Genomic DNA, 114,965 nt, shown 5'->3' on the forward strand with positions numbered 1-114,965 from the left:
CGGCGACTTCAAGTAGACGCCACATCAAGTTAACCCCAACTGACATGTTCGGTGCCATAACAATAGGGGTGTTTTCGGCATAGGCAGCAATCTGCTCTTTTTGAGCATGATTAAAACCCGTTGTACCAATCACAATTGCTTTACCATTACGAGAACACCAATCGGTATGAACCAAGCTGGCTTCTGGTGAAGTGAAATCGATTAACACATCGAAATCATCTACCGCATGATCAAGACTATCGGTAATAGCAACATTCATGGCACCAACACCCGCTAGCTCACCAGCGTCAACACCAATTAATGTCGAACCCGCGCGCTCGATAGCCGCACCTAAGAAGATGTTGCTACTTAACTTAGCCGATTCAATAAGAGTACGGCCCATACGTCCACTACCACCGGTAATTGCGACTCTTACTTGCTCTGTCATCCAATACTCTCCACACGTTATTTTTGCTATCCGTAACGGATCTGATCGCTATTATTTTAGGTTCAAAAAAAAGCCTAAGCAACGGCTTAGGCTTTTCAACATTATAGAATGTCGAGTAATTCGACTTCAAATACCAATGCTGAGTAAGGAGGAATTGATGCACCGGCACCGCGCTCGCCATAAGCAAGGTGGTGAGGAACATAAAGCTTCCACTTAGAACCGACTGGCATAAGTTGTAATGCTTCAGTCCAACCTGCAATCACACCTGATACAGGGAATTCAGCGGGCTGATCACGTAATACAGAGCTATCGAAAACATCACCGCTGATGAAAGTACCGTGATAATGCGTACGAACTGTTGAGTCGTAACCAGGCTTATCACCATTACCTTCGGTAATGATCTCATACTGAAGACCTGACTCTAAAGTCACAACGCCTTCACGTTGCTTGTTTTCGGCAAGGAAAGTTTCACCTTCTGCTGATGCAGCAGCTGCAGCGGCTTCTTGTACCTTCTGGATACGCTGACTAATTTCAGTGAAGGCAGTTTGAAGATCTTGCATAGAAACAGCGCTTTCTTTACCGTCAAATGCATCAGATAAACCAACTTGAACCGCTGAAATATCGATACCTTCGAAAGAGTTTGCCGCTAGTTGCTCGCCCAGTTGGCGACCTACACCGTAGCTAGCATGCTGTTCAATTGTGGTGAACTTGTCAGACATAATGATACTACTCTCATTTATTCAATTAATTTCGCGGCGGATTCTACCATAATGTATGACAAAATGCCCACAAATCGGCCATTAGTTACAGGCTTTTTTTGCTCGATAAGGACTAGATTCATATAAGGGCAACACTTTAGCTTGGATCTGTTGCAGGTCGGCTATCCTTCGTCCATGAGATGGATGGGTCGACATCAACTCAGGGCCTTGGCTGCCGCCTGCCTTGGCCATATTTTGCCATAGGCTGATACTTTCTCGAGGGTCAAAGCCAGCTTGAGCCATTAACTGAGCGCCAATGATATCTGCTTCGGTTTCTTGCTCGCGGCCGTAAGGCAAAATAAAGCCCACTTGCGCACCTAAACCCAACGCCGCCATATACAGATCGCGATGACTCACCTCTCCGATCTCTAAGGCTGCGTTAGCAAGCTGCATCCCAGTACCAGTCATCTGTGCCCGAGACACTTGTTCATTACTGTGATTGGCCAGTACATGCGCCACTTCATGCCCTAATACCGCAGCAAGTTGGTGTTGATTATTCGCCACCGACAATAGCCCGCTATAAACCCCAATATGCCCGCCCGGCAGCGCGAAAGCGTTGACTTGCTCAGAATCAAACAGCACCACATCCCACTTAGGCTGCTGCCCCGGTAAAACTGCAGTGATGCGATTAGCAACACATTGGACATATTGGTTAAGCTGTTTATCTTGACTAATCGGTTGTTGCTTCTTCATGGCAGCGAAAGATTCGGCGCCCATCTGATCCATCTGCATCGATGAAAACAACAGCACCTGCCCTCGCCCCGTTGGTGATTGATGCGTCGCGCACCCACTTAAGATCAAGAATCCTAACCCCACCAGCCACTTTTGCATCTTTAACATCCTTAATTGCCTTAACCCAATGGTGTCTAAATTAAACTCATTTTATTTTAGCCATAAAAAAACCTCGCTAAGCGAGGTTTTTATTTTGTGAAGTTAGCCTTAGCTATTCAAGTCCTGAAAGAACTTTTTCACACCGTCGAAGAAGCCTTCAGCTTTAGGGCTATGCTTCGTTGATGAGCCTGTAAGGGTATTATCAAATTCACGTAACAGCTCTTTTTGCTTGTCGCTTAGATTAACCGGCGTTTCCATGACCACTTTACACAGTAGATCGCCTACCGCATGGCTTCGAACCGATTTAACCCCTTTACCGCGCAAACGGAACATACGACCGGTTTGTGTCTCTGAAGGGATCTTCAGGTTCACCTTACCATCCAATGTCGGTACTTCAATCTCGCCACCTAATGCGGCCGTGCTAAATGAGATAGGCACTTCACAGTAAAGGTTATTGCCATCGCGAACGAAAATAGCATGTTCACGCACTGTAACCTGAACATACAAGTCACCGGCTGGTGCACCGAACTCGCCCGCCTCGCCTTCACCAGATAGACGAATACGATCGCCCGTATCCACACCGGCAGGAATTTTAACCGACAGGGTCTTGCTCTTTTCGACGCGACCTTCACCATGACACTTGTTACATGGATCTTTGATAATCTTCCCGCGACCATGACAAGTCGGACAGGCTTGCTGCACCGCAAAGAAACCTTGGCGCATCTGTACTTGGCCTTGGCCATGACAGGTACCACAAGTGGTTGGTGACGAGCCCTTCTTAGCGCCGCTACCATCACACGCATCACAGGCTGCAAGTGTTGGAATACGTAGCTCTTTAGTTAAACCACGCACCGCTTCTTCCAGTGATAATTCTAAGTTATAGCGAAGATCACTACCTCGCGCAGCTTGGCGTTGACCACCACGGCGTCCACCGCCGAAGATGTCACCGAACACATCGCCAAACACATCACCGAAGTCAGCACCACCACCGAAACCGCCGCCACCGCGATTAGGATCCACACCCGCATGACCAAACTGATCATAGGCTGCTTTCTTATCGCTGTCGGTCAGAATTTCGTAAGCTTCTTTAACTTCTTTAAAGCTGGTTTCAGCCACTTTGTCGCCAGGGTTGCGATCTGGATGAAACTTCATGGCTAAACGCTTGTAAGCCTTTTTAATTTCACGTTCGCTGGCGTCACGACCTACGCCTAATACTTCGTAATAATCTCGCTTTGACATAGTCTCATACTTTCTGTGCTGGAGTTGTACGAACGGGCGTTAGAGTTTCCCCGTAACGCCCGCTGAAAATAATTTAGGCCGGGCCTGAATTATTTTTTGTCGTCTTTAACTTCTTCAAATTCAGCATCGACAACATCATCAGCTGACGCTTCTTGTGATTGCTGAGCCTGTTCACCTTGGGCACCTTGTGATGCTTGGGCTTTAGCTTGAGCAATTTCCATCAGCTTGGCAGATGCTTCCATTAACGCTTGAGTAGCTTTTTCGATCGCTTCTTTGTCGTTACCTTTAGTTGCGGTATCAACATCAGCCATTGCCGCTTCGATCTTCTCTTTCTCTTCGCTTGGTAGCTCTTCGCCAGCTTCTTCGATTTGCTTCTTAGTCGCGTGAACCATGCCATCGGCTTGGTTACGAGCCGTCACTAGCTCTTCGAATTTCGCATCTTCATCTGCATGAGCTTCTGCATCACGAACCATTGCATCCACTTCTTCATCGCTTAGACCAGAAGAAGCCTTGATGGTAATGTTCTGTGCTTTTCCGGTTTTCTTATCGGTCGCAGACACATGCAAGATACCATCGGCATCGATATCGAACGCCACTTCAATTTGTGGCATGCCACGTGGAGCTGGCTCAATACCTTCTAGGTTAAATTGACCTAGAGATTTGTTGGCGCTTGACTGCTTACGCTCACCTTGAAGTACGTGAATGGTTACCGCACTTTGGTTATCGTCTGCAGTTGAGAAGGTTTGGCTAGCCTTGGTTGGGATAGTGGTGTTCTTCTCAATCAGCTTGGTCATCACGCTACCCATGGTTTCGATACCAAGAGAAAGTGGCGTTACGTCTAGTAACAATACGTCTTTCACGTCACCAGCGAGTACACCCGCTTGAACTGCTGCACCAATTGCAACCGCTTCATCTGGGTTCACGTCTTGACGAAGCTCTTTGCCGAAGAAGGCTGAAACTTCAGCACGTACTTTAGGCATACGAGTTTGACCACCCACCAAAATCACTTCGTTGATGTCTGATACAGAAAGGTCTGCATCGGCCAGTGCAACTTTTAGTGGCTCAAGTGAACGAGTGATCAAGTCTTCAACTAGCGATTCTAGTTTGGCACGAGTGATCTTAACCACTAAGTGCTTAGGACCGGTTGCATCGGCGGTAATGTACGGCAGATTGACTTCAGTTTGAGTCGTGCTTGAAAGCTCAATCTTGGCTTTTTCAGCAGCTTCTTTTAGACGCTGCATTGCTAGCGGATCGTTACGTAGATCGATTGATTGCTCTTTCTTGAATTGATCAGCAAGATAGTTGATCAAACGGTTATCGAAATCTTCACCACCTAAGTGAGTATCACCATTGGTCGCTAGTACTTCGAAAGTTTGTTCACCATCTACGCTATCGATTTCGATGATAGATATATCGAATGTACCACCACCTAAATCGTATACCGCAACAACGTTGTCGCCTTGCTTCTTGTCGATACCATAAGCCAATGCCGCGGCCGTTGGCTCGTTGATAATACGCTTAACTTCAAGACCTGCGATGCGACCTGCATCTTTAGTTGCTTGACGTTGTGAATCGTTAAAGTAAGCAGGAACGGTAATAACCGCTTCAGTGACAGGCTCACCAAGGAAGTCTTCTGCTGTCTTCTTCATTTTCTTCAGAATTTCAGCAGAAACTTGTGGAGGAGCCATCTTCTTACCGTGCGCCTCAACCCATGCATCACCGTTATCAGCACCAATAATTTTGAATGGCATAATGTCTACGTCGCGCTGAACTTCATCATCGGTAAAACGACGACCAATTAGACGCTTAATCGCGAAAAAGGTGTTAGCTGGGTTTGTTACAGCTTGACGTTTCGCAGATTGACCTACGATAGTTTCGTCGCCAGTGTATGCAACAATTGATGGAGTGGTACGATCACCCTCTGCATTTTCAATCACACGTGCTTTACCGCCATCTAATACGGCAACACAAGAGTTGGTTGTACCTAAATCGATACCAATAATTTTACCCATGGAGTCCTCCAAAAAATCTTTTAACTAACACTAAATTTGTCATCATGATTAAGATATGGGGATCGGTGAAATCGTTTTCAAGCCCGATTTTAAACCTTGAGTTTTCAGCCCAATATCTATCCTTAACACCCTATATTGGGACGCTAAAAGTGATTACAAGGGCACAAAGCATAAAAGTTTAATTTAATCGCAATTTTTTTAGTCTTAAAAAAGCAGCTTTAATCAGCAAAGCAACATATAATCCCAGCGCCTAGGTTGCGATAACAACCCTGCGATAAACTTCCTATAATTAATCTGTATTTATCGAGTGAGAACCTGCCGTGAAACCGACTAGCCAAGCTTATATCTATGCGGGATGTGCGATCTTGTTATGGTCGACAGTGGCGACGGCATTTAAATTGGCCTTAAGCCATTACACGCCGCTGCAGTTAGTATTAATTGCAGTGCTCACATCGATCGTGGCGTTGAGTCTGATCTTGGGCGTTATGGGCAAACTGAAGCTCATCAAAAAGCAGTTTATTCGCCGCCCTTGGTTTTACTTACAAACCGGGCTGCTTAATCCGTTTCTCTACTATCTAGTGCTGTTTAAAGCTTATGATCTGCTACCAGCCCAGCAAGCCTTATCACTCAATTACACCTGGGCTATTTTATTACCGCTGCTATCAGTACCTCTGTTAAAGCACAAACTCAGAAAGAGCGACTTACTGGCTGCAATTATTGCTTACTTAGGCGTATTTGTTATCGCTACCAACGGCAATATCACATCGTTACATTTCGAAAGTGCCACTGGAGTTTTATTAGCTTTAGCCAGCACCGTCGTCTGGGCGCTTTACTGGATAGTGAACACCAAAGATAAGGGCGACCCAGTAGTGAGTCTGCTGCTGAGTTTCCTCGTCGGCTTACCTCTGGTTATTGCAACCTTATGCTTTACCGATACCATACCTACTTGGGATGCCAAAGCCTTTGGTGCTGGTGTTTATGTTGGCTTGTTCGAAATGGGCGTGACCTTCGTGCTCTGGTTAATGGCGCTGAAAAAAACCGATCGTACTGCCAATATGACAACCTTAGTGTTCATCACACCGGTATTGTCGGTAGGTTTTATCGCTTGGATATTACAAGAGGCTATCACCCCCTCAACTTTTGTTGGCCTAGCACTCATTCTCAGCGCGTTAATCCTTCAAAAGCTGCTACCAAGACTATTACAAAGTAAGCCTAAGCCGCTTGTAATGCCCTAGCTTTAATCTTAAAAAACCGACTCTTAGGTCGGTTTTACTCAGCTTTGAGGTGGTTCATCGCTAGTTAGCGACTTAAGTTATGGACTTAATTATTGACGGAGATCTCACCAACACCGACAGAGACGTAAAGCTGCTCGTCACTGCCTGATTGCTGTTTATGAAAACTCTGGCTCACCAAGTTGCGATCGACGGCTAACGCTTTACCATTTTCGCTAATACTCACTTCACCGACTCCTGACTTCAGTGTCATCTCACCATATTGCGCCTGATGTTTGATCTCAGTGCGGCCAACGCCAAGATCAATATCAATACTCGCCGAAAGGCCATCGACGATAACTTCACCCACTCCCGCATCGACTTTTAATTTGGCATGACGCGGTAAATAAATACGCCAATCTTGATTCAAATCATCTTGCTCGCTGAGCTTAAGCACTAGCTTGTCGCTACTATCAACTACCGCTAACGTAACAGTGGTCACATCCTTATTGCTCCAAAAGCTGAGCCAATTGGTGTCCGACGCCTTAACACTGACTTCGACTCTAACCTGTTCGTCATCACTAGCGATTAGCTCGGCGCGGCCCACATCCATATCCAGCACCACTTGTTGACCCTGATAGTTAAACTCATCTACCAGCGTCACTTCAGATGAAGCATTTGCATCCATGCTGCACACACTTAGTAGCAAGGCAACACTCATGGTTAAGCTGGCTAATATTGCTTTATTCATTAGGACATTCCTTGATTTTCCTGTATTAATTAATAGCAATACAGCAAAGACAATGCCAAAAACATAACCAACTATTTTTGTTGATTATTTTCTATTTATGATTCACAAAATGAATCATACATCACCAATAGTTAGTTAATTTCACCACAGCTTATCGATTCAAAAACCCACCTTAGATGCCGCTCAACCTTCAGCAGCCAACAAAAAAGGGAGCAAGCTCCCTTAGTGTCTAATACAGTCCTAGCACATTCAATCGCCGCTTATTGCCTTGCGGTATAGTCACCGATGCCAATCCACTTATAGGTAGTTAATGCTTCCAATCCCATAGGGCCTCTGGCATGTAACTTCTGCGTCGACACCGCGACTTCGGCGCCCAGACCAAATTGACCACCATCGGTAAAGCGCGTACTGGCATTCACATACACTGCCGAGGCATCTACTTGATTAACAAAATGCGCCGAGGCATGAATATTGTCGGTTAAAATCCCCTCCGAATGTCCACTAGAAAAGCGGCGAATATGCGTGATAGCGCTATCAATATCATCCACCACCTTGATGCCTAAGGTCAGCGATAACCACTCTTGGCCGAAGGTTTCATCGCTGGCGACTTGCATCTCAATCTCTATGCCTTTAGCCACTTGTTGTGCCTGAGGACAGCCATAAAAACTCACACCTAAGCCAGCAAGATGCGTTAACAATTTAGGCAGTAATACTGCGGCGACATCTTGATGAACCAATACTGTATCTAAGGCATTACACACTGTAGGACGCTGCACCTTAGCATTAGCGATAACCTCAATGGCTTTATCAATATCCAAGGCTTTATCGGCATAAAGATGACAGATACCTATCCCGCCCAGAATCACCGGAATCGTCGCTTGCTCGGCGCATAGACGTTGTAGATGGGCGCCGCCACGAGGCACTATCATATCCACATAGTGATCGAGCTTTAATAAACCTGCGACCAATTGACGGTCAGGGCTTTCAATCAGCTGCACTGCATCGGCGGGTAATCCCTGCTCGGCTATCGCCTCACGAATTGCTTCACTCAGAGCTAGATTTGATTGCAGCGTCTCTTTACCGCCACGTAAAATCACCGCATTACCGGTTTTCAGTGCCAGCACAGCAATATCTACAGTAACGTTAGGGCGAGCCTCATAAATCACGCCGATCACTCCAAGGGGCACGCGACGACGCGACAAACGCAAACCATTGTCAAGCAATTGGCTTTCTAGCTCACTCCCCACAGGGTCGGCAAGATTAATCACCTGGTCGATATCGGCTATCACTGCCGCAAGACGAGTTTCATCCAATAATAAACGATCGATCATCGCATCGCTTAAACCGGCTTCACGAGCCTGCGCCACATCTTGCTGATTGGCCGCAATAATAGTCTGACTGCAAGCCGTTAACTTGGCGGCTATCGCACTGAGTAACAGCTGCTTTTCTTGTCCTGTAAGGCTGGCTAAGGCATAACTTGATTGCTTGGCTTGTTGACCAAGCTTGGTTAAATAATCTTGCTGACTTGCAGTTACTTCAGACACTTACAACACCACCATATCGTTACGATGCACCACGGCATCACCATAATCATAGCCCAGTAACGACTCTATTTCGTTGGAGTGTTTACCAGCAATACTTAACAGATCTTTAGCACTATAACGGCTCATACCCCGCGCCACTTCTCTGCCGGTTTCATCGATTAATTGCAACGTCGCCCCACGCTCAAATTGGCCACTGACACTGACAATGCCTTTCGACAATAAGCTACGCCCTTTCTGAGTAACAGCTACAATAGCGCCGCTATCGAGCACAAGACGCCCTGTAGTTTTCGGCCCAGCTAAGATCCATTGTTTGCGACTCTCAAGTGGATTTTCTAGGGCGGTAAAATGCGTTCCGATGCCCTCTTTACAGACCGCATGTTGAATCACTTTTGGATGATGACCCGAAGCGATCACCACTTCAATCCCGGCGCGGCGGGCAATATCGGCAGCCTGTAACTTGGTCGCCATACCGCCAGTACCTAAACCTGAAACTGCGCCCCCCGCCAGGCTGCGCAAGCTGTCGTCAATATTAACAACCTGTTTGATCAGTTTGGCATCGGGATTAGCACGAGGATCGGCATCGAAAAGCCCTTTCTGATCGGTCAGTAAAATCAACAGGTCTGCATCACAAAGCAGTGCGGCGCGAGCCGACAAGTTGTCGTTATCACCCACCTTAATTTCGCTGGTTGCCACCGCATCGTTCTCATTGATGATAGGAATAATGCCGTTAGCCAGCAGTGCATTGAGTGAATCACGCGCATTGAGGTAGCGTTCTCGGTCATGCAGATCGGCGCGCGTCAGCAACAGTTGGCCCACATGCAAACCATAGATACTAAACAGTTGCGACCAAGCCAAGATCAACTGGCCTTGACCCACGGCGGCCAATAACTGTTTATTGGCGACGGTTTCGGGCAAATTGGGGTAACCTAAGTGTTCGCGTCCAGCAGCGATAGCGCCGGAAGTGCAAAGCACGACCTCAACGCCAGATTTCATCAAACTCGCCATCTGTCTAGCAAGCTCAACCATATGCGCTTTATCTAAGCTTTTTGAGCCCGATGTCAACACACTGGTACCTAATTTAACCACCACGCGGCGGTAACCAATCTCACTTAAGTTCATTTTGATATTAAAGATAAAAACCGAACTTATGGTTATACCCAATCCACTGACAAAATGGTAGCAGCGCAATTAAATGATTAGATACCATTAAAGAATATGAAATAAATCCCATAAAAAAAGGGCATAAATCTAATGCCCTTTTTGCTTCAAGCCAATGTAAACATCAACTTAACTCAGCTGATCTGTGTCGCTAAAATTAGCCGTAAATAAACTTAGCGATAAACAACAAGGCTAAAGCCACAATGCCGATATTAAGATCTTTATAACGACCGCTCAGTAGTTTGATTGCTGCATAGCTGATAAAGCCCATAGCAATACCTGTAGCAATAGAGAAGGTCAGCGGCATAAGAAGACACACCACTACAACAGGTGCCGCTTCGGTTAAGTCTTCCCAATCAACATGAACTAAGCCAGACATCATTAAGATGGCCACATAGAACAGGGTTCCGGCTGTCGCATAGGCAGGAACCATGGCCGCTAGTGGCGATAGGAATAGCGACAAAATAAATAGGATGCCGACAACCACAGCGGTTAAGCCGGTACGGCCACCCGCACTGACACCTGCAGTACTTTCGATGTAACTGGTAGTCGTTGAGGTACCTAACATGGCACCTGCAATAGTTGCAGTACTATCAGCGGTTAATGCCCGGCCTAAACGAGGTAAACGGCCTCTTTCATCGAGGAAACCACCGCGCTGCGCTACGGCCACTAGCGTACCTGAGGTATCGAACAGATCCACAAACAGGAAGGCAAACACCACAGACAACATGCTGATCTCTAATACGCTAGAGAGATCCATTTTCATAAAGGTTGGTGCAATAGAAGGTGGAGCCGAAACAATGCCACCATATTGTAAGTCACCATAGAAGAAGCCAATGGCCGTCACAGACAAGATACTGATGATCACCGCTGATTTCATACCATGATGCACCAAGGCAATAATGATAAAGAAACCCAAGACTGCCATCACCGCTGGGAATGAGGTGATATCCCCCATAGTCACTAACGTTGCAGGGCTGGCTACAACTATGCCGGCACTCTTAAGACCAATTAAAGCCAAGAAAATACCGATACCAGCGGCAATACCGAAACGCAGTGATAACGGAATGCTGTTAACCACCCACTCACGAATTTTCACCAAAGAAAGAATTAAGAAGCAGATCCCTGACAGGAATACCGCACCCAATGCGGTTTCCCAGGTGTAGCCCATTTCACCGACCACAGTGTAGGTAAAAAAGGCGTTCAGCCCCATGCCCGGTGCTAAAGCAATAGGATAATTAGCCACAATACCCATCACCAAACAGCCAACCGCGGCAGCTAAACAGGTCGCTACGAATACAGCACCATGATCCATCCCAGCATCGGCAAGCATCATAGGGTTAACGAAGATGATATAAGCCATAGTCAAGAAGGTGGTAAAACCTGCGATAACTTCTTGCTTTAATGACGTTTGATGTTCAGTCAGTTTAAATATTTTTTCTAACATGGAACAAGGTTCCTTGAATTAATTTTAAGTTATGAATGTAGGTGAGGCTTTTAGAGAACAAGCTCTATTTTATTAAGCTGGAATTATATACGTAACAATAAGTTCAAAGCGAACAAGATGACGGCTGTAACTTATGGGCAACCTCAAAATTTTGACAAAAAAAAGCCTACTCAAAGAGTAGGCAAGACATATATCAAGTGTTCCTGTCGGAAAAGCTACCGCGCTAGCGGGTCACACCAACATATCAATCACCCTAAAGTGAACCAATATGCTACTTGAGTCTAAAACCCTAAAAAAACAGGGCAAGATGGATGATGCGATTACTTCATATCAATCAAATTGGGGGCTTAATTGATACAAGGTGTAATCAACCCTTAAAACTCATCGCAAACAACCCGCCACGCAAAGCTTGAGTACAGATCCAAGATTTTTGCCAGTAAACGTGTTGAATTCCAGTATAAGACATAGTCAATGCTCCAAAACAAAGTTGTAAAAATCACTCTAATGAAACTTGGTTGATAATCATCATCAGCCGCAGAGTCAACTTGTCGCTCGGTTCCTTGGAGAGTTATCCATCCTGGATAGACTAGAGGTGGTAGACACTGTGTCTAACCAACGAAAGCCATTATATATAAATGTAATTTTATTACAAGTATTTTTTATCATATTTTCTTCTAAAGCTCATTTTGTTGTTTTATTACACCAATATGACGATATATTGATATAAAAAACTATCAACATGGTCAATATATGTTCTAAAAACAAAAAAGGCAGGCCTAAGCCTGCCTCTAACATAATCTATTCGGTTACTGACAAAGATGATTAAACAGCGCCACTAAGGGGGTTGCTGTAGGTTTGCCATAAAGAGGGTCACCTTCCGTCGCACTGCCAGCAATATCCACATGGCTATAAGCCAGCGGTTTAGCACTGCTTAAGCCATGTTGTTGCAGACCCGATGCTTGTAATAAGAAGGCTGCAGGATATTGATGCCCCCTCGCTGTCACCGAGGATGGCGCATTGTTGGACGAGATAATATCCGCTGCCGCTGAAGGATCGACAATCTTCTGATAATCTTCACGGCGCAAACGCGACAGTTCAAGCGGCTCGCCCCAAGCTTCGCCTACTGCTTGCAGTCGTTCGCCCACTTGTTGATCTCGCGCCACGGCATTTTCGACCACAGCGGTATAACCGCCATAAGCACGCACCACATGTCCGGTCAATGTTGCAACCGAAAACAGCTGCGCATTAACGGCATCGGCCGCTTTTAAGCGCAGATGTGATAACAGATCCGCCAACACTAAACGCCCTTCGGCATCTGTGTTACCAATACGCACTCGCACGCCTGCATGGCTGGTGATGATCTCATCGGTAACAAAGGCTTCGCTGCCAATACTGTTTCTGACTAAACCCAGTTCGGCCACCACACGGATCCCCTTGGGTTTAAGTAGTGACAAGGTTTTCATTAACCCTGCAACCGCCGCCGCGCCACCTTTATCTCGGCTCATGCCCGCCATACCACCAGCCACTTTAATATCGGCGCCGCCGGTGTCATACACCACCCCTTTTCCGGCAAAGAAATAACTGCGCTCAATCTCACCTTCACCGCAATATTCCAGCTTAACCACGCGGGGTTGATGACGAGGTACGGCAAACGAACTACGCCCCACCGCGCTGAGCAGAGGATAATCGCGTTCTAGCACATCGCGATCTTCAACCACTTCAATAGCCAAACCCGAATCGGCAAAGGCTTGCTGGCAATACTGGGCAAACATAGGTGCTGACATCCGCTCAGGTTCTGTGCCGCAAAGATCGCGAGCGAGATGACGTCCAGTTTCGATGGCGTTTAACACCTGAGCCTGTTGGTCTGACACCAACAATCCAATCGCTTGCATCTGTGGCTTTAAACCTAAGGCTTCACGGCGTTCTAAAGCTTGCCAAAGTTCTTGTCCACAAGCTAACGCAGAAACGGCCAACGACTGTTGATATTTTTCAGCGCTATGGGGCGCCACCACCAACAATGGCTTAATGGCTCCCGCCTCTTTGGCGATGGCTAAGCCCTTACGCGCCGCATCGGCATAGGCTCGTACATCTTGGATATCATCTTGAGGATTCAATAACGGCGAAATAATCAATCGACCACCAGCAAGGCCTGGAGCAAACAGTAACGTCGCACTGCGCCCTATTCGCGCATCGATATTCGCGCCATGACTAGCGAGTAAACTGATTTCATCAAACGCAATAGCATCTAGGCTTGGGGTCACCACGATAACGGCATCCCAGCCGCTACCCTCAAAAATTGCATCGTTATCATTTACATCAACAAAATTAATCGCCGTCATATCCATTCCTATGCTGGTTAATTCGAATTGTTTCTTGGCCGAAACATTGAGGGCATTATTCCTGTGTGAATAAACAATGCCAAGTAAATTAAGATTATAGCTTGAGCAATGTGGCAACTTTGGCTGACACTTTTTAATGCCAGCGCTACTGAAACCCCTGCAGCCTTTTGACACTGTGATAAACTAGCGCCAATCTTGATCTCTACGACCTTTATTATAAAGAGGAGTTAGTCCGTGAGCACATTAAGTCAGTTGCAGCCTCAAGCGCTTTGGCAATGGTTTGAGCAGATCTGCGCCATTCCCCATCCTTCAAAACATGAGCAGGCACTCAGCCAATACATCCAAAACTGGGCTAAAGATAAGCAGCTTAGTGTTGTTGAAGACAAAGTCGGTAACCTGATCATCAAAAAACCTGCCACCCCTGGTATGGAAAATCGTAAAGTTGTCGCGCTACAGGCACATATCGATATGGTGCCGCAGAAGAATGCCGATAAAGTCCACGACTTTGAAAAAGATCCTATCGAAGCCTATGTTGACGGCGATTGGGTTAAGGCCAACGGCACCACACTAGGTTCAGATAACGGTATCGGTATGGCGTCAGCGCTAGCGGTACTGGGTAGCGATGATATTCCTCATGGTCCATTAGAAGTCTTACTGACAATCGATGAAGAAGCGGGCATGACCGGCGCATTCGGTTTAGAAGCCGGTTACCTAGACGCTGATATTCTGATCAACACCGACTCTGAACAAGAAGGTGAGATCTACATGGGTTGTGCAGGTGGCGTCGACGCCCAAATCACTGTGCCTATGGTGTGGCAAGCGGCCGAGCCAAGTCACTCGACTTACACCCTGTCACTGTCTGGTTTAAAAGGCGGTCACTCTGGGGTGAATATTCACTTAGGTCGCGGTAATGCCAATAAGTTACTGGCCCGTTTCCTGTTTAATCACGCCGATGAACTGGCTCTTGAATTGACTAACTTCACCGGTGGCTCGCTACGTAACGCCATCCCACGTGAAGCCAGCGTTAGCTTTATGATGCCAAGTGCTAACTTAACTCGTCTTAATGAATTAACAGCCGAGTACACCGAACTTGTTCGTCAAGAATTAGCCATCGCCGACCCAGGCATGATATTAACTATCAGCGAAGTGCCTGCGGCCACTCAAGTGATGAGCGAAACCACGCAAAACACCCTGATCGATCTGCTACACGCCTGCCCTAATGGCGTAATACGTATGAGCGACGAGATAGCAGGCGTGACAGAAACTTCACTTAACGTTGGCGTTATCAGCACCGAAACCGAATCTGTTAATATTCTTTGCTTAATCCGCTCGCTAATCGACTCTGGTCGTGAAGAAGTAGAGGGTTTCCTCAGCGCACTTAGCAATTTAGCGGGTGCAGAGGTTGAATTCAGCGGCGCTTACCCTGGTTGGAAACCTGACAGCAGTTCACCAGTCATGGCGATAGTAAAAGACACTTACGAGGCGATTTACAACAAAGAGCCAGTGATCATGGTGATCCACGCAGGTCTTGAATGTGGTCTATTTAAAAAGCCTTATCCAGAGATGGATATGGTTTCGATTGGCCCCACCATCCGCTTCCCACACAGCCCAGACGAGATGGTGTTAATTGAAACCGTCGAACAATACTGGAAACTGTTACTCGCGGTTCTGGAACGTATTCCAGAAAAAACCTAAATAGGTAATTAATGAGAAAAGGCGTCGATGTTAATCCATCGGCGCCTTTTTTGTTAGCAAACAAAATGTTGCGTCGATATCAAATTCAACGATGCAAGTCTTGTCGTACCAAACGCCAACTTTAACCCTCATTGCTTTGAATTTCTTGCTGCTGGCCCCTCGTGCAAACCCATTTGTGACACGGTGAGTGAAGCACAGCTTCTAACTTACGAACGAGAGGCAAGGATGCCGAACTGGCTTTTAAACACTGAATCGTCAAGGAGGACCGCCCCTAAACCGAGTTTTCCTTCTCTTCGATTTGACCTTACTGGGACCACTTGGACAATTACAAGTTAACTCATATCTGGACAAAAGTATCTTGGCCTTCGAATGAAGGTGTTGGCATTTTTGTGGTTTAACATTTGGCTGAATTAGTGTTGGTAGAGTGTCTTTGAAATTAGTATCTTCACTGTTACCAATCGCCTGTCCGGCGAGGAATGTGCAGATACTGCTGCTACACACCGTGAATCCATCCGTGGAGGCTCGACGATGGCATCCCTGCCATCAACGTCCGCAGCCGCATCTACACAGGGTCATTTTATCCCTTCGATTTAGCCTTACGGGTATCACTCGGGCAATCAACAGTTAAATTGTTTTTGGACAGAAATAAGTTAGTGCTAATACTCAAAACCCTCTAGCTCACATTACGATAAGTAAGGCTTAATTCAGAACCATTCCGGAAATTGTTGTGGTCTGCTTCTAATTGACAGGTAAAGTTAGATTAGTGCCACAATAATAATTTGTAGAAAATAACCCGAGTTTAACGATTGAAAGGAGTTACTTTGGCTATTAATTTTGAGACCAGCACAAACATTGAACATGGTTATGTATTAAAGCCCCATATAGAAAAAGACATGGAAGAATTTCCTATAATCTATGATAGGTTTTGTGCAGCAATTTATATGGCAACAATGGCTTGTAGCAAGTCAAATACTCCTCAAATTAGTGAAGAAGCAAGAAAATCCGCTTATTTAAGGGCATCCCTAGCTGAGTTTGCAGGGCTAGTAGATATACTAAGCGTTACGATGCCGCACATCCCTAAGTATCTATATAGCCATTATAAAAGTAGCAATGCCTTATTTCATATGCTTAATCTACTCAGAAATTACAATATACATTTGGCCAAGAGTTCTCTTGAGCAAAAGACCATAAAAATTCGATATCTTTTTGATATGGAGAATGAGCACGATCGCACAATTGATTACATCTCAAACCTATCCGTGACAGAGTTAATGCGATTAAATTGCGCAAAATGCTATACAAGAAAACAGTTAGAAGAACTAGTGCAATATTTCGAGTATCAGCAGCATGAATTCGGGATTCAAACTTTAATCGAGAAAGGTATATTAGATTTTTCTGAACATGTTTTGGAGCTCTTAAAGAATACATCTAAAAAGGAATAATGGGGTTGGGAAGAATAATGTGAAATAGCCTCAAGTTTAATTCTAAACTAATTCGTTTAAGTGTAGTGGATAACAGATATTGGCCACTGTTTTGTAAATTACTGTAATAACTTGGAGTCTATCATTAGATAAAATTATGTCATTAGCACTAGTTTGTAACTAACTTAGCGGCAAAACCAAGTTAGCTTTTTAATTAGCGACTCGCACCAAATGAAGTAACATCGAAGAGATTAAATAACCCTGTGTAAACGCGGTTTTGACCTTCGAAATCATGGATGATTTCGCAGAGCCCACATGGACGTGCTTGCGGCGTGCCAAAAGCGTGTTTGCACATTCGCTCACCGCAGGTGATAGATTGCCATGAAGGCACACTTTCAAACACCCTTTCCAAAAAGAACTCAGCCAAACGCTACACAGCAAATAACAAAAATGCCAAACCTTCATTTCAAGGCCAATCCATTTTGGGGCAAAACCAAGTTAGCTTTTGAATTAGTGAATCACATCAAATGAAGTAACATCGAAGAGAGTTAATAACCCTGCTCAAACGCGGTTTTGGCCTTCGAAATCATGGCCGAAAATGTTCCTGACATCTTTCGGCATTCCCAACTTCCTTGTAGGTCAGATGATTTCGCAGAGCCGATATGGACGACGCACAACGATATCCCTATCTAAAAGCCAGTTCGACAATCCCTGTCTCTCGTTCGTGGGCTCGAAGCTACGCTTCACTCACTGTGCCAAAAAGCGTGTTTGCACATTCCCTGCGGGACAGGCGATAAGTAACAATGAAGTGGCAACATCAAACACAGCCACCGATACCAAATCAGCCTGAAGCTAAACTAAAATGTGAAACGGTTAACACCTTAACCAGCTAGAATCCGAGATCCAATTGCCCGCCATCCACTTCTTCAGAGTCAGAAATGACAGCGCCACTCTCTAATCCCACCGAGACCCCCAATAACCGAATACCGCGTCCGGCTCGGCGTTCTAACGCCTGAGTTAACAGATCATAAAACAGTTTCACCGAAACCTGATCGCTGCGATGTTCTATGGTGGTCTGTTTGAAATCATCAAACTTGAGTTTCACCACTTGCTTGCTGATCCTGCGCGATTTAGCGCTGCGCGTGAGGCGGGTATCTAGCTCTTGCAGCAGTTGTGGCATCACCTGTTCACACTGTTCATAGGTATAAATATCTTGCGCCAAAGTAGTTTCGACGCCCACCGATTTGCGCTCTCTATGGGGCGAGATACCACGGGCATCGATTCCTTTTGCCCGCTCGGATAACACCAAGCCGAACTTACCAAAACGCTCGACTAAGGCGGCCTTCGAATACTGCTGTACATCGGCGCAGGTCAATAAACCTAACTGTTCAAGTTTGGCAGCGGTGACTTTACCGACGCCAGGGATCTTAATCAGTGGTAGGGTTAGTACAAAGTCATCCACCTGCTCGGGGGGGATCACGTATTGGCCATTGGGCTTATTTAAATCTGAGGCGATTTTGGCTAAAAACTTAACCGGGGCGATGCCCGCCGATGCGGTGAGTCCAGTAAGTTCAAAAATCTCTTGGCGAATAGACTGAGCAATCAAAGTCGCTGAGCCTTGGTGCACCTTGCAGTCAGTGACATCCAGATAGGCTTCATCTAACGACAGAGGCTCAATCAACTCGGTATAGCGAGCAAATACACTGCGGATCTGCGCCGATACTTCCTTGTATACCGACATGCGTCCAGATACGAGAATGAGATTCGGACAGAGCTTTAATGCATAAGCCGATGCCATTGCCGAACGCACACCAAATTTTCGCGCTTCATAATTACAAGTACTGATCACCCCGCGGCGATCGCTACGCCCGCCCACCGCAATGGGTTTACCTTGTAATTCAGGAAAATCGCGCATTTCAACGGCAGCGAAGAAACAATCCATATCTACATGGATAATCTTTTTCATCGACGGTTACCTCCACCGCCAAGAATACTGTATATTTAAACAGTGCTCAATATACAAAATGCTCCAAGGGCAAAAGTTTGCTCTTTGCCAGCAGGCATTCAGCATTCACACCAATCAGCGGCGCTGAATCGAGAAATAAAAAAAGTAGCCCGTAGGCTACTTTTTAGACCGATATTAACAATAACAGTAAATGGGGTTTCCCCCTGATTTTAACTTAAATCTTAAACTGCTGAATATTGTCCGAGAGTGCGACTGTCACCTGTTGGAACTGACGCAGGCTGTCGCTAAGGGCTTCGCTGGAAGCTAGCGACTCATCCGATAAACCACGGACATTCTCAATATTACAGGCAACCTCTTCGGCTACCACGGCTTGCTGACCAATAGCGCTGGTGATTTCTATAGTTTGCTGCTGAATGGCTGAAATTGCACCCGAAATACTCGCCAGCGCCGTTTCAACCTGACTGGTAAGATCTTGGCTGATATTGGCCTGCTCGACTCCTGACTCCATCACCTGCTCGGCTTCTAAGGCGTTCTGCTGTAGCGTTTGAATGATCTCTTGAATGTTAGCGGTTGAGTCTTGAGTGCGTGACGCCAGCGTACGTACTTCATCGGCAACCACCGCAAAACCACGCCCCTGCTCACCCGCTCTTGCCGCTTCAATTGCAGCATTTAGCGCTAACAAGTTAGTTTGTTCGGCAATACCGCGGATCACACTAAGCACTTCACCAATCTGCTCTGAGCTAGTTCGTAAATGCCTGATCACCCCTGCCGCTTCGACAACTTGATTTGAAAGCGTTGCCATGCCTTGTGAAGCTTGCGCTACGATAGCGGTACCAGCATTCGATTCAGACTCGGCTTGTTCGGCAAATTCAGCGGCTCGCTGAGCACTATTGGCCATCTCTTGCGAGGTGTGTGCCATCTCGGTTGCCGCTGTAGCGACTGACGCGATCTCTTGCTTTTGTTGAGTCACGTTGACTAAGGCTTGCTCACACACGACTACTGCATTTTCGACGCCGGTATCAACCTTGACAGTCAGATCACGAGTCTGTTGCAGCATGGTTTGCACTTTCACTGCAAACTGATTAAATGCCGCACCTAGTTGGCCAATTTCATCTTCTCTGTCCATGTGAATACGCTGAGACAGATCGCTATCGCCCTGGGCAATATCTTTCATTGCCGCCAATAGTTTATTCATTTGGGTTCTGAAGGGTTGCAACATCAACCATACTGTCAGGCCCATTAATAACATCAACACAACCGCTAAAATGGTAGCGCTAAACATCGCCTCCTGTACTGGCGCTTCAATCACCTTCATTGGCAACATAAAGCCCAAATACCAGTGTTGCTGCGGATATTCACCGCCCACACTAACGTAGCTAACTCGTTGCTCAACCCCTTTAAAAGTGACTTCAGCAAAACCTGAACTGGCACCTTGAGTCATCTGCTTAGTTAACTTTGCAAAGCCTTGAGTTTGTTTGAATTGGCTATCGACTTTTGCCGCATTGGTTCCGGGAGGAAAAGCATCGGTAAAGCCAGGAAAATAAACCAGCTTGCCGTCTTCGGTGATTAAGAAAGCCTGACCTTGGCCTTGATATTTAAGTGACGCCAGCAGCTCACTGCCAATAGTATCGATTAAGATGTCCATGCCACCAATACCGATAAACTCGCCTTGAGGGTTACGAATAACCGACTTTACCGTTGCAGAGATAGAACCATCGTTGGCATCGACAGCGGGATCGGTAACATACATCCCATTTTTATCTATCCCTTCTTGCCACCATGGGCGCTTGTTGGTGTAGTAACTGGCATCGTTATAGCGTCCATTTAAGTCAAAGTATTCGAACGTATTGGCCGAGCCAAAAAACACCGATTTAATATCGCTATCGGTATCGGAGAAATGACGGAAATACTTCACCAGATCTTGGTAGCGAGGATCATTATCGACATTACTGAGTCTTTGCTTGTAATTGCTAAACCAGTCGAGCACCGCAGGAGAAGAGAATACCGCATCAACAACTTTGGCCTTTGCGATAAAGTAACTACTAACCTCATGGGATTTAAGAGTAACTAGGCTGGTTAAATCACTGTCGATTTGTGCTCGTGTACGCTCACTCTCTACATTGACCAAGTAAACAGAAACCAATATCAGTAATACCGCTAACGCTCCCACAATAGAAGCCACTAACTGCAAACTTAAAGAGCGTTTAATCATGCCCATTACACATCCTTTTTGTCGTTATAGTTATAAGGTGGACATAATAATTTAACAGAATTTTTTTCAGATGAAATGGGGCTAAGCTAATTTAAATGTTACAAATAGCTATTGGCTCTAGCTAATACCAAGCAGTATAAGTCATTAACAAAAAACCGATATCCGCTGACGAAACAACGAAGATATCGGTTTAGGAGTTATCTATTGCAACTTACCTTTATAAATCGTTGCTCAGTTCTGGGTCGCAGAGCTTAACGATTTTGCCTGAATGTAGCGGCAAAGGCGCATTACATCTTAGATTGTAAGTAGTTCTGTAACCCAACCTTGTCAATTAAGCCTAACTGCTTCTCTAACCAATACATATGATCTGACTCGGTCTCTTCGAGTAGCACTTCAAGTAGCTCACGCGAGGCGTAATCTTTCTTATCCTCACATAAAGCGATAGCCTTACGTAAATTGTCGGCGACCTGATATTCATAATTTAGGTCGTTTTGCAGCATCTGCTGGGGGTTCTCACCGATATTAAGGGCTTCACGACTAGCAACGTCGGGCTTGCCTTCGAGAAATAGGATACGCTCGACTAACTTCTTAGCGTGTTCACGTTCATCATCAGACTCATGAGAAATACGCTCATGCAGCTCAGTTAAGCCCCAATCGTCATACATCAAACCATGAACGAAATATTGGTCCATCGCCGATAGTTCACCCGTCAGTAGTTGATTGAGTGTATCGATAACTTGTGGATCACCTTTCATCTTAATCTCCTTATTCTGACTCTATCTGCGTCTGTAAATAGTTTTGAATACCTGTCATGGCAATCAAATCTTGCTGCGCTTCAATCCAGTCGAGGTACTCCTCTTCATCTTCGAGAATATCTTCGAGGATCTCACGGCTGATATAATCTTGCTCAGTCTCACATAACAAGATCACTTCACGCAGTTCGACGAGTTGTTCTTCAAGCATGGTTTTATCACACTGCAACATCTCTTCTGGTTTTTCACCAATTCGCAGTTTTTCTAGCTGTTGTAAATTAGGTAAGCCTTCAAGAAACAATACCCGTTCGATAAGCTTGTCGGCATGCTTCATATCCTTGATCGACTTTTTATAACACTTCTCGTTGAGCTCTTCTAAACCCCAATTTTTATACATGCGGGCATGCAGAAAATATTGGTTAATCGCTGTTAATTCAAAAGTCAGTATCTTATTGAGCTGACGAATTACATTAGGATGGCCTTTCATCTGATATCCCTATTGTGAAAAATTGATTTAGATCAATTTCTATACTAGGACAAAAAAAATGCAAAAACAAATTAACATTAAATTTCAATTGGTTACAAAAGAAAATCATTCTCATTAGCAATTCGTTTAAGATTAAAAAACCTATAAAATCAATTCACTTGATGACCATAGCTTGAGTCGATGATGCTTAGAATAAATCTGTGTAAATGAGAGTGTTTTAATAAGGAACAACGCTGAGGACTAGGCAAAGAGCAACCTGAGATCTGGATAAGCAGAATCGCTTAATAGGTATATTTTCAAAACAATCATTTATACCATTGATTTAGCTTGCTAAATTTTCGACACTCGTTATCCCAAGTTCAGGTTAAGTAGATTCAGTGGGGAGGAAGAGCGGCTTTTATTGTTGAGGCAATAAAAAAGGCTCTATGGATAGAACCTTTTAAATCAGTGAAGCACTTATATGTAGATGTCACTTACAGCAATCGTTTGCTAACTTGGCGTTGCTAAATTTAGCTTTGCCAATCAAATAATGCGGTTTTTAGTGAGTTTTTCCTGTCTGGCCTCTTCGGCCATTTTGGCTTTACGCTTATCACAGGGATCATCGCAGTCACAGGCTTTATCGATACCTAAGGCACCTAAGCCACCACAGCTGCCCGCTACGGCTTTTTGCTTAATAATGTAACCAATTGACATTAAGACAAAAAACAGAAGTAATACTACAAAAGCTGCTAAAAAAGTGCCCATCACTTACTCCAGTTGTCATTGTTCAGACAAAAGCCAAACGACACAAAAATAATAAAACCATCACTGCTTGAGCTTGAATCCGGCAAGCATCAGCATTAAAGCGCGCCTTATTCTATCACAATCCAACAAAAGGCTTAAAGGCATCACTGTAATAGACCTTGAAGCCCTCGGCTTGCTTTTCAATTAGCATGATAGCTAGGTTTTGCTCTTTAGCCAGCTTCAATGAAGCCTCTGTACCTAACACCATCATGGCTGTGGCATAACCATCGGCAATCATACTTTGAGGGTGCAACACTGTCACCGAAGCCAGTTTGTGGTCAACAGGATAACCGTTCCTAGGATCGATAATGTGAGTGAAGCGCTGACCTTCCTCTTCGTAGTAGTTACGGTAATCACCAGAGGTAGCCATTGCCATGTTACCCGGTTCAATCACTTGCTGAACCGCGCGTTCGTCAACATCTGGCTGCTCTATGGCAATACGCCACGCACTATCATCGGCTTTAACACCGTAAACACTGACTTCGCCACCAATCTCAACTAAGTAACCTTTAGGTTGATACTTAGCTAAAATGCTAGCCACTTTATCAACCCCAAAACCTTTAGCAATTGAAGACAAGTCCACATATAAAGTAGCAATATCTTTGCTTAAGGTACGGCCATCGACAAACAGGTGTTGAATTCCAGTTTTAGCTTTAGTCTCAGCGATCAGTTCAGGGCTTGGCACTTTGATCGGACGCTTATCTGGCCCGAAGCCCCACAAATTAACCAATGGACCTAGGGTAATATCCAAGGCGCCATCAGTCTTGTTATACAAGTCGATACCGGTTTTAATCACTTTAGCGGTATCTGGAGACACCTGAATTTTAGCGGCAAGCGTCATCTGGTTAAATTGCGACAACTCCGACTTTTTACGGTAAGTCGACATCTGATCATTAACCGCTTCTAGGGCTAAATCGATTTCAGCCTGCAACAGTTGTTCATCAGGAAATTGCTCCCCACCGACAAATTTAATGTGGTAGGTGGTGCCCATGGTATTACCCGACAACGAGATAGTTTCTAGCGGTTTAGCACAAGCTGAAACAAAAAAGGCTAGTCCGATGAAGACTAACCCCTTTACTAAGGTCTTAAACATATTGACCATATTCCTTAATAATTTCACTGCTTAAGTTGCTGCTCTGTCCATCCAAACACAGATAAAGTGCTTGGATGAACTGAGTAAGACTTATCGCAGATATTATCACCAGAATTGACGATTAGCCGCCGAAGTCATCCAATAAGATGTTTTCATCTTCAACGCCCAAATCTTTGAGCATACCAATAACTGCCGCGTTCATCATTGGAGGTCCACACATATAGAACTCACAATCCTCTGGCGCGTCATGGTCACGTAGGTAGTTTTCATACAATACGTTATGGATAAAACCTGTGTAACCATCCCAGTTATCTTCTGGTTGAGGATCAGACAGTGCAACATGCCAAACGAAATTATCGTTTTCTGCCGCTAGACCATCAAAGTCTTCAACATAGAACATTTCACGTTTCGAACGCGCACCGTACCAGAAACTCATCTTACGCTTAGAGTTTAGGCGCTTAAGTTGGTCGAAAATGTGAGAACGCATTGGCGCCATACCAGCACCACCACCAACGAATACCATTTCAGCGTCGGTGTCTTTAGCAAAGAACTCACCAAATGGACCTGAAATCGTCACTTTATCACCGGCTTTTAGGCTCCAGATGAATGAAGACATCTTACCGCAAGGGAGTGACAAGTTACGTGGAGGCGGAGTCGCGATACGAACGTTAAGCATGATAATGCCTTCCTCTTCAGGATAGTTCGCCATCGAGTACGCACGAATGGTTTCTTCGTCAACTTTAGACTCAAGGTTAAAGAAGCCGAAGTGCTCCCAGTCGCCACGGTATTCAGCTGGTACGTCGAAATCAGCATATTTAACGTGGTGAGCAGGCGCTTCAATCTGAATATAACCACCGGCACGGAAAGGCACAGACTCGCCATCAGGGATCTGTAGCTTAAGCTCTTTAATGAAGGTCGCTTTGTTATCGTTAGAGATAACTTCACATTCCCACTTCTTGATACCGAAGATCTCTTCTTCCAATTCGATTTCCATGTCGCTCTTAACGTTTACCTGACAAGATAAACGGCAGCCGCCACGGGCATCGCCCTTAGAAATATGATCCATCTCAGTGGGTAGAATATCGCCACCACCTGATTTCACGATAACTTTACATTGGCCACAAGAGCCACCGCCGCCACAAGCTGATGAAACGAAGATACCGTTTTCAGCCAATGCGCCAAGTAACTTGCCGCCTGCACCGGTTTTAATTGCTTTATCTGCATCACCATTGATGCCGATAGTGATATCGCCACTTGGTACTAGCTTAGATTTGGCGAAAAGAATCACCAAAACTAATAGCAGTACTATGGCAGTAAACATACTCACACCGAGATATACGTCGATTGGAGTAGCTTCAATAATACCCATGAACTTATCCTTTAAGGTTCAAAATCAGAAACCGTTAAGGTGCCTCTTACAGAGACACACCTGAAAACGACATGAAACCTAACGCCATCAAGCCAGCCGTAGCGAAGGTAATACCTAAACCACGAAGACCATTTGGCACATCAGCATATTTTAGTTTTTCGCGAATACCCGCGAGCAAGACAATCGCCAATGCCCAACCGATACCAGAACCGATGCCGAACACAAAACTTTCACCTAGGTTGTAATCACGCTCAACCATGAAAGATACCGCACCGAAAATCGCGCAGTTTACTGTGATCAAAGGTAGAAAGATCCCCAGCGCGTTGTATAACGGTGGGAAATACTTATCCAATGCCATCTCAAGGATTTGAACTAAGGCCGCGATAACACCGATGAAGGTAATGAACTTAAGGAAGCTCAAATCTGCATCAGGTACGCCAGCCCAAGCAAGTGCACCAGGTGCTAACAAGCCTTGATAGATAATTTGGTTAACGGGTACTGAAATCGCCAATACCACAATAACGGCAACACCTAAGCCCATAGCTGTAGTCACTTTCTTAGACACAGCCAAGAAAGTACACATACCGAGGAAGAAGGATAAAGCCATGTTTTCAATGAAAACAGAACGAATTAACAGACTAATATAATGTTCCATTACGCTTACCCTTTTGCTTCTACTTGTTCAGGCTTCATAGTACGGATAATCCAGATCAATGCCGCAATCAGGAAGAACGCACTAGGTGGTAGCAATAACAAGCCGTTTGGCTGATACCAACCACCGTCAGAAATCTTACTTAAGATTTCAACGCCAAATAGTGAGCCATTACCAAAGAGTTCACGTACAAAACCAACTGATAATAAGATAGCACCGTAACCCAGACCGTTACCGATACCATCCATAAAGCTCATCATAGGTGGTGTCTTCATAGCGTAAGCTTCGGCACGTCCCATCACGATACAGTTAGTGATGATTAGACCAACGAATACCGACAGCTGCTTAGCTACGTCATAAGCGTAAGCTTGAAGGACTTGGTCAACCACAATAACTAACGAAGCAATAATGGTCATCTGTACGATAATACGCACACTGCTTGGAATGTGGTTACGGATCATCGAGATAAACAAGTTAGATAATGCCGTTACCGCTGTCAGTGCAATGGTCATAACCAAAGCAGTTTCCATTTTACTGGTCACAGCTAGGGCACTACACACACCCAAGATTTGCAGTGCAATCGGGTTGTTACTAATAATAGGTCCGGTTAGAACCTGTTTAAGTTCTTTTGCATCAGCCATTAGTTCAGCCCTCCGTTGCGCGCCTTATCGATAAAGCGAGCATAACCTTCTTCACCCAACCAGAAATCAAGTGAATGCTGTACACCGTTACTGGTTAGTGTTGCACCTGATAGTGCATCAACACCATGAGCAGATTCAGCAATAGCAGGGTTCTTAGTTACTTTAATCGCCAGATTACCTTGGTCATCATAAAGTTTCTTACCTTCCCATTTAGCAATCCACTTAGGATTTTGAACTTCACCACCCAGACCTGGGGTTTCACCAGAACCAGTAAAGTCATAATAAACTAAGCTTCGAATGGTATTGAGGTCAGCCTCTACAGCAAGGAAAGCGTACATAGTTGACCACAGGCCATAACCTTTAACAGGAATAATAACGGTTTGAAGTTTACCGGCATCATCACGAACCAGATAAATAACACCTTTGTTAGCTACACGCTTAACTGACGCGATGTCGTTCTCTGGTTTAAACGATGTATCAACCGTACGAGCCGCTTTTTCAGTGTCAAATGTATCAGCGTTACCTTCAACCCAGTCACCAGACTTAAGGTCAACTAACTTAGCTTCAACATATTTGTCGTAAGTTGTTAGAATGTCAGCCTTGCTTACTTCTCCAGACTTAGTATCCAGCAAGCCTGCAGCTTCAAGAATGTACTTTTGCTTATCAAGCAATTTGTTCTCTTGCTGAGTTGGCTTTAGTAATACTGCGGCAGTCGATACAAATACCGAACAGATAAAACATAATCCAACAACAACAAACAGCGTTCTACCGAACGAATCTTTATTACTAGCCACGAGCAATCCTCCGCTTGATATTCGCTTGAACCACGAAGTGGTCAAATAGCGGCGCAAATAGGTTGGCGAACAAGATGGCCAACATCATACCTTCAGGGAAAGCGGGGTTAATGACACGAATAAACACGGCCATTGCACCAATTAAGATACCGTATGCCCACTTCGCTTGGTTGGTGAAAGACGCCGATACTGGGTCTGTCGCCATAAACATCATACCGAAGGCAAAACCACCTAAGACAAGGTGCCAGTACCAAGGCATAGCAAACATTGGGTTAGTGTCGCTACCAATTGCATTAAGCAACATAGATACCGCAATCATACCCACCATAACGCCGGCAATGATGCGCCATGAAGCGATACGGGTGTAAACGATAACTAAACCACCTAGCAAAATAGCCAGAGTAGAAACTTCACCTACAGAACCAGGAATGAAACCAAAGAAGGCATCCCACCAGTTTTGATTAAAGCCATAATCCAGAGTACCTTGAGCGGCTTGACTCAATGCTGTTGCACCCGAGAAACCATCAGCCACGATCCAAGTAGTATCGCCTGACATGTTTAATGGGTAAGCAAAGAATAGGAAAGCACGACCCGCAAGCGCTGGGTTTAAGAAGTTACGTCCAGTACCACCGAAGATCTCTTTCGCCACAACCACACCGAAGGTAATACCTAGTGCAACCATCCACAGTGGAATTGTTGCTGGGAGGGTCAGCGCGAACAGAATAGAGGTAACGAAGAAACCTTCGTTAACTTCGTGGCCACGTACTGAGGCGAACAACACTTCCCACACGCCACCAACGGCGAATGTCACCGCGTAGATAGGTAGGAAGAAACATGCGCCATACCACATCAAGGCAGCAACGCCTGAATCTGCAGTTAACTCAGTACCAAACAGACCGAACAAGGCTGTTTGCCAAACATCAGGAGCCGCAAAACCGGCAACCAATGCTTCTTGAGCTTGAAGACCTACGTTATACATACCAACAAACATCGCAGGGAATGCACAGGCCCATACGGTGATCATCATACGTTTTAGGTCGAGGTTATCACGTACATGGGTACGACCCTTGTTAACGTGACCAGGGGTATAAAATACCGTGTAAGCGGCTTCAAAAAGCGCATACCACTTCTCGTATTTCCCGCCCTTTTCAAACTGGGGTTCAATACTTTTGAAAAACTCTTTTAAGCCCATTAGCCTTCCCTCACAATCGTATCTAAACAGTCACGTAGGTAAGACGCATAGTCGTATTTACCAGGACATACGAAAGTACATAGTGCCAAATCTTCTTCATCTAACTCCAACGCACCTAATCTTACTGCGCCATCAGTGTCACCAGACACTAAGTCACGTAACAACATGGTTGGAAGAATATCGAGAGGCATCACACGCTCATAGTTACCGATTGGCACCATTGCACGGTCAGAACCACCTGTACTGGTTGTTATGTTGAACAAACGAGATGGTGATAAGTGACCTAAGAAAGCGCGAGTGATTGAGAACTTATTCGCACCAGGCATTGCCCAGCCGATAAACTCTTGCTCGGTTCCCTCTTCAAGTAGCGATACTTGGTTATGGAAACGACCGATATAAGCGTGAGCGCCAACGGCAGTTTTACCGTTAAGAATTGAACCCGCAATAACGCGAACTTCGCCTTCTGCAGTTTCATTGGCAAGCAACTCAGTTGTCGATGCGCCACCTAAAGTGCGAATCAATCTTGGTTGCAATGCTTTCGGTCCTGCAACGGCAACCACACGCTGAGTATTTAACTCACCGGTAGTAAATAGTTGACCGATTGCGATCACATCTTGATAGCCGACATGCCAAACGCTACGAGTAGCAGAAGCTGGCAGAACAAAATGGATATGAGTACCGACAAGACCCGCAGGGTGTGGGCCGGCAAACTCTTCAACCTGTGCATTTGCCGCTGGAATATCAGCACCTGCAGCTTTACATAAGTAAACCTGACCTTGAGTCAATCTTGATAATACGGTCAAACCGTTAGCAAAATCGTCTTTGTGCTCGTTAATGATAACGGCAGGATCGGCGGCGAGAGGTTGAGTATCGATAGCGGTAACAAAAATACCTGCTGGACTTGCATCAACGGCAGGCGCTTTGCTGAAAGGACGTGTACGTAATGCGGTCCACAAACCTGATTCAATCAAGTTGTCACGCACTAGTTGCTCATCGAGAGAGGCTAAAGCTGAGGCATCATATTTAGCAAAGGAAACACTGTCGTCTCCTTCAACTTCGATGACAACAGACTGAAGCACACGTTGAGCGCCCCGGTTAATTTCTGAAATTGTGCCACTGGCTAAAGCAGTATATTTAACACCAGGATTCTTTTTGTCTTCAAAAATCACCTGACCTTTTTGCACTTTATCACCTACTTTGATTTTCATCGTAGGACGTAAGCCAATATACTCTTCACCCAAAGTAGCTACATGTCTAATGGCTGGGCCATTATGGATAACTTGCTCTGGTCCACCGATTATAGGTAGATCCAACCCTTTCTTTATTGTAATCATATCCACAAGCACTACGTTATGAAGGAAAGATAATGCGTCGCGTTCCTGCTAAATACGATAGATTTTCAAACAAAAGCTATCACATTGAGCTAGCGCAGATTTATTACAGAAATGCGATCGCAATCACGCTGGTCGGGCGCATTTTACAGCAAATGAATCGTTATCGCTATGGAAAATATAGGTGTTTTCAAATGTGGAAGTGATTTTGGCAATGGGAGATCATTCACAATTCAACGATTTTTTGTGAATTAGCTAAAAGCGAATTAATTTAGCCCCTTGTCCTAGCAGGGTTATCTAGCTTTATCCCAACTCAAGTCTAGGTTTTAGGCTGATCAATCACGCCAATGAATGGCCAAATTTGATCGCGGTAAAATTATACAATACTGGGGTGAACACTCATTTACTAACAAGTAATATTAGCTCTACTTCATGAATAAGCTTGTTCAGCCTTTTTGTTGAGCCACAATATAGAATCAAAGCCATTAAGCCAAAACCTCGCAATAAAAAAGCAGCCTAGTTGGCTGCTTTATTCAATGACAAAACTAAGTGTTTATAACCCTTTAAGGATCTCATCACTTAATTTCAGGTCATCATTTTTATTCACATTAACGCCAGCTGCAATGATATTGCGTGCAATGGCTTTGGCTTGATCTAACGAGTGCATTTCATAAGTACCACATTGATACTCATTTAGCTCTGGGATCTCAGATTGTTGCTCTACTTTAAGCACATCTTCCATAGCCGCTAACCAACTTTCAGCAACGGTCGCTTCATCTGGTGTACCAATCAGGCTCATGTAGAAACCGGTACGGCATCCCATAGGTGAGATATCGATAATTTCCACTGTGTCACTGTTTAGGTGATCACGCATAAACCCGGCAAAAAGATGCTCAAGGGTATGAATGCCGCGCTCACTTAAAATATCTTGATTCGGTACGCAAAAGCGTAAATCAAAAACGGTAATTTTATCACCACCTGGTGTTGTCATCGTTTTTGCAACGCGCACAGCTGGCGCATTCATACGGGTATGATCAACAGTAAAACTATCTAATAACGGCATTGCTCTCTCTCCCTGTTTTGCCATAGTGAGGCTCTATAAACCACACTACAACAAAGCTAAAATCTCTTGATGACGCTAAGCTCTTTCAACATCATCTTAAAAAGCCCTAACACTAAGGCCATTATAAAACCTACTTCTGTTACCGCTCTACTGACGCTAGTTTTGTTTTACAACTAAAACGCACCATAAAAAACTAACAGCTATTGGTGACTTTTAATTAGCCGCGGCACTTTGGCGAAACAGGTACATCATTCTCTGTTTGCCATTCAGATGGAGTAAAAGTATGCATAGACAAGGCATGAACGCCATTGGCTAATTCATCGGCTAACAGTTCATTGACACTTCGGTGTCTGGCAAGCAAACGCTTACCTTCAAATACCTCAGTCGCCACAATCACTTTAAAATGCGTTTCCGAATTAGGTGGCACGTGATGATTATCGCTTTCGTTAATCACTTCTAAATGCACAGGAGAAAACGCCGCATTTAGCTTTTCATAAATGTTCTGTTCTACTGACATACGTTTCGTCTCTATATGAGTACAAATATGGCGGAAGGTTACTTTGATGCTATCAAAAGGTCAACTCTCCACCAGCCTCTGCTGTATTATGCTTTGAACCCGCTTACAATTAAGATCAAAAGCAAAACTCATGTCGATTTTTGGCATGTTCATCGCAAGCTTATGAGAAAAATATCGCTAGCGCGAACTCAGCAATTTATTCTAATACCAATCAAAGTAAATTAGTGAACAGCCCGTTTGTAACAGAAAAGGACGCAGGAAAAATTGTCGAGAACAAGGCGTAAATTGCAGTAACTAGTTATTCTAATAATAAAATTTACAACACGGTTATCGGCGATTTTAACTAGCAAGCATGATCAGATAATTACTGCGATTAGTATAATACCGCTTTAAAACTCTAAAGTTATTGATGATAGCCTGGTATCAACTGTCTAAAGGTTAAATTTAATCGCATTTCTTTAATCGCCATACGTTTTGGCAATGAATGTTGCCATTGCTGTTGCATCGGCCAATGCATAATTAATAAATCACCACTTTCCAAGATGATTTCCACTTTCTCTTGCGTCTGTTTATGACGCAGAAAAAACGGCCGACTCGCCCCTAATGTGACCGAAGCAATATCTGAGCCTGGCGTGATTTCTGGCTCATCATCACTGTGCCAGCCCATCGATTGTTGGCCATCTTCATAGCGATTAACCAATACACCATTAGTTAATAAGCCCCAATCTCGATTGAGTTTTTCTCGTAAACGATGAGCATATTTAGGCCAAGACAAGGCTTGGATTAATAAGCCCGAATAAAGATAATCACAGCCCTTGTCGGCAAACCACACTTGGCTTCTGGGGATCGCATGCGACTTACCATAGACTTCGATGCTCGGACGACAAAATGGATATTGCCTCGCCTCTTGGATCAGTGCCTGTTGTTGTTCATCAGATAAATAGCCTTTAACTAAGGTGATTGGCGCACGCTTTTCGTCAAGCCCTGTTTGAGCCTCAGGTTCTTGAGTATCAGCTGCTTTCGCCTCAAGCTCTTGTGCCTCATCGAAATCTAAAAATGATTGCTGCACGGCGGCTACTCTCCTAACGCTTACTCTCTAAAATCGCCACAAAAAACGGGGGCTAATACCTAATACTATCAGCCTAACACCAACCTCTACTTACTATACCTTATGGGCTAAATCTGCGATAATCGCCAGTCAGATTTCAACCTAGTAACCAGCAATGACCACTCAATTTTCCGTCGCCGATATCGAACTTGAACTTTTGCGCTACCCTCCCAAACAAGAGGCTAACTTGCAGGCTTGGGATGCCGCCGACGAACATCTGCTCAAGCAGATGACAGAAAATGAGCAAACAGCAGTGACTACGGCAGTCATTAACGATAGCTTTGGCACGCTGACGTCTGCGCTATCACATATCAATAGTCAGTGGCCAATCATAATTGAAACCGATGCTAAAACCAGCCAGCTCGGCGCTCAGCAAAACCTTGAGCGTAACCAGCTAAACAACCCCAATATTGAGTGGCATCACAGCAGAGCACTTTTACCACAAGGTATCGAACTGGTATTAATGAAGCTGCCTAAAAACCTCAACTATTTTGCCCACCAGCTCGATAGATTATCGCAAGTGCTGACCAAAGGTACGCCTGTGTATATTGGGGCTAAAGCCAAGTCGATCAATAAAGCTTTACTGGCGCTTATTGAGCAGCATTTAGGTCAAGCAAACGCCAGCCTAACTTGGAAAAAGACCCGAGTGATCACGTGTATTGCCGACGGTAAAGCTCGCCCGCTCGCCAGCGAAACCACTTGGACTATTCCTCAGTACTCTTTATCCATCAACAACCTAAGCAATGTGTTTGCCGCGAACAAGCTGGATATCGGTGCCCGATTTATGCTGGAGCAGATGCCGGAAGGAAATTTCAATACCGTTATCGATCTCGGCTGTGGTAATGGCGTATTAGGACTGAGAGCAAAACAACTTTACCCTAATGCACATATCCACTTTGTCGATGACTCGGAAATGGCCATCGCGTCGGCGCGAAGCAACTGGCATGCAAACCAACTCGATAACCCTCAAATAACGGGGGAGCAAGCCAGTTTCCACTGGGATGATTGCCTGACCCATTTAGGCGAGGATGTCGAGCCAGGTTTGATCCTGTGTAATCCCCCTTTTCATCAAGGCGAAGCCATCACCGACCATATTGCTTGGCAGATGTTTTTAGACGCCTACAGAAAACTCAAATCAGGCGGGGTTTTACATGTGGTTGGTAACCGCCATCTGGCCTACCATGTAAAACTCAAACGTATCTTTAAAAACTGCACCACAGTAGCGGCCAATGGTAAGTTTGTGATCCTGCAATCCAAAAAGTAAATGCGATAATACGGACTCATTGTACGTTCGAGTCCGTATTAGCCACACGGGTTTTCACTTGTTTACTTGAAGTTTGTTGTGTTTGAGGCGGCGCAAACAAGATAGCCATAGGATGCTTAAAACTTAATTCTTTTGCCAAGACATCACGCCACATATCACGCCACTCACTGAAGATCACCACCAGCGGATTAAAACTGTTCACCGGCTTGGTGATGCCATAGTCCACGGTTTGCAGCTCTTCGACGAAACTACCAAATAAGCGATCCCAGATGATTAACACGCCAGCGTAGTTTTTATCGATATATTGTGGGTTACGTCCATGATGGACTCTATGATGCGAAGGTGTATTAAAAATCCACTCCAAAGGTCCTAACCGGCCAATCGCCTGAGTATGAACAAAAAACTGCAGCCCTAAATTGAGTAGCACAACAAACACCACCCAGTTAGGATCGAAACCTATAATCACCAGCGGCAGCCAGAACAGCCACATTCCCGCCAATGGATACATCAGACTCTGACGAAATGCAGTGCTGAAATTCATGTTTTCCGAACTGTGGTGAACCACATGAGCCGCCCACATCCAGCGCACCCTGTGACTCGCGCGGTGGAACCAGTAGTAACAGAAATCTTGAGCTAAAATCAGCCCCAAGAAACTCCACAGATTCATTTCAATATCAAATAGTCGCCAGCCAAACACCCACAGGTACAGTTTGGCCACTAACAGCCCAGCTAAAATATCGGCAGCCTGATGCAGGCCGGCCAGACTAAAATTGCACAATACCTCTGGCAGGTGATATTTGGCACTCTTAGGCGTTGTGGCACTTTTATTACCCAAATACCATTCCAATAAAATGCACACAAAAAAGAGTGGCGCTAATACTAATAGCAAGATCTCAGGATGAGAGATCAGCCCATTAAAATCCATTTTAAGCTTCCTGGCGTCGTAAAAAAATAATGATAAAAACCAATGCTGCTAATCGCTGTCACCCAGAACATAATCAGTTTTGAGCTTACACATTCACTTTTACCAACGAGCGAAATGATCTTCACATAAACCCAGCACTTGGTGCAGTTGATGACTCACGCCATCATTATCGACCAATACCCCATCAAAATAGCCAAGATATTGCTTAAAGTTACTTTTAAGTAACCACAAATTCCGTTGCTCCTTACGACAATTTCGCGGATGAAAGTCCAGCTCAACTCGGCCATCTTGCGAATAAATTCGCCAACTGGCATTAGCTCCTTCGCGGCGAGAAAACTCAAACTGCACCGGGCCTAACAGATGCCTAGCGCCATCGATCCAAAGCACATTTTCATTACAGCCAGTTTCATTCACTCCAGCGGCTAAATTAAGCCCCAGCACCTTGTCGCCAATAAAACTGTTAATACTCCCCCAGCGCCAACTGGTTTCTCGGCGCATATAACCTGCAGAAAAATCATAACCCGCTAACGCCTGATTCAACGGCTGCGGCTCATGATTAATCGTTAGTGTTCCCTTGGGCTTGAGGCCATTATGCTTTTGGGTATAGGTCCAGCCGTTGTATCCGGTGGGATTACACATGGCCATTGGCAGGCTCAAAGGCATCGGCACCAACTCAAGGGAAGCAGTAATTTGTGCCGTTTTTATTTCAAGCTGCCATACACCTTCGAGCAGATTAAATTCGATACGGTTACTTCGAGTACCAATCTTGGCTCGCCCTGAAAAAGGCGACGCCGATAACTGATAACCTAACCCCAAAGGCCTTAACCAACTGGTCTCAATTAAACGATTGGCTTTGATATCGAACAGATAACAAAAGCCGCTACCCAGATAACGAATATCGGCAATGGCCAGGCCTACCACAAAACGTGGTGTCACTATTGATATAAATTGAAACTGCTTAAAGTCGAAATGGCGCGCCAAGCTTCCTGCAGGCTTGTCCATCACGGTTTGATATTGAAAATGCGCTAGCCCTAGGGTCTGTACTGGGCCGTCAAAATGGCCAAATTGCACCTGGCCCGAGGGCAAAATCAGCGACTCTGGCGCCACCTGCGTTAGCAGTGTTTTTGAGACAGTTTGCATCACCATGATTAACTCGACAGCCTCGGAAAATTAAATATTTGAATGAAATTTACTCTAACGGGTTAATCGATAAGTTTAAAGTCGCGGTCTATTTACTATTCAACATTAGCTGTAAAGCTTTATGATACTTCACAAAAATAGGCAGCGACTATGTATGCTCTAAACCTCACTAGAGTGGCATCCCAATAGGATTCTGGTATGCTGATGCTACCTTTTGAAAGCAAACCACTATTTTAGATGAAACCTATTATTCCATTGCTTATCAGTGCTGTTGTTCTTTGCGGTTGTGCGACACAGACACCAACCCACATGGCACTTAATCCTCAAACACCAGCAATCACGACTCTGGCAGCACAAGCAACGCCGATTGCGATTGAAATGATCGATACTCGTCCAGCTAATTTTGTCGCCCGTTTCGACCAAGGTAGCGATGCAGCCAAACTGGTTAGCCCATCGGAAGCACCACGCCAGCAGCTTGACCAAGTATTCAGACAAGGCTTTACTAAAGCCGGTTATGTGATTGACCCGAGTTCACCACAACATATTCAAATTCAACTAGAGAAATTGCTAACCGACGTAAAAGATGCCGCGCTGAGCTACGAAGCTAAAAATGAAATTATTATCAATGTGATAGCAAGCAATAAAGTCAGAACCTTTACTAAGCGATATACAGGTCATAACCAGGTTTCAGGGCCATTTAATTCCGACTTTGCCACCCTAGAACTGGCAATGAATAACCTGCTTAATGACCTGACCAGCAAGATTATTAACGATCCTGAACTCAACCAATTCATCCAAGAGTGATGTCATAAAGTAATGATTTCATAAAAATAATAAGGAGACAAAATGAAGCGTTGGATATGTGCATTATTATTGGTATCCATGAGTAGTCTGGCTCATGCCATCGATATTCAAGAAAATACCATCTACCCCAAGGTTAAATTAGAAACCACCATGGGAAATATTGTGGTTGAGCTTGATCGTAAACGCGCGCCGATCACCGTCGATAACTTTCTCACCTATGTGGTTAAAGGCCACTATGACAACACCCTGTTTCATCGCATCATCCCTGACTTTGTGGTGCAAGGTGGCGGACTGAATCCTAAGCTGGAAGAGAAGCCGCTCGATAAACCTATCGTTAACGAATCAGGTAATGGCCTAAGTAACGGTCTTGGCACCATAGCAATGGCCCGAGACGAAAATCCACATTCGGCTACGGCGCAGTTTTATTTCAATGTCGCCGACAACAAACGTTTAGACCCCTCCAAACGTCGCTGGGGCTATGCGGTTTTTGGTGATGTCGTTGAAGGCATGGATGTATTAGAAAAAATGGCGATGGTGGAAACCCACTTAAATACTCAGCTTAACTGGCCCGATTTTCCGGTTAAGGACATCATACTGATCAAGGCAACCCTGTTACCTAGAGAATAATCAAAGCCGAAATATTACCGTGTTTAGAGCACAACTTTGGGGCTAAATTTTAGTCTCATCACAATTTCAAAAATGATTATTGGCAGTTTCATAAGATTGCAACAAAACTCAGAAATGACATTTTTGAAACTTAGACAATCTGGCTCACCATGGCTGTCTATACTTGTGAAGTAAATAACGAGGAGGCGAACGATGACACCCAACGAGTTCATCGATAATAAAGCGCCCCAGTTGGCTCTCTATGGAAAAGCATTCTTGAACGATCAGCTCGAGTTCAATGAGATCCAGCTTTACTTATGGGACACCTTAGAAGAGTGGCAACAGTTCACTCATCAAGGCGACGCGCAAAGTGATATCAGTGATATTGAAAAAGTGTTTTGGCATCTGCTACACGCCTTTGACAAGTGGCCCGATTGGACAATTCGTGGCAATCAATTTCTGCGTAAGCAAATAATCGATTGTTGTGAATTTTTAAGCCTGAACGGCCCCTGTCCTTCAGGGTGTATTGGTCAACGGCCTAGTAGCCTTTGCTAACAAAACCACTAAAAACTCAGTCTTAATGACTGAGTTTTTTTATTTTGAGCACACTATGACTGGCTCCCACTGCCTTATACCAATCAAAGTAAATTAGTGATCAGCCCGTTTGTAACAGAAAAGGGCGTAGGAAAAATTGTCGAGAACAAGGCAATAATTGCAGTAACCAGTTATTATAATTACAAAATTTACAACACGGTTATCGGCTATTTTAACGAGCAAGAACGATCAGATAATTACTGCGATTGGTATTAATCAGCAATCCACGCCATTTTTAAACTTAAACTAATACGTAAGCTGGAGTTCACGCCTAAAACAAGACAAAGCCATAAAGATGAAGCCGACTTAACCGACTAAGCCTTTTTATTTCATTCCCTAAGGTTTAAGCTAAGGCCATTATTATCATAAAACTGTTGTTTATCTGTGACCTCTTCTAGCCAGTTTCGTTTTAAAGAAGCCCTTTCCATTTATTGTCACAAACGGGTGTTAAGCCTGTTACTGCTTGGCTTCTCGGCGGGTTTACCACTGATGTTAGTCTTCTCAACCTTGTCATTTTGGCTGCGTGAAGCGGGAATTGATCGTACCGCCATCGGCTATTTCAGCTGGATAGCCTTAGCCTATGGTTTTAAATGGGCTTGGTCTCCTCTAGTTGATCGCATGTCACTGCCTATCTTTACCAAGCTTCTTGGACGACGACGAGGCTGGATGCTGTTTGCCCAGCTCACCCTAGTGCTTGCCATTCTCGGTATGAGCCAGAGCGACCCGGTTAATGATCTCGAACGCCTAGCACTATTTGCCTTAATGGTGGCCTTCGCCTCTGCAACTCAAGATATTGTTATCGATGCCTTTCGTATCGACTCCGCACCAGAAAAAATGCAGGCAGCACTTGCTGCGGCATATCAAGTGGGTTATCGCAGCGCCATGATTGTCGCCACAGCCGGCGCTTTAAGCATTGCAGCTTGGTTCGATCCTGACAGTGAAGTGTATAACCTAGCCTCGTGGCAAACTGCTTACCTCATAATGGCGGGATTAATGTCAGTCGGTATCATTACCACGCTGATGAGCCGTGAACCGCAAATTGACAGCATCGAAGCCGATAAAAAAGAAGCCGAGCTAAAACAGCAATTAGCACAGAAATACCCCCAATTTATCGCCTCCATGTTGTCTTGGCTCTATACCGCCAGCATATTGCCCTTTATCGATTTCTTTAAACGTTATGGCCGCAGCGCGATTTTAATCTTATTGCTGATCTCCTGTTATCGCATCTCAGATATCGTCATGGGGATCATGGCAAATGTATTCTATGTGGATATGGGGTTTGCTAAGGCAGAAATTGCGGCAATCAGTAAGGTTTACGGCTTAATTATGACCTTGGTGGGTGCTGGTGCCGGCGGGATATTATTGGCGCGCTTCGGCACGATGAAAATCTTATTCCTAGGTGCCTTTTTAGTCGCCGTTACTAACTTGCTATTCGCCTATCAGGCAATGGTCGGCTATAACGTGCCGCTATTAACGGCGGTGATCTCAATTGACAACTTCAGTGCCGGTGTTGCCACCGCAGCCTTTATCGCCTATTTATCTAGCCTCACCAGTAACGGCTATAGCGCTACCCAATATGCACTACTTTCCTCCATCATGTTGCTGTTTCCTAAATTTGTGGCAGGATTCTCTGGTGCCTACATCGATGCCTTTGGTTACGTGAACTTCTTTGTCGCCGCCAGTGTGATTGGTTTCCCTGTTTTAGGTTTAATTCTGCTAGTGCAAAAATACGCACCACACCCCAGCCATGATATTCGCAATGATGCACCACAATCTGACCGCGAATCCGCCAGAAAAATCAGCAGTAATGAGTAAACATAAAAAGCCGGTTAAGCCTATAAAATGGCTTCACCGGCTTTTTAATTAGACACTAGCAAAACATGATGACTAAAAGTTAGAGTTAAAAATTAGTGCTTAGAGTTAGTGCTAAGAGTGATTGTTAAATAGGACGCCTAGCGCATCAGTCTCTGAAGTTATTAAACTGAAACGGCTGACCTAAATCAGACTCTCTTGCTATCGCCATGACCGCTTGTAAGTCATCGCGCTTCTTCCCCGTAACTCGAACGGAATCCCCCTGAATCGCTGCCTGCACTTTAAGCTTGCTCTCTTTGATCAGCTTCACCAGTTTCTTAGCAATTAAGCTGTCTATGCCTTGCTTAAAGTTCACATTCAAAGAAAAAGTCTTGCCACTGTGAATTGCTTTTTCAGCCACTTCCATCGACGCTGGGTCAACATTACGCTTACTCAGTTGATTACGCAGTATGTCCACCAGCTGCTGACATTGGAAGTCAGACTCAGACGCTAAAGTCACTTGGTTATTTTTATAGCTGATTTCCGTTTCTACACCACGAAAATCGAAGCGACCATCGAGTTCACGACGAGCATTATCTACCGCGTTACGCAGCTCAACTTCGTTCACTTCAGACACTATGTCCATTGAAGGCATGGTTATCCCCCTGTTATCGATTAATCATGGCGTAAGTTTACCTGCTAGGACGAATAGGTAGCAAACAAACTTAGGGTTCTCGCATTATAAATTGCGCTTGCTGACAACTAACTGCCCTTATAGTCAGGAATTATTAATGACTTTGAAGTGACATTTTTCTATGATGACGAAAACCAACTCAATATGTGTGCTCCGTGATTTATAGACATCCTGCATTTAAGCTCGCCCTGCTCATCGCATTAATCATTATCAGTTACTTGGTTTTCTCACGTCCCAATTATCCTCAGGTCGTACCAAATATGGATAAAATTGGTCACTTAGGCAGCTTCTTTTCACTCTCTTTACTGACCTATTTAGCCTTTAAACCTAAGTGGTACTTACTGACGATTTTCATGGCTGGCTATGCACTGTTTATCGAATTAGTACAATCTCGCCTTCCCTACCGCAGCGCCGAAGGCGCTGACTTCATTGCCGACATGGGCGGTGTGTTACTGTTTTATGCCGCACGTTGGCTCTATCGACGTTATTCGAAGGCCAGCGCGATCGACGGTCTCAAAAACGAGTAACCTTGATGCAAACGGCACAGCCTCAGCAAATTGCCATCCTTGGCGCAGGAGCCATCGGCCAGCTGATCTTTCATCAGCTTTCTCAAGATGCTAGCTCGCCTCATCTGTTTGGCCGTCAAAGCCAAAAACGCTTGTTAAGTTTTACCAATATCGCAGGCAACAGCCTACAGCGCCAGATACGATTAGCCTCGGCGCAAGATGAAGCATTACTCTCAAAACTCGATCTACTTATCATCTGCGTTAAAGCCCACCAAGTTGTCGAGGCGGTCACGCCATTATTCAATAGGTTAAACCCACAATGTCATTTATTGCTACTGCACAATGGCTTGGGACCACACCTTGAACTCATCCCCTTACTTCAAGGGCGAGGATTAAGCTTAGGTACAACTTCACAAGGGGCCTTGCGCCAACAAGCCTGGCAACTGCTTCAAACCGGTGAAGGTATCACTCAGCTTGGGCATTACTGCGGCCCACAAATGCCGTTAGCCATAAGAGAACGACTACTAAGCCAAATCCCCAATAGCCAATGGTGTGAGCCTATTCTGCCCATGTTGTGGCAGAAACTGGCGATTAATGTCGCCATTAATCCACTGACAGCACTGTTTAATTGCCGTAATGGTGAACTGGCTAAAGCTGAACATCGGCCATTAATCGAGTCGCTACTGGCTGAAGTTTTTAAGGTAGCTGAGCAAGAAAATATCCCTTTGGACAGGGAAGCACTGACTCAGCGAGTATTTGATGTTATTCAACTAACCGCAAATAACTACTCTTCGATGCATCAAGATATTGCTCACGGGCGTAAAACCGAGCTCGATGCCATCACAGGTTATGTGATTCAACGCGGTGCACATCATGGTATTGCGACTCCAGAAAACAGCGCGATTTATCAAAAAATGTGCATGTTGTCCGCCAGTTCATCAAAAGTTTAAAATCTCTCTATCTTATTCATCACGCACAAATTTATCCTCTTTAAGCTCCCAATGAATCATTAGCGGCTAAACTTAACTCACGGTAGAAAAGTGAGCTTGAGGTGACAGATGCAGCGAGAGCAATGGAACTCCAGAGTGGGATTTATCTTAGCTGCTGTCGGCTCAGCTATCGGCTTAGGTAATATCTGGCGCTTTCCTTATATGGCTTATGAAAATGGCGGCGGCGCTTTTTTCATTCCTTATCTGTTTGCCATGCTCACCGCGGGGATTCCATTTATGATCTTAGAGTTCAGCCTAGGACACAAAATGAAGCAAACAGCACCGCGCGTATTTTCACAGCTGGGCGCTTATTTAGGCTTAAGGCTTGAGTGGCTAGGTTGGTTTCAGGTATTTATCGCCGCGATTATTGCAGTTTACTATGTGGCGATTATTGGCTGGACCATCTCTTATTTAGGTTTGTCTTTTACTCAAAGCTGGGGGGCAAATCCCAACAGTTATTTCTTCGATGAATTCTTAAAGCTAGGCAATAACTCACCATCTAATTTAGGTCAATTTCAAGGGGCTATCGCCTTGAGCATCACTATTGCCTGGCTACTGAGTTTTGCAGCTGTTTATACTGGCGTTAAGGGCGGTATCGAACGAGCCAATAAGATATTAATGCCGCTGCTGTTTATCATGGTGTTGGTATTAATTGGTAGAACCTTACTGTTACCCGGTGCCTTCAGCGGACTCAATTACCTGTTTGAACCAGACTTTAGCCGCCTGCTGGATTTTAAAGTTTGGTCCGCGGCTTATGGACAAATATTTTTCACCTTAAGTGTCGGCTTTGCCATCATGTTAGCCTATTCCAGCTACCTACCCGAAAAATCAGACATTAATAACAACGCCTTTATGACGGTACTGCTTAACTGTGGTTTTTCCATTCTAGCGGGGATTTTAGTCTTTGGCGTGCTGGGATATATGGCGCAGGAACAAGTCAAGCCATTAACCGAAGTGGTCAATTCAGGGATTGGTCTGGCGTTTGTCACTATACCCACTGCAATAAACCTAATGCCCGCGCCCTATATTTTAGGGCCAGTGTTCTTTTTCGCCTTAGTGATCGCTGGGCTTAGTTCGCATATTTCCATCCTCGAAGCGGTGATCAGCGCGGTGATCGACAAATTCAACTTACCTCGTAAAACCGCGGCGCTAATTGTCTGTATTATAGGCTATTTTGTATCGATGGCATTTGCCACCAATGGAGGCTTACTGCTCTTGGATTTGGTGGATTACTTTATTAACAATATTGCGCTGCTACTGAGCTGCTTTATCGAATTACTGATCGTCACTTGGTTACTTAAGGTGAGTGATATCAGGCAGCACGCTAATCAATACTCTGAGTTTGTCGTAGGTCAATGGGTGACTATCTGCCTGCGTTTTATCAGCCCGATTTTACTGGCTATCATCCTTGTGAAAAACCTCTACAACACTGTAGTAAATGGCTATGGCGACTACCCTATTGCCGACCAACTGTTTTTAGGCTGGGGATTGATTGCCTGTATGCTATTTTTTGCCTTGCTAATCAATTTTGGCAGTAAGCGCCCAACCCATGGAGCACACTCTTAATGTCTATTAGTGCACAAATAATGATGCTATTGGCTATTGCGATAACTTGGGGCGGCGCCGCTATTTGCGTCGCCATCGCCCTCAAGAAACAAAGTCAATAAAACTTACTTACTGACTTGTTGCAAGCTATATGCGGTCAGAGGATAGATATCTTTCACCAGCGCTTGGATCTTGGTTATCGCCTCAAGTGAACTACTGTCTTTGCGGTATGAAAGATAGATAGGTCGATTCCAAGGCTCAACATCATCGACTAAATACAGCTGCTTAGCGGCTAAAAATGGCTCGACAATAGATAGAGGCAGGTAAGCCGAGCCACTTTTTTCTAAAATGAAATCTAGTGCAATACGTCCTGTCGAGGTTCGCAGATATGGCGGCGGAATACGGTAATGACGCTCGGCATGTTCAGAAGCAAATCGAGTACCCCAATCCACATAAACATACTGCTGCGATAACGCCTGCTCTTGGCCAGTGGGCTGAGTCGACACCAATACCAAGACTAAATCCGCCACCTGTTTACACTCTAACTCATCCGATTTCAGCGGGTCGAAACCGAAAGCCATATCCAAGGTGCGCTCGATAAGTTGACGATTTAATTGCTCGCGGCTTAGAGCTTCGGCCAGAAAACCATAGCCACCAAACGCCTCTGTCACTCGGCTTAAACAGTGTTGCAAATAAGCATCCCAGATATTAGGTGTTCCCGCCATAGTGAGCTGTAACGCCTTGTTATTCGCTAGCGCCAACTCATTTTTTGCCTGCTCTAGAGTATTCACCATCACTTCAGCATAAGCCACAAGCCGCTCGCCAGAGGTGGTGAGCTTGATGCTGTTGCGGTCACGAATAAATAGAGAGGAATCAAAAAAAGACTCTAACTGCTTAATACGTGCACTCACCGCCGCCTGGGTAATATATAAATTTTCGGCAGCACGGCCAAAGTGGCGTGTTTGCGCAACCTCCAAGAAGGTTTTAAATACTTTTACGTCCATCGTTCGCTCTCTGTTATTTCCAAGCTGAGAATAACAACTAATTATGATGGTGACGATAAAAAAGTTTTGCTTCTCTTTTAACGATAAAAATCATAATTTCGCGATCAAATATCAGTGGTGTTACAGCGTAGAAAAACACAGTTAGAGGTTGTTATGTCAGAAGAATCATTCCGTTTTGGTCAGAAGCGTTTTTTTGATGACAAAAACTTTCCAAGAGGGTTCAGCAAATCAGGTGAATTTACCTTATCTGAGGCCGAGCTGTTAAGCCTTTATGGCGATACCATGCTAGCCTTCGAGGCCGGAATACTCGATCCTGAAACCGCAGAAGAGAAACATTTTATTAAGGTATTAAAGCACCCCAATAAAGCCAATACTAAGCTTGAACATGTGTGGATAAAATACACTAAGCTCACTCGCGAGCCCAAAAAGTTCCACACCCTAAATAGCACTTCAAACAAGCGTGGCGAACAGTTTGACTTTGTTGAACACCACCCTGAAGATGAAGTTGCTTAAATAATAAAGAAAGCCTCCGAAATGGAGGCTTTTTTGTCGCTCATGTTTGAGATTGAATAGGCTTAGTAGGTGTAGCTCGCGCCTAAACCTAACGGCAAGCCGATAGACCAATAGAGCAGCAGCCATACACTCCAGATAGACAATAGCGCTAAACTGAACGGTAACATCATGGAGATCAGCGTACCTATCCCTATGCCTTTGACATAACGTTGGCAATAAACCACCACTAATGGAAAATAAGGCATCAAGGGGGTAATGATATTTGAACTCGAGTCACCGACACGGTAAGCCGCCTGAGACAAGTCAGGACTAATATTTAATTGCATTAGCATTGGTACCAGTACTGGACCAATTAGCGCCCATTTAGCCGACGATGACCCCACAAACAGGTTCACAAAGCCCACTAAGATTATCATACCTATGATGGTGATCTCCGCCGAAAGGTTCATCGCTTTCAGCGCTCCGGCACCTTCAACGGCAATTAAGGCACCGAGATTTGAAGCCGAAAATGCAGCCACAAATTGCGCACAGAAAAATGCCATCACAATATAGTGCGCCATGCCCGTCATCGACTTAGACATCGCCTGTACCACATCCGTGGAGTTGGTAAATGTCTTAGTTAAATAACCATAGACTAAACCCGGTAACATGAAGAAGATAAAAATCAACGGCACAATCGATTGCATCAAAGGTGCGCCAAAGCTGGTAAGCGAGCCATGTTCATCGCGTAAGGTTGATGTCTCTGACAAGGTTAATGAAAAGAAACCCACAATCGCCACCAACATGACCAAGCTGGCTATTCGAAACGCCTTAAGCTCTTGAGGTGTCGACTCGTCCATCGAAGGGATATCGACTTGATCCCGATTAACCTTATGGCTTCGATTGAGTCTCGGCTCCAACACTTTGTCGGTCAAATACCAGATAAGTAAGGTAATGGGAATACAAGAAGAAGCCGCAAAGAACCAGTTGTTGAGTGGGTTAACTTGAATATCTGGATCGACAATTTGTGCCGCTGATTGAGTAAAGCTTTGCAGTAAAGGATCGATACCCGATGGAATAAAGTTAGCACAGAACCCACCTGATACCCCGGCGAACGCCGCGGCAATCCCCGCTAATGGATGGCGTTCAACGGTGAAAAAGATCACTCCAGCCAATGGGATCACCACCACGTATCCGGCATCAGTAGCGGTATGAGAAATAATACCGACCAGCACTACCGCTGGAGTCAGTAGTTTCGCTGGTGTCACTTTCAGCATCTGTTTCAGCGCAGTATTGATATAACCCGAATGCTCTGCAACCCCGACACCTAACATCGCCACTAAAACTACACCTAAAGGAGCAAAAGCAGTAAAGGTGGTCACCATGCTAGTGAGAAAATGGGTTAACGCTTCCGCGCTTAATAAGTTAGCGACCACGATGGGCGAATTAGTGCGTGGGTCAATAGCCTCGAAGCTCATTCCAGATAACAATGCCGACAAGCCCCACACACTAAACAGCAAAATAAGAAATAACATCGCCGGATCTGGCAATTTATTCCCCACACGCTCAATGCCATCAAGGGCACGTCCAAGTAACCCCGGCGCCTTATTTTCAATGTTCATCATCCCATCCTTTGCTTGCTTTTATCCTGTCTAGCCAATGGCTAACATCACTCTAATATAGCTTCACAATACAGACCTTGGCTGTAATGAACCTTAAGTTGCCATAAAAACGAGCCTTAAAAAAAGCCCCGCTGTATAGGCGAGGCTTTAAGGATTTGTGAGATAAAACGCAAACTATTTGCTGGTGTCGATAGGCTCGAAAGATTTCACCAAATCATCAATAGCTTTCATCTGAACCAGATAGTTTTCTAACTGGTGCAGTGGTAAGGCACAAGGGCCATCGCACTTAGCTTGATCTGGGTTTGGATGTGCTTCGATAAACAAACCTGCAAGACCCAGCGCCATACCACTACGAGCAAGCTCGGTTGCTTGGGCACGGCGTCCACCAGCGCTATCGGTACGACCACCAGGACGCTGCAGTGCATGAGTCGCATCGAAAATCACCGGATAACCCGATTGCTTCATCTCATCCATGCCAAGCATATCGACGACGAGGTTGTTATAACCAAAGCTTGAACCTCGCTCACAAAGGATGATCTCATCATTACCCGCTTCGTTAAACTTAGTAATGATATGACGCATTTCATGAGGCGCTAAGAATTGTGGCTTTTTCACATTAATGATGGCGCCCGTTTTGGCCATCGCTACCACGAGATCCGTCTGACGCGCTAAGAACGCAGGTAACTGAATAATATCCACTACATCGGCAACAGGCTGACACTGATATGGTTCATGCACATCGGTGATCAAAGGTAAGTTAAAGGTCGATTTGATCTCTTGGAAGATCTTTAAACCTTCTTCCATTCCTGGACCACGATAAGAGTTCACCGATGAACGGTTAGCCTTATCAAATGAAGCCTTAAACACATAAGGAATACCCAGCTTTTGAGTCACCTCGGCATAGGTCTCTGCGATCTGCATGGCCAAATCGCGAGACTCAAGCACATTCATACCACCAAATAATACAAACGGCTTATCGTTCGCTATCTCAATATTGCCTAACGTTATGGTTTTATTACTCATCGCTTATCTCTCTTAAAAGTGTAAGGCCATGCTTTAACGCCTTAGCCCTTAGCAATTTCTTCGTCATCTAAACTAGGCTGTGCCTACTCAAAATACAGTACACTCAACACACACAACCTAAGTGAACATTATCCCACCACCTGCAAAATCTGACCGCATAACCATGCCATATAAGTGCCTACAGCATAGCCTAACACTGCAAGTAACACACCTACAGGTGCTAGCGCTGGATGGAACGCAGCGGCAACGACTGGAGCTGAAGCGGCCCCGCCCACATTAGCCTGACTGCCCACCGCCATGTAAAACAGCGGCGCTTTAATGATCTTAGCCACCAACAGCATAAAGCTGGCATGAACCACCATCCAAATAATGCCGATGGCGAAATACCACAAATTGTCGGCATCAAATAATTTAAACACATCCATATGTAGACCAATGGTCGCCACTAAGATGTATAAGAAAGCCGATGCCACTTTAGATGCACCCGCCGCTTCAAGATGACGCACAGGACTAAATGACATTGCAAGACCAATAGTGGTCACAGTCACAATCAACCAGAAGAACTTAGAAGTTAAGCTGTAATCACGGGTCCAAGGATAATTGGCTTCGAAAAAAGGTCCTAAGAAGTCGGCAAATACATGTGCTAAACCCGTAATACCGAAGCCCACAGCAACGATCATCATCAAGTCACGTAAGCTAGGAATGCGCGAATTCTCGGCGTGGTATTTTTCTACTTTCTGTTTTAAGGTTTCAATCGCACGAGTATCGGCACCGGTTTTAGCATCGATCTCTTTAGCTTTTGACGCCATAAACAGTAACACTGCCATCCAGATATTGGCCACAATCACATCGACCGTCACCATAATCGAGAAGATATTACCGCCTGCTTCATAGATCTCTTTCATTGCCGCCTGGTTTGCACCGCCGCCAATCCAGCTCCCCGCGAGGGTTGTCATGCCGCGCCATACTGCATCTGGACCGGTTACACCTAACACATCTGGATTGATAGTCGCGATGATCAGTAGTGCAATAGGGCCACCAATCACAATGCCTACAGTACCGGTTAAGAACATCACGATCGCCTTGGGGCCCAATCCAAGAATGGCTTTAAGGTCGACACTTAAAATCAATAACACAAGACACGCGGGTAATAAGTAACGCGATGCCACATAGTAAAGTTGTGAGGTATCACCATCGAGAATTCCAAAAGAGTTCAACAGCGAAGGAAGGAAATAACACAGTAATAACGCAGGAATGAAACGGTAGAACTTGACCCAAAACGGATGACTACTGCTATTGGTGTAAAAGACGAACCCCAATATTGCCGCTAATAGGCCTAAACCTGTCGCGTCATTGGTGACAAGTGCGGTACCGCTCATGTTATCTCCCCATTAATCTGATAGTTATGATTATTATTGTTTATGAATTTTAGTTTTAACTTTATTGGATAAGCCGTCTTAGACAGCTCTCCTCAAGCAGCTTTCACAACCCAAGCTATCAGTCTAGCTATTTAACTAGGACTAAAGCCAAGAGCGAAAGTCGGCTTAATGATAAACCTCGCGTTCATCATTAAGCTCTTTGAGTTGCAATTTAACTAACTCAGTCACTGGATCATGAGGGCTATTATCGACAAAATGTTTTAAGTCGGCAGCAGCCACACTGATACAACCCAGTTGCTGTGCAATAAAAGCTCGTTCACGATTGAGGTTCAAATCGTCACTATGCCACTGCAATAACAAATTACAGCACTCCATCGCACGTTCAAATTCATGAGCCAATATCGCGCCCGCTTTAAGCTCGTGGATCATACGCGACAACAAACGTTTCACGCTGGCACCTTTAAGATAGCGGGGCTTAAGTGGCGCACTATTTCCCAGCTCACCACGCACGATGACATGCAGCTGATGCTTGCTAAGCGGGTTACCTGTTAGGCAGTCAATATAGGTCACTTGCTTGTCGATATTGCAACATAGCACTGTGGTTCCAGGCAATAACAACGGCTCTAATACCAGATCCAGCTGCTTTGCCAGTAACATCAATAGCGTCGCTAATGTAGTGCTGTTGCCTTGCCGTGACGTCACGCACTTGGCTAAATCCGCCGCCTCAACACTGAAATAGTTATCACGGGCGCAAAAACCAAGATCATGATAAAACCATTTCAGTAAGGCATTAAGCCTGTCGTGACGATCGACATGGTAATGGCTTAAAACTGAACCGGCCAGTTCAAGCCATGCCCAATTGGCACTCTTCTTATTGGAAAAACCTAAATGCTCGGTAATGTCAAACGCACTCTCAGGCAACGAGAGTTCATCATTAAGGATCATTTGTGTCATTAACCCATTATTATCGCTTGTTTCACCATTGCGATCTTACCCGCATAAACAATCCACGCTAACGCGCCTAATGCAGCAAAGACTTTAAACAGCTTTGGACGATTCGCTTTTAGAGCGATTGTCGCGAGGAAAATATAAGCCACAACGGCACCGATCTTCTCAGTTAACCAGGCATCTTGGAATGGATACTGTTTAATGATGAAACAAAGGGTTAAACCCGATAACAGCAATAAAGTATCTATGATATGAGGTGCAACCTTAACAATCTTCTTGTCCATGATAGGAGACTGCTTTAGGTGCAGGGCAAAGCGCACAATGAAAAACAGTACACTAAGGGCAATAAACGTCATGTGAATATGTTTTATAGCGGGATATAAACTGTCCATTTTAGTTTCTTCAGTTGCTCACAAAGGCGCTAGTGTACCCGATTAGCCCCACTATCACCAATAAGATTGATTATCGATAGAGGGCGTTAATCACACTGGCTTATGATGCCGATTTTGCCAGTACTAGAATAGCCAAAACAGCGCGGTTTCTTGCTGCAACGGCAATACCCCATTACTGCTCTTGCGCCTCTTTAAGTGCCTTTTCCCGTTTTTCGGCTTCCTCTTTCATGAACTGATTCATATCTTTATCAAACTGCTCAATCTCATTGGGATTAACCGGTACTTTGGGCACATTACCTGTCGATGCCTCATTGATCTCCGCAGCCTGTTGGCTCAGCTGAGTACCCTGACCCAGCTGTTTATAAATCAACATGCCTATGATCAGCAGCGCCAATAACATCCCTATCATTCTCATACTCTTTATTCCTGTTCAGTAAAATATCGACAACGATTAGATTGCTCTCAAGCTAGCCGATTTTGATTTTGATAACAAATCCTTCCAAGGTAGCTAATTTCAATTTGATGCCAATCGACTATCGAAATCATACCTATCAAAGTAAATTAGTGAGCAGCCCGTTTGTAACAGAAAAGGGCGCAGGAAAAATTGTCGAGAATAAGGCGTAAATTGCAGTAACTAAGTATTCTAATAACAACATTAACAACACGGTTATCGGCGATTTTAACTAGCAAGAATTATCAGATAATTACTGCGATTGATATAAACCGCCACCATAAAAAAACGCCATCAGGTGATCCTAATGGCGTTTTCAAATCAACAAGGGCAAACCTTGAAAACTGCTCTAACGGGGCCAACGTCCCAAGGTGCAGCGATCATTACTGCCAAAATCTCTAACGGTTGCCACTGACTCATAACCCAGTTCAATCATCTTCTTGCGGACGGTCAATGCCTGCTCAAAACCATGCTCCAGCAGCAGATATCCACCCGGCGCCAAATAATCACGTGCCGCACTGGCGATATGAAACAGGTCGGCATAACCTTGTTCGCCAGCCGTTAATGCACTTTGCGGCTCGAATCTGACATCTCCTTGCGATAAATGCTCATCATCTTCATCGATATAGGGTGGGTTTGAAACTATCAAATTAAAGTCATACTGCTCAATGGCATCAAACCAGTCACTTTGCAGCACTTCGACTTGAGACAATTTCAAGTTATCACGATTAGCTTTAGCCAATGCAACGGCTTCAATAACCTTATCTACCGCAGTCACTTTCCAGGTGCTTCGCTCAAACGCCAATGACAAAGCAATGGCGCCCGTTCCGGTACCTAAGTCGAGTACTTTAGCATTGGTCGCCAGAGGCAAATTCAGCGCAGTTTCAACCAAAATTTCAGTATCGGGACGCGGAATTAACGTGGTGGGATTGACCATAAAAGACAGCGACCAGAACTCACGCTCACCGACGATATGCGCGATAGGCGTACCTATGGCACGCTGCGCCACCATCTTTTTAAAGTCATTGACTTGATCAGCGGTCAAACGCTCTTCGGGCCAAGTGTACAGATAACTACGCGGTTTATGGATAACGTGCAGTAAGATCACTTCGGCATCGAGCTTAGCAGTATCTGAGATCTCAACAAATTGAGATGAAGCCCACTCGAGGGCTTCAGCTAAGGTTTTAAGCAACAGAATTCCTTAATCTTCGCCTAGGGCGGCCAGCATATCGGCTTGGTTTTCTTGCATCAATGGGCCGATGATCGTATCGAGATCCCCTTCCATCACTTCGTTCAAGCGATATAACGTCAGGTTGATACGGTGTTCACTCACGCGTCCCTGAGGGAAGTTATAGGTACGAATACGTTCAGAACGATCACCACTAGCAACTAGATTACGGCGAGTCGATTCCTCTTCACTGCGACGTTTTTCATCTTCAACCGCCTGAATACGCGCAGACAACACGCTCATAGCTTGGGCACGGTTTTTATGTTGCGAACGTTGATCCTGACACTCGACCACAATACCTGAAGGGATATGGGTAATACGAATAGCTGAATCGGTTTTGTTAACGTGCTGACCACCCGCCCCTGAGGCGCGGAAAGTATCGACTTTTAAGTCGGCAGGGTTAATTTGAATCGCTTCAGCTTCTGGGATTTCAGGCATGACCACGACGGTACAAGCTGAAGTATGCACGCGACCTTGAGATTCGGTCTCAGGTACACGCTGTACACGATGCCCGCCAGATTCAAATTTAAGCTTACCGTAAACGCCATCACCGTTAACTTTGATGATGATCTCTTTAAAGCCACCATGCTCGCCTTCGTTGGCATTCATCAATTCGATTTGCCAGCGATTCGCCTCACAGTAACGACTATACATACGGTAAAGATCACCCGCAAAGATCGCTGCTTCATCGCCACCGGCACCGGCACGAATTTCAACGAAGGCGTTGTTATCATCTTTGGGGTCTTTAGGTAATAGTAGGATTTGCAATTCAGCTTCGAGGGTTTCAAGCGCTTCTTTAGCCACTTTTATCTCTTCCTGTGCCATCTCTTTTAGCTCAGGATCGTCTTCGGCTAGCATCTCTTGCGCCGACTCAAGATCGGCTTCAGCCTGCTGAAAGGCTTTGAAAGTTTTTACCACATCTTCGAGTTGAGAATACTCTTTGGACAGAGCGCGAAAGCGCTCTTGGTCGGCAATCACGCCGGCATCACTCAATAGCGCCAATACTTCTTCATTACGCTCAAGCAAGCCTTCGAGCTTGCGAATCACACTGTCCTTCATTCCAACGCTAACCTTAGTCTTTATCTAATCCAAGCGCTGTGCGTAATTGTCCTAGGCTGTTTAAATCACCGCGGCGACTTGCTGCGGTTAATGCCTGTGTAGGCGCGTGGATCAATTTATTGGTTAATCGATTAGCCAGTTCAAGGATGACTTTTTCAGTGTCACCACCTTGGGCTAATTTATTGATCGCACGCTCAACTTCTTCATCTTTTATCGCCATACTGCCAGTACGATATTCACGGATACTGTCCACTGACTCTAACGAGCGGACCCACTCCATGAAATGATGAGATTCCTCTTCAACAATTACTTCAGCTTGCTCGGCAGCCTCTCGTCTTGAGGCCATATTCTGTTCAATAATGCTTTGCAGATCGTCAACCGTATAGAGGAAGGCATCATCGAGATCCCCGACTTCAGCTTCAATATCCCTTGGAACGGCTATATCAACCAATAACATAGGTTGATGACGACGCTGTTTCAGCGCTTTTTCTACCATGCCTTTACCGAGTATAGGTAATGGGCTGGCGGTAGAGGATATCACGATATCGGCTTTAGGGAGATACTCTGGTATCTGTTCGAGCGTAATTGCTGTTGCACCGAACTCTTCACACATGGCTTCTGCGCGAGAAACGGTGCGGTTGGCGACGATCATCGACGCCACACCATTATCTTTTAAATGTCTTGCCACCAACTCAATGGTCTCACCCGCACCAATCAACAACACTTTGGTGCTGCTCAGCGCCGAGAAAATATGTTTAGCCATACTGACCGCAGCAAATGCAACAGACACAGCAGCGGCACCGATTTCTGTTTCGGTACGCACCTTTTTGGCTACAGAGAAGGTATTTTGGAACAAGCGATCCATAGTCACAGCCACAGTTCCAGCTTCTTTAGCCTTCATAAATGACTGTTTTACCTGACCTAAAATTTGCGGTTCACCTAAGATCAAGGAGTCAAGACCCGACGAAACCCGCATCAAGTGTTGTACCACTTGCTGTCCTTGATATTGATACAGGCAGGGCTCGACGTCTTCATGACTGAGTTGGTGATACTCTTCTAACCACTTAATCACCGCCGCTTCTTCACCGGTATTACAGTAAAGTTCGGTACGGTTACAGGTAGAAACGATCACCGCTTCACCAGTTTGAGTACAACTGGCTAAGCTCTTCATCGCATCATGAATTTTATCAGGCGCAAACGCTACTTTTTCACGTAGGTCTACGGTGGCTGTTTTATGGTTAATACCGATTGCTACAAGGCTCATCTGACTCTTTGGGGTCTCTATGGCATTACAGTTATTGGCACTCATTCTACTGAATTGAGCCAGCTAAAAACAGAATACGCTTAACAAAACCGAATAATAATCTTGATTCTTACTTATTTTTCCAATTAAACCTTGATGAATTAAACCTTAACAAGTTGGAGTAACATATTGCTCGCGACCCCTTTCAGGCCAAGGCTGGCAGGAAATTTACCAAATAGCATTGGTATTTAGATTTAGCCCTCGTATGATATGAGCTAGTTATTTCAGCAATAGATGAATAATTTGAACTACCTCACAAAAATCACTCTTAGCTTATTGATACTCACGCTATTTATCCTTGGCGGCTGTAGTAGTAAACCCGATCTTAATCTTGTGCCCATTGAAGTAACTCATGTATCTCAAACCAAAGCTTGGGAGATGCAAGGTAAACTCGCTGTCAGAACGCCACAGGACAAATTTAGCACTAACTTATATTGGTTGCATACTGATAAACAAGATGAGCTGCGCCTCACGACCATGCTAGGCACAACGGTCATGTCACTGAGTAATAACAGCAGCGGTGCCAGCCTGACCATCGAGGATAAAACCTATCGGGACAAAGACGCCGAACGACTATTAAAACGCTTAACCGGCTGGTCAATCCCCATCGAAAGTCTGCCTTTATGGATAACAGGTCAAGTCGCCGACACAGACAAAGTGATCAGCACCGACGAGCAAACTCGACCGCAGCTGATTCAGTCAACAACGGGTCAGCAGCCATGGCAAGTCAGTTTTAAACGTTGGCAGCAGCAAAGTGGTGCCGAATTGCCACAATTACTTGAGCTAAGTCGAGAAAATATCCGACTCAAAATCCAAATAAATCAGTGGCAAGCTCTTACTGAAAACCTTGATAATCAATCGAGTAACTGAAAAAAGAATGAATAACTCCATCTCGAAAGCCTGGCCAGCACCGGCAAAACTCAACCTGTTTCTGCATATCAATGGCAGACGCGCCGATGGTTACCATGAATTACAAACCCTGTTCCAATTTATCGACTATGGCGATCAGCTTGATTTTGCCATCAATGAAACTGGCGAACTCACATTACATTCCACAATGAGTAACGTTGTCGCAAATAGCGATAACTTAATTCTCAGAGCCGCAAAATTACTCCAACAACAAACAGGTACTCAACTGGGCGCAGAGATCTGGCTCGATAAAATTCTGCCCATGGGAGGCGGGATCGGTGGGGGATCATCCGATGCAGCAACCACTTTAGTCGCCTTAAATCAGTTATGGGCTACGGGTTTAAGCCAACAACAACTAGCCGATATTGGCTTGCAACTCGGTGCCGATGTTCCTGTATTTATTAATGGTTTAGCCGCATTTGCCGAAGGTGTTGGAGAAAAATTATTAAGTGTCGAGCTTGATGAACCTTGGTATCTTGTCATTACACCCGATGTGCATGTATCGACTGGCGAAGTGTTTCAACATCCCCAACTTCCGCGTAATACCCCTAAACTAAAATTAGCCGATTTAATGCACAATAAATGGCATAATGATTGTGAGCAACTGGTCAGTGAACTTCACCCCCAAGTTGCCAAAGCATTGGCGTGGCTGATAGAATATGCGCCGTCTCGGATGACAGGTACAGGAGCATGTGTTTTCGGTACCTTTGATAGCCGCCAGCAGGCCGAAACTGCCTTTGCGCAGTTACCCGCAAGCATGAGTGGTTTCATCGCCAAAGGGACAAATAAATCACCATTAATGTTGCGCTTAGCGCAGTGTTAAAACCATTCGGGATAAGCCTATTTATCTCGTTCATTAAATGAACCATACGCCTGAGGTCCATACAGTGCCTGACATTAAACTATTTGCCGGTAACGCAACCCCTAGTCTCGCAAAGAAGATAGCCGATCGTCTATTTTGTAAACTTGGAGACGCAGTGGTTGGCGTGTTCAGCGACGGTGAAATCAGTGTCCAGATTAACGAAAATGTACGTGGGGCGGATGTGTTTATCATCCAGTCTACTTGCGCACCAACTAACGATAACTTAATGGAACTTATCGTGATGGTTGATGCATTACGTCGTGCATCGGCTGGCCGCATTACTGCGGTTATTCCTTACTTTGGTTATGCACGACAAGACCGTCGTGTTCGTAGTGCTCGTGTCCCTATTACCGCTAAAGTGGTTGCAGACTTCCTATCAAGCGTTGGTGTTGACCGCGTATTGACTTGTGACCTTCACGCTGAGCAGATCCAAGGTTTCTTCGATGTGCCAGTAGATAACGTATTTGGTAGCCCTGTACTGCTAGAAGATATGCTAGGAAAAAAACTCGACAACCCGGTTGTTGTTTCTCCTGATATCGGTGGTGTAGTACGTGCTCGTGCTGTAGCGAAACTGCTTGATGATTCAGATTTAGCAATCATCGATAAGCGTCGTCCTCAAGCCAACGTAGCGCAGGTTATGCATATCATAGGTGATGTTCAGGGCCGTGATTGCATCATAGTCGATGACATGATCGATACAGGCGGTACTTTATGTAAAGCGGCTGAAGCACTGAAAGAGCATGGCGCAAACCGTGTATTTGCTTATGCTACTCACCCTGTATTCTCAGGTAATGCAGCGAAAAATATTGCTGAATCAGTAATTGATGAAGTCATTGTGACCGATACTATTCCGCTAAGCCCTGAAATCGCAGCACTAGATAAAGTCACTCAGTTAACTATGTCTACCGTGATGGCCGAAGCGATTCGTCGTGTAAGCAATGAAGAGTCAATTTCTGCGATGTTTAAGCAGTAATTATTAATAGTTACTGACTTTGCCACACAAAAAACGCACTCAATCGAGTGCGTTTTTTATTGGCTCATTTTCAATAAGACGATTAATTCCAATCAGCATAAGAAAGAGCTTCTTGGCAACTCATTCAAGGCGAATGGATTATGGATTGGTTATTCCTTATGGGACCATTCAACGTAGAAGTAGAAAGCTAAAAATATGCCTAACAGGCGGGTTTAGCACTTCTGATGCCATATTAACGAGTTTGACCGTAGAATAACTATGTGCTCCCCCCTTCCCTCAGAATCGCTAGATTCTAACTGAACGATGACATCCTTATGCTGATTAGTATTATCTTTGAAATTGCGAAAAAGAAGCCTAGGCATCGAGCGGGTAAAGAAGGGCTAGAAATAGACTATAAGGTGCATGAGGTAGGCTAAAGCATGTGCTTGCTGTGATTTAGTACGCAAAAGGGCAATAAAAAAGCCTGTCTACAAGACAGGCTTTTTATTAAATAATGGTACGGGAGGAGAGACTTGAACTCTCACACCTTGCGGCACCAGAACCTAAATCTGGCGTGTCTACCAATTCCACCACTCCCGCACTGCGTCTAGTTTTATATCCTGATAAAGATAACGAGTTCATCATCTGGCGTGTCTAGCTAAGTTCAAACACCACCACTCCTCGCATGTATCAGTTTTATATCCTGATAAAGATAAATATGGCTGGGGTACCAGGATTCGAACCTGGGGATGCCGAGATCAAAACCCGGTGCCTTACCGCTTGGCGATACCCCAATAAGCTTTCGCTTTAGGTTAGCAACAAGAGTATCACTAACTAAAAATAAATGGTACGGGAAGAGAGACTTGAACTCTCACACCTTGCGGCACCAGAACCTAAATCTGGCGTGTCTACCAATTCCACCATTCCCGCACTACGTCTAGTTTTACATCCTGATAAAGATGGTAGCCATATTGTCGGGAGTTAGTTCCAACTTGCTACTTTATTTATCTTGTCAGTCGTAACTGAAAAGATCTAATCAGCTGTAACTGAAAAGATGGTAGCAATGGCGGGACTTGAACCTGCGACCCCAGCATTATGAGTGCTGTGCTCTAACCAGCTGAGCTACATTGCCACATTTACCTTTCGATAAATGGCTGGGGTACCAGGATTCGAACCTGGGGATGCCGAGATCAAAACCCGGTGCCTTACCGCTTGGCGATACCCCAAAACTGTTGAAGCGATTTAGATAAGCATTAATCCAGAAAAATTTACACTGAAAAAATGGCTGGGGTACCAGGATTCGAACCTGGGAATGCCGAGATCAAAACCCGGTGCCTTACCGCTTGGCGATACCCCAATCAATCTGCTTCAAGCTAATGAAAATATATCACTAGCTAAAAATAATGGTACGGGAGGAGAGACTTGAACTCTCACACCTTGCGGCACCAGAACCTAAATCTGGCGTGTCTACCAATTCCACCACTCCCGCACGGAGTTATCAATTTTATATCCTGATAAAGATAATCCAAATATACATCTTAAATAGATGGTAGCAATGGCGGGACTTGAACCTGCGACCCCAGCATTATGAGTGCTGTGCTCTAACCAGCTGAGCTACATTGCCATCTATTTGGATCTTGCCCCTCTTGCTGAGGAACGGGGCGTATTATGCTTATTCAGCGTATGCAGGTCAACAGCTTTTTTTCGCTATTTTAAACTATGAGATCCATTCGCTTATAAACTCACCAAAGTGAGCGAGGCTTATCCAATAAAAGTGTGAAAATGGCGATTTCAGACGATTAACTTAGCTAAACCGCTATGTTTACAAAATAAAAACGACCCAAGGTTCTACTTGAGTCGTTAATCAAAAGCACGGCGAGAACGCCAATGATTTTAGGTTTATCTCGTCACTTAAACGTTAAACAAGAAATGCATTACATCGCCATCTTTAACCACATAGGTCTTACCTTCGACACGTAATTTACCCGCTTCTTTAGCACCGGCTTCACCTTTATATTGGATAAAGTCGTCGTATGACATCACTTGAGCACGAATGAAACCACGTTCGAAATCGGTGTGGATCACACCTGCGGCTTGCGGTGCACATGCACCAACACGAACAGTCCAAGCGCGAACTTCTTTTACACCTGCAGTAAAGTAAGTGTGTAAATCTAATAGCTCATAACCGGCACGGATAACGCGATCTAAACCAGGCTCTTCCAGCCCCAAATCAGCCATAAACTCATCTCGGTCTTCGGCGTCCATCTCAGCAAGTTCAGATTCGATTGCCGCACAAACTGGTACTACAACCGCATTTTCAGCTGCCGCAATTTCGCGAACCGCATCAAGATGAGGATTGTTTTCAAAGCCATCTTCGGCAACGTTAGCAATATACATAGTTGGCTTTAACGTCAGGAAGTTAAGATAGTGAACTGCCGCTAACTCTTCTTTAGTTAGATCCATTGAACGTAGCATATTGCCTTCGTCCAATACTGGACGCATTTTTTCCAGTACGCTAACTTCAAACTTAGCTTCTTGATCGCCGCCTTTGGCACGTTTTTGCTGACGAATGATGGCGCGCTCACAAGAATCTAAATCAGCCAGCGCCAATTCGGTGTTGATCACTTCGATATCACTTGCAGGCGATACCTTGTTAGCAACGTGAACAATGTTATCGTCTTCGAAACAACGAACAACATGGCCAATCGCGTCAGTTTCACGGATGTTAGCCAGGAACTTGTTACCTAAACCTTCACCTTTAGATGCACCGGCTACCAAGCCTGCGATATCCACAAACTCCATGGTTGTCGGTAAGACACGCTCAGGTTTAACAATTTCTGCCAACGCTTCTAAGCGTAGATCGGGCACTGGCACCACACCGGTGTTAGGTTCAATAGTACAGAAGGGGAAGTTCGACGCTTCGATACCCGCTTTAGTTAATGCATTGAACAGTGTCGATTTACCTACGTTTGGTAGGCCAACGATGCCACATTTAAAACCCATACTTTTACCTTTATTCAATAAGTATTATCGGCCGAACCAATAATAATGCTGTTCACATCTGCAGGCCTTAGCGCCAACAGCGTTGTAATTAACCTGCTTTATATGAATGCAGACGATGCATCGCCTTACTCATATCTTCTTTAAATAGGACTTCTGTCGAACGAACGGCCTCATCGACCACTTCTTCGATAAGACGCTGCTCTACTTGCGGCGCCTTACTTAATACAAAATTGCTCACCAAACTTTTGTCACCAGGATGACCAATACCAATGCGCAAACGATAGAAGTTTTTATCATTGGCAAGTTTAGCAATAATATCTTTTAAACCGTTATGTCCGCCGTGGCCGCCACCGAGTTTAAATTTAGCCACACCAGGAGGCATGTCTAGCTCATCGTGGGCGACTAGAATTTCTTCCGGTTTAATGCGAAAGAAATTAGCCAAGGCGGCAACCGATTTACCACTGAGATTCATAAAAGTGGTCGGGATCAGCAAGCGGACATCGTGACCAAATAAGGTTGCTCTTGCAGTCAGGCCATAATATTTACTGTCTGCAACTAATGAAACGCCACAAACACGCGCTAGCTCGTTGACGTACCAAGCCCCGGCGTTATGTCTTGTTTGTTCATATTTGTCGCCCGGATTAGCAAGCCCAACAATCAGTTTAATATTGCTCATTTAACCTATGCCTATCTCGCAAACGCATAAAAAACGCGGCATTTTAGCACGGGGCTGCCATTGCAACAAATCCGATAAAATAAAGCCCTTATCAAGACTGATTAAGGGCTTTATTTCAGAAGGAATTATAAAGAAATATGGTTACAACCCCATGGCATATTTGAGCACTTGCCGCTTAATCGGTGAGTCGATATTAGCCACTTTAAGCGCCGAATTACGCAATAATTTCAGCGGCAATAGATCGTTACTGAAGCTGGCGTAAAACAGATCCATGGTGGTCATCATCAGCTGATTATCACGATAACGGCTGGCTTGATACTTGGCTAATAACTCATTAGTCCACCAGCTCTGCTGCTGTTTAATCGCCTCTTCAAAGCAAGATATTAATGCGGCCACATCTTTAAAACCTAGGTTTACCCCCTGCCCAGCTAACGGATTTATCGTATGGGCCGCATCACCTAAGATCACTAAGTTATCATCATAATAGCGCTGCGCATGACGGCGGGTAAGTTTAAAGCAGCCATGGTTAATCACCTTAAAGCTGCGATCGAGTCGCTGTGGAAATACCTGCTTAATCTGTTCAGCCAACGCAGTAGAATTTAAGCTCGACAGTTGCGCAATGCGATTAGCATCATCGTACCAAACTAAGGAGGCATTATTTCCCGGCAATGGCAACAAAGAACGGGGGCCTTTCGGCGTAAACTGTTGCCAGGTAACATCTTGCTCTGGGAGCTCTGTTTCAATATTGATCAACATCGCAGATTGAGCATAGTCCCAGCCAGTGATACCAATACCCGCCCACTGACGTACTTGCGAGTTAGCCCCATCGGCACCCACCAGTAATCGAGTCTCTATGATCTGTTGATTATCTAAATGCAGTTTAATGCCGTTGTCTATACGCTCAAATTGGCTCACTTTGGCTGGGCAGATCAATTGTAAATTGTCATAACCTTTACAGGCTTGCCACAGCGCAAGTTGGATCACGCGATTTTCAACGATATGACCAAGATGAGTCGCACCAATTTGATCGCTGTGGAACTGGGTAATAAAGCCTTCCATCTCCCAGGTTTCTAATCCTTTATAGGCGACTTGCCGCATTGAGGCGATAGCCTCAAGAGCCCCAAGACGTTCGAGTAATTTTTCCGAGGCAACACTAATGGCTGAAACACGTAAATCCAGCGGCTGCTCTGGACTAAAGGCTTTAGGTTCAAATGCTTCAACCAGCGCCACAGACAGCCCGAGTTGCGCCAGGCCGATAGCCGTTGCGGCTCCGACCATACCACCGCCTAAAATCACCACATCCTTGGTTAAAAATTGGTTTTGATGCTGACTCACCCTAAGAATCACTCCATTTTTTACTTAATTTGTTTCTATTGTATTTAATACGTGTACAAATGTGACTGACAGCTCACATACTCATAATTGGTTACAAAGCCCACAATCCGTGTCGATGTTTCTTTTCTACACTGCACCTGAGCCTACAAGAATAGGCTTAAATCAAACCTAAGTTTACACCCCCCATTATGTCACGGAGTGTCATATGAAAAGTGCAATTTTAGTCGGCCTATTAATGAGTGCTTCATTGTTACCCAACGTATACGCCGCATCAACCGACGCAACATTCATAAATGCTACAGCAGAGATGGAAACCATTACTATAACTTATCGTTCACCGTTCGATTATGCCCTACATCAATATACGGTTGAATTACTGAATCAGTTTAGAATGGAGATAGATTCGAGCATTAGCTATCAAGCCCGTCGAAGTAGCCAAGCAATGTATGAAGCCTTCAGTGCGGCTCACATCGCCGAGAATGATTTCAGTGAAATGGCTTTATTAGCAAAGGCTAACAACACCGCACCAAAGTAATTTTTAACATATAACGTGCAAACGCTAGCCAGCGTGCGCCTCAAAGGGTAAAATATCGCGCTATTTTTCCCAGTAATGCAACACGGCGCAAACTGATGAGTAAGAAACTCCATATTAAAACTTGGGGCTGTCAGATGAATGAGTACGACTCATCAAAGATGGCCGACCTACTAGACGATTACCAAGGTTATACCTTAACCGAGGAAGCAGAGGAAGCAGATGTACTGCTTTTAAATACCTGTTCTATTCGTGAAAAAGCACAAGAAAAAGTGTTCCATCAGCTTGGTCGATGGAAGACATTAAAAGATAAAAACCCGAACCTCATCATAGGTGTCGGTGGCTGTGTTGCCTCGCAAGAAGGCAAGGCGATTAAAGAGCGCGCTCAATGTGTTGACCTTATCTTTGGTCCACAAACCTTGCACCGTTTACCTGAGATGATCGAGCAGATCCAGCAAGGCGGAAAAGCCGTTATCGACGTGAGCTTTCCAGAAATTGAGAAATTTGATCGCCTACCAGAGCCTCGCGCCGAGGGACCGAGCGCGTTCGTCTCTATTATGGAAGGCTGTAGCAAATACTGCTCTTTCTGCGTGGTGCCTTACACCCGAGGTGAAGAAGTCAGCCGTCCCGTCGACGATGTGATCCTTGAAATCGCCCAGCTAGCCGAACAAGGTGTACGTGAAGTTAACCTGCTTGGACAAAACGTAAACGCATATCGCGGTGCGACTCATGACGATGATATCTGTACTTTTGCAGAACTACTTCGCTATGTGGCGGCAATTGACGGTATCGACCGTATTCGTTTTACCACTAGCCACCCCATTGAGTTTACTCAAGACATTATCGATGTGTATGAAGACACGCCAGAATTAGTGAGTTTCCTCCACTTACCAGTACAATCGGGTTCGGATCTGATCCTGACACAAATGAAACGTGGCCATATGGCCATCGAATATAAGTCGATCATCCGTCGTCTCCGTAAAGCGCGTCCTGATATTCAAATCAGTTCTGACTTCATTATTGGTTTCCCGGGTGAGTCTAAACAAGACTTCGCCGACACCATGAAACTGATTGAAGATGTTCAATTTGATCACAGCTTTAGCTTCATCTACAGCGCACGTCCTGGTACACCTGCGGCAGATCTGCCTGATGATGTATCAATGGAAGAAAAGAAAGAGCGCCTAGCCATATTGCAAGACCGCATCACTCAACAAGCAATGCGTTACAGCCGCCAGATGTTAGGCACAGTACAGCGCATCTTAGTTGAAGGTCCATCGGTGAAAAACCCAATGGAGCTGCGTGGTCGCACCGAAAATAACCGAGTGGTGAATTTCGAAGGTGATCCTAAGCATATTGGTAGCTTTGTCGACGTTGAGATTGTTGATGTGTATACAAACTCACTGCGCGGTAACTTTATCCGTGGTGAAGATGAAATGGATTTACGTCGCGATCTACGTCCATCGGATATCTTAGCTAAGCATAAGAAAGATGATGAATTAGGGGTTACCCAATATATCCCTTAAACGCTGATATCACAGCGTCATAGGTTAGCGAAAAGCGACTGCCACTACAGTCGCTTTTTTATTGCAATATACCGTAATATTTAGCAAATCATTTTCGACAAATTAGGGTTAGCATTTAACCTTAATGCCTCGTAAACTGTGTAACACAGCCGTTCACTTTTTCGTGGCTAAAGACAAACATCATTTGGAGTTATTTTTGTCAAATAAATTAACCACTCTTAATCTGTATTTAGAGCCTTCTGATACCCGCAGACTTGCGTCTCTTTGCGGCCCTTTTGATGACAATATCAAACAATTAGAACGTCGTATCGGCGTCGAAATTAATTACCGCAACAATCATTTTCAAATTGTCGGCCAAGCTAGAAACTGTCTTACTGTCAACAACTTATTAAAAGAGCTCTATATCGAGACTCAACCGGTTCGTGGTAGCACGCCCGATCTCGAACCCGATACAGTTCATGTCGCCATTCAACAAGCTATCGCCATTGAGGCTGAAGCCCCTCGCGATGACAAAGAGTTGTATATCAAGACCAAACGCGGCGTGATCAAACCCAGAAACCCAAATCAAAGCGATTATGTGGCCAATATTGTTCGCCACGATATCAGCTTTGGTATTGGCCCTGCTGGAACTGGTAAAACTTACCTTGCGGTTGCGGCGGCGGTAGATGCTCTAGAACGCCAAGAAGTCAGACGTATTTTGCTGACCCGTCCTGCGGTAGAAGCCGGTGAGAAACTTGGATTCCTACCAGGAGATTTAAGTCAGAAGGTCGATCCCTATTTACGTCCTTTATATGACGCCCTGTTTGAAATGATGGGCTTTGAAAAGGTTGAGCGTTTAATTGAGCGTAGCGTGATTGAAGTCGCTCCTTTAGCCTATATGCGCGGCCGTACCTTAAACGATGCCTTTATCATCCTAGATGAGAGCCAAAACACCACAGTCGAACAGATGAAGATGTTTTTGACTCGTATTGGCTTTAACTCTCGAGCCGTGATCACCGGTGATATTACCCAAATCGATTTACCGAAAAGCCAAAAATCTGGCCTACGTCATGCCATCGAGGTATTGAGTCAGGTTGATGAAGTTAGCTTTAACTTCTTCCAAGCTAAAGATGTTGTGCGCCATCCTGTGGTTGCCCGTATCGTCGAAGCCTATGAAGTTCACGAACAGAAGCAGGCCAGCGAAAAAGCCAAGCGAGATAGCGAACGTCAAGCTCGATATACGCCAGAGACCAGCATGCAAGGAAGCGAGCATAATGACGCATAAACAGCAAGCTATTGATCTCGCTTTAGATCTACAAATCGCCATCGACAGTAATAGGCTGCCCACTCAAACACAATTTGAAACTTGGGTGCGTTTAGCATTGGATCAAACCATGCCTGAAGCCGAGCTGACGATACGCTTGGTTGACGTGGCTGAGAGCCAGCAGTTAAATCACACTTATCGCGGTAAGGATAAGCCGACAAATGTGCTATCCTTCCCTTTCGAATCGCCACCCGAGGTTGAACTTCCACTGCTTGGCGATTTGGTGATCTGTGTGCCTGTGGTCGAAGCGGAAGCTAGCAGCCAAAACAAGCCCTTAGAAGCCCACTGGGCGCACATGGTTGTACATGGTTGTCTTCATCTGCTAGGGTATGATCACATCGATGAAACTGAAGCAGAAGAGATGGAGTCGTTAGAGACTCAACTAATTGAAAGCCTAGGCTTTCCTAATCCTTATAAGGAGCAATGATTGACCATTTTGGTCAGGAAATAACTATGAGTGATGATATCCCACCGAGTACCAACGCCCACAAGAAGGGCTGGTTAGAAAAAGTAAGTCAGTTATTCCAGGGCGAACCACAAAATCGCGATGAACTAGTGGAGGTGATCCACGACGCTGAACAACGAGAAGTGATCAGCGAAGATACTCGCGAAATGATTAAAGGTGTTTTAGAAGTCTCCGATCTGCGCGTGCGTGACATCATGATCCCACGAGCACAAATTGTGGCGCTAAAGATAGATAACACGGTAGAAGAACTGCTATCGACGGTTATCGGCTCGGCACATTCTCGCTTCCCCGTAGTCAATGAAGATAAAGATCATATCGAAGGCATTTTGCTGGCCAAAGATCTGCTTCAGTATGGCTTTAAAAACAGCGATGAACCTTTCTCACTCGAACAAGTTATTCGTCCCGCCGTTGTGGTACCCGAAAGCAAAAGGGTCGATGTATTACTCAAAGAATTCCGCTCACAACGCTATCATATGGCGATTGTTGTCGACGAATATGGCGGTGTTTCAGGCCTAGTCACCATTGAAGATATTCTCGAAGAGATTGTCGGGGAAATCGAAGATGAATTTGACCATGACTCTGCCGAAGAAACTGAGATCCGCAAAGTCGGTAAACAGATCTACATGCTTAAGGCATTGACACCTATCGAAGACTTTAACGAAACCTTCAATACACAATTTAGTGATGAAGAGTTTGATACTGTCGGCGGTTTAGTCTCCCACGCTTTTGGTCACCTTCCTGAGCGTAACGAAAAAATCATCATCGATGATATTGAATTTAAAGTGATCAGCGCCGATACCCGCCGCTTGGTTCAGCTCAGAGTTAAGTTACCCGATACACAAACAGAAGACGATAACTTCTAAGTTATCCATTCCTTATTTAGAGACATTAATGCTGCAACAACTTAGGGCATTTGCCCAAAAGCCTCTGCTTAAACTGGTACTTGCCTATTTGGCAGGTGCCAGTACCGCACTCTCATTTGCCCCTTATAGCATATGGCCCATCTACTTTATCGCGCTGGCTTTTGCTTTAGTGCAGAGTGAATCGCTCACGCCAAGGCAGGCTTTTAAATATTGGTTGAGTTTCGGTTTTGGCTGTTTCTCTACCGGAATAAGCTGGCTTCATGTCAGCATGGCCGACTTCGGAGGTATGCCCTTAATCGCTTCTTTAGCATTAATGGCGCTTTTGGCTCTCTATCTCGCACTATATCATGCGATTTCAGGCATGTTGCTTGCCAAGTTATCAGTATCCATGTCGCGTTCGATCAAATATCTATTGTTGTTCCCCGCAATTTGGGTGGTGATGGAGTGGGCCAGAGGTTGGGTGATTACAGGATTCCCATGGCTTTGGGCTGGCTATACTCAAACCAGCGGCCCGTTAAGTCCGCTTGCCAGCATAATAGGGGCGTTAGGCCTTAGCTATATTGTAGTGATGTTTGCAGGTGCCTTAGCACTGCTATTTATTCAAGTCGAACGTCCTGTCATTAAACGCGCTGCGACTATCATTGTCAGCAGTGCGCTATTACTGCTCGGCAGCCATTTCGCCCAGCGTCTTTCGCCTATTGACGAGACAGGTAAACAAGTTAGAGTCACCTTAGTACAAGGGAACATTGCGCAAAGCATGAAATGGCAGCCCGAGGAGCTTTGGCCCATCATTCTTAAATATATGGAGCTATCTCGTCCCCACTTAGACGATACCGATATTTTTATCTGGCCAGAAGCTGCTATTCCCGCAACCGAAAATATGGTGCAACCCTTTTTAGATAACGCGAACAAAGTCGCTAATCTTAACGATGCGGCCATTATCACAGGGATTATCAGTCGCCCACAAAAGCAGTTTTATAATTCTCTTATCGTGTTGGGGAATTACAATCAATCTCATCAAGATGCTCCCGATTATCAAGGTAATGGCGAAAATGAATTTAGAAAACATCACCTGGTCCCTGTCGGTGAGTTTGTTCCCTTAGAAGATTTGCTGCGTCCCATCGCGCCATTTTTTAACTTACCCATGTCGTCATTTGCACGGGGAGATTATCAACAGCCAAATCTTAACGCTGTCGGCCACCAACTTGCTCCGGCGATTTGTTACGAAATAGTCTTCCCCGAGCAGCTTAGGGCTAACGTCAATGATGATACCGAGCTGTTGTTAACCGTATCCAATGATGCCTGGTTTGGTCATTCAGATGGTCCATTACAACACATGGAAATTGCCCAGATGCGAGCCATCGAACTAGGGCGACCTCTTGTGCGCGCCACCAATAATGGCGTCACCGCAGTGGTAAATCCACAAGGTAAAATTACCGATAAGTTGCCTCAATTTGAAACTGCGGTACTGCATGCCAGCATCCCACTAGTAAAAGGCGAAACCTTATTTTTAAAATGGGGGCAATGGCCGGTGTTAATACTCAGTTGGGGGATTTGTATTATCGCTCTGTTGAGACAATATCGGCTTCGTAGACATAAAGCCCTGTAATACACAAAGCGCTCAACATCTTGAGCGCTTTTTTGTAGATGAATAATTTCACTCAGTACCAAGTTATTATGGTGCTAACGCCTCACGAGTAAATTGCTCGCAATCGCACTCGGGACAATCTGGAATGACCCCTGGAAATTCGATACGCATCTCATGACCACAGCCTGTGCACACTAAGGTTCCCTGCCCCACAATCTCACCGCTTTTGTAGTAACCTTGATGTTTTATGTCTTGTGTTACCTCATGCCACTCAATCTGACTGCGGTCGGTGATCTCACTCAACCAATGCCAAAGCGTATTTTCGGCAGCAATAACGGTTGGGCTGTGACTTAACTCTTCGGCGTTTTGTTCTTGTAAATAGTTGGCGATCTCACGTTTTAAGAAATGTTCCACCAAAACGAGTTCATCTTCTTTAGCCTGCTTCTTGATCAGCAAGAATTCTTTACTGGCGGTAACAAGCTTATATAACTCTTTGACTGTCTTTGAATTATCTTCAGAAAAATCCAATTTAACTTGCGCTATCAGAGCCTCATAAAGCGACAGTAACTCAGTACTTCTTTCACTCATGTTCAATACTCCTTCATGCGAACCTTTTTAATGACTCACTTCTAGTTTATTCTATGCAGATCTAACTCGCGACTCGCGCGATCTGGCGCGAAGAATAAATAATAAGCGGCATGGCCGGGAATCATCAATGCAAGAGCAATATCTACCTTCAGAGATTGAAGCTAAGGTGCAACAGCACTGGCAAGACACTAAAACATTTGAAGTCACCGAAGATGAGAGCAAGGAAAAATTCTATTGCCTCTCTATGTTTCCGTATCCTTCGGGCCGACTGCATATGGGCCATGTCCGTAACTACACCATAGGCGATGTCGTCGCTCGTTACCAGCGTTTACAAGGCAAAAACGTATTACAACCTATTGGTTGGGATTCTTTCGGCCTACCAGCAGAAAATGCGGCAATTAACAACAAAACCGCACCAGCGCCTTGGACTTACGAAAACATCGACTACATGAAGAACCAGCTAAAAATGCTCGGTTTTGGTTATGATTGGAGCCGTGAAATCGCCACTTGTACACCTGAGTATTACCGTTGGGAACAATGGTTCTTCACCAAGTTGTACGAAAAGGGCTTAGTCTACAAAAAGACCGCTTCGGTAAACTGGTGTCCAAATGATGAAACCGTACTGGCGAACGAGCAAGTACAAGACGGTTGCTGCTGGCGCTGTGACACTCAAGTGGTTCAGAAAGAGATCCCACAGTGGTTCATTAAGATCACTGACTACGCAGAAGAACTGCTAAACGATATCGATCAGCTCGATGAATGGCCTGAGCAAGTTAAGGCGATGCAGCGTAACTGGATTGGCCGCAGTGAAGGTATCGAAATGACCTTTAAGGTCGATGGTAGCGAACAAAGCTTCGATATCTACACCACTCGTCCCGATACCGTTATGGGCGTGACCTATGTTGCCATTGCAGCAGGCCACCCATTAGCCGAACAAGCTGCAGCAAATAATCCTGAGCTTGCCGCCTTTATCGAAGAATGTAAAAACGCCGACACCACCGAAGCGGCCATGGCTGCGATGGAGAAAAAAGGTGTCGATACCGGTCTTAAAGCCGTGCATCCATTAACCGGTAAGCTAGTGCCTATTTGGGCCGCCAACTTTGTATTGATGAACTATGGTACTGGCGCGGTGATGTCGGTTCCGGGTCACGATCAACGTGATTACGAGTTTGCCACTAAGTACGGTTTAGCTATCGAAGGCGTGATCAAGCCAGTAGATGGCGAGCTGGATATCAGCACTGAAGCTTATACTGAAAAAGGCATTTTGTTTAATTCTGCAGAGTTTGACGGCCTTGACTTCCAAGCTGCATTCGATGCCATCGATGCCAAACTTACCGCTGAAGGTAAAGGTAAGCGCCAAGTAAACTTCCGTCTACGTGATTGGGGTGTATCGCGTCAACGCTACTGGGGTGCTCCAATCCCTATGGTGACACTGGCCGATGGCACTGTGATGCCAACGCCTGAAGATCAACTGCCCGTTGTTCTGCCAGAAGATGTGGTTATGGATGGTATCCAAAGCCCAATCAAGGCAGACAAAGAATGGGCTAAGACCCAAGTCAACGGTCAAGAAGCCTTTAGAGAAACGGATACCTTCGATACCTTCATGGAGTCATCTTGGTATTACGCGCGTTACTGTAGCCCGCAAGCAGACCAGATGCTTGATCCAGCCAAAGCTAACTATTGGCTTCCAGTGGATCAATATATCGGTGGTATTGAACATGCATGTATGCACCTGCTTTATTTCCGCTTCTTCCACAAACTGCTGCGTGATATCGGCTTAGTGAACAGTGATGAACCAGCCAAACGTCTATTGACTCAGGGAATGGTATTGGCTGATGCCTTCTACTACACCGATGAAAAAGGTGCACGTGTTTGGGTTTCACCAAACGATGCCACTGTGACAGAAACTGATGACAAAGGTCGTATCGTAAAAGCCGTAGACAGCCAAGGACATGAACTGGTGTATACCGGCATGAGCAAGATGTCCAAGTCGAAAAACAATGGTATCGATCCACAAGAGATGGTCGACAAATACGGTGCCGATACCGTTCGTCTATTTATGATGTTTGCCGCGCCGCCAGAGTTAACTTTGGAATGGCAAGAGTCAAGCGTAGAAGGCGCACATCGCTTTATTAAGCGGCTGTGGAAACTGGCACACGATCATGTATCTCAAGGTCCAGTGAGCGAACTCAACCTTGCCTCTCTGACTCCAGCACAGAAAGAGCTGCGTCGTGAATTGCACAAGACCATCGCCAAAGTTGGTGATGATGTCGAGCGTCGTCAGATGTTCAACACCGCAATTGCGTCAGTGATGGAGTTGATGAACCGTCTACTGAAAGCGCCAATGGATGACCCACAAGACCGAGCGCTGATGCAAGAAGCATTATCAGCCGTGGTACGTCTGCTTTATCCAATTATTCCACACACTTGCTTTAGCCTATGGCAAGCCTTAGGCTTTGAACAAGTGATTGAGGAAAGCCAGTGGCCGCAAGTAGATGAGTCCGCCTTGGTGGAAGACAGCAAGCTGATTATCGTTCAAGTAAACGGTAAGCTGCGCGCAAAAATCACCGTTGCCGCCGATGCCGATAAAGAAACGGTAGAAGCTGCAGGATTAGCCGAAGAAGGCGTGCAGAAACACACAGAAGGTAAAACGGTACGCAAAGTGATTTATGTACCGGGCAAACTACTTAATATCGTAGCGAACTAAGCGCGCCATTATTGTAGTCAATGGCTCAGTCATCACCGCGATGACTGAGCCTCACAACTTATGTTTACAGCTTAGGAAATAGATGATAAGGCCTATGTTTATCAAACGTTTATGTTTCGCAGTTTTAACTTTAACCTTATTAACCACCAGCGGCTGCGGTTTTAAACTTCAGCGTAGTTACTCTATTCCCGATGCACTTAAGACGCTTAACCTGAGCAGCCAAGATGAATACAGCGAGCTCACTCGTTTAGTCCGTGAACGTTTACGACTTAACAGCATTAACGTGGTTGAAAACCAAACCGATATTCCCACATTACGTCTAATCGCAGACTCGTTAGATCGCACCACCTTATCGCTTTACCCGACAGGTAATGTGGCCGAATATGAGCTCAACTATCTGGTCTCGTTTGCGGTACAAGTCCCTAATCGTGAAAGCCAGCGCTTTGATGTTGATATTCATCGTGATTATCTCGACGATCCACGCACGGCATTAGCAAAGAGCCGTGAAATGGAGCTGTTAGTCAAAGAAATGCGAATTCAAGCGGCAGATCAAATCATCCAAATTTTGGCCTCGATCGAGACAAATTAATGCGGGTATATCCAGACCAACTCACCAAACAAGCCTCCCCTCTCAAACCTTGTTATATGGTGTTTGGTGATGACCCTTGGCTGTGCGAAACCGCTAAAGCCACCATTTATGCCCAGGCCAAAGCACAGGGATTTGAAGAAAAAATCCAGTTAACCCAAGAAAGTGGATTTAACTGGAATGATCTACTCGAAGAGTGGCACACCATGAGCCTGTTTGCCAGCCGCCGCATTGTCGAGCTGCACCTTCCTCAGGCAAAACCCGGCAGTGAAGGCAGTGCTCAATTGCAAGCGCTGATGCAGACCATCAACCCCGATATATTGTTATTGCTCACGGGTCCTAAACTTGCCAGCGAACAGACGCGCTCCAAATGGTTTAAAAGCCTTGATGAGCATGGGGTCTATATTCCTTGTACTACGCCAGAAGGCGCTCAGTTTCAACGTTGGTTACAAGGGCGAATACGGCATTTTGCGCTTAACTTAACCCAAGATGCCCAGCAGATGCTCTATAGCCTCTATGAAGGCAATCTGCTTGCAGCCGATCAAGCGCTACAACTGCTGCAGCTACTCAATCCAAATCAACAGATCACCAGCCAACAACTGGCTCAATATTTTGAAGATCAATCGCGCTTTACTGTGTTCCAATTAGCCGATGCCCTGCTGAATAATCAACAACAAAAGGCGCAACATATCTTGTCGCAATTGCAGGCTGAAGGTGTTGCAGTACCTATTTTATTATGGGGACAATTTAAAGAGCTCTCGACCTTACTGCAGCTAAAACAGGCACAAGAACAAGGTGAGAATCTGCAAGGGTTATGGAGTAAGTTACGAATATGGGATAAGCGCAAGGCGCTCTATCAAGCGGCGCTGTCACGCCTAAACCTGATACAGATTGAAACCATGCTTGCCTTTGCCTCTAAAATTGAATTACGCCTAAAACGCCACGGCGTAGAAGATTGGACAGCCCTTAGTCATCTTTGCCTGCTTTACGATGGTGCTGCTCACGCCCACCTGAACCATATCGAACTGGATTAATATGAAGATAGGCATACTCGGCGGCACCTTCGATCCAATCCACTTTGGCCATATCAATCCCGTGCTTGAGGTCAAACAGGCGTTAGAATTAGATCAAATATGGCTGATGCCCAATCATATTCCACCGCATAAGCAGCAACCTAACAGTACAACGGCTCACAGGTTAGCGATGGCTCACTTAGTCTGTCAGCAATATCCTGAACTCAAATTGTGTGATATCGAAGTCAAGCGCGATAGCCCCTCTTATTCGGTCACCACTCTGCAGACGTTAAAGCAGCAGCAGCCACAAGATCAGCTACTGTTTATCATGGGCATGGACTCATTTATCAATTTGCCTAGTTGGTATCAATGGCAGCAACTGCTCGACTTATGTCATATCGTGGTGTGTCAGCGTCCCGGCTGGTCACTGAGCGATAATCCGAAAATGCAGCAATTGTTAAACCGACATTATGGTGATAAAAACGCATTAGCCGCTGCACAAGCTCAACAACAATCCAGTGGCTTAATTTTGCCAGTGACCATAACCGAACAACCTTATTCCTCTACCGAAATTCGTCAACAATTGGCCAATAATCAACTCCAAGATGATGCTATCCCGACAGTAGTGAGCGACTATATTCGTCAACACAACTTGTACACTAGCTAGGGGAATCGGCTACAAAAGCCAGATAATTTCTGCGCGTCGAGCCCACTATTGCCGCTTACTTTGCCCCTATAACCTGTTATACTGCTCCGCTGTTTAAAATGAATGAGGAAAACCGCGTGCAAAGCGCCGAGCTAAAACAGTTTGTCATCGACAAAGTCGAAGATTTAAAAGCCAAAGATGTGGTGCAATTAGATGTCACCGGCCAATCTAACATTACCGACTTTATGGTCATCTGTTCAGGTACATCTAAAACTCACGTTAAAGCGATTGCTGAAAATGTAGTGCTAGAAGCCAAACGAGCTAACCTACATATTCATGGTGTCGAAGGCCGTGACAGCAGTGAATGGGTATTAGTCGATCTTGGCGATGTTATTTTGCATGTAATGCAAGATCAAACTCGTGACTTCTACCAGCTAGAAAAGCTATGGTCTGAAAAGCCAGAGTAATGAAGTTACAGTTAGTTGCCGTAGGCACCCGCATGCCAAGCTGGGTCACCACAGGGTTTGAAGAATATCAGCGTCGATTTCCTCGCGATATGCCATTCGAATTGACTGAGATCCCAGCCGGTAAACGAGGTAAAAATGCCGATATCGCACGTATTCTTCACAAAGAAGGCGAGCTGATGTTAGCGGCAATCCCCAAAGGCAACCACATAGTTAGCCTAGATCTACCGGGCAAAAACTGGACGACCCCCGAGCTGGCAGATCAGCTCAGTCGCTGGCAACATGATGGACGCGACGTCAGTTTATTAATTGGCGGCCCAGAAGGACTTGCCCCCGCCTGTAAACAAGCTGCGAGCCAAAGTTGGTGTCTTTCTGCGCTCACCATGCCGCACCCATTGGTAAGAGTCATGGTGGCTGAAAGTCTGTACCGGGCTTGGAGCATCAACAACAATCATCCGTATCACAGAGAGTAGTCCTCTCCCTATGCCAATGACCAAAGGATAGGCTAATGATAGTGAACACCAACATACCGCTGGAGAGAGTATAATTGGCGCCACGTAAACGGATGGCAATGCATAATCATGCAGCCGAAGCTTCACTATTCAAACGACGAGCCATCTTCACCTTCGTCAGTGTTATCGTGTTACTCACCATACTCTTTACTAACCTGTATCAATTACAGATCCTTTCCTTTAAAGACTATGAAACGCGCTCAAACGACAACCGTATTCGCGTGGTGCCTGTAGCGCCAAGTCGTGGGCTTATTTATGCTCGTGACGGCGAGCTATTAGCTGAAAACCAGCCCTTTTACTCGCTGCAACTGATCCCTGAGAAAGTTAGCGATATTCCAGACGCTCTCGACCGACTCAGCCACATAATTGCCATAAGTGCCGATGAACGTGAATCCCTACTAGAGTCGCTCAAATTTCATCGCCGCTTTAAACCGCTAACTATAAAGAATCGTCTCAGTGAAGAAGATGTGGCGCAGTTTAGCGTTAACCAACATGCTTTCCCTGGTTTCTCTATCGATGCGGGTTTGAAGCGCTATTACCCTTATGGCAGCTTACTGACTCACGTACTGGGTTATGTCGGACGCATTAACAACCGTGACCAAGCCTCATTACAAGCCAATGGCCTGTGGCACAACTACGCCGCAACCCATGATATTGGCAAGCAAGGTATCGAGAAATTTTATGAAAGCTTGCTGCATGGCAAACCAGGACACTTAGAGGAAGAGGTTAACAACCGTGGCCGCGCCATTCGGACACTGAAATCTATCGCGCCCACACCTGGGCAAGATATTTACCTCACCATAGATCTTAAACTGCAACAAAAAGCCATGGAGCTGCTTGATGGTCGTCGAGGTTCTATTGTCGCTGTCGATCCCCGTGATGGCGGCGTGTTAGCGATGGTGTCGAGTCCAAGTTATGACCCCAATAAATTTGTTCACGGTATTAGCTCTAAAGCCTACAGTAAACTGCTTAACTCACGCTCGCGCCCCTTAATTAACCGTGCGACTCAAGGACAATATGCTCCAGCATCAACGGTTAAGCCTCTCATCGCCCTACTCGGTCTGGATGACAAAGTGGTCACTCCTAAGACTCGAGTTTGGGATCCCGGCTTTTGGCAAATTCCCGGTGTAGAAAGAAAATACCGTGACTGGAAACGTTGGGGACATGGCTGGGTCGATGTTAACGGCGCCTTAGTGAATTCATGTGATATCTACTTTTACGAACTGGCCTATAAAACCGGTATCGATAAGCTAAGTAACTTTATGCTGCAGTTTGGCTTTGGTGAACGTACGGGGATCGATATTTTCGAAGAATCAGCAGGGATCATGCCATCACGAGATTGGAAACGCATACGCTACAATCAACCTTGGTATATCGGTGACACCATCTCTGTAGGAATTGGCCAAGGCTATTGGACTACTACACCATTGCAGCTAGCCAATTCTGTGGCGATTCTAGCTAACAAAGGTGAGCGCTTTGTGCCTCATCTATTGAAATCGATACAAGATGATAGCGCTAAAGTGGAAAGCCCTATCGATAGAATGCCCCCAATTGAGCTTAACGACCCAAGCAACTGGGACGTGATAAACCAAGCAATGAGAGATACTGCGCATAAATCTCGCTTTGTCGATGCAGGTTATACCGCTGCCATGAAAACCGGTACCGCTCAAGTATTCAGTGTCGCAGAAGATGAAAAATACGATGCCGATACCATCGATGAACATTTAAGAGATAACGCCTTAATCGTGGCTTATGCTCCTTATGAAGCACCTACTATCGCTTTAGCTGTGGTACTGGAAAACGCTGGCTGGGGTGGTGCTAACGCAGGCCCTGTAGCACGAGCATTGCTTGATGAATATCTGTTACGCGATAAGCAACCTATCAATAGCGAAGAGAACTCTAAACATGAGCGCCCATAGCCACCGTCCCAACATTTGGCAGCGTATGCATATCGATCTGCCACTGCTCATTGGGCTATTAGTCTTAATGTGCTTTGGTCTTTTTGTGATCTATTCTGCTGGCGGCGAAGATATGGCGCTAATGGAGCGACAACTGATCCGCATGGGGCTCTCACTAGGCATCATGGTATTTGTGGCACAAATTAACCCTGAAGTGCTTAGACGCTGGGCTTTTCCCATCTACATCGCCGGGATCATTCTATTACTCGGGGTTCACTTTTTTGGCGAGATCAACAAAGGCGCTCAGCGCTGGCTTAATCTCGGCTTTATGGAGTTTCAACCGTCAGAGTTGATGAAGCTCGCTTTCCCCATCACCATGGCTTGGTATATCAGTAAGTTTCCATTACCACCGAAAAAACGCTACCTTGCTGGCGCTGGGGTCATTCTGCTGATTCCTACACTGCTTATCGCCAAACAACCGGATTTAGGCACCTCAATTTTGGTTGCAGCATCAGGGATCTTCGTGCTGTTTTTATCGGGAATGAGCTGGGCAATTGTCGGCAGTTTTGTCGGTGGTGTATTGGCTATGTTACCGGTTTTATGGTTCTTCTTGATGCACGATTATCAACGTACTCGCGTGTTGACCCTGCTAGACCCTGAAAAAGATCCGCTCGGCGCAGGCTATCATATTATTCAATCGAAAATCGCCATCGGCTCAGGCGGTTTGTGGGGCAAAGGTTGGCTCGATGGCACCCAGTCACAACTGGAGTTTTTACCCGAGCGTCATACCGACTTTATCTTTGCCGTTATCGGTGAAGAATTTGGCTTAATAGGCAGCTTATTACTGTTAACCCTTTATCTTTATGTGATTGGTCGCGGGCTGGTTATCGCCGCCCGAGCACAAACCAGTTTTGCCCGTTTACTCGCGGGAAGTATTACTTTAACCTTCTTCGTATATGTGTTTGTTAATATCGGCATGGTATCGGGAATTCTCCCGGTTGTAGGTGTTCCGCTACCACTGATAAGTTATGGCGGTACTTCGATGCTGACACTGATGACAGGCTTTGGCATTTTAATGAGCATTCATACCCATCGCCGTTTTGTAGACAGATAATGGAGCTAAGATTGAGAAATTTATCGCGCCTTTTAACCGCCGTATCGTTAATGTTGACCGCAACATGCTCTCAGGCGCAAAATATCACTCCCACCCAAGATGCCGTTATTCCTCAAGAAGGTGACATTTCAGCCCTGAAACAGGCATTTGTTGAATCTCAGCTTAGCGCTGGGTTTAATCAACAACAAATTGATGCTTTTCTGAATCAGGCTCACTATAACCAGAAGGTGATCGATGCGATCACCACGCCTTGGGAAGCTAAGCCTTGGCATCTGTACCAACCGATTTTCTTGACCGAGAAGCGTCTAGCCAAAGGGCTAGAATTCTGGAATGCCCACAGTGAAACCATAACCAAAGCGGCTAAAACGTTTCAGGTCGACCCACAGATCATTGTCGCTATTATCGGTATAGAAACCTTCTATGGTGGCTATATGGGCAATTACCCTGTCATTGATGCCCTGTATACCTTAGGGTTTCACTACACACCACGTGCCGATTTTTTCCGTAAAGAGCTGGCAAATTTGCAATTGCTTGCCAATGAAGAGCAACTGGATATCAATCAGTTAAAGGGCTCTTACGCCGGTGCTATGGGCTATGGTCAGTTTATTCCCTCAAGCTATCGTCATTTCGCGGTCGACTTTGATGGTGATGGCAAGCGAGATTTAGTCAACAATCCTGTGGATGCCATTGGCAGCGTCGCCAACTACTTCCATCAACATGATTGGAAACAAGCAGAGCCGGTCGCAATTCCGCTGACTGCCCACCAGTTACCAGAAGGCTTAAATGTATGGAAAAGCGGTAAGCCTGAATATAAGGTTGCCGATATCTTATCGCCTGAAGTCTCATTGGCAGAGAATATCGACCTTGATATCAGTCAAGAGGGATTAATTGTCGAATTAGTTCAAGCAGAGCAAACCGACTACTGGCTTGGTCTACATAACTTTTATGTGATCACCCGTTATAATCGCAGCCCATTATATGCCATGGCAGTGTATCAATTCAGCCAACAACTTAAAGACGCTTATGCTAAACAGTAATTTATCTCGCGCCGTTATTTTAAGCCTATCTTTGGTGTTAGCGGCCTGCTCATCTCAGAGTGGCCGCTATAAAATCAGCGATGATGTGGCACCAAGCAATGCTCCCGATGTCACCAAGGTTGAAGATGCTCACCCTAAATTTGAGCCCTACAGCCGTGGCGGCAATCCTAAAACTTACACGGTTCTGGGCAAGTCTTATCAGGTGATGCCTTCAGGCAAAGGTTTTAAGCAAAGTGGTGTAGCATCATGGTATGGCGCAAAGTTTCATGGTCACCTCACCTCCAACGGTGAAACCTATGATATGTACTCTATGTCGGCGGCTCACAAAACCTTGCCCTTGCCAAGTTATGTCAAAGTAACCAATGTCGATAACAATAAGAGTGTTGTGGTGCGGGTTAACGATCGTGGCCCGTTTCATGACAACCGCATTATCGATCTATCCTATGCTGCTGCACATAAATTGGATATGCTCAAAACTGGTACGGCTAACGTCAATATCGAAGTGATCTACATTGAAAACCCAGAGTCACTCGCGTTAGCGCAATTGCAAGATACCAGCCTGTACTATATCCAAGTGGTGGCATTATCTGATAAAGCCCGTATCGATCAACTAGCCAAACAGTTGGCAACCCAATATCAAGTCAACACACGTATTCAACAATCGGGAAGCCTGTATAAATTACAACTTGGTCCATTGGGAAGGCAGCAGTTAGCCGATAAACTGCATCAGCAGCTGCAACAAAGTGGTTATCCCAACAGCTATCGGGTAACCGAATAAACTGACCCTTGGCCAATTTGTATAAGATTAATGAACCTTCACTGAATTCTCAGGTCGACTAATGTATACTCTGAGCCAACATCTTGTATCTTTTCGCATTCAACTAAAAGACGTGCCTTTTTAATATGAAATTGATAAATAACTGCGCCAAATCACTTCTCTTTATTGCTTCACTCTCCTGCACCGTTGTTAGCGCTGCCCCTATTGTCACTCCTGATGCTCCTAAAGTGGCTGCCAAAGCCTTCATTTTGATGGACTACAACTCAGGTCAAATCATCGCGGAAGAGAATGCCTACGAGAGTTTAAATCCAGCCAGTTTAACCAAGATGATGACCAGCTATGTGATTGGTCAAGAAATCAAAACGGGCAATATTTCACCTGAAGATAAAGTGACCATCAGTAAAAATGCCTGGTCTAAAAACTTCCCAGATTCATCGAAAATGTTTATCGAAGTCGGTAAACAAGTTTCAGTTGCCGACCTTAACCGCGGCATCATCATTCAATCGGGTAACGATGCTTGTGTTGCTATGGCTGAGCATATTGCGGGTACCGAAGACGGCTTCGTCAATATGATGAATTCTTGGGCTCAACAGCTTGGTATGAAAGACAGCTATTTCGAAAACGCTCATGGCCTTGATTCAGAAAATCACAAATCAACCGCTTATGATATGGCACTACTCGGCGCAGCGCTGATCCGTGACGTTCCTAATGAATACCATATCTACTCTGAAAAATCGTTCACTTACAATGGTATCAAGCAATATAACCGTAACGGATTATTGTGGGATAAAAGCATGAACGTGGACGGCATCAAGACTGGCCACACCTCAGGTGCAGGCTATAACCTTGTGACCTCAGCGACCAAAGATGGCATGCGCTTAGTTTCTGTAGTTATGGGCACCGCCAGCGAGTCAGCACGTAAAGCCGAAAGTAAAAAACTACTGACCTATGGCTTTCGCTTCTTCGAAACCGTAACGCCTTATAAAGCCGGCGAGAAGTTCGTTAACCAAAAGATTTGGTATGGTGATAAGCCTTCGGTTGATTTAGGCTTAATGACAGATACTCCAATCACGATTAATCGTGGCCAAGCTAAAAATCTACAAGCGAATTTCGAGTTAAATAAAGAGCTCACAGCTCCCTTGGCAAAAGGTGAAGTTGTCGGCCGTGTTTTCTTCCAGCTTGACGGCAAGGATATCGCCCAGTTCCCACTAGTCACCCTACAAGAAATAAACGAAGGTAGCTGGTTCAGCAAGCTGATGGACTACTTCAAGCAGATGTTTGAAAGCTGGTTTAACTAATCATCACTTACCCTTAAAAGGCCACATTACGTGGCCTTTTTGTTGTGGCGACGATTGTTTCCCATCTATGGGTTGAATTCGTTATAATGCCCCCCATTTTACTAGTTTCTATTTTCGGCAAGAGAGTAATTCAATGTTAGATACCAATTTCCACGAACTCATGGAGTTTCCAGCATCATTTCCATTTAAAGTCGTTGGAGATGCAAGGGATACTCTGGCTGACGATGTTGTTGCCGTAGTACAACGCCATGTTCCTGGTGACTATATGCCAACGTCAAAAGCCTCGAGCAAAGGCACCTACAACTCGATCACCATTAAAGTGATAGTTAACAGCAAAGAACAAATCGAGAAGCTATACATAGAGTTAGCGGCTATCGAAGGGGTTAAGCGCGTACTTTAATACCTTTCAAAAAACTACTAATGTGATCTGTGTTACATTCGCCTCATTTCAAGCGTATAATAAGCGCTCCAAATTGTAGGGGAGAGGTTGCCCTTGAAGGATAAAGTTTTACACATTCGCCATCTTGGCCAGCAAGATTATGAGTCGGTATGGCATGCTATGCAGCAGTACACGGATACTCGTGATGAAAATAGCCAAGATGAACTCTGGATCGTAGAGCATCCTCCCGTGTTTACCCAAGGGCAAGCGGGTAAAAGTGAACACATACTCAACCCTGGTGACATACCTGTCATTCAAGTCGATAGAGGCGGCCAAGTCACCTATCATGGCCCAGGTCAATTAGTGGCTTATCCGCTACTGGATATTAAGCGCCTTAAAATCGGCGTCAGACAGCTAGTTACCGATATCGAGCAAAGCATAGTCAATATGCTTGCCATGTATGGTATAGAGGCCTACCCCAAGGCCGATGCACCAGGTGTCTATGTACAGGAACGCAAAATTGCATCATTAGGACTTAGGATCCGTAAAGGCTGTTCCTTCCATGGTTTAGCCCTCAACGTTGATATGGATATGTCACCTTTTCAGCGCATCAACCCCTGTGGTTACGCTGGATTAGAGATGGCTCAGTGCAAACCATTAAATGGGCCACAAACCGTCGTTGAAGCGGGTGAAAAACTCGTTGAAACCTTTAGCCAAGCATTAGGCTATCAACAGTTAGAACATCATCAAGGGTTAACAAAGTAATATGAACAGGCCTGAAAGATTACAACCGGGAGTTAAGTTACGTGATGCCGATAAAGTATCTCGTATTCCAGTCAAAATTGTGCCTTCAGAGCGCGAAACTATGCTACGTAAACCAGAATGGTTACGAGTTAAACTGCCCGCCTCAAACCAGCGTATCGATGACATAAAGCAAGCCCTTCGCAAAAACGGCCTTCACTCGGTTTGTGAAGAAGCCTCTTGCCCGAACCTAGCCGAATGCTTTAACCACGGTACTGCAACCTTCATGATCTTGGGTGCAATTTGTACTCGCCGCTGTCCTTTCTGCGATGTGGCTCATGGTCGCCCACTTAAACCTGACGCGGAAGAGCCTAAGAAATTGGCGCAAACCATTCGCGACATGAAGTTGAAATATGTGGTGATAACTTCAGTTGACCGTGACGATCTTAGAGATGGTGGTGCACAACATTTTGCCGACTGTATCCGTGAGATCCGCATTCTTAACCCAGAAATTAAAATTGAAATCTTAGTACCTGATTTCCGTGGTCGTATCGATGCAGCGCTAGATATTCTAGCCACTGAGCCACCCGATGTGTTCAACCACAACCTAGAGACTGCGCCTAAGCATTACCGTAAGGCGCGTCCAGGTGCAAACTATCAGTGGTCACTGGATCTATTGAAGAAGTTTAAAGATCGCCATCCAAACATTCCGACTAAGTCGGGTCTTATGATGGGATTAGGTGAAACTAACGAAGAGATCGCAGAAGTCTTGCAAGATCTTCGGGCTCACAATGTTGAAATGTTGACGCTAGGACAATACCTGCAACCTTCAAAATTTCATCTGCCAGTTGAACGCTACGTTCCGCCAGCTGAGTTTGATGAGTTACGTGAATTCGCAGAGAAAATTGGCTTCACCCATGCCGCTTGTGGCCCTATGGTACGTTCAAGCTACCATGCAGACCTTCAAGCACAAGGTAAAGAAGTAAAATAACTCAGCTTCATTGTTCAATAAAATAAAATAGCGCCACTTCGGCGCTATTTTTGTTTATCAGCTTAGTTCGGCTGAATTGAACCTGCTCATGTTAAAGCAAACGTTGCATCAACACCGCGTCTTCTTTTCCCTGCTCCAGCTTGTAATAAGCCTCACGGATCCCTGTCTGTTCAAAGCCAAAATGCCGATATAACTCAATCGCTCTTTGACTCGAGATTCTTACCTCTAACATGATGCGCTCAGCACCTTCTGTTGCAGCAATATCGATAATCGTCTGCATCAAGGCTTGACCTATGCCTTTACCCTGCTTTGTCGGGTGAACGCAAATATCCATTAAGGTAGCATCCTCGAAAAGTTGATGTAAAATCGCAAACCCAAAGAGCTGGTTGTCCTCGAAAAAACCAACCACCCGATAAAAGCGACCAAAACAGGATTCGACATTAGCAAGCGACATAGGGAACAGATGGCAGGCCTGCTCAATCTCAAACACCTCTGAGACCTCATTTAAAGAGAGCTCTTTAATTTGCTGCTTCATAAGCCTTACCATAACGTTCACTACCGCAAATAGACTGCCATAAGGCCTGTTTAGCCTGGGCTTGCTGCTCTAACTGAACAATGGATGCCGAACTGATCGCACAAGTGATCTTAGGCAGTTTGGCGCTGCGCATATCCCAAAATATGGTTTGAGATTTTGCAACAGAAACGCTAAACACAACTTGCTTAGAATCTAGATTAAATAAGCCTAATACGGCCTTAATGATGGGGTGCTCCGCATCTTGTACCGCTTGCTTATCGACCAAGATGATACAAGTATCGGGTAATTCGCTCTGCTGAACCCAACGACTGATCCCCATAGCATCTAAATATGCAGTTTTATCCAAGCGTCCTCCGTACCTAAAAGCCCCACGTAGCATAACTTTTGCTAGTCCAACTGTCACGGAACAACGACGAATACGCTAAGAGGAAATAATGGGAATCTAGAAAAGCAAAAAGCCGTTCATTTCTGAACGGCTTCTTTGAATGTGGCAGGGGTGGCAGGACTCGAACCCGCAACCATCGGTTTTGGAGACCGCTGCCCATTCTTTTAAATTCAGCAACTTAGCAGCAACCCGTAGAAATAAAACATTTAAAATCAATGCTTTAAACTATTGATTTTATTAACTCTGCTTAGTTATTTTCTACAGAAATATACATAGTTGAGTCAGATTTTTGAATATTGTTCCGCCCCCAACTCTTCAAGGCTATCTTTAACCAGGACGCAGTTCTTGTTTATCTTCTTCGACCAATTCAAGAATATTGCTGTACTCTTGTAGTGCTTTCTCTTTGTTTTCCATGTCCACTCTTAATTGTTCAACACTATCTTCCAAATCACCTATTAATGCAGGAAGGAACTCTTGCTCTTCTCTGGAGATTTTACCAAGCATATCTGAGCCACATTTACTCACTTCTTGAGTGATTTCCGTTAGCAAAATGCCTACTATTCTAGCCTGCTCAGCTCTTAGTTGTTGGATCTCATCACCCTCGACTTCATTCGCAGAGAATTGCTGTCTAATCGAGTTGATATGATGGTCTAGATCCAAGCTAATTGTTGGAATCGTAATTCGGTCAACAGAGTTGCTTAGCGGTAGCAATATCATTTCAGGGTCGAAATCTGGGTCTGAAAAGTCAAATAAGCCTCTAACTGCCTGTTTGATATCTTCACGGAACTGGTTAATGTTGATAGTTTGAGAGCTTGACTGATAAAGTCTCTCACTTGTTTCAATCACGAAATCTTCAAGTTTTTGAACAGCATCTTGAACGTTCGCATAGGTGTAATTGACAGTTCTATAATTCTTGTTAGACACCGTTTTCTTTGAGAACCAAGTTGACGGACTTAATAACTCTGGACCATAGACTTCGCTATAAGTAGTGTAAGACTCTTCTCGGCTGCCTGTTTGAGAATTGATACGCTTAACTGAGAGTGAGTCTTGCTTTATACCTTGCTCTACTTTGTGTAATGTTTTCTCGATCTGCACTCGATATTTATCGAATACCATGATCACTTTTGATTTACCTGCATTAATACGCTCTGCCAACTCTTTCTGTTTCTTTTCTGCTTCAGCTAAATCGCCTTGCTGGAGATTATTTCGCTTAAGAGTAATATCATCAGAAATAGCCGTTAGTTTTTGCAATAAATCACGCTCCGCCCCTTTTAGAAGATTATCAAGACGCTCCGCCATGATTTTATCTTTATTTTCTCGGACTGACTCCAGCTTAGAGTGGACTTTTTTGAAGTTAGCTACTTTCTCCAAAATTTGTGGCGTAAAAGTAAAGCCATCAAACATTTGGTTCAGACGATTAAGTGTGTGTTGCTCTTCTTCACTTAGATCGTCCCCCTTCTTCGCTAAATCGTAACAGCGAGACGATACAAAAATAGGAGGTAAAGCGTTTTGTAAGGTTTGCATCAGATGTGACTGACCACCATGGTTCAATTCATCATGACGGCAAACGGCTTTGACTTCCGACTGAGCTTGGTCATTTAAGCTAGCAGTTAAAGAAGGCAAAGCTTGTATAATTGAAGCGTAGTTACTGTACTCATCTAGCAACGCACTATCGAACAGAGAACCAATTAAAATGATCTCTTCGATACCCTTGTTCGGGATATTTTGTGCTAGCAGTGCCATATCTTGGCTATCCAAGAACTGACCGCAATAGCTCAGTAGGAAGATAACGTCACATTGACCTAAAAACTCCTGCGTTCGTCTACCCCTTGATACAATTGGGTCATTCATCCCTGGTGTATCAACAACCTCGATATCTTTAAGCCCAGGAAGGTTAAGAGCTAATGATGAGCTTTTAACAATTGGAGTAAACTTACCATCTGCACCAACGAATGGTGTAAGATCGGAAATTAAGGTTTCATTTGAATCAGTCCGTTCAATAACATGTTCTTTATCGAGGTACTCATCAACGTTCAACCCTGAACGTTGCACCATCTGGTACAGTTCGAAACACGCCTTAAACTCTTCAGGATAAATTGGTTTTTGAGGTGGTCTAACACCTCTTTCTCGTCTCAACCCTGACGTTTTTGATGCTTGAAACTCTTTGAGCTGTGCTTGATAGAGTATTTCTTCCTGCTCTACTTTACGAGCTTGTTCAAGTACTTTATTCCACTCGTTCTTGCTGTAGAACTCTACCGTTGCGGTTGGTTGTTCTGAATAGCTGATTTTAGTCAGTGAAGCTGTCATAGGTGTAGCAGCTTTAGGAAGAACAGGCTTACCATTAAAAAGGAGACTGTTTAGAAATGATGATTTACCACGCTTGATCTGCCCAACAATACCAATGCTTAAAAGTCGATTTTCTTCCTTAGCTTTATTTATATCAGATTCAAACGAATTTCTAAGTTGATTAATATCATCTAATATTTTTTCATTGATAACTCTACTATGAGGCTCATATCTATAATATATTTGTTTGACTTTATCATTAATCATATAAATTACCCATAAAATTTTATCAATCTTCCAGCACTAGATTTATCAGTCAAAGAGCAATGTAGCTGTAACTCTTTTACGTCTGCTAATTGGCTAAAGTTTATTTTTGTATTAGAGGTAATAGATTTCCCACCTAATATATTGTTATATCCACGACCTTTTTTATACGCCCAAAGCGTACCTTCAATATCAACAAGACAACCTTCATCAAACTTAGAGCTCAAACTTAATACTCGCTTATTATTTAATATTTTTGAGGAGATCACTTTTTTAGAGCCACCATCAAGCTTGTATCGTTCGACACTTGTAATTCCAATACTATCGAAAAAATAGTTAACAACAGAACTGTCTTTTACTAAATGTAAAGAGTCTGTATAAAGCGTTTCATCTAATTTGTTATAATCGATCCCAAGGGTATTTAGATTCAAATTTTCAAGTTCGGAAACAATATAGAATCCATTTTTAACGCTAGCTTCTCTTCTATCTATCTTCGATTGTAGAAAAGGAAGAAGGACTTCATTACTTATTCCATCCTCTATTTTTCCTTTAATGCAAGCTAGAGTTTTTCTCTTTGACGTCTCTTTTATCTCTTTAGACACGTTGTCTAAATTAACATCATAATAATCAAATATATGAATAAAATGTTTAGGATTTAAAAAAAAAGCAGAAAAATACAAAGAACAATCTTGCCAGTTTTTATTTTTTATATAGCAAAACAGATCAAAGATATCACTATAAATCCCTTTTGCAACTTCAAATTGACGTGCAAGTTCATCTATAATCTTTTTTTCCTGTGTTGAAATCACTCCATCGCGATAGCTCATCATAAAAGCATCAAACAAAAAAAGTTGTGCGATAGGTTTACGTTTGAAGTATTTTAGTATGCTCTGAATAGTGCTTTTATCTGGTTCATTTGAAAACTCAATACAGTTATCAATGATTGACTCGTCTAGGTCAAGAGACTTAATCAGAATCAGAAGATAATCCTTCTCTTCTTCATGTATTTCACTATCAGCATTCATGACTAATGACAACCCTTGTAGATATAGCAGTCTCCCTTCGAGAGATAACTCCTTAGCTGCATGATTTTCGAATGCTTTGCTTTCTTTAGCTGCTTTTTTTATTAATGATAAAATATCGTCCATGCACTTAACCCTAAATTAAACATTGCTCCTTGCTAGATGCCTAGCAAGAAGCTAAAAAATAATTTCCAAACAATCTATAGAAAATGTATTTCCTCTAATGTACCTTTTGAATCTTGATCATCAAGCGAATAATCAAGCTTAATAGTATCTTGAAAAACACGATTCTCTACATCGAAATCAGCTAAATGTCTAAAAAAATCCGAAGTTTTATCTTTAAGACCTTGGTTAACATATTCATAAAAATTAACTCTTCCTTCTGACGAATAAATTTCACTTTGGCCTTCTATACTATAGCTACCATTGTTAATATATTTAAAAAGTTTATCACCAACAGCTATTAACTTATCATCTTCAAAACTTGAAGATAAGTTCAATCTTCGATTACACTCTTTGTCAATTTCACCACGAATTAAATTATCCCCACCAAAGATAAACTCGTAAAAATCAACACTATTGAGACCCAAGAAATTTGATAAAAATAGAGTCGTGTTCCTATCTGAAATTATTTTTTCATGTTTTAAATATAGACTTTTGCACTCTTGAAGGTAACCAAATCCAACTTCAGAAAGTTCAGTTTCCTGCTCTTCTGAAAAAACTAACTTATCCATAAAAACTTGGATTTCACCTCTATTAATGGCCGTTTGAATGATTGGCAAAACAATATCATTATGAAGTTCCACTTCTAATTCATCAGTTTCTAATGAAAGATTTAAACGACTTTTAAAGATTTGCAACACGCGTTTATTTCTCATTTTTTCAGTACGCTCTAACAAATCATCAAAATCGACTTCGTAATAATCTAACAAGTGTCTGAAATGTTCAGGGTTTAATAAGTGGCTTGAAAAATACCAAGCACTTTCTGCCCAGTCTTTGTTCTTAATATGGCAGAACAAGTCGAAGATATCTTGATACGTCCCTTTTAAGACTTCTAATTCCTCTGCAATCTTATCAACGACTGCTTTTTCTCGTTCATCGACAGAATCATCTCTGCGAGTCATCGTCAGTGCATCGAATAAAAAAAGTTGAGCAATTTGTCTTCGTCTAAACGTACGGAAAAATGCTTGTACAGTATCCTTATCAGGACATTGCGCAAACTCCTCAAAGCTTTCTAAGATTGATTCATCCATTTCAAACGATTTGATCAAAATACGAATATACTCTTTTTCTTCAGGGTGAATCTCACCATCTGCATTCATTACAAGCGCTAAACCTTGTAAATATAACAATCTCTCTTCGAGAGTAAGATGCTTTGCTGCATGGTTTTCAAAGGAGTTGGCTTCTTTTGTTGCTTTGTTGATAACATCTAAAATATCTAACATCACTGTTCCTTTATTAATTACTTTCGAAAGATTGCTTTAAAGTAGACACATCAGCTGACGCTTCCGCTAGTTTATGTTTTGTCTCTTCAAATGTGACTGATTGTTCTTTGTGTAGTTTCTGCAATAAGACAAGTTGTTTATTATGTGCTTGCTGCTTTTGCTCAAGCGTAATATTCAGTTGCTGGCTGAAGTTTCTAACTACACGAGCTAGATGTTCTGCTACAGTATCCATAATCTGATTTGTCGCTTCTGGAATAACCTGACCACGAATTTGCTGCTCAACCTGAAAGTCTCGCTCAGCTTCATTGTCTTTTTTCTTACCAAGCAGACCACCTAAAATTCCAGCGACAATGCCAGCAATTGGACCTAATACCACTAAGCTTATAGCTCCCGCTATTGTGCCTGAACTTAGCGAGAATTTTTCTCTTTCTTGGGGAGGGACATTTAGATGAATATCGATTCCATCCACAGAAACAGTGTCATGGTTTTCTAACTTACGCTCAAAACGTGCTAGCTCTTTTTGAATAAGTTCATCTAATTCTAACTGCACCACAGGGCGCACAATAGTCGCCATCGAGTCTGACAAGGTATTACTTTTCGCAGCACTCACTAGGCGATGGGTACTATTTGATAATACTGAACTAACTTTAGCGGTAAGCTGCTCTCTGCCGACACTACAAAGGTTATACTCAAGCTCCGTTAGCACCTGTTCAAGGTGCAGCTTCTCTTCATTGAAGCTTTGCTCCAGTCCATCGATCTTATTTTCAATTTCAACGGCAGTGTTAGATGTATATGAACTTTTCGCTTTTAAAGCCACTTCAATGTTCATAATCAAAGCAGATAGTGCTGGCTGATAGCGATGCTTTAACAAAGCATCAAACTGACTTGCAGCATTATCAATCATTACTTCGAAGCCTTTGATTGTATATAGCTGTTTGTCCTGTGTTTCGATACTCGTTACTTCGAAGTGGTCTTGCATTCTTTCATTCAGCGTTTGCTCAACTTGCTCAATGCTTTTTGCCAATTCAATTTCAGACTTACGGGCTGATTTCGAAATTAAGCAGCCAATATCTTTACTGTGGTCATAGTAAATCTCCTCAAGCCGTTCTACTACCGTATTATCGAACGGAATATCCGCTGGAAATAAAGTAACGAAGTAATCTCCACGCTCAAGGTATGTGGCAATGGCTTTTTGGTGAGCTTTATTACGAGCATCAAATCCAGGCATATCGACTAACACCACATCTCTTCTATTTTTGAGACGTTGATTATTGAGTTCTACCGTGATGTAAGCAACTTGCTCATTGGGCTGAAAATCTTGTAATGCACTTAACGAATAGATTGTTGGTTGAGTATCGTCTACATAATAAACAGTAAATTGATCGACTTCTCCGTAGGTCAACTCGGTAGCAATTGCTGTTTCAGGGGCAATATTAACCTTCAAGTAATCCTTACCTAAGTAGCTATTCAGTAACGTACTTTTACCTGCGGAGAACTTACCGATAACAGGAATGACTACTTTATAGTTGTTAACCCGTGAAGTAAGGAACTCTAACTGCTCTTTTATGCTTTCATCGTTCAGGTGCTGGCTATTAATTTCGTTTAATTCAGCGATCACTGATAACCATTGAGATTGGATCCGAGAAGCTGCCGAACCACTTGTTAGTAACGGAATCTCCTCAGATGTGAGGTTGAGTGTAACTGGTCTACGATCATTCTGACGCATAGCGTGAAGAAGCTCTAAACCTAGCTCTTTCGCAGGGCGTGGTGTAAATAGATTCAAACTAAGATCGGACTCTAGCTCACTAATGATATCTCGTTCACTCGATACTTCTGTTACCATTTGAATGCCTTTCAATAGAGGAAAGTCATTCTCCTTTTGGCTCGCTATGGGCAAAATGTACTGAGCATCAATACGGTCTACGAACTTACCTGCATTGGACTCCCAGATAAGAGAAGCTGGCACTAACTCTTCTTTATCAATTTCCAAAAATTTCAATGCATTTACATAACGAGCTAACTCATTATTTTCCCATGTTCGACCTGAAGTTAGGTAAAAACTGCTCGTGAGATCAAGCAAAGACTGATAGGCATTTGTAGCGAAACCATTAGCAATAGCGTCATGGAACCAGTTATTAATAATTTGGTTTCTTTCTAATGCATCAACTCTTTGTGAAACATGCGATATTTGTTGAGAAAGCTCTGCTTCCAAAACTTCAAAACCGTTTTTCATCAGCGCCAACGAGCGATTCAGTCGATGCTCTGTCATCTTAATGCTGCCATGTAACACATTGACATGGTTCATAAGGTAATTGGTTTTGTTCGATAGCGAGGCAACAACTTCTAGTGTTAACTTATTTTTCTGATTAAGTTTTTGAATCAATCGTTGGTTAGCATAGATAGCTCTGTTTAATCCACGATTAACTTCTGCTTGTCGTTCATTATTGCTACCTGTCAGGTTACCAATAATGCGTCCGAATCGGCTCTGCTCTAACTGTGCATTTATCGCCCCTTCAGTTGAAGCAAGTGTCGCAATTGATGAAAAAGCTTCATTAAGTAACTCAGTAGAGTTATCTTTCATCTCTGCTATTAATGTATCGATGCTGCTATCAATAAATGCTTGTTCTTGATCGTCAATTTCCATCGCAACTTGTTGAGTTACTTCTTGAAGACTCTCGTAACTTTCAAACTGACCGTTTCTTAGTTGCTTGTTTAGGTTGACGCTTTGATCGAATTTTTTTTCATCATCAGCGAGCTTATCGACAATAGCAACAAACTGCTCTTCAGTATCTTGGAAGTCTTTAAACTGCTCTAAGATGCGTTTCACATCTTCATAGCCTTCATCTATTAGCTTACCTGCATTTTCAGGTGTGAAGTTGAGCGGCGCAATTAATCCATCAAATTCTCTTGTTGGCACGATGTTCCAGAAACGGACATTAGGGTACTGTTTTTCCGTTTGGGATAGCTGTGGGTTTCTCTCCAAATATAGGTTGATAATGTGTGTACAGTGATGCTGTTCAATCAACACTTTGTAGGGCGTATTATCGCTATATTCACCAGGTAAAACCCCGCCATCAAAGTATGTTGTTCCATCAATATCAATGCCATCAAATACAATAGGAATGGCTGCTGACGCTAGTAACCATTGACCTATACTTGTCGGTGTTTTATCTGTTAAATCAGGGTGCTCAAGCTTTCTTGTACTAGAGTTCAGCGCACATACATGGAATGGGATATCACTTTGGCTGACATCATCACAAGCACCGCTTTGTTCAATCAAGTGCTTTAAGCCACTTTGATTAAACAAACCTTGTGATTGGCTCAGCCCTGTTATCGCCAGTACAGCTCTAGCCGCCAATGAAGGGGTAAACAATGTACTAGCATAAGATGCTGCTTTTCTTGCAAGGTTGTCTTTGTTTAAAGACATGATTTGATCTTTAGATATACCACGCCATAACTTTTCTGCGGCTTCCACATCCCCCTTAACAAATAACGCACCATTTAAGCCACCAACCGAAGTACCAGCCACGGCTTCAACGTTTTTATCTAGACCAAACTCGTTTAATGCTTTCCAAGCGCCAACCTCATAAGCACCTTTGCCGCCACCACCAGAGAAGACAATACCTAATTTGCTCATTATTTACCCTATTAATCGAAACTGAGTGATACTGATGCTTTTTTGTTACTAATAATTTGAACTTGTACTTCTTGTGAAATGTAGAATTGCTTCGATTTTATAGCGGGAGCAGTCTTGGCTATAACTCCCATTGGCACCAAAACCTGTATTTCAGGAGCATCATCCAATTGAATAGAAACACCAGGCGGGCTGGTCTTGACCACTTTGCCTTGAAGGGAGTCAAGATTCGCCATTCCAGAAAGAACCTTTAGGTCACCCAGAAGAAGTGCGTCAAAAGTAACTATGTTTTGCTGTATTCGATCTGTCTTTTTTCCCATCGAGTTCAATTGCATAACGCTTGGATTACTGGCCAATGCAATTTCTTTCAACCTGCACACCTCAATCAATAAACCTTCGATGTGAGCATAAATCTTTTCTGAGTCACGTTTTTGGTGATAAAGGATATCTAACTGAGCTTTAATTTTCTTATGGAAGTCAGTCAGGTGCTTCTTCTTATCACCAGTCAATATTTCATCAAAGAACAGTTCGTTTAATGTACCAACGGTTAGCTTCAGTGTTTGTTGAGTAGCCAAGTACTCTCGGTGATATTCTTCAAAGATCTTTGAAAGCTGCCATTTAAGTGTTGAGCCGTCACTCCCTTGGTTAACCTGAGCCAAAAACTCTTTAAGGCGTCCACCATGTTCTGAGACTTCTGAATCCTCAACCGCTGAGTAACCAATGACATCAAGATATTCAATCTCCGCATTATCAAGATCATCTTTTGTCACCCTGATAATGTCCTTCACTTCGGATTCAAGTTTTTTATCTGCCTTACTCATCAAGACTAATACGGGTCGATCTAGTTCTAAGCTTTGAAGAAAATCGATATCTTGCGGAGGTATGGTTCCGTTTTGGCTATCAACAAGCCAAATAAGGTAATCGGCTACTCTTAAATGTTGGCGAGCGATATTTTCATCAATTTTCTGTTGATTATCTGATTTGCTGTATCCTGGCGTATCCAAGAAGATAAGGTGGGCATAATTAAAACTTTCTCTTTCAACCGCAATCATTTGCAGAATATGGCTGAAGGTAACTTGATACTTCTTATTGAAAGCATGACAGATCGCTTTGATCGCATCTTCATTGATTTCAGTTTTCATACCATAAAAGTTCAAAGCATCAATTCGATTTGAAACGCCTTTAAACAAAAAAGTAGGGATAGATGTTGTTGGAGTGGTGTCGACAGGTAGAAGTGATGGACACCCTAAAACAGTATTAAGAAATCGTGTTTTACCTGCACTAAAAGAACCACCTACAGCAACAGTGTGACTCTGCTGCAACTGAGGAAATGATACCGCTTCCTTTAGCGAATCAAACCACCCAAGAAGTCGAGCATAAGTACTGGCACCGCTAGTATTTTCACCCTGTTCAGTGTGCGATAGAAACTTCTGATTTATTAACTTATTTATATCTTCTAAAATTTGATCACTTGGAGTTCTTAAATCCGGTTTTGCGACTAAGCTGGCACATAACTTCAACCCTAGATCTGCATCTTCAAGGTAACGATTAACTTTGCCAGATGCCCCAATTGATATTGAATCTATCTTTTCTTTTTTTGGCGGCTCCATGTGGCCATTCATTAAGCTGTCTATATCCATATAAATCCATAAATATCCATACTCTGGTCCAGTAATAATGGACGTTTCACTAAGCACTAATTTTTAATTCAATGTTTTTCTCGGCTCAGTTCCCTAATAGCACTATGCCTTCATGCTCGATAGTAATCAACTTCAATATATTCAATTGTGTGTCTCAACCATTTATGTCTGTAGTGACGTTATAAACGCCTATAAAACAGAACATTCATGGGGAAAAATTTCATCCATACACTTGGTTACCAGGTGCATCTTATTCTTCGCTTTAATGATTTGTACTTTAGCCGTTGTGCACTCCCCCCAATCAATTTTGTGCAAACTCATCCAATTCCCCCGCTTCGCACCTAACTACTCATACGGCCAATTGGGTCGCATCAAGACAATTGAGGAAAGAGTATGAGTCATACATCGTTTAATCTTCAGCTGAACTGGTTGAGCAGCACCATCAAACAACTCTGCAAAGCTATTGATGAAGAGTTGAGCTACGCCAGTGAGCAGGAATTTGAATTACCAACTGAACGGGAATTTATGTTGGTTTCTGTGCGCAGATATCTCATGAGAAATGGCTTAGATGAGCGCGCGGCAGAGCTCACTTTGAATTTTTTAGAGGAATGTTTAAATAATCCCCCGGTCGCAAACCTAGATATTAAGGAAGACATTCACTAGGACACAAGGAACAGCAATGAGCGACAAGAAATCACAATTCGTCAGAGAGTATCAAAGGAAATCCAAGAGCCCTTGGGAAGATCACTGTACCGTGCTTTTACTTGCCGACTACGAAGTCGACAATGAAGGCATCAAATTGAGTTTTTCTCAATACATCTATCAGCACAGGGATACAGCTGGCAGAATTTTAGGGATCAGCGTGAGTATGGTAAGCCCCTAATATCTTAGACACTTAACTGTTTCTCAAAGTACTGTTTTTCGAACTGCACAGGAGACAGTCCTTTATTACTACCATGACGACGCACAGGATTATAGAAATATTCGATATAGTTAAATATTTCTGAGCGAGCTTTCTATGGTAAGCCCCTAATATCTTAGACACTTAACTGTTTCTCAAAGTACTGTTTTTCGAACTGCACAGGAGACAGTCCTTTATTACTACCATGACGACGCACAGGATTATAGAAATATTCGATATAGTTAAATATTTCTGAGCGAGCTTCATCTCTRTTTTTATAGATTTTTCTCTTAACTCTATCTTTCTTCAGCAACGAGAAAAAGCTTTCCGCGACAGCATTATCATGACAGTTTCCTCGTCGACTCATACTGGCTTCTAAATTGTGCTCCTTTAAGAAGCTACGCCAATCAGAACAGGTATATTGCACTCCTTGGTCGGAATGTATCAAAACCTTACCTTTCGGTGAACGTCGCAAAATGGCCATTAATAGGGCATCAATTACCAAGTCAGCTTTAGGCGTGTTTTTCATCGTCCAGCCCACGACCTGACGAGAGAAGAGGTCAATAACAACTGTTAAATATAGCCAGCCCTCATGCGTACGGATATAGGTAAAGTCAGTCACCCAAACCTTGTTCGGCTCAGGGACATCAAAGCCACGATTTAACGTATTTGGTGCAGTATGGCTAACATTCCCACCTCCAAAGCTTGGGTTGCGTTTGTAACCACGAATGGCCTYTATTTGGGCTTCCTTCATTATTCGATAAACACGATTTTTTCCGACACTTTCACCATCGTCTTTCAAGTCTAAAGTCAGGTTTCGATAGCCGTAGACACAACCGCTCTCTAGCCAAAATTGCTTAATTTTGCCCAGAAGACGCTTATCTTCAATGGTTCGATTACTGCTGGGCAGCTTTAGCCAAGCGTAAAAGCCACTACGATGAACATTGAGCACTCGGCACAGTACGGCTATTGGATATTGGTCGAGTCGAGACTTTATGAACGTGTACTTTTCTTTGACTCGCTTGCAAAGTACACGGCGGCCTCCTTTAGTATATTTCGCTCTTCCGTAACTCGCCGAAGCTCCGCTTTCAGTTTACGAATTTCGTCTTGCTGATTATCGATKGTGATGTGTTGCTTCTCTGGTTTATCGAACTTGTTAATCCAGTTGTGCAAGCTTTTAGTTGTGATACCTAACCTTTCTGCCACATCAGTGATTTTATAACCACGTTCCGTGACTTGTTTGACAGCTTCAATTTTGAACTCATCTGGATAACGTTTTCCGCGCATGTAACACCTCATATTTTTGGTTCATTATAACTCTATGAAGTGTCTACTGTTCTAGGGGCTTACCAATAGGTATAATTTGTCTAATTTAATTGTCAGACTATCGTCTTGGATTTACTTACGATATGCCTGAATAACAAGGGAACTGTTTTAATGAAGAAGGCTGAAAAAGTTAGCGCAGCAGTGATTTTATAACCACGTTCCGTGACTTGTTTGACAGCTTCAATTTTGAACTCATCTGGATAACGTTTTCCGCGCATGTAACACCTCATATTTTTGGTTCATTATAACTCTATGAAGTGTCTACTGTTCTAGGGGCTTACCAATAGGTATAATTTGTCTAATTTAATTGTCAGACTATCGTCTTGGATTTACTTACGATATGCCTGAATAACAAGGGAACTGTTTTAATGAAGAAGGCTGAACAAGTTAGCGCAAGAAAAAATATCGCGGTAGCAAAAAAAAGATACAACAATACATTAAGACGAAAAACTAAAAAGTACGGATGCTATAAATCAGAGGAACACAAGTTTTTAAATGGTTACACTACAATCAAAGCTCCTGAGTCCGTTTCCATTTATGCAAATAACAAACATGACGTAGTGAATCTCACTGAGACCCTAGAGTTTAAAAACAAATTGGAAAGCACCATTCCGGAATCTGCAGTTTTAATCGACTTTTCAACAACTAAACGAATAACCGCAGCTGCAATGGTTACTTTATACGCATCAGTTGACGCCCTCATCAGCCAATCGTCATACGATATAAGAATTAGATGGTCTAGAGTTTCTTACGCTGTTAATAAAATATTGAAACGATGTGGCTTTTTTAATTTAGTTAGGAGAAAGAATGGGCTTGATATCGTTGATTATACCGACATAAAACATCTCCCTATAATCAGTGGGATTGGCAACCAAAATGTAGACAACATCATTGATTACATTGCTAGTCGATATAGTGAAGAAATGGACTCAGAAACTGAACACTTGTATGGTGATGCAGTCACAGAGACTGTGAATAACGTAGGGAGACATGCTTACCCCGAGATAAATCCCCCTGAGAGAAAGTGGTGGATAATGTGTGAAGTTATTAACCATCAAGTATACTTAGCGATATATGATAGCGGTGTAGGGATTCCTAATACTGTCGTTCACCACAAATGGTATCTAGGTACCGTAAAAAAAATGTATCCAGAGCAGTACAAGGAAGCGATTAGTACACCTTCAAATCAGAACAAATTTATCCCTCTTCTACGTTTGCCAGACCATGATTTGATCAATTTATCCATGCTTGGCGATGTTAGTGCAACTAGATTAGACAAACATGGACAGGGTAGCAAAAGTATCAAAGCGTTAGTAAATGAGACTGATGGTGGTAAACTATGGATATTTAGTAGGAAAGGTCTTCTTATCTACGAATCAAGCTCTACACCTGTTACTCTAATTTCATTGCCAAAAGCTATTCCAGGTACATTAATTCAGTGGAATATAAAATTATCATGAAAGATATTACTATTAATGTTGTTACCGATTTTCATCCAAAACCATATGGAAGGGATCCCGAAGATAGCCCTGGTTGTGAGCTCACATGCGGAAAAAAGTTTCGTGAAGATAAGTTAGCACCTGCTTTAAAAAAGGCTATTGCCGATGACTGCGATGTGATTGTCGATTTAACTGGCTACAACAGATACGGTCGCTCATTCCTTGATGAAGCTTTTGGTGGGTTGATTCGAGAATCTGGCTTTTCCGAATCAGAAGTAACAAAGAGGGTAAAATATAAGCATGACCATTTAAAAACAGTAATTAATATCATAGATGATAGAATTCAGGCAGCCATAAACGGGAGCTCTAAATAGGATGACTTCGCTGCAAATTATGGTGCAAATCTTTACATGGTTATTCTTATACACTCTGCATTCCCGTACTTTAAGACGATCTGAAATATCACGATTAAAAGAACAAATAGTGGAGTCGCTCTCCAAATACCCTACATGGCTAATGGAAATATTAGAAAAACCAAATATTGAGATTTCAGATGTTGATAATTATGTCGCATCAGCTATAGCACGTTTTGACTTCCAATCAACAAACCTAAACTGTTATGCCAAATGCCAAATTTTCCCAATAGAAAATTTGGCTAAGCTAGGTGGAATTGAAATTAAAGAGAATCATCTATCATCAACTCCAGATAAAAAAAATATTGAAAAGCAGGCTTTCAACATCACTAGTGACTTAATAGAGGAAACTGAAATATCTTACGCAAAAAAAATGCATAATGAAAATACTATAAGAATGCTTACCAATGAGTATATGCCTGAAATAAAAGGTGTTATATGCACTTTACTAATCTTACATATGTCCTACTCCCTCATAAAAATCTTAGTCATTTAGCAGCCAATAGAGAATAGCCTATAGCAACAATAACTCTCCCCTTCTCAACCAATACAAATACGACTTCTGACTATCAAACCCCATCAAGGACCACTGGCCTTTGCAGATATAGTGCGTTCTTATGGCCCTGAGACACTCGAACGGTAACCGCTCAATCCCTCTGTCGAACTCAGCAACATGTTTTGGCACACTCAACTCATGGCCAATAGTACTACCACATACCTGCACCTCTCCTAACAAATCACAGGCACTTCGACTGGCGTATCCCTTCCCCAATTCTTGATATGCCCAATATCGCCCCCAAGATGTAAGCCCAGCCCTCAGCGCCTTAATATTTAACACTTGTTCTTGTTCTTGTTCTTGTTCTTCACATTCCCGCATCACAAACCTCTCTTACGAAATCAATCGACACTTGAAATACCTGGTCACAGATGGCATGCAGATCATCAAACGACACTGGTGTATTACCGCGCTCCCAATTGCGATAGGTCTTAGTGCTTACACCGTAGGTTTGGGCGACTTCATCTTGGGTAAAACCTCGAAGTCTGCGACCTGTTTTCAGTAAATCTGCACCACGTTTAGCCATCTAAAATCCCTTAAAATTGCTCGTTGCATACTCTTTTAGTAATGATGCGGTGATATTTACACCCAACCACTGCTCATCTGTGTTTGCGTATTCCCATGATCGCCAATCGATCTAGGCAATATCTCGGGCGCGATAGAAGAAAAACCCTGCTCAATCAAATAAGCGTGATACTGCTCTAATGCTTGGCTCATACCCTTGTCCAAGGTTGACTTAACATAGGTACGCAAAAGCACAGGCAATGCATGATTAACCAGACGCTCACCGATCATGGTATCGACACCCAAATCAGCCAGCATGGTACGAAACAAAATACGGAGATCATGAGAAGTAAAATGCTTAAAGCGGATCTGAGTATTCCACTCATGGGCAGTACGGATTGAGATAGGACCATTCACCCCAGGGAACAGGCACGACCGCTTACCCACATACTTAAGTTGCCAACGCTTATAATGATTCAGCAAAGACTTAGCCGCATTGGTCAACGGCAATCGGTGCTCTTGTTTGTTCTTAGCATGCCTCGCAGGTATCACCCACATATCCCCTGCAAAATATGCCCAACGGGCTTGGCGAGTCTCATTGATGCGAGTGCCAAACATCATCATCAGCACAAACATCATAGTCACTGGCATAGGTGATGTGCTCAGGCGAGCAAACAGCTCAGCCAAATCAGACTCAAACAGGCGAGTATCTTTAGCGCTATTCAATTTAATCGAGTCCGTCACCTGGTAACCGGCTATAGGGTTGCTGCCAATCATCCGTAGCTTCGTCGCCGCCGAGAAAGCCGCCTTAAGCTTGTTCACCGCCTCACGAATATAATTGGGCGAAAACTCATCTTTCAGCATGGTTTTAACCAACATCTCATCCACCTCCATAAAACTCAGTTTGGCTATCGCCACATCACCCATGCGCGGCAACAAATGACGACCTATCAGCGACTTCACATTGGCGCGCCAACTATGGCTATACGTTGTGTTGTCCTTGATATGATCCCGATACCACACCAACACATCAGCCACCGACACAAACTGACCCGTCACCATCTTGCCTGCACTACGCTCAGCCAACATCACAGGCAACTCCTTGCACAAGGTCTTGATACACACACTCGGCCAGTTAGCCAGCTTCTCCCAGCGTGTATCACCGCACTCATGCACCACCAAAAACACACTGGCTTTTGACCTGTCTGCACTAGCACGTAAACGCAAATCAGGAAAACGCGGATCGCGATAATCCCGCGTCACCCCGCCACGCAGCCACCGCCTTAGCGCAGCATCATTTAACTGACCGACATCAACACCACTCGCCATAATCAAGCCATCACCCGATATTCATAGGCCTGACACTTTTGACGGCGGCGCTTCTGCTTTCCTGACTCAGGCAGCTCACGCCAACGGGCAGACAAGGCCGTTTCACTGTCATAGCAACCAAATCGACTTAGACACTCACGCTGGATCTCATACAGGGTCCAGTAACGTGAACCAGTAATAATCAAGCGCAAGCGAGTCGCTTGAGTCAGTTTTGACGCTGTCGGCTTACTCATCCTGACCTCCTCTCAACCCAAATGAACGTCTAAGATTAGAAATTTTCTTTTTCGCCCTATCGGGCGGTGTCGGAATACTCCCTCCTTGCGGCAACGCTCTTGGCAACTCGATATCAAACTGCTCACCACTGACATAGCGCCGAACCAAAATGGCATAATGCCGGCTAAACGCATCAATCACCTCGCGCTCTTTGCCGTGACGGAACAACCAAGTCGTCGTTTCACGCACAGCCAACCACACCAACTCATGACTCCACTGATGACGTGCAGGCTCATGATAATGTCGAAGCGCTTCACGAAATGCTGTCTCAGTATCAGGCAAACCACTGTCAGTGGCGGTGGGAACACACCACGCGCAGAATTGGCGCGGAGTAGGCCAGAATTGACGGTCGCCCACCTCCCTTCGAGCGCGGTCAATCCCATATTGAACCTGCTTAACCGAGTTAACTCCTTGCGCAGCCAGCGTTTTAACCCATTCCGCTTTGTGCTCAGCTTCCGCATCAGCTTTAGGCGCATTAATGGGAAACAGGATCCGCAGTTTCTGAAAAATGCTATCAACAATCGCAACATCCATTTCAGATAATTGACGTTCTGATTTCACCTGTTCGCGAGCTCCAATCACCCGCGATCCATTCAAAATGGTCTGCATGCTACGTGTCGTCATATCAGCGGATCTCCATCGTTAAACACCTGCTCAGACCAACTACCCTGCTCACCACTGGTGGCGCCATTCCGCGCAATACCAGCGTTAAACAACCAAGCCGACTCAAATGCCACCCAACCACGGGTCGCACACGTCGCAATACAATCCTCAACCGTAAACCCAGCCTCAACCGCCTCATGCAAATGCTTAGCAAGACGATTAATCGCAGTCTGATTCAACGCGGCTTTTTTCTGTTTGCGCACAGCAAGCCAATCTTTCAAAGTTTGCTCGCTAGGCAACGCTGGCCAACACGAAAAGTCCAACTTCGGTTTTAGGGATTTGGGTATATCTTTTAAAGGTTCATTGACTGGTTCTAAAGAGTGACTGGTTCTGGGTGAAGGAGATTCACTAGGGGTTAGTGAATCTCCTTCACTAGGTAGTGAATCTCCTTCACTAGGTAGTGAATCTCCTTCACTAGGTAGTTGGGTGTTAATAGACACCAAATTTAGATGAAAAATATTAGTCGAATTGCCCTTCTCTCCCTTCCTAAATTCGCGCCTTAAAAAACCCTCTTTCTCAAGATCCTTAACGTGGGTCATCACGCTACGACGAGTGATCTCACACTGATCTGCAATGTGTTGATAACTGGGCCAACACTCACCACTATCACTGGCGTTATCCGCCAACTTAATCAGTACCAATTTACGTAAAGGGTTACCAACCTTTGCTTTCATCGCTTTAACCATCAATTCCATGCTCATAAGGGATACCCCCAATCGCACGAAAAATTGACGTAACTATCCTGCGCACATAACATAGACATGCCTCTCTAAGGTACTCAGCCCGCTCCAGTCGCCAAACTTTGCGGGCTGTTTTATTTATTGTTGTTGGAATCGACAGTGTTAAACGAACATCCAGCGTTAAACAGTGCCGTGCAAATCCCCGTTAAACTCGTTGTTCTGCATTCTCCAGCCACCGCCACCATCCGCGAAATTTCACTATCACGCGCAGGCGAATTTAAACTTGCTAGTCGCCGTTCTAACAGCTCAAACTCAATGCCTTCTTCGTCAGTGACATCGAGCGACTTGTCAGTTAACTGACTCATCATCACCTCCTACACAGACTTCAACGCCTGATCGGTCATAGGCTTGTTATTTAGATAGGAATACTCTAATTCGAGTAAACGCATGCTCGCCTGAGTCGTAGCAGATGACTCTTTCAATTCTTGATAAGCACTTAACACTTGCTGCCGTGTCGGAGCAACCCCCAGGCTAATCACCGCACATTGTGCTTCGCTGTTTTCCTTCGTCAGTGCCACTGCCATTTCAGCGGCAGTGATCGCGCGGCCATCGCTACGACCATCCTCAACCACAGTCACCCCAACTATGCCGAACACGTCATTGAGATACTGCAAACGCAATTCAATCGGCAGCGCAGACACAACCGCCTGCTCAACATAAAACAACCTATCCACAATGGGGTGCTGCCCTTCATACTGCCCCAACCATCTAAACAGCTTTTGCGCATTCACCCGCGCATCGTGATGCACATTGCCTGACCGCACAAAACTAATCCCCTCAGCCGCCAACATATCTGCCAACCCCAAGCGATCAACCTGCTCAACAACATCCATCGCAAATGTCAGCCGGTTCATACGTGGTAGTTCTAACAAGCGATGAATGATGTGAATGAGAATTTCCAATCGTGAACGTGTTTTCATGCAAAAGTCCCTCTTGTGAATACAATTAAAATTACTAGCTAGGCCGCAGTTTCTGAGTGTGCAATTTCAGCTTTTACAGCGATTAATTTGCCACCAGTAATATGCTGAATTTGGTACGCTCGCAACTCAGGCACATCTTCAGGCCACTTAGAAATGGCCGCCTGAGAAATCTTAAGAGCCTCCCCAAGCTTGGATTGAGATCCAAAAAAATTGATGGCATCGCTCTTTTTCATGCTTTCTCCGTATTTGTAATACACAAAACACGATGATAACCATGGTTATCAAAAAGTCAACAATACAGCTATTGAAAATAACTATGATTAGTTGTCGGTTATATTACCTAGGTTATAATTGAACAATGAAAACACTCGCTGAAAACTTACAGGAAATGCTAAAGATTCGTGGGCTTACACAACGTGAGCTTGCGGAGCGTGCCAATATGTCTCAAGTAATGGTGCATAAACTGGTTTCAGGGAAAACCAAATCCACTTCTAAATTGGTTGATATTGCCCATGCATTAAACTGCACTGCTGAGCAACTAAAGTACGGTGTGGAGCATCAACAAAAAACCTCAGATGCCTCACTAGTCGATGGATTTGACACATGGGACAACTCTACTCCACTAGGGGTTGATGAGATAGAGGTACCGTTTTACATGGAAGTAGAGCTTGCAGCCGGTAACGGCATCGCCGAAGGGCCACAATACTGCGGCCCCAAACTGCGTTTTTCCAAATCCACCCTTAGAAAACACAGCGTTGAAGCTGAGCATGTGGTCTGTGTAAAAGTAACCGGCACCAGCATGGAACCCGTGCTACCAAACGACTCAACGGTCGGCATCGATACCTCAAACAAAACCATTATCGATGGCAAAATGTACGCCATCAACCACGATGGCATGCTGCGCGTAAAGCGCCTATATCAACTGCCAGGTAATGGCCTGCGCCTACGCAGCTACAACATCGACGAGTATCCCGACGAGATTTATGATGGTGAAATACGCAAACACATCACCATCATCGGCCGCGTGTTCTGGTATTCGGTATTGGTTTAATTATTAATATGAATAAAGAGAAATTCTGAAATTAATTATCAAAATATTTATCCTGTTATTAATCCCATTTAATTCTCACGCAAATGGAGATGGCAATACTCTGTTAACTAATTGCGACAACTTTATCGCTATTATGGATGATAGTCCTGTAAACGATGAAAATTTATTGACTAAGTATACTGGGGCCGGTATGTGTAAGGGCATGATAAATTTCATATAGTTAAGTGTATTTGTAATGTTTAAAAATTTAAACTAAATCTATCACGTGGTTCTTGCTTATCAAAAGACAATCCGTCAGTTATATTCACTGAATCAACTATGGTGATCTATGAAAATGAAATATATATTAATAGTTCTGACTTTATGTTTTTCGTTCAATGTTAAAGCTGCCGAACCAAGTATTTTTGAACAATGCAAAACTTTGATTCAATTATTAGACGGAGATGCCTCATTTGGAGGGGGTGAAAAAGCTATTGATGCTGGTATATGTCTCGGATACGTTAGTGGAGTAGCAGAATCACTTAACTTTGTGAATGGTATAAATAAAGGAAAAAAAAGGTATTTACCAATTGCCTGCATTCCAAACAATGTTTCAGATGATCAATTAGCTAGGATTGTTGTTAAACATCTAAAAGATAATCCTAGAATTTTACACGAATCACGAACATTTATAGTCGCCAGAGCTTTGAGGGAAGCTTTTCCCTGCTATTAGTTAGCCACTAGTAACAGTATTTTTTGGTTGAACCTCAAAACTTACTTATGATGCCACCATATCCGAAACCGCGTCACCACATACCAAATTAATCCAACCAAAATGAAAAAGCTTGGTACAGCACTAGGTTCCCTGCCTGAACCGGCAAATGACCACATCATAATAAATCCAATAGCTATCAAACAAACCGAGAGCAGCTTATGCACCTTCAAACGCTTACTGGTGACTTGAATAGTTTTTAGATTTACACCACTCGCATTTCTTTCATATGCGCCAGTTATTGGATTGCCGCACTTGGGGCACGCCTCAGCCTTATCTGACACCTGATTGCTACATTCAGAGCATGTTATTAAAGACATAGCTATTCCCTTATTAAGTATAACTTCCGATATTTAATAATACTTCTGACTAAAACTAGCACTGTATTCACCGCCGTTATAAGGACACATAAACGTCACCTTAAGTCTGTGCTCAACGTCTGAAAAGCTATCTGCATAATAAGCCCCACCGCTACGCTTAACCAACAGAGTCACATCCAAACCTAGCAGTCGCATGTAATCAACCGAATCATAATAACGTTGCTGAGAACAAGGCGTAGTATCCTTAAACCGAATATCAACAAAACTCACCTGGCCAACATCCGACTGAAAAAACACCTCATACATTCCATTTGAAGCTGTAAAGTTGTTAGCACTATTCAATGTTTCATCAAACAGTTCTGCTACTGACTTAACTGGTTGGCCTATATATTCATATGCACGAAGGAGATTAGGGGGTTGCTTAATGGATTGCGATTCCTGAGTTTCCTCAGTTTTAGTATTACGAACCTTAGCCTGCTGAGCGCCATCAGGGCATGGGTTATCCTGAAACACAATCCGACCATTAAGGTCACACTTATAGATCTCTGCGACTAAACCAAGAGGGGCACTACAAATTAAAAGTAATAAAATTTTGGCGCTACTTTTCATGATGTCCATTCCTATATATCAGTCCATTTATTAACCACTTATCTATAGCACCTCCCCCATAAAAGATCACCTGCTCTAAATGCTAACCAAAAACAAATTAACTAAAGTTATTGACCGACCCGATAACTGTAGTTATATTTTTGGTTATCAAAATTAACCAAGGGATTAAAAATGATACTCAGCAGAAGCCTAAACACCGAACTACAGCGCACGGAATTCCGCTTATTAGTCGCCATTCGTTTTGCCTGTTTAATGGCAAAGCATCGGGGATACATCAATCCAATGGACTGCCATCGGGTGCAAACTCGCTGCAACGATCTACAGCATCACCTCGCGTACTTTCACCCAACAAGGGAATTTGAACGCCTCTACTTTCACCATGCTGGTGAACTCGGTCAGCAGTTCAGTCTGCGCTACAGCGAACCTAAAACTGGCGTTATCGGCACTGTCACAGTGTGGGACAACCACGCCGCCACTAACGTCTATTCACTGCTGAATAATAACGCGGCCACAGCATGAACGAATTAAACAAAATAAAGAGGGCGTATTACCAAAATTTAGCCGAGTGCAATATCGACCATTACCTCAACTGGTTCGACAGACAAATCCAACTGCACAAACAAGCAATACGCCGCTGGCCACACGAACGTGCCATCTTCACGCGCATGATCAACCAGTGTGAACAGGCAAAACAAAAAATGATTGCCGAGCATCAGCAGGCAAAACAAGAGGCAACCACGGAATGAACTACCTCCTACCAGGTCATGAACCAGCGGCAAAAATCCGTATTGTCATAGCACTAACTCGCATGACCTCACAGCCACAAATTGACGCGCTGACCGAGCACTACGTTAATGGCTTACCAACAGAACGTGCAGCAGCTCGCTTTGGTATCGACTTGGCAAACTTCACCCGGGCACAGAAGCGCCTCGAAGAAGTCGCCGAGCAAATCGAAAAAGTGAAAGAAATCGATTGGCAGCGTTTTGGTTATTCCTCCCAAAACCCGATTGCTACTTGTCAGCTAACTGACAATCGAACAGGGAAAAGCGCATGAACAACGCCAGTTTAGTCAACCAAAGCAGCGCGGAAGCGGGGTTTGAATATTACACCCCAGCCGTATGGATAGAAGCTGCGCGCACACTAATGGGAAAAATAGATCTAGACCCTGCCAGCTGTGAAACAGCCAACCAGACAGTGAAAGCTGAAACCATCTACGACAAGAATCTTAACGGACTTACTATGCCATGGTATGGGCGAGTATGGATGAATCACCCGTTTCATCGAGGTGAGGCGCCCTGCCCCAGTGACCACAGCAAGTGCAAAAAGAAAGCCTGCAAGCAGCGTGGTTACCACATCACCACACCAATACCAGGTAATGCCGATTGGATTAACAAGCTATTGCAAGAATACATGGCAGGCCGAGTCACCGAGGCCGTTTGCATCACCTTTTGTAATTCATCAGAAGCCTGGTTTAAGCCGCTACTGCAATGGCCCCAATGTTTCCCTCATGGCCGAGTGCATTACATCGGTCAAGACGGCCAGCGCGTCAAAGGCTGCACTAAAGGCAGCGTGATCACCTATATCGGCAAGCGCACCGACGAGTTCGCCAAAGCATTCGCCGACCTTGGCACCATCAAAGTGCCTTATAAGGAGGCAGTATGAGTGAGCTTACAGAAAAGCAACGTAAGTATCGTGAATGGTATCAGCGCAATAAGGCTAAGGTATGTGCAGATAAGCGTGCCAAATATCAATCACCTAAGCCTAAGCCAGCGCCTAAAAAATCCAAAGCACAGACTAAGGTAAAGTCACTTTCAACCGATACGTCACCGTTTCTACGGCCAATAAATAGTCCGTCAGGTAATGATGCAAAAGTCGAGCGGTTTAAGGTTTCAGAAGAAGATGTCAGACGATTAAAAGCACGGCGAAGCGTTGAAGATATCTTGTTGGCCAGAGAACTGGGGATCGGTGTGGAGGAATTGGCATGAGCAACGAACCTGAGCAAGACACACCTACATCGCGAGCGCAGTGGGGCATGGTAGGTATCGCAGTTTCAATCATCTTATTGCTGCTTATACCAGCACTGAAATCATTGGGGGTTATATGAGCATGACTAACTTAACCAACGAAACCCAAGCACACTTAGCCCAACTATATCTTGGTGGGCTCAACGTCCATGAAGTCAGTAAAGCGTCAGGGATCAGTGAACATAAAGTCAAAGCAACACTCAATCAACTGGGGGTTATGCGCAACCAAAAAGAAGCGCTGGCACTGGCCAGAAAGAATAACAAAGAAGTGGTTAGCCGACTCGAACAACTTGAGCGGCAGGAATCAGCACCTTGCTGCATGGCGCACCGGCTATTTAAGTCATCCACAATGCTCACCCAAGGAGATCACTGATGGTAAGTGAAATGCTCACCGATGAGGAACTAATTAACCTCACAGGGTTTACCCAAGCAAGTGCCCAGTGCAGACAGCTTAAAGCTCAAGGGATCCACTTTCATAAACGGGGCGATGGCAAGCCTGTCGTAACATGGACCGCAGTAAACTATCCTTTTATGAAGAAGTCTGTGGCAAACGATGATTCTCCGAATTTTGAGGCATTAAGTAATGCGTAAACGCAAACAAGAAGATGCGTGGATGCCAAAAGGTGTATACCTGCACAACGTTCGCGGTAAAGCGGTCAGCTATATCACGAAAAGTGGTAATAGAACGATCACCTTATGCCCTGCGTCTTCTACCCGCGCAGAAGTATGGGTCGCATACGAAACCGCTGTTGAGCAATCAATAACGAAATACACCTTCAATCGGCTGTCTGATGAATACCTGTCATCAGCTACATTTTATGAGCTTGCCCCACGAACTCAGCGTGACCGTAAGCGTGAGTTGATGATGTTTAATAAAGTGTTTGGTGAAATGGAGCCAAATACAATCAAGCCTCACCACATAAGAAAGTACATGGACATTCGAGGCAGTGCTAGCCGAACGCAGGCAAACCATGAGCTATCAGCAGCGAGTGTGGTGTTTGCTTGGGGATACGAGCGAGGCCGGTGCAAAAGCAACCCAGCTAAAGGTATTAAAAAGTTCAAAGCTAAAGTAAGGGATCGCTACATCACCAATACTGAGTTTAATGCGCTACTACTTTGCAGTGAACAACGCTTAAGAATCGCCAGTGAAATAAGCTACCTCTGCGCTGCGCGCCAATCTGATGTGCTGGGGTTAAAGTGGTCCCAAGTTATGGATGAAGGGGTTTTCATTCAACAGGGAAAAACAGGCAAGAAACAAATCAAAGCCTGGTCGGCAAGACTAGTCGAGCTAATTAACGAAGCTAAGACGCTCAACAGTGGAAATATAAGCAGCATTTACGTGATCAATAAAGTCGGTGGAGGTCGCCTAACTAATGAGGGGCTTCGTAGCAGCTGGAAGCGCGCCATGAAAAAGTTAGCCATAGAACACCCAGATATAGAGCGCAATTTCACTTTCCATGACATCAAAGCTAAAGGCATTTCAGATTTTGACGGTACGCTACACGATAAACAACAATTCAGCGGGCACAAAACCATGGGGCAAGTGAATGTTTACGACAGAAAAGTGCCTGTGGTACCGAGTATTGGAAGCAATAATAAATGAATGGATATGCAGAGAAGGGAAAATCTTTTTCTAACACTTTTTCTAACACAAATAAAAACGGCTCGCACATTACATGCAAGCCGTTGTTTTATTTGGCAGGGGTGGCAGGACTCGAACCCGCAACCATCGGTTTTGGAGACCGCTGTTCTACCAATTGGAACTACACCCCTGTTGACGTGGGGCATTATGCTAAAACACCTTCCAAAGGTAAAGGACTTTTTGCCTTAAGATGAGTCAATTGTAGTATTTTCACTCAAATATCAATTAAGCGGTGTTGATGCTTTAGATTGCGACTTAGAATCAACGATTATCACAATACCAAAAGCAAAGCTGCTCAGGTATCCAGTCACTGAACTTACCAGCTTTGAGAGTTTTAAACGTTAATGATTAACCTCATTAACGAAAAACAAGATGACAACTAAATGAGAGTGATTTCAACTTGTATCATTGTGCTTATTTTCATAACGAGCGATAGATTGCTATAGTCATAAGGCCATGCAGCAATTAAATAGAGTAATTACACCCAACAATATGCAACCTCAAACCCAGAAGTTCCCACAGCTCCAAACAATAGACCCTTCCTCGATGGCACTATTTTTAGACTTTGACGGCACATTAGTCGAATTTGCACAAACCCCAGAAGGAGTAACAGTTCCCAATAGACTCACCGATATTTTACAGCGACTGGACTTGCACCTTAATGGGGCAATTGCACTGATATCGGGAAGAACATTGAAATCCTTAGCAAATTTAGTCGATATGCCATTAAATATGGCCGGCAGCCATGGCGCTGAATGGCAACATCCCAATGGGATTCCCTACTCTCAATCTATCGCTCACCCCAGCTTTTTAGCCATAAAAAATCAATTACTTAATTACGCTAACTGTCATAACTTAATTGCCGAAGATAAAGGTGATGCCATAGCAATCCATTACCGTCAGGCCCCTGCGCAACAACAGCAATTAGATGACTACATAGCAGATACACTGAAATCGGAAGACCCTAAGGAGATCCGAGTCATACGGGGCAATTGCGTTCGCGAAATCCAAATTGCAGGTAGTGATAAAGGTGTGGCTATTGCACGATTTATGAGCAAGCCACCTTTTTATGGTCGACGCGCTATCTTTATTGGCGATGACACCACAGATGAAGATGGCTTCGCTTGGGTCAACGACAATGGTGGCATTTCGATAAAAGTCGGAGACGGTCCAAGCTGTGCTCAACAGCGATTATCTAACACTGGCGAGGTTCTTGCATTTTTAACAATGAAAGTAGCGCAGTTAGAAAAACAAGAGGAGCGAACAGATGAATCCACGCAACCTGGAACTTGCACTCATAGGTAACTGCGCAATTGGCGCATTAATCGATAAACAAGCAGAAGTGGTATGGTGCTGTTTACCCCGTTTTGATGGCGACCCCATTTTCTGCTCTCTGTTAAAGACCGATGATGCAGAAACCTTAACCGGAACATTTGCCATCGATCTAGAGAACTTTAGTCACAGTGAACAACAATACGCTAAAAATACCGCAATACTGATCACCACACTCTACGATAGCCAAGGCAATGGCGTCATAGTTACCGATTTTGTCCCTCGCTATAAACAGTATGATCGCACTTTCCGACCAATGGCTTTACACCGCAAACTGACTCCCATTGGTAGTCCTAAAATTAGAATAAGATCGCGGCCTACTTATCATGATGGTTCGAAAAATTACCAGAAAATGCAGGGCAGTAATCACATACGTTATCTCAGCGATGATATGGCTTTGCGACTCACCACAGATCTTTCGGTTACCGCAATTATCGATGAAACTTTGTTTATTTTAGATTGCGAACGCTACCTTATCCTCGGTGACGATGAATCCATTCATGAATCCATTAAACAGTTAAGTGACCGCTTCTATACCGAAACCGAATCGTATTGGCTGGAGTGGTCACGCTACCTCGCCATTCCATTCGAATGGCAAGATGCGGTGATCCGCGCTGCAATCACGTTAAAACTAAGCGCCTATGAAGACACAGGGGCCATTATTGCAGCTATGACAACATCAGTGCCTGAAGCACGAAACACCGAGCGTAACTGGGACTATCGCTTCTGCTGGCTACGCGACAGCTACTTTACGGTACATGCGCTCAATCGTTTAGGTACAACCCGTACCATGGAGCAATACCTACATTATCTAGTCAATATTGTTGCCGAAATGGATGATAAGTATCTGCAACCGGTATTTTGTATTAATGGCACTAAACAGATGCCAGAGCGCATAGTTGATAACCTTCCTGGCTATCGAGGGATGGGTCCAGTAAGAATCGGGAACCAAGCTGCAGAGCAGATCCAGCATGACGTTTATGGGGCAATAGTTTTATCAGCAACACAGATGTTTTTCGACGAACGTATTCGCCATCCAGGAGGTAAGCCTTTATTCGAACTGCTTGAAAGTATCGGAGAAAAAGCAGCAGCTTATTATAACCAGCCCGATGCTGGTCTGTGGGAGCTTAGAGGCTCCAAAAACGTACATACATTTTCGAGTATGATGTGCTGGGCAGCCGCAGATCGATTAGCCAAAATAGCTAAAAGACTCGAATTAGAAGATCGCCATCTCTACTGGCAAAATACTGCAACTAAGATACGCAATGCTATCGAAGATAATGGCTTTAACCCTTCGCTCAATGCTTATACTGCGACTTGGGGCGGCGACACAATGGATGCAAGCTTACTACTGGCTTGCGAACTCGGTTTTGTTAGCGGTAAAGATCCTCGGTTTGTCGGCACCATAGCCGAAATAGAAAACCAGCTGATGCCACAAGGCAGTAAATACCTGTTCCGTTATGTGGTTGAAGATGACTTTGGCTTACCGGAAAACGCCTTTACCATTTGTTCATTCTGGTATATCGATGCTCTTGCCGCTTCAGGAAGGACCGACGAAGCGAGGGTCTTATTTGAAGATCTGCTCTCCAAACGTAACCATCTAGGCTTAATGTCTGAAGACTTAAACCCAGAAACCGGTGAGCTCTGGGGCAATTTCCCGCAAACTTATTCCATGGTCGGTATCATTAATAGTGCTCGAAACCTAAGTAAAAAATGGGAGCATGAACTATGAGTAGATTGATAGTCGTATCTAACAGAGTCGCGAAAACTGATGGTACTAACAAAGGCTCAGAAGGTGGACTAGCAGTGGGTGTGATGGCTGCAATGGAGGAAGCAGGCGGAATATGGTTTGGCTGGAGTGGAAAGATAAACAATAAACAGTCTGAGCCACAAAAAGACGTTATAGGGAATATAGAATATGTCACCGTCGACCTACGCCAAACTGAATACAATCAATATTACAAAGGGTTTGCCAATAGTGTTCTATGGCCGTTATTTCATCAACGTCCAGAATTAATGAGTTATAGTGATACCGAGCTTAGTGGCTATATCCACGTTAATAAAAAATTTGCTTCAGAGCTGCTAAAAATCATCCAACCCACAGATACTATTTGGATCCATGATTATCACCTCATCCCCCTAGCCCAGATCCTCAGAGATGCAGGGATAAGAAACCCCATCGGCTTCTTCCTGCATACTCCGTTTCCCTCTCTCGATCTCATGCGCACCATCCCTGATTACAAACGAATCTTAAAAGCCTTATTACACTATGATCTTGTAGGCTTTCAAACCATTGGTGATTTAACTGGTTTTCAAATGAGTGTGGTGCTCGGGCTAGGTGGAGAAGCATTGGATAAAGATGTTCTCAAGTTTGGCGATAGACATTGCACCGCAAGGGTCTACCCCATCAGTATCGAAACCAAAGCTCTACCCGAGGTTGCTGTTAATGGCGCTAAAACCCAAGCATTTAAACGGCTAGATAAAAGCTTAAGAAAAAGAAAGTTAGTCATCGGTGTCGACAGGCTTGATTACTCAAAAGGCCTAGTACAACGCTTTCAAGGTTATGAGGGATTATTACGCCATTACCCCGAATTTATTCGTAACGTCGTTTATCTGCAAATATCTCCCACGTCCCGTGGCGATCTACAGGCTTATGGTGAGCTTGCCGATCGTATTGATAGAGAAGCAGGACACATTATTGGCACATATGCAGACTTTGACTGGATGCCCCTGCGCTACATAAACCGTGGATTCAAACGGAGCACCATTTTAGCTATGTACTCCAGAGCTAATGTTGGTTTAGTTACCCCACTCAAAGATGGTATGAACCTAGTAGCCAAAGAATATGTCGCCGCACAAAATCCAGAAGATCCAGGAGTATTAGTTCTTTCACATCTCGCAGGCGCAGCCGATGAGTTAGATGCAGCAGTAATCATCAACCCTTATGATATCGGCGCCATCGCTGGCGGTTTAGCACAAGCATTGAATATGCCGCTAGATGAGCGTATCGATCGCTGGAAAAAAATGATGGAAGTACTCACTAAACAAGATATTCACGCTTGGCAGAGTAAGTTTATCGCCGATCTAAAGTCAGTTACCGATTGAATCATATCTCACTTTAAATAACAGCTGCCTTCCAAATTACAGCCTTGTCAAAGCCCCAAACGCAAAAAAGCCACCTTAATAAGGTGGCTTTATCACAACTCTTAACGAGTTAAACAGTTTGTCTTCACTACTTCTCTTATAAAGAGGAAAAGTGAAAACCAAATTAGGCGCCTGGAAATGACCTACTCTTTATTATCCTCGAAGGGGACACATGGGGAGACCCCACACTACCATCGGCGCGATTGCGTTTCACTTCTGAGCGMCCGCGGCGATAAGGAGCGGATGGGAGCAGGTGTTTTAGCAAGTATTTCAAAAGTCCTTAAACGAAAAAATCCCCAACAAATAATGCTGGGGATTTATCGACTCTTACGAGTTAACTGTTTGTCTTCACTACTTCTCTTATAAAAAGGAAAAGTGAAAACTAAATTAGGCGCCTGGAAATGACCTACTCTCACATGGGGAGACCCCACACTACCATCGGCGCGATTGCGTTTCACTTCTGAGTTCGGGATGGGATCAGGTGGGGCCACAATGCTATGG

At 44.3% G+C, this 114,965-nt stretch carries 116 protein-coding genes, 9 tRNA genes, 1 rRNA gene and 1 pseudogene (1 of these 127 running past the window's edge); 55 read left to right on the plus strand and 72 right to left on the minus strand.

Annotated elements, in window-relative coordinates:
• The 5 genes from dapB to dnaK form a co-directional block, all read right to left on the minus strand.
• Positions 1–427, minus strand: partial view of a 4-hydroxy-tetrahydrodipicolinate reductase gene (gene dapB, locus L1D21_RS10375; protein WP_239845172.1) — the 5' portion only. The gene continues 389 nt to the left of window position 1, outside the view; the window shows 427 of its 816 coding nt (coding positions 1–427); the start codon lies at positions 425–427; its stop codon lies beyond the left edge, outside the window.
• A 101-nt stretch (positions 428–528) separates the two neighbouring features.
• Positions 529–1,146 (minus strand): FKBP-type peptidyl-prolyl cis-trans isomerase, encoded by a 618-nt coding sequence (locus tag L1D21_RS10380; protein ID WP_239845173.1) that lies wholly within the window; start codon positions 1,144–1,146, stop codon positions 529–531.
• A gap of 81 nt (positions 1,147–1,227) precedes the next feature.
• On the minus strand, positions 1,228–2,016 hold the full coding sequence (locus L1D21_RS10385) for a M48 family metallopeptidase (RefSeq protein WP_239845174.1): 789 nt from the start codon (positions 2,014–2,016) through the stop codon (positions 1,228–1,230).
• A 108-nt stretch (positions 2,017–2,124) separates the two neighbouring features.
• Positions 2,125–3,255: a molecular chaperone DnaJ gene (gene dnaJ / locus L1D21_RS10390; protein WP_239845175.1), complete on the minus strand. Its 1,131-nt coding sequence runs from the start codon at positions 3,253–3,255 to the stop codon at positions 2,125–2,127.
• An 89-nt stretch (positions 3,256–3,344) separates the two neighbouring features.
• A complete protein-coding gene (gene dnaK, locus L1D21_RS10395; RefSeq protein WP_239845176.1) occupies positions 3,345–5,267 on the minus strand; it encodes a molecular chaperone DnaK in 1,923 nt (640 codons plus the stop codon).
• 320 nt (positions 5,268–5,587) lie between these two features.
• Between dnaK and L1D21_RS10400 the strand changes: the two genes are divergently transcribed.
• A complete protein-coding gene (locus L1D21_RS10400) occupies positions 5,588–6,502 on the plus strand; it encodes a DMT family transporter (protein WP_239845177.1) in 915 nt (304 codons plus the stop codon).
• Positions 6,503–6,587: 85 nt separating this feature from the next.
• Here the strand turns inward: L1D21_RS10400 and L1D21_RS10405 are convergent, their stop codons facing one another.
• The 5 genes from L1D21_RS10405 to L1D21_RS10425 form a co-directional block, all read right to left on the minus strand.
• A complete protein-coding gene (locus L1D21_RS10405; protein ID WP_239845178.1) occupies positions 6,588–7,229 on the minus strand; it encodes a hypothetical protein in 642 nt (213 codons plus the stop codon).
• Positions 7,230–7,489: 260 nt separating this feature from the next.
• Positions 7,490–8,773, minus strand: coding sequence for a glutamate-5-semialdehyde dehydrogenase (locus tag L1D21_RS10410; RefSeq protein ID WP_239845179.1), 1,284 nt, complete (start codon positions 8,771–8,773; stop codon positions 7,490–7,492).
• Positions 8,774–9,892 (minus strand): glutamate 5-kinase, encoded by a 1,119-nt coding sequence (gene proB / locus L1D21_RS10415; RefSeq protein ID WP_239845180.1) that lies wholly within the window; start codon positions 9,890–9,892, stop codon positions 8,774–8,776.
• Between the two features lie 196 nt (positions 9,893–10,088).
• A complete protein-coding gene (locus L1D21_RS10420; protein WP_239845181.1) occupies positions 10,089–11,378 on the minus strand; it encodes an NCS2 family permease in 1,290 nt (429 codons plus the stop codon).
• A gap of 806 nt (positions 11,379–12,184) precedes the next feature.
• On the minus strand, positions 12,185–13,717 hold the full coding sequence (locus L1D21_RS10425) for a leucyl aminopeptidase family protein (protein WP_239845182.1): 1,533 nt from the start codon (positions 13,715–13,717) through the stop codon (positions 12,185–12,187).
• A gap of 234 nt (positions 13,718–13,951) precedes the next feature.
• Here L1D21_RS10425 and L1D21_RS10430 point away from each other — a divergent pair, with 234 nt between their 5' ends.
• The gene (locus L1D21_RS10430; protein ID WP_239845183.1) at positions 13,952–15,412 is read left to right on the plus strand and encodes an aminoacyl-histidine dipeptidase; all 1,461 of its coding nucleotides are present in this window, start codon (positions 13,952–13,954) and stop codon (positions 15,410–15,412) included.
• 821 nt (positions 15,413–16,233) lie between these two features.
• Positions 16,234–16,854: a hypothetical protein gene (locus tag L1D21_RS10435; RefSeq protein ID WP_239845184.1), complete on the plus strand. Its 621-nt coding sequence runs from the start codon at positions 16,234–16,236 to the stop codon at positions 16,852–16,854.
• Positions 16,855–17,047: 193 nt separating this feature from the next.
• Here the strand turns inward: L1D21_RS10435 and L1D21_RS10440 are convergent, their stop codons facing one another.
• The 16 genes from L1D21_RS10440 to L1D21_RS10515 all read right to left on the minus strand — a co-directional run bounded on the left by L1D21_RS10440 (position 17,048) and on the right by L1D21_RS10515 (position 32,646).
• Positions 17,048–17,224 (minus strand): hypothetical protein, encoded by a 177-nt coding sequence (locus L1D21_RS10440; protein ID WP_239845185.1) that lies wholly within the window; start codon positions 17,222–17,224, stop codon positions 17,048–17,050.
• Positions 17,225–17,722: 498 nt separating this feature from the next.
• Complete coding sequence (gene dinB, locus L1D21_RS10445) at positions 17,723–18,799, minus strand: DNA polymerase IV (protein ID WP_239845186.1); 1,077 nt, start codon at positions 18,797–18,799, stop codon at positions 17,723–17,725.
• A 214-nt stretch (positions 18,800–19,013) separates the two neighbouring features.
• A complete protein-coding gene (locus L1D21_RS10450; RefSeq protein ID WP_239845187.1) occupies positions 19,014–21,017 on the minus strand; it encodes a methyl-accepting chemotaxis protein in 2,004 nt (667 codons plus the stop codon).
• A 281-nt stretch (positions 21,018–21,298) separates the two neighbouring features.
• Positions 21,299–21,766, minus strand: coding sequence for a bacterioferritin (gene bfr / locus L1D21_RS10455; RefSeq protein ID WP_239845188.1), 468 nt, complete (start codon positions 21,764–21,766; stop codon positions 21,299–21,301).
• Between the two features lie 10 nt (positions 21,767–21,776).
• A complete protein-coding gene (gene bfr, locus L1D21_RS10460; protein ID WP_239845189.1) occupies positions 21,777–22,250 on the minus strand; it encodes a bacterioferritin in 474 nt (157 codons plus the stop codon).
• 522 nt (positions 22,251–22,772) lie between these two features.
• Positions 22,773–22,994 (minus strand): (Na+)-NQR maturation NqrM, encoded by a 222-nt coding sequence (gene nqrM, locus L1D21_RS10465; protein ID WP_239845190.1) that lies wholly within the window; start codon positions 22,992–22,994, stop codon positions 22,773–22,775.
• 115 nt (positions 22,995–23,109) lie between these two features.
• Positions 23,110–24,126 (minus strand): FAD:protein FMN transferase, encoded by a 1,017-nt coding sequence (locus L1D21_RS10470; RefSeq protein WP_239845191.1) that lies wholly within the window; start codon positions 24,124–24,126, stop codon positions 23,110–23,112.
• A gap of 121 nt (positions 24,127–24,247) precedes the next feature.
• The gene (gene nqrF / locus L1D21_RS10475) at positions 24,248–25,495 is read right to left on the minus strand and encodes an NADH:ubiquinone reductase (Na(+)-transporting) subunit F (RefSeq protein WP_239845192.1); all 1,248 of its coding nucleotides are present in this window, start codon (positions 25,493–25,495) and stop codon (positions 24,248–24,250) included.
• A gap of 46 nt (positions 25,496–25,541) precedes the next feature.
• Positions 25,542–26,150 (minus strand): NADH:ubiquinone reductase (Na(+)-transporting) subunit E, encoded by a 609-nt coding sequence (gene nqrE, locus L1D21_RS10480; protein ID WP_239845193.1) that lies wholly within the window; start codon positions 26,148–26,150, stop codon positions 25,542–25,544.
• Between the two features lie 5 nt (positions 26,151–26,155).
• The gene (locus L1D21_RS10485; protein ID WP_239845194.1) at positions 26,156–26,788 is read right to left on the minus strand and encodes an NADH:ubiquinone reductase (Na(+)-transporting) subunit D; all 633 of its coding nucleotides are present in this window, start codon (positions 26,786–26,788) and stop codon (positions 26,156–26,158) included.
• Positions 26,788–27,582 (minus strand): Na(+)-translocating NADH-quinone reductase subunit C, encoded by a 795-nt coding sequence (locus L1D21_RS10490; RefSeq protein WP_239845195.1) that lies wholly within the window; start codon positions 27,580–27,582, stop codon positions 26,788–26,790. The genes L1D21_RS10485 and L1D21_RS10490 overlap by 1 nt, the downstream gene beginning before the upstream one ends.
• Positions 27,575–28,774 carry an NADH:ubiquinone reductase (Na(+)-transporting) subunit B gene (locus L1D21_RS10495; RefSeq protein WP_239845196.1) on the minus strand — a complete coding sequence of 400 codons (1,200 nt, stop codon included), beginning with the start codon at positions 28,772–28,774 and terminating at the stop codon, positions 27,575–27,577. The genes L1D21_RS10490 and L1D21_RS10495 overlap by 8 nt, the downstream gene beginning before the upstream one ends.
• Entirely contained in the window at positions 28,774–30,108 is a 1,335-nt protein-coding gene (locus L1D21_RS10500) for a Na(+)-translocating NADH-quinone reductase subunit A (RefSeq protein ID WP_239845297.1), read from the minus strand. The genes L1D21_RS10495 and L1D21_RS10500 overlap by 1 nt, the downstream gene beginning before the upstream one ends.
• Before the next feature lie 550 nt (positions 30,109–30,658).
• Entirely contained in the window at positions 30,659–31,168 is a 510-nt protein-coding gene (gene luxS / locus L1D21_RS10505) for an S-ribosylhomocysteine lyase (RefSeq protein ID WP_239845197.1), read from the minus strand.
• A 217-nt stretch (positions 31,169–31,385) separates the two neighbouring features.
• Entirely contained in the window at positions 31,386–31,685 is a 300-nt protein-coding gene (locus L1D21_RS10510) for a BolA/IbaG family iron-sulfur metabolism protein (RefSeq protein WP_239845198.1), read from the minus strand.
• A 403-nt stretch (positions 31,686–32,088) separates the two neighbouring features.
• Positions 32,089–32,646 carry an alpha-ketoglutarate-dependent dioxygenase AlkB gene (locus L1D21_RS10515; RefSeq protein ID WP_239845298.1) on the minus strand — a complete coding sequence of 186 codons (558 nt, stop codon included), beginning with the start codon at positions 32,644–32,646 and terminating at the stop codon, positions 32,089–32,091.
• A gap of 262 nt (positions 32,647–32,908) precedes the next feature.
• On the opposite strand from L1D21_RS10515, the gene L1D21_RS10520 reads away from it, so the two are divergent.
• Complete coding sequence (locus L1D21_RS10520; protein WP_239845199.1) at positions 32,909–34,057, plus strand: methyltransferase; 1,149 nt, start codon at positions 32,909–32,911, stop codon at positions 34,055–34,057.
• Positions 34,058–34,073: 16 nt separating this feature from the next.
• Here the strand turns inward: L1D21_RS10520 and L1D21_RS10525 are convergent, their stop codons facing one another.
• Entirely contained in the window at positions 34,074–34,982 is a 909-nt protein-coding gene (locus L1D21_RS10525) for a sterol desaturase family protein (RefSeq protein ID WP_239845200.1), read from the minus strand.
• Between the two features lie 99 nt (positions 34,983–35,081).
• Positions 35,082–36,128 carry a DUF2804 domain-containing protein gene (locus tag L1D21_RS10530; RefSeq protein ID WP_239845201.1) on the minus strand — a complete coding sequence of 349 codons (1,047 nt, stop codon included), beginning with the start codon at positions 36,126–36,128 and terminating at the stop codon, positions 35,082–35,084.
• Positions 36,129–36,359: 231 nt separating this feature from the next.
• Between L1D21_RS10530 and L1D21_RS10535 the strand changes: the two genes are divergently transcribed.
• The 4 genes from L1D21_RS10535 (at position 36,360) to L1D21_RS10550 (ending at position 39,941) form a co-directional block, all read left to right on the plus strand.
• Positions 36,360–36,926: a YajG family lipoprotein gene (locus tag L1D21_RS10535; protein WP_239845202.1), complete on the plus strand. Its 567-nt coding sequence runs from the start codon at positions 36,360–36,362 to the stop codon at positions 36,924–36,926.
• 42 nt (positions 36,927–36,968) lie between these two features.
• Positions 36,969–37,553, plus strand: a complete 585-nt coding sequence (locus L1D21_RS10540; RefSeq protein WP_239845203.1) for a peptidylprolyl isomerase — start codon at positions 36,969–36,971, stop codon at positions 37,551–37,553.
• A 192-nt stretch (positions 37,554–37,745) separates the two neighbouring features.
• The gene (locus L1D21_RS10545; RefSeq protein WP_239845204.1) at positions 37,746–38,087 is read left to right on the plus strand and encodes a hypothetical protein; all 342 of its coding nucleotides are present in this window, start codon (positions 37,746–37,748) and stop codon (positions 38,085–38,087) included.
• 423 nt (positions 38,088–38,510) lie between these two features.
• Positions 38,511–39,941: an MFS transporter gene (locus L1D21_RS10550; RefSeq protein ID WP_239845205.1), complete on the plus strand. Its 1,431-nt coding sequence runs from the start codon at positions 38,511–38,513 to the stop codon at positions 39,939–39,941.
• 145 nt (positions 39,942–40,086) lie between these two features.
• Here the strand turns inward: L1D21_RS10550 and L1D21_RS10555 are convergent, their stop codons facing one another.
• Positions 40,087–40,572 (minus strand): YajQ family cyclic di-GMP-binding protein, encoded by a 486-nt coding sequence (locus tag L1D21_RS10555; RefSeq protein WP_239845206.1) that lies wholly within the window; start codon positions 40,570–40,572, stop codon positions 40,087–40,089.
• Positions 40,573–40,766: 194 nt separating this feature from the next.
• Here L1D21_RS10555 and L1D21_RS10560 point away from each other — a divergent pair, with 194 nt between their 5' ends.
• The 4 genes from L1D21_RS10560 to L1D21_RS10575 all read left to right on the plus strand — a co-directional run bounded on the left by L1D21_RS10560 (position 40,767) and on the right by L1D21_RS10575 (position 43,773).
• Complete coding sequence (locus tag L1D21_RS10560; RefSeq protein ID WP_239845207.1) at positions 40,767–41,138, plus strand: VanZ family protein; 372 nt, start codon at positions 40,767–40,769, stop codon at positions 41,136–41,138.
• Between the two features lie 5 nt (positions 41,139–41,143).
• Positions 41,144–42,067, plus strand: a complete 924-nt coding sequence (locus L1D21_RS10565) for a 2-dehydropantoate 2-reductase (protein WP_239845208.1) — start codon at positions 41,144–41,146, stop codon at positions 42,065–42,067.
• Positions 42,068–42,175: 108 nt separating this feature from the next.
• Positions 42,176–43,672 (plus strand): sodium-dependent transporter, encoded by a 1,497-nt coding sequence (locus L1D21_RS10570; protein WP_239845209.1) that lies wholly within the window; start codon positions 42,176–42,178, stop codon positions 43,670–43,672.
• Positions 43,672–43,773, plus strand: coding sequence for a methionine/alanine import family NSS transporter small subunit (locus L1D21_RS10575; protein ID WP_239845210.1), 102 nt, complete (start codon positions 43,672–43,674; stop codon positions 43,771–43,773). Before L1D21_RS10570 ends, L1D21_RS10575 begins: the two co-directional genes overlap by 1 nt.
• A 3-nt stretch (positions 43,774–43,776) precedes the next feature.
• Here the strand turns inward: L1D21_RS10575 and L1D21_RS10580 are convergent, their stop codons facing one another.
• Positions 43,777–44,655, minus strand: coding sequence for a LysR family transcriptional regulator (locus L1D21_RS10580; RefSeq protein WP_239845211.1), 879 nt, complete (start codon positions 44,653–44,655; stop codon positions 43,777–43,779).
• Positions 44,656–44,808: 153 nt separating this feature from the next.
• On the opposite strand from L1D21_RS10580, the gene L1D21_RS10585 reads away from it, so the two are divergent.
• The gene (locus L1D21_RS10585; RefSeq protein WP_239845212.1) at positions 44,809–45,168 is read left to right on the plus strand and encodes a DUF413 domain-containing protein; all 360 of its coding nucleotides are present in this window, start codon (positions 44,809–44,811) and stop codon (positions 45,166–45,168) included.
• Between the two features lie 62 nt (positions 45,169–45,230).
• On the opposite strand, the gene L1D21_RS10590 is transcribed toward L1D21_RS10585, so the two are convergent.
• The 9 genes from L1D21_RS10590 to hemA form a co-directional block, all read right to left on the minus strand.
• On the minus strand, positions 45,231–46,769 hold the full coding sequence (locus L1D21_RS10590) for an AbgT family transporter (protein ID WP_239845213.1): 1,539 nt from the start codon (positions 46,767–46,769) through the stop codon (positions 45,231–45,233).
• Between the two features lie 174 nt (positions 46,770–46,943).
• Positions 46,944–47,792, minus strand: coding sequence for a 3-deoxy-8-phosphooctulonate synthase (gene kdsA / locus L1D21_RS10595; RefSeq protein ID WP_239845214.1), 849 nt, complete (start codon positions 47,790–47,792; stop codon positions 46,944–46,946).
• A 128-nt stretch (positions 47,793–47,920) separates the two neighbouring features.
• Positions 47,921–49,171 carry a DUF819 family protein gene (locus L1D21_RS10600; protein WP_239845215.1) on the minus strand — a complete coding sequence of 417 codons (1,251 nt, stop codon included), beginning with the start codon at positions 49,169–49,171 and terminating at the stop codon, positions 47,921–47,923.
• Between the two features lie 165 nt (positions 49,172–49,336).
• On the minus strand, positions 49,337–50,125 hold the full coding sequence (locus tag L1D21_RS10605; protein WP_239845216.1) for a tetratricopeptide repeat protein: 789 nt from the start codon (positions 50,123–50,125) through the stop codon (positions 49,337–49,339).
• On the minus strand, positions 50,125–50,511 hold the full coding sequence (locus L1D21_RS10610) for a SirB2 family protein (RefSeq protein WP_239845217.1): 387 nt from the start codon (positions 50,509–50,511) through the stop codon (positions 50,125–50,127). Before L1D21_RS10610 ends, L1D21_RS10605 begins: the two co-directional genes overlap by 1 nt.
• Before the next feature lie 172 nt (positions 50,512–50,683).
• Positions 50,684–50,926, minus strand: coding sequence for a hypothetical protein (locus L1D21_RS10615; protein WP_239845218.1), 243 nt, complete (start codon positions 50,924–50,926; stop codon positions 50,684–50,686).
• Between the two features lie 385 nt (positions 50,927–51,311).
• A complete protein-coding gene (gene prmC, locus L1D21_RS10620; RefSeq protein ID WP_239845219.1) occupies positions 51,312–52,154 on the minus strand; it encodes a peptide chain release factor N(5)-glutamine methyltransferase in 843 nt (280 codons plus the stop codon).
• A 9-nt stretch (positions 52,155–52,163) separates the two neighbouring features.
• Positions 52,164–53,249: a peptide chain release factor 1 gene (gene prfA / locus L1D21_RS10625; RefSeq protein ID WP_239845220.1), complete on the minus strand. Its 1,086-nt coding sequence runs from the start codon at positions 53,247–53,249 to the stop codon at positions 52,164–52,166.
• Between the two features lie 13 nt (positions 53,250–53,262).
• Positions 53,263–54,513: a glutamyl-tRNA reductase gene (gene hemA, locus L1D21_RS10630; RefSeq protein WP_239845221.1), complete on the minus strand. Its 1,251-nt coding sequence runs from the start codon at positions 54,511–54,513 to the stop codon at positions 53,263–53,265.
• A gap of 273 nt (positions 54,514–54,786) precedes the next feature.
• On the opposite strand from hemA, the gene lolB reads away from it, so the two are divergent.
• The 3 genes from lolB to L1D21_RS10645 all read left to right on the plus strand — a co-directional run bounded on the left by lolB (position 54,787) and on the right by L1D21_RS10645 (position 57,296).
• A complete protein-coding gene (gene lolB, locus L1D21_RS10635; protein ID WP_239845222.1) occupies positions 54,787–55,422 on the plus strand; it encodes a lipoprotein insertase outer membrane protein LolB in 636 nt (211 codons plus the stop codon).
• Positions 55,423–55,429: 7 nt separating this feature from the next.
• On the plus strand, positions 55,430–56,284 hold the full coding sequence (gene ispE / locus L1D21_RS10640) for a 4-(cytidine 5'-diphospho)-2-C-methyl-D-erythritol kinase (protein WP_239845223.1): 855 nt from the start codon (positions 55,430–55,432) through the stop codon (positions 56,282–56,284).
• 64 nt (positions 56,285–56,348) lie between these two features.
• Positions 56,349–57,296 carry a ribose-phosphate pyrophosphokinase gene (locus L1D21_RS10645; RefSeq protein WP_239845224.1) on the plus strand — a complete coding sequence of 316 codons (948 nt, stop codon included), beginning with the start codon at positions 56,349–56,351 and terminating at the stop codon, positions 57,294–57,296.
• A gap of 494 nt (positions 57,297–57,790) precedes the next feature.
• Here L1D21_RS10645 and L1D21_RS10650 read toward each other — a convergent pair.
• The 11 genes from L1D21_RS10650 to L1D21_RS10700 form a co-directional block, all read right to left on the minus strand.
• Positions 57,791–57,875: transfer RNA gene (locus tag L1D21_RS10650), tRNA-Leu, on the minus strand.
• A gap of 119 nt (positions 57,876–57,994) precedes the next feature.
• Positions 57,995–58,069, minus strand: a tRNA-Gln gene (locus L1D21_RS10655).
• Between the two features lie 51 nt (positions 58,070–58,120).
• Positions 58,121–58,205 (minus strand) — tRNA-Leu (locus tag L1D21_RS10660).
• 125 nt (positions 58,206–58,330) lie between these two features.
• Positions 58,331–58,407: transfer RNA gene (locus L1D21_RS10665), tRNA-Met, on the minus strand.
• A 19-nt stretch (positions 58,408–58,426) separates the two neighbouring features.
• Positions 58,427–58,501 (minus strand) — tRNA-Gln (locus tag L1D21_RS10670).
• A 56-nt stretch (positions 58,502–58,557) separates the two neighbouring features.
• Positions 58,558–58,632: transfer RNA gene (locus L1D21_RS10675), tRNA-Gln, on the minus strand.
• A gap of 47 nt (positions 58,633–58,679) precedes the next feature.
• A tRNA-Leu gene (locus L1D21_RS10680) sits at positions 58,680–58,764 on the minus strand.
• A gap of 58 nt (positions 58,765–58,822) precedes the next feature.
• A tRNA-Met gene (locus tag L1D21_RS10685) sits at positions 58,823–58,899 on the minus strand.
• 287 nt (positions 58,900–59,186) lie between these two features.
• Positions 59,187–60,278, minus strand: a complete 1,092-nt coding sequence (gene ychF / locus L1D21_RS10690) for a redox-regulated ATPase YchF (protein WP_239845225.1) — start codon at positions 60,276–60,278, stop codon at positions 59,187–59,189.
• A gap of 88 nt (positions 60,279–60,366) precedes the next feature.
• On the minus strand, positions 60,367–60,954 hold the full coding sequence (gene pth, locus L1D21_RS10695; RefSeq protein WP_239845226.1) for an aminoacyl-tRNA hydrolase: 588 nt from the start codon (positions 60,952–60,954) through the stop codon (positions 60,367–60,369).
• A gap of 141 nt (positions 60,955–61,095) precedes the next feature.
• Positions 61,096–62,289, minus strand: coding sequence for an FAD-dependent oxidoreductase (locus L1D21_RS10700; protein WP_239845227.1), 1,194 nt, complete (start codon positions 62,287–62,289; stop codon positions 61,096–61,098).
• 205 nt (positions 62,290–62,494) lie between these two features.
• Here L1D21_RS10700 and L1D21_RS10705 point away from each other — a divergent pair, with 205 nt between their 5' ends.
• The 6 genes from L1D21_RS10705 (at position 62,495) to lnt (ending at position 68,585) form a co-directional block, all read left to right on the plus strand.
• Positions 62,495–62,824 (plus strand): hypothetical protein, encoded by a 330-nt coding sequence (locus tag L1D21_RS10705; RefSeq protein WP_239845228.1) that lies wholly within the window; start codon positions 62,495–62,497, stop codon positions 62,822–62,824.
• 95 nt (positions 62,825–62,919) lie between these two features.
• Positions 62,920–64,344, plus strand: coding sequence for a tRNA (N6-isopentenyl adenosine(37)-C2)-methylthiotransferase MiaB (miaB, locus tag L1D21_RS10710; RefSeq protein ID WP_239845229.1), 1,425 nt, complete (start codon positions 62,920–62,922; stop codon positions 64,342–64,344).
• A 196-nt stretch (positions 64,345–64,540) separates the two neighbouring features.
• Positions 64,541–65,608, plus strand: coding sequence for a PhoH family protein (locus L1D21_RS10715; RefSeq protein ID WP_239845230.1), 1,068 nt, complete (start codon positions 64,541–64,543; stop codon positions 65,606–65,608).
• Positions 65,598–66,074: an rRNA maturation RNase YbeY gene (gene ybeY / locus L1D21_RS10720; RefSeq protein WP_239845231.1), complete on the plus strand. Its 477-nt coding sequence runs from the start codon at positions 65,598–65,600 to the stop codon at positions 66,072–66,074. The genes L1D21_RS10715 and ybeY overlap by 11 nt, the downstream gene beginning before the upstream one ends.
• A 26-nt stretch (positions 66,075–66,100) precedes the next feature.
• Entirely contained in the window at positions 66,101–66,976 is an 876-nt protein-coding gene (corC, locus tag L1D21_RS10725) for a CNNM family magnesium/cobalt transport protein CorC (RefSeq protein ID WP_239845232.1), read from the plus strand.
• A gap of 28 nt (positions 66,977–67,004) precedes the next feature.
• Positions 67,005–68,585 (plus strand): apolipoprotein N-acyltransferase, encoded by a 1,581-nt coding sequence (gene lnt / locus L1D21_RS10730; RefSeq protein WP_239845233.1) that lies wholly within the window; start codon positions 67,005–67,007, stop codon positions 68,583–68,585.
• 66 nt (positions 68,586–68,651) lie between these two features.
• Here lnt and L1D21_RS10735 read toward each other — a convergent pair whose 3' ends face one another.
• Positions 68,652–69,152 carry a zinc ribbon-containing protein gene (locus tag L1D21_RS10735; RefSeq protein WP_239845234.1) on the minus strand — a complete coding sequence of 167 codons (501 nt, stop codon included), beginning with the start codon at positions 69,150–69,152 and terminating at the stop codon, positions 68,652–68,654.
• A gap of 127 nt (positions 69,153–69,279) precedes the next feature.
• On the opposite strand from L1D21_RS10735, the gene leuS reads away from it, so the two are divergent.
• The 14 genes from leuS (at position 69,280) to lipA (ending at position 83,316) form a co-directional block, all read left to right on the plus strand.
• Positions 69,280–71,859, plus strand: coding sequence for a leucine--tRNA ligase (gene leuS, locus L1D21_RS10740; protein WP_239845235.1), 2,580 nt, complete (start codon positions 69,280–69,282; stop codon positions 71,857–71,859).
• A gap of 94 nt (positions 71,860–71,953) precedes the next feature.
• Positions 71,954–72,448 carry an LPS assembly lipoprotein LptE gene (gene lptE / locus L1D21_RS10745; RefSeq protein WP_239845299.1) on the plus strand — a complete coding sequence of 165 codons (495 nt, stop codon included), beginning with the start codon at positions 71,954–71,956 and terminating at the stop codon, positions 72,446–72,448.
• On the plus strand, positions 72,448–73,479 hold the full coding sequence (gene holA, locus L1D21_RS10750; RefSeq protein WP_239845236.1) for a DNA polymerase III subunit delta: 1,032 nt from the start codon (positions 72,448–72,450) through the stop codon (positions 73,477–73,479). Before lptE ends, holA begins: the two co-directional genes overlap by 1 nt.
• Position 73,480: 1 nt before the next feature.
• Positions 73,481–74,125 carry a nicotinate-nucleotide adenylyltransferase gene (gene nadD / locus L1D21_RS10755; protein WP_239845237.1) on the plus strand — a complete coding sequence of 215 codons (645 nt, stop codon included), beginning with the start codon at positions 73,481–73,483 and terminating at the stop codon, positions 74,123–74,125.
• A gap of 116 nt (positions 74,126–74,241) precedes the next feature.
• Positions 74,242–74,571, plus strand: coding sequence for a ribosome silencing factor (gene rsfS, locus L1D21_RS10760; RefSeq protein WP_239845238.1), 330 nt, complete (start codon positions 74,242–74,244; stop codon positions 74,569–74,571).
• Complete coding sequence (rlmH, locus tag L1D21_RS10765) at positions 74,571–75,041, plus strand: 23S rRNA (pseudouridine(1915)-N(3))-methyltransferase RlmH (RefSeq protein ID WP_239845239.1); 471 nt, start codon at positions 74,571–74,573, stop codon at positions 75,039–75,041. The genes rsfS and rlmH overlap by 1 nt, the downstream gene beginning before the upstream one ends.
• Positions 75,042–75,115: 74 nt before the next feature.
• Entirely contained in the window at positions 75,116–76,999 is a 1,884-nt protein-coding gene (mrdA, locus tag L1D21_RS10770) for a penicillin-binding protein 2 (RefSeq protein ID WP_239845240.1), read from the plus strand.
• Positions 76,986–78,092 carry a rod shape-determining protein RodA gene (gene rodA / locus L1D21_RS10775; RefSeq protein ID WP_239845241.1) on the plus strand — a complete coding sequence of 369 codons (1,107 nt, stop codon included), beginning with the start codon at positions 76,986–76,988 and terminating at the stop codon, positions 78,090–78,092. The genes mrdA and rodA overlap by 14 nt, the downstream gene beginning before the upstream one ends.
• An 11-nt stretch (positions 78,093–78,103) precedes the next feature.
• Positions 78,104–79,129 (plus strand): lytic murein transglycosylase B, encoded by a 1,026-nt coding sequence (gene mltB / locus L1D21_RS10780; protein WP_239845242.1) that lies wholly within the window; start codon positions 78,104–78,106, stop codon positions 79,127–79,129.
• Positions 79,116–79,907: a septal ring lytic transglycosylase RlpA family protein gene (locus L1D21_RS10785; protein WP_239845243.1), complete on the plus strand. Its 792-nt coding sequence runs from the start codon at positions 79,116–79,118 to the stop codon at positions 79,905–79,907. Before mltB ends, L1D21_RS10785 begins: the two co-directional genes overlap by 14 nt.
• A 125-nt stretch (positions 79,908–80,032) precedes the next feature.
• Complete coding sequence (locus L1D21_RS10790) at positions 80,033–81,205, plus strand: serine hydrolase (RefSeq protein WP_239845244.1); 1,173 nt, start codon at positions 80,033–80,035, stop codon at positions 81,203–81,205.
• Between the two features lie 133 nt (positions 81,206–81,338).
• Positions 81,339–81,605: a DUF493 family protein YbeD gene (gene ybeD / locus L1D21_RS10795; RefSeq protein ID WP_239845245.1), complete on the plus strand. Its 267-nt coding sequence runs from the start codon at positions 81,339–81,341 to the stop codon at positions 81,603–81,605.
• Positions 81,606–81,698: 93 nt separating this feature from the next.
• Positions 81,699–82,349, plus strand: coding sequence for a lipoyl(octanoyl) transferase LipB (gene lipB, locus L1D21_RS10800; RefSeq protein WP_239845246.1), 651 nt, complete (start codon positions 81,699–81,701; stop codon positions 82,347–82,349).
• Position 82,350: 1 nt separating this feature from the next.
• Positions 82,351–83,316 (plus strand): lipoyl synthase, encoded by a 966-nt coding sequence (gene lipA / locus L1D21_RS10805; RefSeq protein WP_239845247.1) that lies wholly within the window; start codon positions 82,351–82,353, stop codon positions 83,314–83,316.
• A gap of 91 nt (positions 83,317–83,407) precedes the next feature.
• On the opposite strand, the gene rimI is transcribed toward lipA, so the two are convergent.
• The 7 genes from rimI to L1D21_RS10840 form a co-directional block, all read right to left on the minus strand.
• Entirely contained in the window at positions 83,408–83,851 is a 444-nt protein-coding gene (rimI, locus tag L1D21_RS10810; protein ID WP_239845248.1) for a ribosomal protein S18-alanine N-acetyltransferase, read from the minus strand.
• On the minus strand, positions 83,835–84,197 hold the full coding sequence (locus tag L1D21_RS10815; protein ID WP_239845249.1) for a DNA polymerase III subunit psi: 363 nt from the start codon (positions 84,195–84,197) through the stop codon (positions 83,835–83,837). Before L1D21_RS10815 ends, rimI begins: the two co-directional genes overlap by 17 nt.
• Before the next feature lie 366 nt (positions 84,198–84,563).
• Positions 84,564–86,789, minus strand: a complete 2,226-nt coding sequence (locus L1D21_RS10820; RefSeq protein WP_239845250.1) for a dynamin family protein — start codon at positions 86,787–86,789, stop codon at positions 84,564–84,566.
• Positions 86,790–86,794: 5 nt separating this feature from the next.
• Entirely contained in the window at positions 86,795–87,934 is a 1,140-nt protein-coding gene (locus tag L1D21_RS10825; protein WP_239845251.1) for a TerB family tellurite resistance protein, read from the minus strand.
• A gap of 74 nt (positions 87,935–88,008) precedes the next feature.
• Complete coding sequence (locus tag L1D21_RS10830; protein ID WP_239845252.1) at positions 88,009–89,253, minus strand: hypothetical protein; 1,245 nt, start codon at positions 89,251–89,253, stop codon at positions 88,009–88,011.
• Between the two features lie 13 nt (positions 89,254–89,266).
• Positions 89,267–92,890 (minus strand): patatin-like phospholipase family protein, encoded by a 3,624-nt coding sequence (locus tag L1D21_RS10835; RefSeq protein WP_239845253.1) that lies wholly within the window; start codon positions 92,888–92,890, stop codon positions 89,267–89,269.
• A gap of 11 nt (positions 92,891–92,901) precedes the next feature.
• Positions 92,902–94,527 (minus strand): dynamin family protein, encoded by a 1,626-nt coding sequence (locus L1D21_RS10840; RefSeq protein WP_239845254.1) that lies wholly within the window; start codon positions 94,525–94,527, stop codon positions 92,902–92,904.
• A 393-nt stretch (positions 94,528–94,920) separates the two neighbouring features.
• On the opposite strand from L1D21_RS10840, the gene L1D21_RS10845 reads away from it, so the two are divergent.
• Both L1D21_RS10845 and L1D21_RS10850 read left to right on the plus strand, forming a co-directional pair.
• Positions 94,921–95,190 carry a hypothetical protein gene (locus tag L1D21_RS10845; protein ID WP_239845255.1) on the plus strand — a complete coding sequence of 90 codons (270 nt, stop codon included), beginning with the start codon at positions 94,921–94,923 and terminating at the stop codon, positions 95,188–95,190.
• 16 nt (positions 95,191–95,206) lie between these two features.
• Positions 95,207–95,410 carry a hypothetical protein gene (locus L1D21_RS10850; RefSeq protein ID WP_239845256.1) on the plus strand — a complete coding sequence of 68 codons (204 nt, stop codon included), beginning with the start codon at positions 95,207–95,209 and terminating at the stop codon, positions 95,408–95,410.
• A gap of 4 nt (positions 95,411–95,414) precedes the next feature.
• Here L1D21_RS10850 and L1D21_RS10855 read toward each other — a convergent pair.
• Positions 95,415–95,543 (minus strand): annotated as a pseudogene (locus L1D21_RS10855) (IS3 family transposase); the annotation flags it as partial.
• A gap of 21 nt (positions 95,544–95,564) precedes the next feature.
• A protein-coding gene (locus L1D21_RS10860; protein WP_239845257.1) for an IS3 family transposase occupies positions 95,565–96,715 on the minus strand; the annotation gives its coding sequence in 2 pieces (ribosomal slippage) (positions 95,565–96,478 and positions 96,478–96,715; 1,152 coding nt in all).
• Between the two features lie 407 nt (positions 96,716–97,122).
• On the opposite strand from L1D21_RS10860, the gene L1D21_RS10865 reads away from it, so the two are divergent.
• The 3 genes from L1D21_RS10865 to L1D21_RS10875 are packed head-to-tail and all read left to right on the plus strand — an operon-like array spanning position 97,123 to position 99,102.
• Positions 97,123–98,214: a hypothetical protein gene (locus L1D21_RS10865; RefSeq protein WP_239845258.1), complete on the plus strand. Its 1,092-nt coding sequence runs from the start codon at positions 97,123–97,125 to the stop codon at positions 98,212–98,214.
• Entirely contained in the window at positions 98,211–98,567 is a 357-nt protein-coding gene (locus L1D21_RS10870; RefSeq protein WP_239845259.1) for an STAS-like domain-containing protein, read from the plus strand. The genes L1D21_RS10865 and L1D21_RS10870 overlap by 4 nt, the downstream gene beginning before the upstream one ends.
• A gap of 1 nt (position 98,568) precedes the next feature.
• Positions 98,569–99,102, plus strand: a complete 534-nt coding sequence (locus tag L1D21_RS10875) for a hypothetical protein (RefSeq protein ID WP_239845260.1) — start codon at positions 98,569–98,571, stop codon at positions 99,100–99,102.
• Positions 99,103–99,120: 18 nt separating this feature from the next.
• Here L1D21_RS10875 and L1D21_RS10880 read toward each other — a convergent pair whose 3' ends face one another.
• From L1D21_RS10880 to L1D21_RS10920, 9 genes are all read right to left on the minus strand, one after another.
• On the minus strand, positions 99,121–99,483 hold the full coding sequence (locus L1D21_RS10880; RefSeq protein ID WP_239845300.1) for a hypothetical protein: 363 nt from the start codon (positions 99,481–99,483) through the stop codon (positions 99,121–99,123).
• A complete protein-coding gene (locus L1D21_RS10885) occupies positions 99,470–99,688 on the minus strand; it encodes a helix-turn-helix transcriptional regulator (protein ID WP_239845261.1) in 219 nt (72 codons plus the stop codon). Before L1D21_RS10885 ends, L1D21_RS10880 begins: the two co-directional genes overlap by 14 nt.
• Positions 99,689–99,744: 56 nt before the next feature.
• Positions 99,745–100,995, minus strand: a complete 1,251-nt coding sequence (locus L1D21_RS10890) for a tyrosine-type recombinase/integrase (protein WP_239845262.1) — start codon at positions 100,993–100,995, stop codon at positions 99,745–99,747.
• A gap of 2 nt (positions 100,996–100,997) precedes the next feature.
• A complete protein-coding gene (locus L1D21_RS10895; protein WP_239845263.1) occupies positions 100,998–101,228 on the minus strand; it encodes a hypothetical protein in 231 nt (76 codons plus the stop codon).
• Positions 101,221–101,892, minus strand: coding sequence for a replication protein P (locus L1D21_RS10900; RefSeq protein ID WP_239845264.1), 672 nt, complete (start codon positions 101,890–101,892; stop codon positions 101,221–101,223). Before L1D21_RS10900 ends, L1D21_RS10895 begins: the two co-directional genes overlap by 8 nt.
• Positions 101,889–102,632, minus strand: coding sequence for a helix-turn-helix domain-containing protein (locus tag L1D21_RS10905; RefSeq protein ID WP_239845265.1), 744 nt, complete (start codon positions 102,630–102,632; stop codon positions 101,889–101,891). The genes L1D21_RS10900 and L1D21_RS10905 overlap by 4 nt, the downstream gene beginning before the upstream one ends.
• A 113-nt stretch (positions 102,633–102,745) precedes the next feature.
• Positions 102,746–102,976 carry a hypothetical protein gene (locus L1D21_RS10910; RefSeq protein ID WP_239845266.1) on the minus strand — a complete coding sequence of 77 codons (231 nt, stop codon included), beginning with the start codon at positions 102,974–102,976 and terminating at the stop codon, positions 102,746–102,748.
• Between the two features lie 9 nt (positions 102,977–102,985).
• Positions 102,986–103,591: a hypothetical protein gene (locus L1D21_RS10915; RefSeq protein WP_239845267.1), complete on the minus strand. Its 606-nt coding sequence runs from the start codon at positions 103,589–103,591 to the stop codon at positions 102,986–102,988.
• 38 nt (positions 103,592–103,629) lie between these two features.
• Positions 103,630–103,824, minus strand: coding sequence for a Cro/CI family transcriptional regulator (locus L1D21_RS10920; protein ID WP_239845268.1), 195 nt, complete (start codon positions 103,822–103,824; stop codon positions 103,630–103,632).
• Between the two features lie 125 nt (positions 103,825–103,949).
• Here L1D21_RS10920 and L1D21_RS10925 point away from each other — a divergent pair, with 125 nt between their 5' ends.
• On the plus strand, positions 103,950–104,642 hold the full coding sequence (locus L1D21_RS10925) for a helix-turn-helix transcriptional regulator (protein ID WP_239845269.1): 693 nt from the start codon (positions 103,950–103,952) through the stop codon (positions 104,640–104,642).
• 328 nt (positions 104,643–104,970) lie between these two features.
• The gene (locus tag L1D21_RS10930; protein ID WP_239845270.1) at positions 104,971–105,354 is read left to right on the plus strand and encodes a Rap1a/Tai family immunity protein; all 384 of its coding nucleotides are present in this window, start codon (positions 104,971–104,973) and stop codon (positions 105,352–105,354) included.
• Between the two features lie 392 nt (positions 105,355–105,746).
• Here the strand turns inward: L1D21_RS10930 and L1D21_RS10935 are convergent, their stop codons facing one another.
• Positions 105,747–106,322 (minus strand): DUF4124 domain-containing protein, encoded by a 576-nt coding sequence (locus tag L1D21_RS10935; RefSeq protein ID WP_239845271.1) that lies wholly within the window; start codon positions 106,320–106,322, stop codon positions 105,747–105,749.
• A 171-nt stretch (positions 106,323–106,493) separates the two neighbouring features.
• Here L1D21_RS10935 and L1D21_RS10940 point away from each other — a divergent pair, with 171 nt between their 5' ends.
• From L1D21_RS10940 to L1D21_RS10975, 9 genes are read left to right on the plus strand one after another with little or no spacing between them, the layout of a single operon-like run.
• The gene (locus L1D21_RS10940; RefSeq protein WP_239845272.1) at positions 106,494–106,841 is read left to right on the plus strand and encodes a hypothetical protein; all 348 of its coding nucleotides are present in this window, start codon (positions 106,494–106,496) and stop codon (positions 106,839–106,841) included.
• Positions 106,838–107,068, plus strand: coding sequence for a hypothetical protein (locus L1D21_RS10945; protein WP_239845273.1), 231 nt, complete (start codon positions 106,838–106,840; stop codon positions 107,066–107,068). The genes L1D21_RS10940 and L1D21_RS10945 overlap by 4 nt, the downstream gene beginning before the upstream one ends.
• Complete coding sequence (locus L1D21_RS10950) at positions 107,065–107,376, plus strand: hypothetical protein (protein ID WP_239845274.1); 312 nt, start codon at positions 107,065–107,067, stop codon at positions 107,374–107,376. The genes L1D21_RS10945 and L1D21_RS10950 overlap by 4 nt, the downstream gene beginning before the upstream one ends.
• Complete coding sequence (locus tag L1D21_RS10955) at positions 107,373–107,984, plus strand: hypothetical protein (RefSeq protein WP_239845275.1); 612 nt, start codon at positions 107,373–107,375, stop codon at positions 107,982–107,984. Before L1D21_RS10950 ends, L1D21_RS10955 begins: the two co-directional genes overlap by 4 nt.
• Positions 107,981–108,307 carry a hypothetical protein gene (locus tag L1D21_RS10960; protein ID WP_239845276.1) on the plus strand — a complete coding sequence of 109 codons (327 nt, stop codon included), beginning with the start codon at positions 107,981–107,983 and terminating at the stop codon, positions 108,305–108,307. Before L1D21_RS10955 ends, L1D21_RS10960 begins: the two co-directional genes overlap by 4 nt.
• On the plus strand, positions 108,304–108,426 hold the full coding sequence (locus L1D21_RS16545) for a hypothetical protein (RefSeq protein ID WP_275658980.1): 123 nt from the start codon (positions 108,304–108,306) through the stop codon (positions 108,424–108,426). The genes L1D21_RS10960 and L1D21_RS16545 overlap by 4 nt, the downstream gene beginning before the upstream one ends.
• Positions 108,423–108,719, plus strand: a complete 297-nt coding sequence (locus L1D21_RS10965; RefSeq protein WP_239845277.1) for a helix-turn-helix domain-containing protein — start codon at positions 108,423–108,425, stop codon at positions 108,717–108,719. Before L1D21_RS16545 ends, L1D21_RS10965 begins: the two co-directional genes overlap by 4 nt.
• Complete coding sequence (locus tag L1D21_RS10970; RefSeq protein ID WP_239845278.1) at positions 108,719–108,937, plus strand: DUF4224 domain-containing protein; 219 nt, start codon at positions 108,719–108,721, stop codon at positions 108,935–108,937. The genes L1D21_RS10965 and L1D21_RS10970 overlap by 1 nt, the downstream gene beginning before the upstream one ends.
• Positions 108,930–109,949, plus strand: coding sequence for a tyrosine-type recombinase/integrase (locus L1D21_RS10975; protein ID WP_239845279.1), 1,020 nt, complete (start codon positions 108,930–108,932; stop codon positions 109,947–109,949). Before L1D21_RS10970 ends, L1D21_RS10975 begins: the two co-directional genes overlap by 8 nt.
• A 93-nt stretch (positions 109,950–110,042) precedes the next feature.
• Here the strand turns inward: L1D21_RS10975 and L1D21_RS10980 are convergent.
• Positions 110,043–110,119, minus strand: a tRNA-Trp gene (locus tag L1D21_RS10980).
• Positions 110,120–110,534: 415 nt separating this feature from the next.
• On the opposite strand from L1D21_RS10980, the gene otsB reads away from it, so the two are divergent.
• From otsB to L1D21_RS10995, 3 genes are read left to right on the plus strand one after another with little or no spacing between them, the layout of a single operon-like run.
• Positions 110,535–111,293 carry a trehalose-phosphatase gene (gene otsB / locus L1D21_RS10985; protein ID WP_239845280.1) on the plus strand — a complete coding sequence of 253 codons (759 nt, stop codon included), beginning with the start codon at positions 110,535–110,537 and terminating at the stop codon, positions 111,291–111,293.
• Entirely contained in the window at positions 111,256–113,052 is a 1,797-nt protein-coding gene (locus L1D21_RS10990) for a glycoside hydrolase family 15 protein (protein ID WP_239845281.1), read from the plus strand. The genes otsB and L1D21_RS10990 overlap by 38 nt, the downstream gene beginning before the upstream one ends.
• Positions 113,049–114,425 carry a trehalose-6-phosphate synthase gene (locus tag L1D21_RS10995; protein WP_239845282.1) on the plus strand — a complete coding sequence of 459 codons (1,377 nt, stop codon included), beginning with the start codon at positions 113,049–113,051 and terminating at the stop codon, positions 114,423–114,425. The genes L1D21_RS10990 and L1D21_RS10995 overlap by 4 nt, the downstream gene beginning before the upstream one ends.
• A 432-nt stretch (positions 114,426–114,857) precedes the next feature.
• On the opposite strand, the gene rrf is transcribed toward L1D21_RS10995, so the two are convergent.
• Positions 114,858–114,965 (minus strand): 5S ribosomal RNA (gene rrf, locus L1D21_RS11000); the annotation flags it as partial.

It is taken from the genome of Shewanella sp. Isolate11 (assembly GCF_022398315.1).
GTDB lineage: Bacteria > Pseudomonadota > Gammaproteobacteria > Enterobacterales > Shewanellaceae > Shewanella.

What these genes read in the sequence shown, in the direction of transcription:
- L1D21_RS16545 (WP_275658980.1), top strand. Translation starts at nt 108,304, where the DNA reads ATGAGCAACGAACCTGAGCAAGACACACCTACATCGCGAGCGCAGTGG.
- L1D21_RS10420 (WP_239845181.1), bottom strand. Translation starts at nt 11,378, where the DNA reads ATGTTAGAAAAAATATTTAAACTGACTGAACATCAAACGTCATTAAAG.
- prfA (WP_239845220.1), bottom strand. Translation starts at nt 53,249, where the DNA reads ATGAAGGACAGTGTGATTCGCAAGCTCGAAGGCTTGCTTGAGCGTAAT.
- L1D21_RS10885 (WP_239845261.1), bottom strand. Translation starts at nt 99,688, where the DNA reads ATGGCTAAACGTGGTGCAGATTTACTGAAAACAGGTCGCAGACTTCGA.
- L1D21_RS10935 (WP_239845271.1), bottom strand. Translation starts at nt 106,322, where the DNA reads ATGAAAAGTAGCGCCAAAATTTTATTACTTTTAATTTGTAGTGCCCCT.
- L1D21_RS10975 (WP_239845279.1), top strand. Translation starts at nt 108,930, where the DNA reads ATGCGTAAACGCAAACAAGAAGATGCGTGGATGCCAAAAGGTGTATAC.
- L1D21_RS10970 (WP_239845278.1), top strand. Translation starts at nt 108,719, where the DNA reads ATGGTAAGTGAAATGCTCACCGATGAGGAACTAATTAACCTCACAGGG.
- bfr (WP_239845188.1), bottom strand. Translation starts at nt 21,766, where the DNA reads ATGAAAGGTGATCCACAAGTTATCGATACACTCAATCAACTACTGACG.
- L1D21_RS10900 (WP_239845264.1), bottom strand. Translation starts at nt 101,892, where the DNA reads ATGACGACACGTAGCATGCAGACCATTTTGAATGGATCGCGGGTGATT.
- rimI (WP_239845248.1), bottom strand. Translation starts at nt 83,851, where the DNA reads ATGAAGCAGCAAATTAAAGAGCTCTCTTTAAATGAGGTCTCAGAGGTG.
- ybeD (WP_239845245.1), top strand. Translation starts at nt 81,339, where the DNA reads ATGTTAGATACCAATTTCCACGAACTCATGGAGTTTCCAGCATCATTT.
- otsB (WP_239845280.1), top strand. Translation starts at nt 110,535, where the DNA reads ATGGCACTATTTTTAGACTTTGACGGCACATTAGTCGAATTTGCACAA.
- L1D21_RS10705 (WP_239845228.1), top strand. Translation starts at nt 62,495, where the DNA reads ATGAAAAGTGCAATTTTAGTCGGCCTATTAATGAGTGCTTCATTGTTA.
- L1D21_RS10920 (WP_239845268.1), bottom strand. Translation starts at nt 103,824, where the DNA reads ATGAAAAAGAGCGATGCCATCAATTTTTTTGGATCTCAATCCAAGCTT.
- ychF (WP_239845225.1), bottom strand. Translation starts at nt 60,278, where the DNA reads ATGGGTTTTAAATGTGGCATCGTTGGCCTACCAAACGTAGGTAAATCG.
- lnt (WP_239845233.1), top strand. Translation starts at nt 67,005, where the DNA reads ATGCTGCAACAACTTAGGGCATTTGCCCAAAAGCCTCTGCTTAAACTG.
- luxS (WP_239845197.1), bottom strand. Translation starts at nt 31,168, where the DNA reads ATGCCGTTATTAGATAGTTTTACTGTTGATCATACCCGTATGAATGCG.
- L1D21_RS10535 (WP_239845202.1), top strand. Translation starts at nt 36,360, where the DNA reads ATGAAACCTATTATTCCATTGCTTATCAGTGCTGTTGTTCTTTGCGGT.
- L1D21_RS10575 (WP_239845210.1), top strand. Translation starts at nt 43,672, where the DNA reads ATGTCTATTAGTGCACAAATAATGATGCTATTGGCTATTGCGATAACT.
- nqrF (WP_239845192.1), bottom strand. Translation starts at nt 25,495, where the DNA reads ATGGGTATTATTGAAGCTACTCCAATCGACGTATATCTCGGTGTGAGT.
- L1D21_RS10820 (WP_239845250.1), bottom strand. Translation starts at nt 86,789, where the DNA reads ATGATTAATGATAAAGTCAAACAAATATATTATAGATATGAGCCTCAT.
- L1D21_RS10875 (WP_239845260.1), top strand. Translation starts at nt 98,569, where the DNA reads ATGACTTCGCTGCAAATTATGGTGCAAATCTTTACATGGTTATTCTTA.
- L1D21_RS10950 (WP_239845274.1), top strand. Translation starts at nt 107,065, where the DNA reads ATGAACTACCTCCTACCAGGTCATGAACCAGCGGCAAAAATCCGTATT.
- L1D21_RS10590 (WP_239845213.1), bottom strand. Translation starts at nt 46,769, where the DNA reads ATGAACATTGAAAATAAGGCGCCGGGGTTACTTGGACGTGCCCTTGAT.
- L1D21_RS10995 (WP_239845282.1), top strand. Translation starts at nt 113,049, where the DNA reads ATGAGTAGATTGATAGTCGTATCTAACAGAGTCGCGAAAACTGATGGT.
- L1D21_RS10925 (WP_239845269.1), top strand. Translation starts at nt 103,950, where the DNA reads ATGAAAACACTCGCTGAAAACTTACAGGAAATGCTAAAGATTCGTGGG.
- L1D21_RS10790 (WP_239845244.1), top strand. Translation starts at nt 80,033, where the DNA reads ATGAAATTGATAAATAACTGCGCCAAATCACTTCTCTTTATTGCTTCA.
- lipA (WP_239845247.1), top strand. Translation starts at nt 82,351, where the DNA reads ATGAACAGGCCTGAAAGATTACAACCGGGAGTTAAGTTACGTGATGCC.
- L1D21_RS10960 (WP_239845276.1), top strand. Translation starts at nt 107,981, where the DNA reads ATGAGTGAGCTTACAGAAAAGCAACGTAAGTATCGTGAATGGTATCAG.
- L1D21_RS10425 (WP_239845182.1), bottom strand. Translation starts at nt 13,717, where the DNA reads ATGACGGCGATTAATTTTGTTGATGTAAATGATAACGATGCAATTTTT.
- L1D21_RS10570 (WP_239845209.1), top strand. Translation starts at nt 42,176, where the DNA reads ATGCAGCGAGAGCAATGGAACTCCAGAGTGGGATTTATCTTAGCTGCT.
- L1D21_RS10880 (WP_239845300.1), bottom strand. Translation starts at nt 99,483, where the DNA reads ATGCGGGAATGTGAAGAACAAGAACAAGAACAAGAACAAGTGTTAAAT.
- L1D21_RS10520 (WP_239845199.1), top strand. Translation starts at nt 32,909, where the DNA reads ATGACCACTCAATTTTCCGTCGCCGATATCGAACTTGAACTTTTGCGC.
- nqrE (WP_239845193.1), bottom strand. Translation starts at nt 26,150, where the DNA reads ATGGAACATTATATTAGTCTGTTAATTCGTTCTGTTTTCATTGAAAAC.
- L1D21_RS10940 (WP_239845272.1), top strand. Translation starts at nt 106,494, where the DNA reads ATGATACTCAGCAGAAGCCTAAACACCGAACTACAGCGCACGGAATTC.
- L1D21_RS10870 (WP_239845259.1), top strand. Translation starts at nt 98,211, where the DNA reads ATGAAAGATATTACTATTAATGTTGTTACCGATTTTCATCCAAAACCA.
- L1D21_RS10910 (WP_239845266.1), bottom strand. Translation starts at nt 102,976, where the DNA reads ATGAGTCAGTTAACTGACAAGTCGCTCGATGTCACTGACGAAGAAGGC.
- L1D21_RS10470 (WP_239845191.1), bottom strand. Translation starts at nt 24,126, where the DNA reads ATGTTTAAGACCTTAGTAAAGGGGTTAGTCTTCATCGGACTAGCCTTT.
- bfr (WP_239845189.1), bottom strand. Translation starts at nt 22,250, where the DNA reads ATGAAAGGCCATCCTAATGTAATTCGTCAGCTCAATAAGATACTGACT.
- L1D21_RS10485 (WP_239845194.1), bottom strand. Translation starts at nt 26,788, where the DNA reads ATGGCTGATGCAAAAGAACTTAAACAGGTTCTAACCGGACCTATTATT.
- L1D21_RS10540 (WP_239845203.1), top strand. Translation starts at nt 36,969, where the DNA reads ATGAAGCGTTGGATATGTGCATTATTATTGGTATCCATGAGTAGTCTG.
- L1D21_RS10380 (WP_239845173.1), bottom strand. Translation starts at nt 1,146, where the DNA reads ATGTCTGACAAGTTCACCACAATTGAACAGCATGCTAGCTACGGTGTA.
- dinB (WP_239845186.1), bottom strand. Translation starts at nt 18,799, where the DNA reads ATGAAAAAGATTATCCATGTAGATATGGATTGTTTCTTCGCTGCCGTT.
- L1D21_RS10850 (WP_239845256.1), top strand. Translation starts at nt 95,207, where the DNA reads ATGAGCGACAAGAAATCACAATTCGTCAGAGAGTATCAAAGGAAATCC.
- kdsA (WP_239845214.1), bottom strand. Translation starts at nt 47,792, where the DNA reads ATGAGTAATAAAACCATAACGTTAGGCAATATTGAGATAGCGAACGAT.
- L1D21_RS10905 (WP_239845265.1), bottom strand. Translation starts at nt 102,632, where the DNA reads ATGAGCATGGAATTGATGGTTAAAGCGATGAAAGCAAAGGTTGGTAAC.
- L1D21_RS10990 (WP_239845281.1), top strand. Translation starts at nt 111,256, where the DNA reads ATGAATCCACGCAACCTGGAACTTGCACTCATAGGTAACTGCGCAATT.
- L1D21_RS10525 (WP_239845200.1), bottom strand. Translation starts at nt 34,982, where the DNA reads ATGGATTTTAATGGGCTGATCTCTCATCCTGAGATCTTGCTATTAGTA.
- L1D21_RS10840 (WP_239845254.1), bottom strand. Translation starts at nt 94,527, where the DNA reads ATGGATATAGACAGCTTAATGAATGGCCACATGGAGCCGCCAAAAAAA.
- L1D21_RS10930 (WP_239845270.1), top strand. Translation starts at nt 104,971, where the DNA reads ATGAAAATGAAATATATATTAATAGTTCTGACTTTATGTTTTTCGTTC.
- dnaK (WP_239845176.1), bottom strand. Translation starts at nt 5,267, where the DNA reads ATGGGTAAAATTATTGGTATCGATTTAGGTACAACCAACTCTTGTGTT.
- L1D21_RS10615 (WP_239845218.1), bottom strand. Translation starts at nt 50,926, where the DNA reads ATGAGAATGATAGGGATGTTATTGGCGCTGCTGATCATAGGCATGTTG.
- miaB (WP_239845229.1), top strand. Translation starts at nt 62,920, where the DNA reads ATGAGTAAGAAACTCCATATTAAAACTTGGGGCTGTCAGATGAATGAG.
- hemA (WP_239845221.1), bottom strand. Translation starts at nt 54,513, where the DNA reads ATGAGCCTTGTAGCAATCGGTATTAACCATAAAACAGCCACCGTAGAC.
- L1D21_RS10845 (WP_239845255.1), top strand. Translation starts at nt 94,921, where the DNA reads ATGAGTCATACATCGTTTAATCTTCAGCTGAACTGGTTGAGCAGCACC.
- L1D21_RS10500 (WP_239845297.1), bottom strand. Translation starts at nt 30,108, where the DNA reads ATGATTACAATAAAGAAAGGGTTGGATCTACCTATAATCGGTGGACCA.
- L1D21_RS10830 (WP_239845252.1), bottom strand. Translation starts at nt 89,253, where the DNA reads ATGTTAGATATTTTAGATGTTATCAACAAAGCAACAAAAGAAGCCAAC.
- proB (WP_239845180.1), bottom strand. Translation starts at nt 9,892, where the DNA reads ATGAACTTAAGTGAGATTGGTTACCGCCGCGTGGTGGTTAAATTAGGT.
- L1D21_RS10835 (WP_239845253.1), bottom strand. Translation starts at nt 92,890, where the DNA reads ATGAGCAAATTAGGTATTGTCTTCTCTGGTGGTGGCGGCAAAGGTGCT.
- L1D21_RS10785 (WP_239845243.1), top strand. Translation starts at nt 79,116, where the DNA reads ATGCTAAACAGTAATTTATCTCGCGCCGTTATTTTAAGCCTATCTTTG.
- pth (WP_239845226.1), bottom strand. Translation starts at nt 60,954, where the DNA reads ATGAGCAATATTAAACTGATTGTTGGGCTTGCTAATCCGGGCGACAAA.
- ispE (WP_239845223.1), top strand. Translation starts at nt 55,430, where the DNA reads ATGAATAACTCCATCTCGAAAGCCTGGCCAGCACCGGCAAAACTCAAC.
- L1D21_RS10530 (WP_239845201.1), bottom strand. Translation starts at nt 36,128, where the DNA reads ATGGTGATGCAAACTGTCTCAAAAACACTGCTAACGCAGGTGGCGCCA.
- L1D21_RS10945 (WP_239845273.1), top strand. Translation starts at nt 106,838, where the DNA reads ATGAACGAATTAAACAAAATAAAGAGGGCGTATTACCAAAATTTAGCC.
- nadD (WP_239845237.1), top strand. Translation starts at nt 73,481, where the DNA reads ATGAAGATAGGCATACTCGGCGGCACCTTCGATCCAATCCACTTTGGC.
- L1D21_RS10600 (WP_239845215.1), bottom strand. Translation starts at nt 49,171, where the DNA reads ATGAGCGGTACCGCACTTGTCACCAATGACGCGACAGGTTTAGGCCTA.
- L1D21_RS10580 (WP_239845211.1), bottom strand. Translation starts at nt 44,655, where the DNA reads ATGGACGTAAAAGTATTTAAAACCTTCTTGGAGGTTGCGCAAACACGC.
- L1D21_RS10895 (WP_239845263.1), bottom strand. Translation starts at nt 101,228, where the DNA reads ATGAGTAAGCCGACAGCGTCAAAACTGACTCAAGCGACTCGCTTGCGC.
- leuS (WP_239845235.1), top strand. Translation starts at nt 69,280, where the DNA reads ATGCAAGAGCAATATCTACCTTCAGAGATTGAAGCTAAGGTGCAACAG.
- lolB (WP_239845222.1), top strand. Translation starts at nt 54,787, where the DNA reads ATGAATAATTTGAACTACCTCACAAAAATCACTCTTAGCTTATTGATA.
- L1D21_RS10405 (WP_239845178.1), bottom strand. Translation starts at nt 7,229, where the DNA reads ATGAATAAAGCAATATTAGCCAGCTTAACCATGAGTGTTGCCTTGCTA.
- L1D21_RS10555 (WP_239845206.1), bottom strand. Translation starts at nt 40,572, where the DNA reads ATGCCTTCAATGGACATAGTGTCTGAAGTGAACGAAGTTGAGCTGCGT.
- lptE (WP_239845299.1), top strand. Translation starts at nt 71,954, where the DNA reads ATGTTTATCAAACGTTTATGTTTCGCAGTTTTAACTTTAACCTTATTA.
- L1D21_RS10450 (WP_239845187.1), bottom strand. Translation starts at nt 21,017, where the DNA reads ATGGGCATGATTAAACGCTCTTTAAGTTTGCAGTTAGTGGCTTCTATT.
- L1D21_RS10890 (WP_239845262.1), bottom strand. Translation starts at nt 100,995, where the DNA reads ATGGCGAGTGGTGTTGATGTCGGTCAGTTAAATGATGCTGCGCTAAGG.
- L1D21_RS10610 (WP_239845217.1), bottom strand. Translation starts at nt 50,511, where the DNA reads ATGGACAGTTTATATCCCGCTATAAAACATATTCACATGACGTTTATT.
- ybeY (WP_239845231.1), top strand. Translation starts at nt 65,598, where the DNA reads ATGACGCATAAACAGCAAGCTATTGATCTCGCTTTAGATCTACAAATC.
- dnaJ (WP_239845175.1), bottom strand. Translation starts at nt 3,255, where the DNA reads ATGTCAAAGCGAGATTATTACGAAGTATTAGGCGTAGGTCGTGACGCC.
- L1D21_RS10495 (WP_239845196.1), bottom strand. Translation starts at nt 28,774, where the DNA reads ATGGGCTTAAAAGAGTTTTTCAAAAGTATTGAACCCCAGTTTGAAAAG.
- L1D21_RS10955 (WP_239845275.1), top strand. Translation starts at nt 107,373, where the DNA reads ATGAACAACGCCAGTTTAGTCAACCAAAGCAGCGCGGAAGCGGGGTTT.
- L1D21_RS10735 (WP_239845234.1), bottom strand. Translation starts at nt 69,152, where the DNA reads ATGAGTGAAAGAAGTACTGAGTTACTGTCGCTTTATGAGGCTCTGATA.
- L1D21_RS10585 (WP_239845212.1), top strand. Translation starts at nt 44,809, where the DNA reads ATGTCAGAAGAATCATTCCGTTTTGGTCAGAAGCGTTTTTTTGATGAC.
- nqrM (WP_239845190.1), bottom strand. Translation starts at nt 22,994, where the DNA reads ATGGGCACTTTTTTAGCAGCTTTTGTAGTATTACTTCTGTTTTTTGTC.
- L1D21_RS10565 (WP_239845208.1), top strand. Translation starts at nt 41,144, where the DNA reads ATGCAAACGGCACAGCCTCAGCAAATTGCCATCCTTGGCGCAGGAGCC.
- rodA (WP_239845241.1), top strand. Translation starts at nt 76,986, where the DNA reads ATGAGCGCCCATAGCCACCGTCCCAACATTTGGCAGCGTATGCATATC.
- rlmH (WP_239845239.1), top strand. Translation starts at nt 74,571, where the DNA reads ATGAAGTTACAGTTAGTTGCCGTAGGCACCCGCATGCCAAGCTGGGTC.
- holA (WP_239845236.1), top strand. Translation starts at nt 72,448, where the DNA reads ATGCGGGTATATCCAGACCAACTCACCAAACAAGCCTCCCCTCTCAAA.
- L1D21_RS10545 (WP_239845204.1), top strand. Translation starts at nt 37,746, where the DNA reads ATGACACCCAACGAGTTCATCGATAATAAAGCGCCCCAGTTGGCTCTC.
- L1D21_RS10510 (WP_239845198.1), bottom strand. Translation starts at nt 31,685, where the DNA reads ATGTCAGTAGAACAGAACATTTATGAAAAGCTAAATGCGGCGTTTTCT.
- L1D21_RS10385 (WP_239845174.1), bottom strand. Translation starts at nt 2,016, where the DNA reads ATGCAAAAGTGGCTGGTGGGGTTAGGATTCTTGATCTTAAGTGGGTGC.
- L1D21_RS10915 (WP_239845267.1), bottom strand. Translation starts at nt 103,591, where the DNA reads ATGAAAACACGTTCACGATTGGAAATTCTCATTCACATCATTCATCGC.
- corC (WP_239845232.1), top strand. Translation starts at nt 66,101, where the DNA reads ATGAGTGATGATATCCCACCGAGTACCAACGCCCACAAGAAGGGCTGG.
- L1D21_RS10865 (WP_239845258.1), top strand. Translation starts at nt 97,123, where the DNA reads ATGAAGAAGGCTGAACAAGTTAGCGCAAGAAAAAATATCGCGGTAGCA.
- L1D21_RS10825 (WP_239845251.1), bottom strand. Translation starts at nt 87,934, where the DNA reads ATGGACGATATTTTATCATTAATAAAAAAAGCAGCTAAAGAAAGCAAA.
- L1D21_RS10965 (WP_239845277.1), top strand. Translation starts at nt 108,423, where the DNA reads ATGAGCATGACTAACTTAACCAACGAAACCCAAGCACACTTAGCCCAA.
- L1D21_RS10605 (WP_239845216.1), bottom strand. Translation starts at nt 50,125, where the DNA reads ATGACACAAATGATCCTTAATGATGAACTCTCGTTGCCTGAGAGTGCG.